Genomic DNA, 112763 nt, shown 5'->3' on the forward strand with positions numbered 1-112763 from the left:
ATCCGGTATTAGACCTCGTTTCCAAGGCTTATCCCGAAGTGCAGGGCAGATTACCCACGTGTTACTCACCCGTTCGCCACTCATCCACACCCGAAAGTGCTTCAGCGTTCGACTTGCATGTGTTAAGCACGCCGCCAGCGTTCGTCCTGAGCCAGGATCAAACTCTCCAACAATGCCTTGTTGAAACAATCCCAGCACACACTCAACAAACCACACAGGGTTCGGAGCGTGATACTCAAAGAAACCACCAACCACCGAAATGGTCGGGGGCATAAAAGAACACTAACCAAAACAGTCCGCTGTTGAGTTCTCAAAGAACACACCCACACCATCACCCACAACCCTCACAGGGCCGCGAAGCTCCGGGGAGCATTTTCTTTCCGCTTTCTTGTGTCGGTAACTCTAGCAGGTGCTTTTTTCGAGGTTTCAGGGGGGGGTGCCCCTCGCTGATCTCTCCGAAGATCGACCCTGCTTGAGTTATCAACGCGCCTGGTTTCCTCATCGGCTACCTGGCGGCCGCTTTACGTTACCCGGTGCGCTTCGCGGTGTCAAACCGCGCGCCCCGGCCGGTCTGCGCTCCGCGGAGGTCGTCTCCGCCCTCCGGGGCGCTCCCGCTGCCGTCCTCGCCAGGACTCGGCGTCCTGGTCCGTCCGGCTTTCCGTGCGGCGAAGAACAAGTTACGCACACGCAGAGTCAATGTCAAATCGCCTGGTCAGTCGCTTGACTTCGCTCGGACAGCCGATCGCGGTCACTTGTGCTTCGGTCGCAGCCAGAGCTTCACGGTGCTCCCCGAACCGGCCGCGCTGATCGCTTCCAGCAGGTCAGACGCCCCCACCGGGCGAGGCCGGCCGACCGGGACCAGCTCGTAGCCCCAGGTTCCGAACTCGCGGAGCGCGGCAGCCGGGTCGTCACCTAGTTGGCTGATCGCGTCCGGTGTGAAGGAGCACACGATCGAGGGACGGTCCCGGCGGAGCAGGCGGACCAGGCCGCCGAGCACCCGGTGCACCCGCGCGCCGACGTCGACGTGCACCACCGACAGCTTCAAGTCCTGCAGGCCCGCGTGGCCCTCCAACTCGCGGTCCAGGCGGATGCCCCGCACGGACGCTTCCGCCCCGTCCTCGGCTGGCTGCACCGACAGGCCCCCGGCCAGGGACGGCTCCGAGGTCATGGCGCACGGGGTGTCCCAGGCCGCGCCCTCCAGGAGCACCATGCGGTGGCCCCACGCCGCGGGGACGTTGACCTCGACGTTGCGCTTGAGCAGCTCCGCGCTGCGGGGGCAGGGCTCGACCGCCACCACCGCCCCGCTGTTGCCGAGGCGGCTCAGCACCCGCACCGTCTGGTAGCCGACGTAGGCACCGATGTCCAGGAAGATGCCGTCCGGCTCCAGCAGGGAGTCGATCAGCGCGGAGACGTCGGAGTCCCAGGTCGGGTGGGAGGACAACCAGGGGAGCATGAAGCTGTCGTCGGCGGGCAGGCGGAGCAGGCCCGCGTCGCAGAGCACCGGCGTTGTCGTGCCGTCCCCTGCCCCGGTGTTGCGCTCGTGCTCGCGCAGCAGGATGCGCTGCAGGACGTCCGTGCGCTGCAAGGCGTGCGCGGCGTCAGCGGAGGCCGCGCGCACGGACGTTTCGACGTTCTGGTCCGGGGCTTGGCGCTCCTCCAACGCGTCCATCCGGTCGAGGATCCGCTCGACCGCGCTGGTCAGGCTGTCCAGGCGCTCCGCGAGGGCGTCGACCCGGTGGTCGCCAGCCGAGCCACTCTCGAGCTCGCGCAGCCGCCGGTGCTGTTCCGCCAGGTCGGCGCGGGCGCGGACCACGCCGTCATCGGTGCCCATGAGCTGGGCTCCGAGCTGGTCCTGGCGTTGGGCGAACTGGGCGAGCTGGGCGCGCATCGCCTCCACGTCGCCGTCGCCGTCCGCCTCGTACTGACGGCGCAGGAGTTCCGACGCGGTCTGCTCGACGCCGTCGACCACCGAACGCATGACGTCGCGGATGTGCTCGTCGTAGTGGCTGAGCGCCTTGAGCACCGCTTTGCGCAGGGCCGGGGCCATCGCGTTGCGGCTGCTCACGCCCGCGTCGGGCGCACGGTGCAGCGCGTGGCGGGCCACCAGCAGGGGGCGCAGCGGGTCGTCGAACTGGCCGTGGCGGTCCGCCGACCACTTCGTGCGCCAGTTCCGGTAGGCGTGCTCGACGCGTTCGCGCAGGCGGGCACCGGCGCGGGCCACGGTGTGCGTGGCGAGCAAATTGTCGCGCGCCGCGGCGCCGAAGGCGGCGGTCGCGTCGGGGTCGTCGGCGGCCTGGCGGAGCAGTTCCGCGGCCGCGTCGATGTCGGGTTCGCCCGGGCCCTGGCAGGGCACGAGGCGGACGGCTTCCGCGCCGAAGATCTCGGCGACCGCGCCGTGGTCCCCGGCGATCACCGGGATGCCGTGGGCGGCGACCTCCAGCAGTCGCAGGACGTGGTCGTCGGTCGCGCCGCCGCGGTGCAGCGAGGTGAAGCAGTCGGCGGCGGACAGCAGCGTCCGGAGGTCCGGGTCGTCCTCGATGAGCTGGATGCGCGGGTCCGAAGCGGTGGCCAGGCGCAGCCGCTCGGCGGCTTCGGGGAACTCGCCAGCCCCGACCACGCCGACGAGCAGGCGCACGTCGTCGCGCTCCGGGAAGGCGGTGAGGAACGCGCTGACCGCGCCAAGCGCGTTGTCCGCGCGCTCGGTGGCGTGGTCGGCGCAGGTGGTGATCACGAATTCGTCGGACAGCCCGAGCCGGGCGCGAGCGCCCTTGCGGGTCGGCAGGTCCACCAGCTCCCGCTCGGGCGCGGGCAGCGTGACCACCCTGGTCTTCGCGCCGCTGCGGCGGGCCGCCGCGCGGCTGCTCTCGGAGAGCACCCAGGTCTCGGCGACGTCGTCGGAGCCGACCGAGCCGGTGTGCACGTCGATGACGTACCTGCCCGCCGGGACCGGCAGGTCGGGGGCGCAGCGGAGGACGACCGGGTAGTAGGCGGTGTTCGCGGACGGCAGGCCGGAGGCGCGGACCGCGTCCCGCACCAGGTCGGCCAGTGGTCCGTCGCCCAGCACCGCCACCCCGAGCTGGTCCACCAGCGCCGCCCGGTTGTCGATGCGGCGGTGCACCGCCTCGGCCGGGACGCGGCCGCTGGCCACGCCGACTCCGACGCACCACTCGTGGAAGGCTTCCGAGTCCGCGCCGAACGGGTCCGGGTAATCGCGGCGCAGGATCGGGTCGTCCGCCCACACCGCCGCTGTCCAGCGGGAACCACCCGCGGCCCGCTGCTGGTCGTCGGCCGGGGCGCAGGCCCACGCCTGGAACTCCGGCAGGGCGTCGGGTTCGAACGGGCTCGGCGGGGCTTGGCCGTCGAGCCAGGCCGCGAGGTACTCGCCGCGCAGGGTGGGCGGGAGCACCGCGCCGTCCGGCAGGGCGTCGAACGGGTTCGGCTCCTCGCGGGTGTACCCCGCCTCCACCAGCGCGTTCCGGTAGCCAGCGCACAGCCCGGCGAGCGCCTGGTGCTCGGACAGCAGGACCCGCGGACGGTCGGCGTAGGTCGTGGACAGCAGCCACGGCCGCTGCGGTTGGAAGCCGTCGAAGTGCACGCTGCGCAGCACCGCGCCGTCCACGGTGTGCCTGCCGTCGGCGGTGGTCGCGAGCTCGCGCTGGGCCGCGTTCCACACCGAGAGGCCGACGCCGGGATCGCGGATCACCTTGTGGTCGACCAGCGCCGGGGCGTCGTCGAGCACCGGGGTGACCATCGTCGGGTCGCTGCGCAGCTGCTCCACCCAGGTCTCGAGCAGTTGCTCGGCGCCCGGGCGGACCGCGAACACGCTCGGGTCGAAGGTGCCGGACTCGGCGAGGTCGGCCGGGCTGGGGCGCAGGCCGTCCACCGCGAGCGGGCGGAGCACGCGCGGCACCAGGGCGACCGGGCGGTCCGGGGTCAGGCCGGCGAGCAGGTCGTCGAAGCGGCCGAAGACCTGCACCGACGGCTCGAAGTACAGCGTCGTGTGACCGGTCTTGAGCAGGTGCTGCAGGAAGCGCGGGCGCAGCACGTTGCGCAGCTGCTCGGCGGTGCAGCCGGTGGCCAGCCGGGCGAACTCCTGCGGGTCGACGCCGATGTCGGCGACCGACAGCGCGTCCGCCTCCTCGTGCCCTGGCTGGTCCACCAGCAGCAGCGCGAACCGCGCGCCCGGGTGGTGGTGGCGGAAGGTGTCCCGCAGGACCCTGGCGGCCGGGAGCTGGTCCGGGCAGGCCAGGGTGCACCCGAGCACCGTGCCCGCGACCGGTTCCTCCGGCGTCTCCGCTGGCCACTCCGGCTCGAACAGCTCCGCCGACTGCTCCAGCACACCGGACTGTAGGGAGGTCTCCTCGGAGCTCCCGGAGCTGATCGGGTCGTGCTTCGCCTGCGAATCAGTCACGGGCGCAACCTATCGCTACTCGAGCACCGTTCAGAAGCCCAACCCCACCAGCCCCAGCAGTTGCCGCGAACTCGGCCCGCGCGCCCCAACCGGCAGCGCGATGACCACGGCTGATCCCGACCTCTCCGCCCCTGTTCCGACACGCCCCGGCGTGTCGTGCCGCGGCCCGGAGCCCCGTCAGAGCATCGGCATGAGGGTGCGGAGCTCGTAGGGCGTGACATGGCTGCGGTAGGAGTTCCACTCCTCGCGCTTGTTGCGCAGGAAGAAGTCGAAGACGTGCTCGCCGAGCGTTTCGGCGACCAGCTCGGAGGACTCCAGCTCGCTCAGCGCCTCGCTGAGGTTCTGCGGCAGGTTGGCGTACCCGGCCGCCTTGCGCTCGCGCTCGGTCAGGCTCCACACGTCGTCCTCGGTGGCGGGCGGCAGCTCGTAGCCCTTGTCCACGCCGCGCAGGCCCGCCGCCAGGATCACCGCGTAAGCCAGGTACGGGTTGCAGGCCGAGTCCAGGTTGCGGACCTCGACGCGCCGGGACGACGCCTTGCCCGGCGAGTACATCGGCACCCGGACCAGGGCGGACCGGTTCGCGTGGCCCCAGCACACCGCGGTCGGGGCCTCGCCACCGACCACCAGGCGCTTGTAGGAGTTGACCCACTGGTTGGTGACCGCGCTGATCTCGCGCGCGTGGTGCAGGATCCCGGCCACGAACGCGCGGCCGATGTCGGAGAGCTCGAACGGGTTCTCCGGGTGGTAGAAGGCGTTCTGGTCGCCCTCGAAGAGGCTGAAGTGGGTGTGCATGCCGGAGCCGGGCTGCGCGCTGAAGGGCTTGGGCATGAAGGAGGCGCGCACGCCCTGGGTGATCGCGACCTCCTTGACCACGTAGCGGAAGGTCATCACGTTGTCGGCCATGGTGAGCGCGTCGGCGTAGCGCAGGTCGATCTCCTGCTGACCGGGCGCGCCCTCGTGGTGGCTGAACTCCACCGAGATGCCCATCGCCTCCAGCGTTTCGATGGCGTTGCGCCGGAAGTGCGGGGCGGTGTCGTGGCTGGACTGGTCGAAGTAACCGCCGGAGTCCGCCGGGACCGGTTCGGAACCGTCGTCGGGCAGGTTCTTGAGCAGGAAGAACTCGATCTCGGGGTGCACGTAGCAGGTGAAGCCGGACTCGGTGGCGCGGGCCAGGGTGCGGCGCAGCACGTGGCGCGGGTCGGACCAGCACGGCGAGCCGTCAGGCATGTGGATGTCGCAGAACATCCGAGCCGAGTAGTGCTCGCCGTCCGGGGTCTCCCAGGGCAGCACCTGGAAGGTGGCCGGGTCCGGCTTGGCGACCATGTCCGACTCGTAGATCCGGGCGAACCCTTCGATGGCCGAGCCGTCGAACCCGATGCCCTCGGCGAAGGCACCTTCGAGCTCGGCCGGCGAGATCGCCACCGACTTGAGCATGCCGAGGACGTCGGTGAACCACAGCCGCACGAAGCGGATGTCACGTTCCTCCAAGGTGCGGAGCACGAACTCCTGCTGGCGGTTCATGCACGCAGCCTAAGAGCTCGGGCGCCGAATCGCGTAACTGGTCCGTGAACCTCGGACTACCCGAACCCGACGAGCGCGATCATCGGTGGCAGGACGAGCGCGATCAGCACCGCGCCGGCCACGTCGAAGACTGCGCCGGAGCGGATCATCTTGGTGATCGGCACCGCCCCCGAGCCGTAGACCACCGCGTTCTGCGGGGTCGAGACCGGCAGCATGAACCCGAAGGACGCCGCGAAGGTGGCCGCCAGGGCGGGCACGAACGGGTTGACCCCGGCCGCGACCGCGATCGGGATCACGATCGGCACCACCACAGCCGCGGACGCGGTGTTCGAGGTCGTCTCGGAGATCAGCACGGCCAGCGCGATGGCGAAGATGGTGATCGCGATGGTGCTGGAGAAGCCCAGCGCGGCGGCCGCACCTCGGCCGATGGTCTGGGCGAGCTCGGTCTCGGCGAGCAGCGAGCCGAAGATGATGCCGGTGCCGAACAGCACCACCGTGCCCCAGTCGATGCGGCTGGCCTCGGTCCAGGTGAGCGTGAAGCGGCGCTGGGACCAGTCGACGGGCAGCAGGAACAGCAGCGCGGCCCCGAGGACCGCGACGATGCCCTCGTCGAGCCGGTCGCTGACCAGGTCGTAGGCCGCCGAGTCGTTGCCCGCGACCAGCGCGACCACGCCCGGCGTCACCCACAGCACGACGGTGGTGGCGAAGGCGACCAGGGTGTTCTTCTCCGCCCGCGAGAGCTTGCCGAGCTTGGCGCGCTCGGCGGCGACGTAGTCCTCGACGCCGGAGAGCCTGTTGATCTCGGGCCGGTTGAGCAGCAGCAGGATCCCGGCCAGCACCACGAACATCAGCAGGCAGATCGGCGCGGCCATGACCATCCACTGCAGGAAGGAGATGCGCTGGCCGGTGGCCTCCTCGATCAGGCCGCGGCCGATCAGGTTCGGCGGCGAGCCGATCGGGGTGAGCAGACCGCCGACGCTGGCGCCGTAGGCGAGCATCAGCATCAGGGCGACGCCGACCCGCAGCCGGAGCGGGTCGAACGGGGCGCCCTCGGGCAGCTGCTTGCGGACCAGCTCGGCGATGACCGCGAGGATGCCGACGGCGGTGGGCAGCAGCATCGCCACGGTCGCGGTGTTGGACACCACCGCGGACAGCAGGCAGGTGACCACGCCGAAGGCGGTGATCACCCGCGCGGAGCTGCGGCCGACCCCGGGCAGCGACAGGATGCGGAACGCGAAGCGCCTGGCCAGGCCGTGCCGCAGCATCGCCTGGGCGAGGATGAACGCCCCGATGAAGGTGAACACGGTCGAGGACCCGAACGGCGCGAGCACGTCGTCGGGCGGCAGGACGCCGAGGACCACGACCGCTCCGACACCGATGAGCCCGCCGACCGGGATCGGCACCGGCTCGCAGACCCACAGCACGATGACGCCGAGGAGCACGGCGGCGAGCTTGTGCTGGGCCGGTTCGAGCTGGGTGGGCAGCAGCAGGAAGAGGACCGCCAGCGCCGGGGCCAGGAACAGCCCGGTCGTGCGACGAGCCCGCTCGAACCGCTCCTCAGCCGCGGAGAGGACCTGTTCGCCCAGTCCCCGGTACGTGCTGCCGGACAGCAGCACCGACGTGACGTCCTGCTCGCTTCGTTCGCGCCCGCCGTCCCCTTTGTCCATTCCCAGACGATAGGCGCAATGTGATTCAGTTCACCACAGTCCGTTCAGCTGTCTTGGCGGTGGTGTGCGCGGCGGAGGCACCTCCCCGGCGGGGAGGCGCCCCGGTCACTTCGACTCGCAGCGCGCGCCGTTCGCGGGGACGGTCAGGTCGACCAGGTACTTCGTGGCCGCGTCGTCGACGCAGCTGATCCCCTGCAGGAACACCGTGTGCTGGGTGCCCTCGTAGGTGAGCAGCTCACCGTGCAACGCCTCGGCCAGCTTGACGCCCGCGTCGTAGGGCGTCGCCGGGTCGCCGGTCGTCGAGATCACCAGCGTCGGCGGCAGCGCCCCCACCTCGGGCTCGGTCGGGTCGCCGGTGACCGGGACCGGCCAGAAGGCGCACATGTCCCGCGCCGCGCTCGGCGGGTTGCCGTCGTCGAGGAACGGCGCCGCCTCGCGGTAGCGGCGGTCGGCCTCGCGGCGCTGCTCCGGGTCCACGACGCGCTGGTCGTCGACGCAGTGCACCGCGTCGAAGGCGTCGTTGGTGTTGGCGTAGCGACCGGTCTGGTCGCGGCTGAAGTAGCTGTCCGCGAGCGCGAGCAGGGTCTGGCCGGTGCCCTGGCGCAGCTCGGCGAGCCCGCTGTCCAGCTGTTCCCAGAGGCTGGGCGCGTACAGCGCCTGGATCGCCCCCATCGTGGCGTCGGCGTAGGACAGCTCGCGGCCGTTGCCCGCCCGCACCGGGTCCTCCACCAGCGGGCGGGTGATCTGCTGGAACTGCGCGACCGCCGCCTTCGGGTCGTGGCCCAGCGAGCACTGCTGGCGGGCCGCGCACCACACCGCGAAGTCGTCGAAGGCGCGCTGGAACCCGGCGCCCTGGGCCACCAGCTGGTCGATGGCCGACTGGCCGGGGTCGATCGCCCCGTCGAGCACCATCGCCCGCACGTTGCCCGGGAACTGCTCGGCGTACTCGGCGCCGATCCGGGTGCCGTAGGAGTAGCCGACGTAGTTGAGCTTCTCGTCGCCGAGCGCCGAGCGGAGCACGTCCATGTCGCGGGCCACCTCGCGGGTGCCGACGTTGGCCAGCAGCTCGGTGCCGGTGCGCTCGGCGCACTTGGCCGCGTAGTCGCGCTCCTCCTGCTCGGTCTCCGCGACCCCGCTCGGCGAGGTGTCCGCGTCGGAGTCCAGCCGCTGGGCGTCACGCTCCTGGTCGGTCAGGCAGCGCACCGCCGGTTCGGAGGCGCCGATGCCGCGCGGGTCGAAGCCGATCAGGTCGAACCGCTCCCCCAGCGCGGAGTTGCGCACCGACCCGGCCAGGCTTGCCGCCGTGCTCATCCCGGACGCCCCAGGGCCACCCGGGTTGAGCAGCAGCGACCCGATCTTCTGCGGCTGGTCGGTGGCCGGGCTGCGCAGCACGCCGAGGGTGATCACCTGGCCCTGCGGCGCGGCGTAGTCCAGCGGTACCTCCAGGCGCGCGCACTCCAGGCCCGGGTTGGCGTAGGAGGCGCGGTCGCTCTCGGTCCGGGCGTAGGGCGCGCACGGCCCCCAGGCCAGGGCCTGCCCGTAGTACCGCTCGAGACCCGGTGGAACGGGTCCGACCGGCCCCTTCTGATCGGTGTGCGGCTGCAGCTGCGGTGGCTCCTGCCCCGGCAGGCTGCACGCGGCGGCGCCCAGCACGGCGAGCGCGGAGAGCACGGTCAGTAGGCGGTTCACCACTGGATCGTGACATGCACGGGCCGGTGTGAGTCGCGCCGGGCGGGACGACACCGCCCGGTCGGGTGCGCGAAGATGGGGGCATGCCCCAGTTGCGCATCGCACTCGCACAGGTCAACGCATGCGTCGGCGACATCGCCGGGAACAGTTTGATGGTCCTGGAGTGGACCCGCCGCGCGGTGCACGAGGGCGCCCACCTGGTGGCGTTTCCCGAGATGGTGCTCTCCGGCTACCCGGTCGAGGACCTCGCGCTGCGCAAGTCGTTCGCGGCGGCCAACCTCGCCGAGGTCGAGCAGCTCGCCCGCCGACTGCAGGACGCCGGGTGCGGTGACGCGCTGGTGATCGTCGGGCACCTCGGCCGCGACGACCAGGGACCGCGAAACTCCGCGTCGCTGCTCCACGGCGGCGAGGTCGTCGCGACCTACCACAAGCACCACCTGCCGAACTACGGCGTGTTCGACGAGGCCCGCTACTTCGCGACCGGCTACGACCTGCCGATCGTGCGGTTCCACGGGCTGGACGTCGGCGTGGTCATCTGCGAGGACATCTGGCAGAACGGCGGGCCGGTGGCCGCGCTCGGCCAGGTCGGGGTGGACCTCGTGGTCTGCCTCAACGGCTCGCCCTACGAGCGCGCCAAGGACGACCTCCGCACCCCGCTGGTCGTGCGGCGGGCGGCCGAGGCCGGTGCGCCGGTGGCCTACGTGAACCTGGTCGGCGCGCAGGACGAGCTGGTCTTCGACGGCGACTCGATGATCGCCGCGGTGGACGGCGATATCACCTCGCGGGCCCCGCAGTTCGCCGAGCACCTCCTGCTGCAGGACCTGGAGCTGACCGCGGGCGGGTACACCTCGACCACGGTCACCAGCGAGCCGGGGCCGATGCGGCTGCCCGCCTTCGACGTGCAGCGGATCGTGCTGCAGCCCCAGCCGCTGCCGAGCTACGAACCGCTGCCGACCGCTCCCCCGGCCGAGCCGCTGGACGACGAGGCCGAGGTGTGGGGCGCGCTGGTCACCGGGCTGCGGGACTACGTGCACAAGAACGGCTTCCGCTCGGTGACCTTCGGCTTCTCCGGCGGCATCGACTCGGCGGTGGTCGCGGCGCTGGCCGCCGACGCGCTCGGCGCGGACTCGGTGCACGGCGTCTCGATGCCGTCGACCTACTCCTCCGAGCACTCCCGGTCCGACGCCGCCGAGCTGGCCGAACGCATCGGGTGCCACTTCGAGGTGCAGCCGATCGCCGACATGGTCGAGGTGTACGTGCGGCAGCTGGGGTTGACCGGGCTGGCCGAGGAGAACGTGCAGGCGCGCGCCCGCGGGATGCTGCTGATGGCGCTGTCCAACCAGCGCGGGCACCTGGTGCTGGCGACCGGGAACAAGACCGAGCTGGCGGTGGGCTACTCGACCATCTACGGCGACGCGGTGGGCGCCTTCGCGCCGATCAAGGACGTGCCGAAGACGCTGGTGTGGAAGCTGGCGAAGTGGCGCAACGCGGACGCCGAGAAGCGCGGGGAGGTGCCACCGATCCCGGAGAACTCGATCACCAAGCCGCCGTCGGCGGAGCTGCGGCCGGGCCAGGTGGACCAGGACTCGCTACCCGAGTACGACGTGCTGGACGTGGTGCTGGACGGCTACGTCGAGGGCGACCGGAGCTACGCGGACCTGATCGCCGAGGGCTTCGACGCCGAGCTGGTCGAGCGGGTGCTGCAGATGGTGGACCGGTCGGAGTACAAGCGGCGGCAGTACCCGCCGGGGACCAAGATCACGTTCAAGGCGTTCGGCCGGGACCGGCGCCTGCCGCTGACCAACCGCTGGCGCGAAGTCGCGCCGTGACGACACCCGTCGCCCAGGTGCGGCGCCACGTCGTGCGGTGGCGCAGTTTCAATTGAAACTGCGGTTCTGCCCCACGGCGGATCGCAGTTTCAATTGAAACTGCGGACCGGGGGCGTGTTGGTGCCGGACACGCCGGGGCGTGTTGGGTGGTCGTGCGACTTCAATGGATGTGCGATTTCCATTGGAGTTGCCACCACCCGGGGTGTGGCGACCGAAGGAGGAAGATCCGGTGTGGGCCGTGCACGCTTTGTGCACTGTGGACGGACAGGTGGTGCTGTGGGCGGAGGACTCCGAGCTGCCGGCCCGGGTTCCCGGGCGCGCGCCGCGTGGTCCGCTGGCGCACCCGTTCGCCGTTGCGGGTGAGGCGCTGCGCGAGGCGCTGGGTGGGGAACCGGTCAAGGTCAGCTCGGTGCGGGTCCAGTTGCCGTCCTACGCCTCCGCGCCGGTGCCCTCCCCGGAGCTCGTCCGGGACCCGTTGACCGCCGGACCTGCGCCGCGCGGGAAGCTCCGGCTGCGGGAGTGGCTGGTCCCCGCCGTGACGTGCAACCCGGCGTCCGTGGTCGAGCTGCTGGACGAGGGCGTGCCCGGCTGCCGGTTGGGAGCTTCGGCGCGGTTCCTGCGCGGCCTCGCCGAGTGGGCGGAGCAGCTGGTGTCGGGCGGTCGGGTGCTGCCCGCGCTGGTCGACGCGGACGAGTGGCCGACCGCGCGGTGGCGACCTGCTCTGTCCAGCACCGACTCGGCGCACTTCGTGGCGCTGCGCGACGCGTTGCCACCGGCGTTCCGCTGCGAGCGCGGCGAGGCCCCGGCCGAGGTTCTGCGCACCGCGCTGGACGTGCTGGTCGACGGCATCGCGCGCAGCCGGGTCGCCGACCTCGAGCTCACCCGCGGGCGCACGGCGGCGGCCGCGTGGCTGCGGGCGCTGACCGGGGAGCCGCGGTTCGACAGCGCGGAGAACCAGGTCCGCAAGCTCGCGCGGCAGCTCGACGCCTGGCGCGCCAGCGGCGGTCGGCAGAACCCGGTGCGGACCTGCTTCCGGCTGCACGCGCCCGAGGACGGCGAGGACTGGCGCCTGGAGTTCCTGCTGCAAGCCGTGGACGACCCGAGCGTGCTGGTGTCGGCCGAGGAGGTCTGGCGGGCGGACAGCAGGGTCCTGCAGCGCTGGGTCGACGAGCCGGAGGAGCTGCTGCTCACCGACCTCGGCGCGGCCAGCCGCACCTTCCCCGCGCTGGACCGGGCGCTGCGCGTGCCGCACCCGAGCGAGCTGCTGCTGGACACCGATGGCGCGCACGAGTTCCTGACCAGCGCGACGCTGCTGGACCAGGCGGGGTTCGGCGTGCTGCTGCCGTCCTGGTGGGGACGCACCGAGGAGCTCGGGTTGAAGCTGACCGCGAGCAGCACCGGCACCGCGGGCGCGGTGGCCAAGTAGTCCGGCGTCGGGCTGGCCGACCTGGTCGACTACCGCTGGGACCTGGCGCTCGGCAACGAGCAGCTGACCGAGGCGGAACTGGCGGAGCTGGCCGCCGCGAAGGTCCCGCTGGTGCGGCTGCGCGGCCGGTGGGTCCGGATCGACCGCAAGCGCCTGGCCGCCGGGCTGGCGTTCCTGGAGCGGTCCGGGTCCGGTCAGATGACCGCGGGCGAAGTGCTGCTGCAGGCCGGGATGCCCGCCGAGGGCGACGAACGACCGATGCCGGTCGTGCAGGTCAGCGGGCGCGGTTGGGTCGGCGACCTGTTGTCCGGCCAGCTCGAGCAGCACCTGGAACCGGTGGAGCCGCCCGAGGGCTTCACCGCGACCTTGCGCCCGTACCAGCGGCGCGGTCTGGCGTGGCTGGCGTTCCTGGACCGGCTCGGGCTCGGGGCGTGCCTCGCCGACGACATGGGGCTGGGCAAGACCGTGCAGCTGCTGGCGCTGGAGGCTCTGGTGCGCGCCGACGGGTCGCGCGCACCGACGCTGCTGGTCTGCCCGATGTCGGTGGTCGGCAACTGGCAGCGGGAAGCCGCGCGGTTCGCGCCGTCGCTGAAGGTGCACGTCCACCACGGCACCGACCGGCTCACCGGCGAGGACCTCATGGAGGAGGTGGGTGGCCACGACCTGGTCATCACCACCTACCCGCTGGCCGCGCGGGATGCGGCCGTGCTGCGGGAGGTCCGCTGGGACCGGGTGGTGCTCGACGAGGCGCAGAACATCAAGAACAGCAACTCCCGGCAGGCCAAGGCGGTGCGCGGGCTGTCGGCGCGGCAGCGGATCGCGCTGACCGGCACCCCGGTGGAGAACCGGTTGGCCGAGCTCTGGTCCATCATGGACTTCGCCAACCCCGGCGTGCTCGGCTCGCTGAGCACCTTCCGGGCCCGGTTCGCGGTGCCGGTCGAGCGCGACGGTGACGCCGAGGCAGCCGCGCGGTTGCGGCGCGTCACCGGACCCTTCGTGCTGCGGCGGGTCAAGACCGATCCGGCGATCATCAGCGACCTGCCGGACAAGGTCGAGATGAAGCAGCTGTGCAACCTCACCGCCGAGCAGGCCTCGCTGTACCAGGCGGTGGTGGACGACATGCTCAGGCGCATCGACGAGAGCGAGGGCATTGAGCGGCACGGCCTGGTGCTGGCGACGATGTCCAAGCTCAAGCAGGTGTGCAACCACCCGGCGCAGCTGCTCGGCGACGGCTCCCCGCTGCCCGGCCGGTCCGGGAAGCTGGCCCGGCTGGAGGAGATCCTCGAATCGGTGCTCGCCGACGGCGACAAGGCGCTGTGCTTCACCCAGTTCGCGGGCTTCGCCGGGATGCTGGTGCCGCACCTGGCCGCCCGGTTCGACACCGAGGTGCTGTTCCTGCACGGCGGCACGCCGAAGAAGGCCCGCGACGAGATGGTCCGCCGGTTCCAGGAGGCCGACGGCCCGGCGATCTTCCTGCTGTCGCTCAAGGCCGGTGGCACCGGGCTGACACTGACCGCCGCCAACCACGTCGTGCACCTGGACCGCTGGTGGAACCCGGCGGTCGAGGACCAGGCCACCGACCGGGCGTTCCGCATCGGGCAGCGCCGGGACGTGCAGGTCCGCAAGTTGACCTGCATCGGCACCCTGGAGGAGAAGATCGACCGGATGATGGCGGACAAGAAGGCGCTGGCGCAGCTGGTGGTCGGTTCCGGGGAGAACTGGTTGACCGAGCTGTCCACCAGCCAGCTGCGCGAGCTGGTGGCGCTGGAATCGGAGGCCGTCGGTGGCTGACTGGTACGGCGGTTTCCCCAAGCCCACCAGGCCGATCCGCGTCGAGGGCGGGATCAGGGCGCGCAGCAAGCGCGGCGAGATCGCGCAGACCTGGTGGTCGCGCCGGTTCATCGAGGTGCTGGAGTCGTTCGGCATGGGCGGGCGGCTGCAGCGCGGCAAGAACTACGCCCGCGCCGGGCAGGTGCTCAACCTGACGCTGTCCACGAGCGTGGTGGTCGGCCTGGTCCAGGGGTCGCGGCCCGAGCCGTACCGGGCGCGCATCGCTGTCAAGGCGTTCTCGTCGGCGGAGTGGGAGCAGGTCGAGCAGGCGCTGGCCGGGCAGGCGCTCTACGCGGCGAAGCTGCTGGCCGGGGAGATGCCGCCCGACGTCGAGGAGGTCTTCGCCGGGATCGGCCTGGAGCTGTTCCCGACGACCATGCGCGAGCTGACCATGGACTGCTCGTGCCCGGACTGGGAGATCCCGTGCAAGCACCTGGCGGCGACCTGCTACCTGCTGGCGGAGTCCTTCGACGCGGACCCGTTCCAGATCCTGGCCTGGCGCGGCCGGTCCCGCGAGGAACTCCTGGACCGCCTGCGCGCACTCCGCGGCACGACCGGCCCGGCCACCGAGCAGCCCACCGGTGCTGAACCACTGGCAGACCGCCTGGACACCTTCTGGGCCGCCCCGGAACTTCCGGCCCCACCGGCCACCCCGCGGAGCACGGCCCCGGACGCGCTCCTGGACGAGCTCGCCCCACTCGACGTGCACGTCGACGGCGCACCGGTGGTGGACCTCCTCCGCGCCGCGTACCGGGCGATGACCACGCCGGAGCGGTGAGACAGCGTCCTTTCCGCCCAGGAGAGCGGGTTCTCAGCTACCCGACGGCGTTGGGTGCGCGGTGCGGCGCATCTCGTACCAGTTCTCGCCGACGGGCTCCCCCGCCATGTTCCAGCTCCAGGAGGTGGTCGGGGTGATGCGCAGGTACACACCCGGCCCGAACTTGCCGACCCGCTCGATCGGACCCTCGGCCTCGCCGTAGACGCGGATGCCCCGTGCGATGAACGGGTCGAGGGACACCAGGTCGTCGAAGAGCAGGGCGACCTTGGGGTTCCCGTCCCGGACGTTGCGGAACTTCCGGGTGCCGAGGACCGAGGAACCAGCCCCGCCGATCCAGAAGTGGGTCCCGTCGAACTCGCAGGCGAGCGGCACCAGGTCGGGTTGCCCGTCGGCGGCCACGGTGGAGAACCGGACGACCGGCTGCGACCGCAGGTAGGCGATCTCCTCGTCGGTGAATGACATGAACGACTCCTGCACGTTGGTCGCGGCCAGCCTCCCACCACCCCGCCCCGCAAGCCAGCGCTTGACCTTGCCGCGGCGTCAACGTTTCTACTGGCGGCATGCGAATTGGGGAGATCGCCGCGCTGGTCGGTGTGTCCACGCGGGCTGTTCGGCACTACCACCACCAGGGGTTGCTGCCTGAGCCGGAGCGCTCGGCCAACGGGTACCGGCGGTACGGCCTGCGCGATGCGGTGGTGCTGGCTCGCATCCGCCGCCTCACCGAGCTCGGGATGAGCCTGGACGAGGTGCGGGACGCGCTGGCCGACGACAGCGGGAGCGAGCTGCGGGAAGTCCTGGTCGAGCTGGACCGCGACCTTGCCGAGCAGGAGCGGCGGATTCGCGAACGCCGCGCCCGGATCGGCCAGCTCATCGAACGCGCCGATCGGGGCGAGTTGGGCGCCGAGGGCGTTGTCTCGCCGGGCACCGCGGATCTGCTGGCGGCGCTGCGGACCGCCGACCAGCCCGCACCGTTGGCGGCTCTGGAGCGGGAGCTGTTCGCGCTGATGGACACCACCAGCGGTGACCAGCGCGATCAGGTCCTCGCAGCCGTCCTCCCCGCCATCCAGGACCCGGGGGTTCGTGCCCGCGGCCAGGAGCTGGAGCGTCGGCTCGACGAACTGGCCGAAGCCGCCCCGGACGATCCCCGCGTGGCGCCGCTGGCCCAGGCCCTCGTGGACCACATCCCGGCCGCGGTCCTGGATTTGATCGGCGACGACGACGTGGAGGCCATGCTCGGAGACGCCTTCAGCAGGGCCCTGTTCAACTCGGTGGAGCCCGCGCAGGCCGAGGTGCTGCGCCGGGCGATCCGGTTGGCGGCCCAGCGCGGCACCGGGGGTGCACGATGAGAAAGGTCCTGCGCGCGCTGGCGGTCCGGCGGTGGGCGGCGAGCTTGGCGGCACTGCTGCTGCGGCGGCGGATCGGTGTCGGTCCGGGCGACACCGCGCTGGGTTACGCCCGCGAGCAGGTTCCGATGATGCTGGTCCTGGCGTGCGTGCTGGCGCTGGAGACGGCGCTGGTCGGGCTGCTCGTGCCGTGGCCGGTGGTGCACCTGGTGGACGTCTGCGCGGTGCTGCAAGTCGTGGTGCTGCTGGCCGTCCTGGTCACCCGGCCGCACTTCGTGGGCCGGGACCGGCTGGTGCTCCGCAACGGGGCACGGTTCGAACTGGAGCTCCCCCTCGAGTCGATCACCTCGGTCTCGGCCGCCCGCAAGTCCCACCGCGGAGCCACCTTCCAGTTCCACGAGGGGGAACTGGCCATCGTGGTGGGCAACCAGACCAACGTGCGCGTCGAGCTCGCCGAGCCGATCCGCGTCACGCTGCCGAACGGCACCGCGCAGGAGGTCGGGCAGGTGCGCTTCCGAGCCGACGAACCAGCGCTCGCGGTGTCGACCATCCGCGCGCTGACCGCGGCGGGCTAGGTCGGTTCGACCGGCCGCGGGAGGGAGGTACCCCCAGAACCCTCCCTCCCGCGTCCTACGCGCTCCCACTCCTTAGACGCTGGTCCGGCCGTTTGGTTGCATGTTCCTTTTCACCGTTTTTCCCATCTCCGGACTCGCTGGCCAGGAGCGCACCAGGAGGCGACGACCTCGTCGCCGGACCGCTTGTCCAGCCCGGCCCGGATCTCGGTCTTCACCGGGAGCTCGTGCGTGCCGTCGCCCAGGGTGCCGCGGACCTCCACCAAGCCGCGCGTGCCGGGTGCTCCACCGACCTCGGCCAGACCACGTAGGTCCAGCCGCCCGGCTCCGGGCTCCTGCGTAGTTCCGCGGTGAACGTCCCGTCCATGGCAGACCTCCTCGTCCTGCCCGGGTGGACCACCGGGCGGCGCGGAACTCATCTCGGTGTTCCGGCGTTGCCGTCGCCCAGTTCCGCGCACGACGTCGGGTAGTCCGGCGGTATCTGGGCGTTCGCGGCGAAGAAGGCCAGCACCGGGACGAGCGCACCCGCCGCCAGCGCCAGGAGCACGCCGACCGGGATCGTCGATGCCAGCGCCGATCGCAGCGCCCACCCCTTGTCGACCAGGCGAACCACCACGCGCCGGCAACCCGCGAACAGCAGAGCCGCGATCGGCACCAGGAGGGCGTTGACGAAGACCGTCACCGGGAAGACCACGAAGTTGAATCCGACCCCGCCGCTGGCGTCGTCCAGTCCGCACTCGCGCCACAGGGCGGCGATCCACCGCAACTCAACCCACATCACCAGCAGTGCCAACGGGGTGGTCGCCGCTGCGGCGGTGCCCGCCCAGGAACCAGCGGACCTGATCCCCGTTCGATCACCCATGCCCGTTGGACGCACTGGACGGGCCGCGGTTCCCCGGGACCAGCGCTGGCTTTTGCCGGTGCGAGCGGTTATGCATGGGCGGCGAAGATCGAGAGGTGGGCGTCATGCGGTGGAAGCGGTTCGGGGTCGGGTTGGCAGTGGCTGGTGTCGTCGCGGTGAGCGCGTCGTGCACACCGGCGCCGGAGGCCGCCGCGAACCGGTTGGACGAGGTCGTGCAGCGCGGTGAGCTGCGGGTGTGCAGCACCGGGGACTACCGGCCGTTCACCTACCGGGACGAGGCCGGGCAGTGGAGCGGCATCGACATCGACATGGCGCACCACCTCGCCGGGCAGCTCGGGGTGCGGGCCACCATCGTGCCCACCACCTGGAAGACGCTGGTCGAGGACTTCACCGCCAAGTGCGACATCGCCGTCGGCGGGGTGTCGATCACGCTGGAACGCGCTCGTGAGGCGTTCTTCAGCACCGCCTACGTGGTGGACGGCAAGACGCCGATCACCCGCTGCGAGAACGCCGCGCGGTTCCAGACGCTGGAGCAGATCGACCAGCCCGGCGTGCGGGCGGTGGTCAACCCCGGCGGCACCAACGAGCAGTTCGCCCGCGCCAACCTCAGGCAGGCCACCATCGTCGACCACCCGGACAACAACACGATCTTCCAGCAGATCATCGACGGCGAGGCCGACCTGATGATGACCGACGCCGCCGAGACCCGATGGCAGGCCAAGCAGCACCCCGAGCTGTGCTCGGTGCACCCCGACCAGCCGTTCACCTTCAGCGAGAAGGCCTACCTGCTGCCGAAGGGCGACGTGGTGTTCCAGCAGTACGTCGACCAGTGGCTCAACCTCGCGGTGCACGACGGCACCTACGACCGGATCGCCGAGCCCTGGATCGGCTGACCGCTCACTCGGGCCGGGTGGCCGACCGCTCGACCAGGCCGAGCTGGGCCAGCAGGGTCAGCTGGTCGTAGTAGACCTCGCCGCCGATGATCCGGCCGTGCTCGTCGTAGCGCAGCGTCTCGCAGAAGGCCATGTCCATCCGGCGGCCGGTCGGTGCGCGCCGCCCGAGCGGGCCGTCGTTCTCGCCGCGGCAGTGGAAGTAGGCCACCGAGAAGCCCGGGCCGTCGACGTAGGACGCGCCGATCACCCGCGCGTCCGGGAACGCCCTGGTCCACCGCCCCAGCCACTCCTTGAACTGGGCCAGCGTGCGCAGGGTGCCGCGGCGCGGGTGGTCGATGTAGGCGAACTCGGCACCGAAGTGGTGGTCCACCTCGTCGAGCTGCCGCTCGTTGAAGAGCTCGTGCAGCTCGCGGTGGGTGTCCTGGTTGCGCATCGCCAAATCCCTCCCGCCTGCGCACGTTCCGCCCACGCCGCGCGGCGGGCCAGAGGCGAAGTGCTCCCGGTGTGACGTTGCCCCGCCAGGGCTCGGCGCAGCCGCCGGACCGTGCGACGCTTTTGGGTGCAACCAACCCCCACTACCCGGGGACCTGCCGAGCAGGCCTCGAGGGAACAGGACGGTCAACGATGACTGCTGCCCAGAACCAGGGCGAAACAGCTGCCCCGTACGGCTCGACCCCCACCAAGCGGCGGGTCCGCACCCACCACCTGCAGCAGCTGAAGGAGCGTGGCGAACCGTGGCCGATGCTCACTTCCTACGACATGTACACGGCGCGGATCTTCGACCAGGCCGGGATCCCGGTGTTGCTGGTCGGTGACTCGGCGGCCAACAACGTCTACGGCTACGAGTCCTCGCTGCCGGTGACCGTGGACGAACTGCTGCCGCTGGTCCGCGCCGTGACCCGCTCCGCCGAGCGCGCGCTGGTGGTGGCCGACCTGCCGTTCGGCTCCTACCAGGCCTCGCCAGAGCAGGCGCTGGCCACCGCGACGCGGTTCATGAAGGAAGGCCGCGCGCACGCGGTCAAGCTGGAGGGCGGGCGGCGCTACGCCCCGCAGGTCGAGGCGCTGGTCTCGGCCGGAATCCCGGTGATGGCGCACATCGGCTTCACCCCGCAGAGCGAGCACGGCCTCGGCGGGTACCGGGTGCAGGGGCGCGGGGACGCGGCCGAGGAGCTGCTCGCCGACGCGCTGGCGGTGCAGGAGGCCGGTGCCTTCGCCGTGGTACTGGAGATGGTGACCGCGGAGGCCGCCAAGCAGGTCACCAACGAGCTGCGCATCCCCACCGTCGGCATCGGCGCCGGACCGGACTGCGATGCGCAGGTGCTGGTGTGGACCGACATGTCGGGCATGAACACCGGTCGCACGGCGCGCTTCGTCAAGCGCTACGCCGATGTGGGCGGCATCCTCGCCGACGCCGCCACGCGCTTCGCCGAGGACGTCCGCGGGCACGCCTTCCCCGCCGCGGAGCACTCCTTCCACTGACCGGGCCGCGGGGGCTCTCGTTCCGGGAGCCCCCGCGATCGCGGCCAGGTTCCGGCCGCGACTGGTCGTAGCGTCCAGGGCATGCCTAAGAAGATCATTGTCACCACGCCCACCGGACACGTGGGCTCACGAGTCGTGCAGCTGCTCGTGCAGGCGGGGGTGCGCCCGACGCTGCTGCTGCGCGCACCGGAGAAGCTCGACGCAGCCACCCGCGACCGGGTTGATGTCGTGCAGTGCGACCAGGGCGACGCCGATGCCGTCCTCCGCGCGACGCAGGGCGCGGACAGCTTGTTCTGGGTCGACCCGCCCACGCCAGATGACGACCCAGCCGCTGGGTACGCCCGGATGGGCGCCAATGCGGCGCGCGCGGTGCGGGAGAACGGCATCCCCCGCACTGTCTTCCTCAGCAGCATCGGCGCGGAGAAGCGCCACGGGGCCGGGGAGATCGACGGGCTGGCCCGCACTGAGGAGCTGCTCGACGGGACCGGGGCCAGCGTGCTGCACCTACGCTGCGGCTACTTCTTCACCAACCTCCTGATGGAGCTGGCGGACCTGCGTCGCGGTGTGCTCCGCACCCCGTGGCCGCTCGACCACCCGATGGCCTGGGTGGATCCCCGGGACATCGGCGAAGTCGCGGCCGCGAGGCTGCTCTCCGACGGCTGGTCGGGTGCCAGCGTGCAGGCCGTGCACGGCCCGGAGGACCTGACCTTCACGCGGGTCGCCGAGGTCCTGAGCCTGGCTGTGGGGCACGAGGTGCGCGCGGAGCGGATCTCCGATGACGAGTTCCGGGCCGCGCTGCGCTCGGCGGGGGTGAGCGACGGCCAGGTCGAAGGCATCGTCGGCATGTCGACCGGGCTGCGCGACGGCTTCGTCCCCGAGGACGAGCGCAGCATCCTCACCACCACACCGACCACGCTCGCGGCGTGGGCGCACGCGCACCTCCGCCCGGCGCTCTGACGCGCTACCCGCAGGCGACCCGCGCCCACTGTTCCCAGGTGGACCGCTTGGACCTAGTCCGAACCGATCGGCTCCACGGTGATCCGCGGGTAGCGAGATCGGCCACTCGAATGGCGGCTAGGCAGGCGGGGTGCCGTCGCCGAAGGGCCTGCCACCCAGGGCTTCCCGACCGTGCGGGGTGCGCCAACCGGACAGGTCCGGGCCGACCGGGACGATGCCGGTCGGGTTGATCTGGTGGTGGGTGGCGTAGTAGTGCCGCTTGATGTGGTCGAAGTCGACCGTGTCGCCGAAACCCGGGGTCTGGAACAGGTCGCGGGCGTAGGCCCACAGCACCGGCAGCTCGGTCAGCTTGTGCCGGTTGCACTTGAAGTGGCCGTGGTAGACCGCGTCGAAGCGGACCAGCGTGGTGAACAGCCGGACGTCGGCCTCGGTGATCGTGTCGCCGACCAGGTAGCGCTGGTCCACCAACCGCTCGGACAGCCGGTCCAGGCGGGCGAAGAGCCGCGCGAAGGCCTCCTCGTAGGCCTGCTGCGAGGTGGCGAAGCCGCAGCGGTAGACGCCGTTGTTGACGTCGGCGTACACCCCGGCGTTGACCTCGTCGATCTCCGCGCGCAGGTGCTCGGGGTAGAGCTGCGGGGCGCCTGCGCGGTGGTGCGCGGCCCACTCCGCGGACAGGTCCAGGGTGATCTGCGGGTAGTCGTTGGTGACGACCCTGCGCTCGGCCACGTCCAGGACCGCCGGGACCGTGTACCGCCCGGCGAACTCCGGGTCGGCGGCCAGGTACGCCTCGGACAGGTGGGAGATGCCGGTGACCGGGTCGCGGCCGCCCGGGTCGAGGCCGAACCGCCAGCCCGCCTCGTCGCGGACCGGGTCCACCACTCCCAGCGACAGCACGTCCTCCAGGCCCAGCAACCGGCGCACGATCACCGACCGGTGTGCCCATGGGCAGGCCAGGCTCACCACCAGCCGGTACCGGCCCGGCTCCACCGGCCACCCGGAGGAACCGTCGGCGGTGATCCGGTCGGTGAACCGGTTCGCCTGCCGCACCCACTCGCCGCGCTCCGACGTCTCCGCCCCGAACTGCGCTCCAGCCATGCCGCCACCCTAGGCCCGCGCACCACCCCGCGTCCGGGGAAACCCGTCCCACGCGACTTGCGCCCCGGCACATCCCCGCAGGACGCCCCGGCGGAGCCGAGGAACCCCCGGGGCGCTGAACCCCAGTTCTGGCGGTTCTTCCCAGGTGGGCAGGCCCCCGCCGGTGCGGGTTGAGCCCGGTCGCGATGGGTCGGTGGTGATCTTCCCGGGGCGGGTTGGGGCGGCTTAGGGTGCCGGGCATGGATCTGGATCTCTCCGGGCGCTGCTTCATCGTCACCGGCGCCAGCAAGGGGCTCGGCTTCGCCACCGCGCGGGCGCTGGTCGGCGAGGGTGCAGACGTCGTCGTCTCGTCCTCGTCGGAGGAGAACACCGCCGCCGCCGTCACCGCGCTCGGCGACCGGGCCCGCGGGCTCGCCGCCGACCTGACCGACCCCACCGCGCCGCGGCGCCTGATCGACTGCGCGCGGGAGCAGTTCGGGCGGCTGGACGGGCTTTTCGTCAGCCACGGCGGGCCGCCCGCCGGGCTGCCGAGCGGGCTCGACGACGACACGCTGCGCCGCGGCCTGGAGATCGCCACCATCGCGCCGGTCCGGATGGCCCGCGAGGTCGCCGCCGAGCTCGTTAGCGGCGGCTCGGTCGTCGTGTTGACCTCCACCTCGGGGGCGGAGCCGCTGACCGGCCTGGCCAGCTCGAACGTCGCCCGCCCGGCCACCCAGGGCTTCGTCAAGGACCTGGCCAACGAGGTCGGGCCGCGCGGCGTGCGGGTCAACGCCCTGCTGCCGGGCCGCTTCGACACCGAACGAGCCCGGGAACTCGCCGCCGGCGACCCGGAGGCCCAGCAGGCCGCCGAGCAGGCGGCGGCGCTGCGCCGCTCCGGGGACCCGTCCGAACTGGCGGACGTCGCGGTCTTCCTGCTCTCGCCCCGTGCCTCCTACGTCACCGGGGCGGCGTGGACGGTGGACGGCGGCCGCCGCGCCGAGATGTGAACCGAGGCGGCCGCGGCGATCGCACCGGATCGCCGAGGCTCAGCCCGCGCGCTTGGCGAGGACGTCAGCGTGGCAGGGCTTCGGCGCGCACCAGCAGCCCAGGGCCCGGCCGGACAGCTCGCCGCTGCGCAGCTTCGCCAGCAGGTCCGGCTGCTCGTCGAGCCACTGCTCGTAGTGCCGGACCATCGCCTCGCGGTCGACCTTGGCCTCCTTGAGGAAGGGGCTGGCGAACTCCGACTCCGGCCAGGAGTGCCGCGGCCCGGCGTGCCCCACGTAGGTCAGCAGACCGGACTCCTCCAGCCACGGCACCAGGTGCTTGTGCGGGCCGCTCCTGCGGACGTTGACCACCACCGTGTGACCGTCGAGCAGGGCATCGGCCCGCTCCCGCTCGTCGTCGCTCCAGGAACTCGCTTCCTCCGGCAGCACCGCCACCACCTCCGCCGCCCAGCGTGCCGCCACGACCACCGCGCGACAACAACGCCCTCACCCGGTGGCGCCTCAGACGTCGGTGATGCGCAGCCCGGCGTGGGCCTTGTAGCGCCGGTTGATCGCGATGAGGTTCGCGGTGAAGGCCTCCACCTGGTGGGCGTTGCGCAGGCGGCCGCCGTAGATGCCGCGCACGCCGGGGATCGTGTCCGCCAGGGCCCGGACCACGTCGGTGGCCTCGCGGTCGTCACCCAGCACGAGGACGTCCAGGTCGACGTGCTCCACGCCCAGGTCGGCCAGGGTCACCGCCGAGACGTGGTGGAACGCCGCGGTCACCCGCGAGTCCGGCAGTAGCTGCTCGGCCTGCTGCGCCGCGCTGCCCTCCGGCACCGGCAGCGCGTGCGGGCCCTTCTTGTCGAAGCCCAGCGGGTTCACGCAGTCGACCACGATCTTGCCCACCAGCTGCGTCTGCAGGGACTTCAACAACTCCGCGTGGCCGTCCCAGGGCACCGCCGCCAGCACGATGTCGGCCGCCGCCGCGCAGCCCGCGTTGTCCTGACCGGTGACGTCACCGCCCGCGACCTCGACGATCTCCGCCGCGGCCTGCTCAGCGCGCTCAGCGCTGCGCGAGCCGATCACGACCTTCAGCCCCGCCCGCGCCCACCGGATCGCCAGCCCGCGGCCCTGCGCCCCGGTCCCGCCCAGGACACCGATGGTCATCTCCCGCACCTCAGCCACCACTGGCCCCTTTCGTCACCGTCGACTTCTCAGCTCAACAATCGACCGGTGCGCGGGAATCCGCCACGGAGGTGTGCGTCAGGACACTTCGAAGGCGACCTCGCGACGGGCCGGGTCGACCACCACCAACCGCACCTGCACCTGCTGGCCCTCGCCGAGCCCGTCCCCGGTGCAGCGGGCGATGACCGGCGGATCGGCCACGAACACCTCGCCCGCCACGCCGTTCGCCGCGCGCAGCACGGTGGCCGGGAAGGCCTCCCCCACCCGCGAGACCAGCGACCACGCTTGCGCCTGCGCGATGCAGGCCCGCTCCACCTGACCGGCGATCCGGTCCGAGCTGCCCATCGCCGAGGGCAGCTGCGCCAGTGCCTCCGCCACCCACCCGGGCACCTGCCGGTCCCCCGCCACCGCCAGGCACACCTCCGCGCTGTAGCGGTCGACCAGCCGCCGCAGCGGGGCCGTGACGTGCGCGTACGACGCGCCGATGCCCGCGTGGTTGGCCTTCGCCGGCGCGCCGTCGCCGAAGGCGGTGTACCCGGCCCCGCGCAGCAGCCGCGTCGCCGCGACGTGCACCGCGAGCGCTTCGGGTCGGATCGGGTCCAGCTCGGCCAGCGCCACCGCCGGCGGCAGGTCCACCGGCCAGTCCACCCCCAACCGAGCGGCCGAGCGGCGCAGCCCGGCGACCGTCTCCGGCTCCGGGTCCGGCACCGTGCGCAGCACGCCGATCCCGGCGGAGAGCATCATCTCCGCCGCGCACATGCCGGTGAGCAGCGAGATCTCCGCGTTCCAGGCCTCGACCACCAGTCGCGGCCGCAGCACCAGCCGCCAGCCGCCCACGCCGTCGGACTCCACCTGCTGCTCGGGGAGCCCGAGCTCGATCGCGCCGCGGCGCACCGCCTGCTCCCGCCGCAACCGCCCGACGTCGGGCAGCAGCGCGATCGACGGGTGCGGGACACCCCGCTCCAGCGAGCGCTGCACCCCGTCGTAGTCCAGCTGCGCCACCGACCGGACCAGCGCGCGGCGGACGTCGACGCGCACCGGCAACCCGTCCGGGTCCAGGTCGAGGGTCCACAGCACGGCCGCGCGCACCTGGCCCGGCAGCAGGCTCGCGGCGTCCTCGGACAACCGGGCCGGGTGCAGCGGGACGTTGCCGTCAGGCAGGTAGAGGGTTTGGCCGCGGCGGCGGGCCTCCTCGTCGAGGGCACCACCGGGAGGCACGAACGCCGCCACGTCGGCGATCGCGTAGTGGATCCGGTAGCCGCGCCGACGGCGGCGGACCAGCACCGCCTGGTCGAGGTCCTTGGCGCCCGGTGGGTCGACGGTGACCAGCGGCAGGTCGGTGACGTCCACCCGGGCGCCGGTGGGCACCGGCTGCGCCGCGGTCTGCTCGACCTCGGCCAGCGCGGCTGGCGGGTAGTCCGCGGGCAGTCCCAGCTCGCTGCGGATCGCCGCGAAGTCCTGCGCGGCAGCGGCAACTCCGGTGCCACCTGGTGGTCCCACCGCCGCCGCCACGAGGCTCAGTCCTCGTCGTCTTTCCAGCGCGAGTCGGCCTCGTCGGCCGCCTCGGTGCGCTCCCTGGCTATCTCCAGCGCGCGGGCCGCGGTCTCCTGGTCGGGATACGGCCCCAGGCGCTCAGCGGCTCGGCAGCCGGCCTTCGGCTCGACCTGCCGATGCTTCAGGCAGAAGTACCAGCGTCCGCGGGGCATGTTCCGAGCCTCGCACGACTCCGCGCACCTGTCACGTACCAGGCGCCGACTGGACCGGGATGTCCGAATGCGGTCCCGCGCACCGGCGCGCGGACTCGATCACCAGGCGGGCGGCGGCGGGGCCGCCGGGGTCGGCTGCGGACCACCCGGGCCCTGCCGGGGGATCGGGTCCAGGCAGGACACCAGCACCTGCTGGGTCTCCGGGTTGGCCACCCGGCGCCCGTCGCGCAACCGGTACTCGAGCTCGCCGTTGTCGTCGACCTCCACGGTGCAGCCGACCTCGGCGAGCTGGTCGTCGTCGAGGTCCACCAAACGCTCGTAGCGGGACGGCACCACCCGGTAGATCGGCCACTGCAGGTGCCCGAAGGCCTGGTGGAACTCGGCGAGCAGGTTGCTCATCTGCTGCTGCCACGGCAGCGGCATCGCCTCGGCCAGCGAGCGCGGCAGCACCGCGTACCCGGCGTTCACCCCGGGACGCGGCTGGGCGAGGTAGTCACCCAGCGGCGTGCTCGACGCGGGCGGACCGGACGGCCGCGGGATCGGGTCTGGCGTGAACATCGTGCACCCTTTCCGAGAAGTCGCGCGGACGCGGCACGAGCGGCGCAGCCACCCCACCGCCTCGGCGGGTCCCTGGGGACCACGCCGAGCCGCGCGCTCTCAACGTCAGCAGGCCCCCGCCATTCTTACCTAACGCTGGCCGTCCACGGCAGGAGCAGCAGCCTCCTCCGGGGGCGTGTCGGCGGCCGGGCGGACCACCATCGGCAGCAGCTCGCCGCCGTCCCACAGCTTCTCCACCTCGACGGACTCGCCGGGCTGCGGCGCGTGCAGGACCTGCTCGTCACCGAGGTACAGCGCCACGTGGTGGATGCCCCTCGGGTCCCGGCCCTTGCCCCAGAAGACCAGGTCGCCGGGCTGCGCCTGGTTCAGCGGCACGTGCACGCCACCTTGGAAGTACTGCGTCTGCGAGTACTTCGGGATCTCCACCCCGGCGGCCTTCCAGGCCTGCTGGGTCAGCCCCGAGCAGTCGAAGCTGTTCGGCCCGGCGGCGCCCCACACGTAGGGCTTGCCCAGCTGCGCGTGCGCGTACTGCAGCGCCTGCCCGGCCAGCACGCCCGCGCTCGGCAGGTCCTCGCACCCGCTGAAGCCGGCGACGTTGCCCTCAGTGCTGACCAGGTGCGCGGCCATCGCCTCCCACCTGTGGTAGCGCAGCGGGAACGCCGAGCGCTCCACCTTCTGCGCGGCGGTGCCGGGCCGCATCTCCTCCCAGCCGGGCACCGCGAGGAGCACGTCGTAGAACTTGTTGATCGCGTAGTCCACGTCGGTGACCTGCTGCGCGCTGCCCCAGCCCATGGACGGGCGCATCTGGAAGATGCCCAGCGAGTCGCGGTCGCCGTAGTTGACGTTGGTCAGGTTCGACTCGGTCTTGCCCGCCTGGATCGCGATCTGCCAGGCGCGCGGCGGGAGTCCGCGCTGCTGGCCGACCTCGATGATGCGCTGGGCGATGTCGACCGACTCCGCGGACAACGTGGTGGCGTCGCGCTCACCGCGCTCCTGCCCGTCCCCCCACGGCCCGAGGTCCGAGCTGCAGCTGGACCAGCCCGCGCGACCTCCGCCGCCGGACAGCAGCACGGTCACCGCGCCGATGCCCACCAGACCTGCGAAACCCGCGAGCACGACGAATGCGACCACGAGCTTGCGCATGTCAACCTTCCTTGTCGTACTGGGCCACTCGCCAACCGGCGTCGGTCTTGGTCACGGTCACCTGGAGCACGCCGATGTCGGTGGGCAGGCGCACCACCATCGCGCCCCCGGTCGAGCTGATCGCGGTGGCAGCACCGGTGATCACGTTGCCCGCGTTGGCGGGGTCCACCGAGGCCATCTCGGTGATGAACTCGTCGGTGGTCAGCGGCTCCAGCTTCGCCAACCACTGCGCGCGGTCGGCACCCACCGGGTGGTCCACCCACGCCTTGCCCCACTCCTCGACGACCGCCACCCCGGCCGGGTCCGGGGCGGTCTGCGGGGGCGGGTCGGCGGGCACCGAGATCGTCGGTGGGGCCTTCGTCGGCCGCGGCACCACCGCGGAGTGCGCCGGGGGCTGGGTCGTCGCAGCCGGTTCGGCGAGGTTGTCGCTCGGCGGCGGTTCGGGCAGCGCGAAACCGATCAACGTGGCCACCACGGCGAGCGCGACCACCGCCGCGGCCAGGTGCTTGGGCGAGCGCAGCGGCCAGCCCCACAACCTGCGGTACACCGCGGCTCGTCCGCGGTGCGTCCGGATCGGCATCAGGCCACCCCCTTCCGGCTGTCCGCCGAGCGCCGCGCACCCGGCATCGCAATGATCATCGCCTCAGCCATCGGCCACCTCCAAGCCTCGGGAGGGGCGGTAGATCACGTAGACCGGGCGGCCCGCGACGACCTCCATGTCGGCGCGGCGCGGGCTCGTGGGTTCCGCCGGGCCCGGAGTCGGGGACCCGGCCGTGCGGGACGGGATCAGCACCGGGTCCTCGTCGACGCCGTCCCACTTGGCGTCCGCGACCGGGTTGGTGTCGACGACGCGGCTGGTGGCGCGGGCCTCCGGCAGCGCGGGCATGCCGCCCGGGCGGCGCGGCGCCCCGCTGGGCAGCGCGGTGCTGGCCCCCGCCGCCACCGACGCGGGCGCCTCGCGGTCGAGCCGCTGCGCGGTGGCCGCGACCGAGGCGTGCTGGGCCTCCGGGCGGCTGCGCCACCGCTCCCGCGGCGCCTCGGTGCGCTCCGCGTCCGGGTCCATGTTCCGGGCGCGGTCCCAGAAGTTGCCTTCCTCGTCGTCCTGCGGCCGCCCGCGCCGGAACCGCGAGAAGATGCCCTGCGGCGCCCGCGGCACCGCCCGGCCGACGGTGCCCACCGACAGCTCGACCATCTGCCCGATCCGCCGGACGGGCTTGGCCACCATCAGGAACACCGCGGTGACCAGCGCGGCGAGCAGGATCTGGACCAGCGGGCTGAAGCCGCGCAGCGGGTCGAAGATCCAGGTCAGGATCAGGGTGTGCAGGCCAGCCATGGCCGCGACCATCACCACGTTGAGCACCGCGGCCCCGGCGACGCGGCCGATGGTGCGCAGGACCTGGTGGTAGACCAGCGCGACCAGGCCGATCAGCGGCCCGGCCAGGATCAGCACCCGCAGCAGGACCTGCGCGAGCAGGATGGTGGCCTTGGCCAGCAGTTGGAACGAGGCGTAGGCGAAGGCCTGCACGGTGGCCAGCACCCCGGCGCCGACCCGGCTGCCGTCCACGCCCTGGAAGTAGCCGTAGGCGCTCGTGCCGCTGAGCCGACCCGCGACGTCCTGGAACGCCTGCTTCTTCGGCTCCGCCGAACCGGCGTCGACGCCGTCGTTGACCTCCTGGCGGGTCCAGGACTGGGCACGCAGCAGGTCACGCCCCATCTCCTCGGCCTGCGGCGAGTTGGCCGAGCCGAACTCGCCCTGCAGCCAGTTGCGGTAGATGACCTGGTCGTGCAGCAGGGTCGGCAGCGCGTGCCGCTCGTCGACACCCACCTCCTGCAGGAACCCGGCCTGCACCGCCGAGGTGCCGGTGATCAGCACGTCGTCCAGCGCGTGCGTGTACACCAGCGGGGTCAGGTAGGTCGCGGAGGCGAACCAGAGCCCGGCCAGCGCCCACATCCCGCGCTTGCCGATGGCCGCGAGGTCACCGGTCCAGATGTAGCGGAAGAGCACGATGGCCAGCACCAGCGCGACCAGGCCGAACCACGGGGTGAACACGCTGTCGTAGAGCGCGACGGTGCCGGTCGACACCAGGTCGTCCAACGGCTCGAGCAGGTTCCCGTTCAGCAGCGCGTAGTGCAGGCCGTTGGTGGCGCCGACGAGGTTCTTCGCGATGTTGAACAGCTCGTTGCCGACCCACGTGTCGACCGTGGCGTTCGGGTTGGTCACGCCCTGCGGACCGCAGCCGAGGTCGTAGGTGTGCCAGACCAGGCCCGCGTAGCCGACCTCGTTGTAGGCGCTGCCCGGGTACCCGGTGCCGAGCGAACCCGGGTCCAGCGCGCCGACCATGCCGGAGCCGGGGCGTTCCGGGTTCGGGGGTTCCTTGCAGTCGAAGGGCTGGCCGAAGGCCGGGGCGCCGATCAGCGCCTGGAGCGCCAGCAGTCCCGCGACCAGCGTGAACGCCCGCCGCTTGGCGCGCTCACGCCCCTCGCGGCGCCGCCTCAGCAGCACCGCACCGATCACCGCGGCCAGCGCGACCGCCAGCAGGGCGCCGGTCACCGGGCATCTTCCCCTCCCCGCTCGCCCACGGGGGTCGAGCGGTCGCTGCCGTCATCGCCGTAGCCGATGCCGACGCTTTCGAGCTCGAACTCGTCGAAGGTCTCGTCGAGGTCTTCCGGGTAGTCCGCGGTGGGCGGCAGCGCGTGCGTGGCCGAGTCGGAGTTGGCGCCGTCGGCCGGTTGCAGCGCGCGCGGTTCCACGTCCTCGTCCACGGCGGGGGTGGTGTCCAGCGCGTTGCGCAGGTGCTCCAGGTGGGGGCCGGAGAAGTCGATGCGGATCTTCTCCACCCCGCCGGCGCCGTCGCCGAAGATGAACTGCCGGGGCGAGCGGTCGCGTTCCGTGCTGTTGCGCGCCGGGCCGGGTCGGCGGCCGAGGGCGGCCACCACCTGCTCGTACCCGGCGCCGACCGGCACCTTGAGCAGGCGCAGCGCGTCGGCCTGGGCGTTCTCGTCGTCCAGCCGCCCGATGAAAACCGAGTCCAGCAGCGACACGAAGCCCTGGATGCGCAGGAAGTCGGCCGGGATCTGGCTGGACAGCAGGACCCGGACGTTCCACTTCCGGGAGTCGCGGGCGAACCGGTTCATCAGCACCCGGCCGGTCGGCACCTCGGAGAGGAAGAATGCCTCGTCGATCCACACGCCCTTGCGCTCGTTCTTGGGCCGCTCGTAGATCGACCGCTGGGTCAGCCAGGCGGCCAGGTTGAGCATCTCCACGCCGAGGGCCTCGGCGTCGGTCCAGTGCTCCCGGCCGACGCCGTCCTTGGGCAGCGCCAGCCCGGCCATGGTCAGCACGGTGAGCCGGTCCTCGCGGCGCTCGGAGTACGGGTCGGCGTTGACCTCCGGGATGAGCAGCGACATCCGCTCCCGGATCTCGTCCAGGAAGTCGGCGACCACGACGGCGTGCTCGTGGTGCTCGCTGGCGTCGCGGCGCAGCGCCTCGAAGACCATGCCCGGGTGCGCGTCTGGCCGTCCGCCGACCGCGCGGACCGCGCGCAGCAGCACGATCCGGGTCTGCGGCAGGCGCGCCACCTCGTAGGGCAGCAGGCCGGTCAGCACGTCGAGCACCAGGCGGCGGCGGGTCGCGGCGGCCAGCGCGCGCTCCCGGCGCCAGCTGCGCTCCGGGTCGTCCTCGTCGACGAAGTGCTCCAGCTCCGGTTCGGCGACCACCCGGTACGGGTTGAGGATGCCGGGTTGGGCGTTGAGCAGGTTGATCGGCCGGGCGTAGGGCCGCAGCTCCGGCAGCTCGCACAGCGCGGCCAGTGGGCCCGAGGGGTCCAGCAGCGTCCAGTTCGCCCCAGCCCGCAACGTCTTGTAGACGGTCCCGCCACCGAGGAACGACTTGCCGCCGCCCAGACCGGCGACGATGGCCGTCAGGCCGGAGGCGTCGCGGACCTCCTGGGCCATCCACGGGTCCCAGGCGACCGGGCGCCGGGTGGCGGTGCAGGTCTCGCCGAGCAGGATGCCGCGCCGGTCGCCGACCTCCGCGGTGGCCTGCGGGACCGCCGAAGCCGCCCACACCACCGAACCGCGCCGCAGGTAGGCGCTGTTGGCCAGTGGTTCGCCGGGGATGAACTCGCGGGCCAGCGCGTACTGGGCCTCGGGGTGCTCGATGGCGATCTTCGGCTTGTACAGGTCGAGGATCTGCTGGGCCAACCGCAGCGCGTCGCGCTCGGTGGGGCCGGACACCGCGAGCCGCCACCAGGACTTGACCCGGGTGGCCAGCGCGGTGAACCCGGAGGTCATCTCGTCGTCGACCTCCAGCACCCGGTTGGCCTGCCGGGCCAGCGAGGTCGGCGGCTCCAGGCCGTGCTCCTCGGTGTAGTGCCGGACCTGCGAGCGCACCTTGTTCATCTGGCGCTGCAGTTCGCCGCCGACGTCCTCGGGGCGGCGCACGTAGATCCGCGCGGACCACTCCACCGGCGCGGGCATCCGGTCGGAGTGCTGCATCCACGGGTCGTCGATCTCGGGGATCTGCAGGCCGTGGGTCTGCCCGACGGTGAGCACCGCGAGGTGCCGGACGATGCCCGCGTTGGACCCGGTGCGGCCGCGGACCGTGACGGTCGGCGCGTACGGGTCCTGGTGCATGTCGGAGGCGTCGGTGAACGACGCGAGGTCCTCGGGTTCCCACGGGGCGCCGGGGACGGCGGGCAGGTTGCGCGGCGCGGGCAGGCCCAGCGAGCACGAGCGGTGCATCAGCCAGGAGACCTCCTCGGCGGTGACCGGGCGACCGTCCAGCCCGGCGGAGCCGATGACCTGGTCGAGGTGCTCGATCTCGCTGTCCAGGGCGATCAGCTCGGCGTCCACCGCCTCCGGGAAGACCTTGCGCAGCAGCGGCGCGGCGCGCTCGACGGCGCGGTCCACCACGTTGCGGGTCTGCACCTGGACCCCCAGGTAGACCTCCTTCTCGGCCATCGAGCGGCCCATCAGCTGCTGCTGCTCGCCGACCATGTAGTCGTCGAAGGTCAGCGCGCCGGGGGTGTCCGGGAGGGGGTGGCGCGCGTTGTGCACGTGCGCCTCGGCCCACATCCGGATCGGGTAGGGCCGGTTGGTGACGCGCAGGTGCAGCCAGCGGCCCTGCAGCTCGGCGTACTGACCGGCGATCGCGGCGATCAGGTCCTGGCGCTGGGAGTCCGAGCGGAACGACCAGCGCTGCGGGGAGAGCCGGTACCAGGCGAACACGTCCTGCCCGGTGCGCAGCAGGTGGCCGTCGATGGACCGCGCCGCGATGGACGGGGTGTAGGTCGGGATCGACTGCTCGTCACCCGGGGTCCGACCGCGCTTGGCGGGTTTGCCCTTGGGGCTGCGGACCTTGCCGTGCGAACCGCGGGGGCCAGGGACCTGGTGCGTGTTGCGCTCACGGCCTCGCCGGCGACCGAACACCGCGAACCTCCTTGCTACGCGCGCGCCTGCTGGGAACCGTGCTGCGGGCCGCCGGTCCCCCGGACCGGGCGGGCCGCTGCTGCCGCTGGGGGTGGCCGCGGTGAGCCTGCTGCTTGGGGGTCTGCTGCTTGGGGGTCTTCTTCCGGTTGGCGGCCTTCGGCTTGGGGCGGGGGCGCTGGGAGCGCACCCTGATCCGGGCCGCGCTGGCCGCCCCGCCCGTGCCGGAGGTCCTCGCCCGGGGGGCGGTGAGCTCGCGCAGCCACATCGCCATCACCGCGCCCAGCGGCCGTTCGTGGCCGATCTTCGCGCAGATGATCCGGGTGAGCGCGATGGTGATGACCACTGCCCAGCCGGTGGAGAGGAAGCCGAAGCCGATGTTCATCCGGCGCTCGACCGCGAGCACGATCAGGAACACCACCAGGCCCACGCCCCAGGCGACGTAGCGCGCCCGCCACGGGAAGGTCGCCCGCGGCGGGCCGAGCCAGACGGCGTCCACCCGGTAGATCTCGTCGTCGGTGCGTATTCGCACTGGTCAGCCCCCAGTGCTGAACAGGCCGGCGATGAAGGTGCCGATGTCCACCCCCGCGTTGGTGCTGACGGCCAGGCCGATGATCGTCAGGGCGACGATGACACCGCCGACGCGCCGCATCACGCCAGCGTTGTCGCCCTTGCCACCACCCAGCCACAGCAGCAGGATCGCGACGACCAGCAGCAGCAGCGGGACCAGGTTGTCGAGGATCCAGCCCTGGATGCCGCTCGTGCCCACCTGTCCCGGTTGCTGGGCCAGTACGTCCAGTTGCGCCAGTGTGTCCAGCGACGTGGCGATCATCTCTTTACCCCTGAGTGCGCGGAGTGTCGTCGGGCCGGTACCTCAGCGCGCCGGGGGTGATCCGGCACGCAGGTACGAGTAGAACATGACATGGTCACCAGAAGTAGTGGTTGCGGATTCCGGTGTGGCGGGGCATGGCACTGCCGACCGGTTGCCGTCACGCCGCGAATAGGCCGTTCGGGGTTGCCGCTTTCGGCGCACCACCGGGAAAAACGCGCTCACCAGGTCGGTTCCGGCCTGGAATCTCGTGGCTGTTCACCCGCTTGCGAACCCCTTCGTAACGCACCGTGCACGGCTCGGTCATCCAGTGGATTTCCGCACATCGCGTCATGATGCACCCGACCGGATCACGCGAATGTGAACTCGCGGAGCGGGATCGGGCTGAGGTGATCTAGACGCGATACCTCAGCGTAGCGGCCCGTGCACAGCAACCAACGGGCAGGGCCACCGCGCGGATGAACCCTGAAGTGCACAGTGGACGATCCACCTGCGGGGACCCGACCCCAGAACGCCCCCACCACCAAACCCGGAACCCGGGCACACCACCCACTCCGAGCAGTCGGCAGCAGCCCGGGTGGAGGAGGAGGGGCGGGGCAGGGCGCCGGACCGGTGGCCGCACCTGGAACAGGGCACCCGCGGTCCGGGCGGGTGCTGGGGGTCCGCCACCCGCACCGCCCAGCAACCCAGCCACGAGAACAGAGGAAGCGGATGAGTCGGCCTGTAAGCCGGATTCTGTTCTGGTGGCCTCGCGGCCGTCCCTTCGGTGACCATCCATCTCGACCCGCCGTCGCCGACGGGCTCGTGCGGCCTACCCGCGGACTCGGGCGGGCCGCCCTCGATCGTCCGCGCAGACGCCTGGTCGGGCGTCCTCTTGGCCTTGCTCCGGGTGGGGTTTACCTAGCCACCCCGGTCACCCGGGGTGCTGGTGGTCTCTTACACCACCGTTTCACCCTTACCCGGCGGTGTCCGCCGGGCGGTCTGCTCTCTGTGGCACTGTCCCGCGGGTCGCCCCGGGTTGCCGTTAGCAACCACCCTGCCCTGTGGAGTCCGGACTTTCCTCGACGGGATCGCTCCCGCCGCGGTCACCCAGCCGACTCATCCGCACCTCCCAGTCTAGAACGCCGGGGGTGCGTGCCGGGGTCGGCCCCCGGCACGCACCTGGTCACAGCGCTGCCCCGGCCAGGCGCTCACGCGCGGCCCGGGTCGCGCCGACGTGGTCCAGGCCGAGGAGCCCGGCGCCGATCACCGGGGGTGCTTCGACCAGGCGGACCTGCACCTCGGGGGCTACCTTCGCGCACCGGCGCCGGATGTCGGGCACCAGCCGTCGACCGGCTCCAGCCAGCACGCCGCCGCCGAGCACGACGGTCGGCGCGTCGAGCAGGTCCAGGCGGCGCAGGGTCACCGAGGCCATCAGCCCGATCTCCTCGGCCTGGCGGTCGACGAGCTCGGTGGCGATGGCGTCCCCGGCTTCGGCAACCTCGAACAGCAGCGGGCACAGCTCGTGCAGCACCGCGTGGTCGAGCTCGCCGAAGTGCAGCGCCTCGACCACCTCGGCGGCGCTGCGCGTCCCGAAGTGGGCCACGACGGCGGGCAGCAGTTCGGTGGGTGCGCCGCGGCCGTCCTCGGCCCGCACCGCCCACCACAGGGCTTCCTGGCCGAGGAAGGCCCCACCGCCCCAGTCCCCGGAGATCCGGCCGATCGCCGGGAACCGGGAGGTGCGGCCGTCGGCGGCGACGCCGACGCTGTTGATGCCCGCCCCGCACACCACCGCCACCCCGACGCCGTCGTCGGTCCCGGCGCGCAGCAGCGCGAAGGTGTCGTTGTCCACCGCCAGGGTCTCCGACCAGTCGCGTTCGGCGATCGCCCGGTGCAGCTCCGCCTCCTCGCGCGGCAGGTCCGCCCCGGCCAGGCAGGCCGCGGTGTGCCGCGCGAACGGGGGCCCGGCGGGCAGCCCGGCCTGGGCGGTGGCCTCGGTGGCGAGCGCGGCGAGGGCGTCCATGCTGCGTTGGACGCCGACGTGCTGCGGGGAGGCCCCGGGGCCGCGCACGGAGGCCAGCACCGTGCCGTCGTCAGCGACGAGCAGGACGTCGGTCTTGCTGTTGCCGCCGTCGATGGCCAGCACCGCGGGCTTCATCGGGCCCACGGCAGGTGGTCGGCGTTGCGCCGCACGAGCTCGTCGGCGAGCTGGTCGGCGATCGCGTGCTGGCCGACCAGCGGGTGGGCGAGCAGCGCGTCGGCGACGCGGTCCCGGCCGCCGCGCAGCGCCGCGTCCAGCGCCAGCTGCTCGTACCCGGCGACGTGGCCGATCAGCCCGGCCAGCGCGGGCTCCACCGGGCGCACCGGCAGCGGCCGGGCACCATCGGCGTCCACAGTGGAGTTCGTCTCGACCACCATGTCGTCGGGCAGGAACGGTAGCGCGCCACCGTTGCGCACGTTGACGATGTGCTCCTCCGGCCCACCGGAGGTCAGCGCGTGCACGAGCTGCACCGCCGCCTCCGAGTAGTACGCGCCGCCGCGCTTGGACAACTCCTCCGGCTTGGTGGTCAGCGCCGGGTCGGCGTAGCGCTTGAGCAGGTCCCGCTCCACGTCGGCGACCACGCTCGCCCGCGGCGGTTCGGTGCGCTGCTTGGCGACGACCTCGTCGTGGGCGTAGAAGTACTTCAGGTAGTACGAGGGAACCGCGCCCAGCCGCCGGAAGAGCTCCGCCGGGAGTCCGATGTGCTCGGACATCGCTTCTGCGTGCTCACCGAGCAGGTCCGGCAGGACGTCCCGCCCGCCGACCCGCACCCCGCGCACCCAGGTGAGGTGGTTCAGCCCGGTGTGCTCCAGGTGGACCTCGTCCGGCGCGACGTCGAGCAGGTCCGCGATCCAGCGGCTGAAGGTGATCGCGACGTTGCACAGCCCCACCGCGCGGTGCCCTTCGGAGAGCAGCGCGCGGGTGACGATGCCGACCGGGTTGGTGAAGTTGACGATCCACGCGTCCGGTGCGGCGGTGCGCACGCGTTCGGCGATGTCGAGCACCACCGGCACCGTGCGCAGCGCCTTGGCCAGGCCGCCCGCGCCGGTGGTCTCCTGGCCGACGCAGCCGCAGTCCAGCGGGAACGTCTCGTCGCCGTACCGGGCCTGCTGGCCGCCGACGCGCAGCTGCAGCAGGACCGCCGCCGCCCCGGTGGCCGCCTCGACCACGTCGGCGGTGGTGGTCAGCCGCGCCGGGTGCCCGGCCTCGCGCAGCAGGCGGCGGCAGAACCCGGCCACCACCTCCAGCCGCTCCGCGTCCGGGTCGACCAGCACGATCTCCTCTACCGCCGGTTCCCGGCGCCGGGCCAGGCCGTCGATCAGCTCGGGCGTGTAGGTGGAACCCCCGCCCACCACGGTCAGTTTCATGGTCACCCCTTGACTCCGGTGAAGGTGATGCCGCGGACGAAAGCGCGCTGCGCGAGCAGGAAGAGCACGATGACCGGCAGCATGACCAGGACCGTTGCCGCCATCGTCAGGTTCCACTCCACGCTGTGCATGCCGCGGAACGAGGCCAGCCCGATGGACAGCGTCCAGGACTGCTGGTTCTCCCCGGCGTAGAGCAGCGGGCCGAAGAAGTCGTTCCAGGTGTAGAGGAAGCAGAACATCGCCGCGGCGGCGATGCCCGGCCGGGCCATCGGCACCACGATCCGCAGCATCGCGGTGAACTCCGAGCAGCCGTCCACCTTCGCCGCGTCCACGTAGGACCGAGGGATGGTGAGGAAGAACTGCCGCAGCAGGAAGATGCTGAAGGCGTCGCCGAACAGGTGCGGGATGATCAGCGGCCACAGCGTGCCGGTCAGCTCGAAGCGGGTCCACAGGATGTACAGCGGCACCGCGGTGACCTGCGGCGGCAGCATCATGGCCGCGATCACCAGCACGAACGACACGCCGCGGCCGCGCCAGCGCAGCTTGGCCAGCGCGTAGGCCACCGGGATGCTGGAGATCAGCATGAACGCGGTGGCCAGCGTCGAGTACAGCAGGCTGTTGAGCAGGAAGCGCAGCATCGGCGCCTTGGTGAAGACCTCGGCGAAGTTCTCCCAGTGCCACTCCTGCGGCCACAGGTTCGCGGTCAGCGCCTGCTCGTCGGACATCACCGCGGTGAGGAGCACGAACACCAGCGGCAGCAGGAACATCACCCCGAGCGCGAGCCCGAGGCTGTGCACCGCGATCCAGTGCAGGCGCTTGTTCCGCCGGTTCCGCACGAGGTCGGCGTTGCGCGCGCCGGTCCTCAGCACAGCCACGTCGGCCACTCAGCCCACCTCCTCAGCGTTGGTGCCGCCGCGCATCCGGCGGATCAGCAGGGCGGTGAAGCCGAGCGAGACCACGAACATCACCACGGCCATGGCCGCGGCGTAGCCCATGTTGTAGTAGTGGAACCCCTGCTGGTAGAGCCAGGCCGGGAAGGTCAGCGTCGCGTTGTCCGGGAAGCCCAGGACCTTGCTGCTGCCCACCACCTCGGCCTGCCCGGAGGCCACCGCCCCGGCCACCACGGCCTGGGTGAAGTACTGCAGCGAGAAGATGATCGAGTTGACCACGCCGAACAGCAGCACCGGCGCGATCGACGGGAGCGTGACGTGCCAGAAGCGGCTGACCGGACCGGCACCGTCCAGGGCGGCCGCCTCGTGCAGCTCCTGTGGCACGTCCAGCAGCGCGGCCAGCATGATGATCATCAGCTCGCCGCAGCCCCACAGCGTCAGCAGGGTCAGCGCCGGCTTGGCCCACGCCGGGTCGTTGAACCACAGCGGGCCGTCGATGCCCAGCAGACCCAGCAGCCCGTTCACCGGCCCGGTGCCGGGGTTGAACAGGAAGGTGAAGGCCAGCGTGGCCGCGACCGGCGGCGCCAGGGCGGGCAGGTAGCACAGCGTGCGGACCAGCCCCACCCCGCGGCGCAGCCGGGCGATCACCGCGGCCACGCCGAGGGCGAACACCACCCGCAGCGTGGTCAGGACCAGCACCAGCCACAGCGTGTTCGCCGCCGCGATGCGCACCACCGGGTCGCCGAACAGCAGGTAGGCGTAGTTGCGCAGGCCGACCCAGTCCGGCGGGGTGAGCAGGTCGTAGCTGGTGAGCGAGAAGTAGCCGGTGGCCAGCAGCGGGTAGGCGAAGAACAGGCTGAACCCGATGATCCACGGCGACATGAAGGCCAGCACCTGCAGTCGCCTGCGGCGCGCCTTGCGGGGTGGAGCCGGGGCGGCGCGCCCCGACTCCGTCCTCTCCAGCGTCGCGGTCATCAGTTGCCGCCCAGCGCCTTGGCGGCATCGATCTGGGCGTCCAGCTCGCGCAGCCCGGCGGCGAGGTCGCCGACCTGGCCGCTCTGCCACTTCACCGAGAAGTCCTCGGCGGACTTCATGTAGGCGCTGCCGTTCGGGCTCGGCGGGCTGGGCACCAGCTGCGGGTTGTCGAACAGGTCGAGGAAGGTCTGGTACTGCTCGCTGCGCTCCACCCGCGGGTCGTGCAGGGCTTCCTTGGTGGTCGGCACGTTCTTCAGCCCGTTGGCCAGCTCGACCAGCGCGTCGGTGTTCGTGGTCAGGTGGCGGACCAGCTCCCAGGCCGCGCCGGCGTTCTCCGCCCCGCGCGGGATGCCGATGATGGTGCCGGTGACGAACCCGGTCCCGTGGAGCTCGGGCCTGCTGTCGGCGACCGGGAACGGCGCGGTGCCGTAGCGCAGCTCGGGGGCGTGGTCCTCGATGAAGCCGGTGCGGTACTCGCCGTCGATCATCATCGCGACCTTGCCGCGCTGGAAGGCGTTGTCCGCGGAGTACTGCTGGCCGAGCCCGGCGGTGAACTGCACCAGCTTGTCCCAGCCGTAGAAGTCGACGAGCTCCTTCTGCCAGCGGTACATCTCCTGCCAGGCGGGGTCCTGGCCGAGCACCGACTTGCCCTGCTCGTCCATCCACTCGGCGCCGAAGTGCGGCGCCCAGTTCCACGGGTGGTTGGCCTGCGAGCCGAGCACCGGCAGGAACCCGGCGACCTTGATCGAGCCGTCCGGGTTGAACTCGGTGAGGCGCTTGGCCATGTCGGTCAGCTCGGACATGGTCTTCGGCGGCTCGGTGATGCCCGCGCGGGCGAAGGCGTCGGCGTTGTAGTAGAGGCCGTAGACGTCGGCCAGCAGCGGCATCGCGCAGCGCTTGCCCTCGAACTGGGTGTACTCCTGGGCGACGTCGACGATCTGGCCCATGTCGACCTGGTCGCGCTGCAGGTAGGGGCCGAGGTCCTGCCAGGCGCCGCTGGAGCAGAACTGGCCGAGGTTGATGGTCTCCGCCGAGATCGCCACGTCCGGCGGGTTGCCGCCGCGGATGGCCTGGGTGATCTTGTCGTCGTCCTGGTTGCCCTGGCTGTTGATGGTGATGTTGGGGTGCTGGGCGTGGAAGTCGTCGAGCACCCGGTTGAGCACCTCCAGCTCGCGGTCGGCGAACTGGCTGGACACCGTGATGGTGACCTGCTCGTCCGGGCCCGGCGCGGGCTGCGGTCCGTTCGATGTGGACCCCGCGGTGCAGGACGCGGCCACCAGTGCCGCCGCCGCGGTCGAGAGGGCCAGCAGCCCACGTCTGACCTGGGACCTCGATCTCATCGCGCCTCCTCGTTGCCTTCCGGGACAGGTCGGGCTCAGCAGCCCTCGACTTGGTCGTCGTGCGGGACGGACCGGACCCCCACCGCGGTGACGGGCAGCCCAAACACCTGCTCCCGGGCCAGCCCGAGAGCGACGTGCAACGCCCCGGCGCGCACCGCGTCGTCGGTGCACTGCGCGGGTTCGACCGGGGTCCGCGGCACCACCAGGCGGTGCAGCTCCGCGGTCACCAGGTCGGTCAGCTCCGGGCCGCCGACCTGCGCGATCTCGGCGGTCAGCAGCACCAGTTCGGGGTCGAGGACGCTGACCACCCCGGCGACGCCGGTGGCGATCCGGCGGGCCAGGTCCGCCAGGAACTCCTTCCCGGCGTCGCCACCGCTGCGCGCGGACCGCACCGCGGCCACGGCGTCGCGGGCCTTGATCCCGTGCGCCTGGGCGAGCTTGGTGATCGAGCGGTAGCTGAGGAGCTGGCCCAGGCGGTCGCCACCGCGGTCGACACCGGTGTCCTGGTGGGCCCGGTCGGGCACCCGGATCCAGTCGATCTCGCCGGCGCCGCCGGTGGCCCCGCGGTGCAGCACGCGGTCGATCACCACCGCGGAACCGAGGCCGTCCCCCAGCCACACCAGCACGAAGTCGCGCACGTCCCGGGCCCGGCCGGTGGTCATCTCCACCAGCGCGACGAGGTTGACGTCGTTGTCCACCACGACGTCGGTCCCGAGCACCTCGCGCAGCCTGCCGGGCACGTCGAAGCCCTCCCAGCCGGGCAGGTGCGGGGCGAACCCGAGGTGCCCGGTCGCGGGGTCGACCCCGCCCTGGGCGCCGACGACGACCTTGGCGAGCTGATCGGTGCGCAGCCCGGCGCGCCCGGCGGCCTCGGCCAGCACCGCGGCGAACCCCTCGGGCGCACCGCCCTCGGACGGCAGCGCGCCGCGGTGCTCGACCCGCACCTCACCGGTGATGTCCGCGATCACCACGTCGACCTCACCGGGCACCAGGCTCACCCCGGCGACGTGCGCGAGATCGCCGTTGACAGACCACATCTGCGCCGCGGGCCCGCGGTTGCCGCCGCGCAGCTCGCCCCGCCGCACCATCCCGGCCTCCTCCAGCCGGGCAAGCAGCGACACGGTCGCGGGTTTGGAGAGCCCGATGGCGGCCTCGAGCTCGGCCCGCGTCAGCGCCCCGCGCGCCAGCATCGCCTCGATCGCGGCCCGATCGTTGATCGCCCGCAACAACCGAGGGCTCCCATCCCGAGCCCCGCCCGACTCCCGAGCCACCAGCACCCCTATCCGTTAACTTCCCATACGGTTTCAGGCACGCTAGTAACCCACCTCACACATGTCAATGGTCCGTACCAACCCCACGCCCCACCCCCGGGGCCATCAACCAGTCGGCCCGCTCAACCCCGAACCCACCACCACACCGAATCCCAAAGTGACGGCGGCGCGATTCCACTGGAAATTGGCGAACCCCACCGCAGGTTCCGCCACAACGCCAATTCCCAGTGAATCCGCACCCCGAGAAGCAACCACCCACCGCCGCGAACAAGAACCAACCCCGAAGCACCAAGCCGAAAACCCCGCAGCGAGCCCCCAACCAGCACGAACCCGCGAAAAAAAGTGAGGCCCCAGGCTCGCGCCCAGGGCCTCACGAAGAGGACCAACCGCTCCAGGCACCCCGCCTGGAGCGGACCTCACCCCTGCCAGTGGGAAATGTCGTTCACCAACCGCACCGAGGAATGCCCGTCCGGGTAGAACTCCACGATGGACAGCGAAGCCAGGTCCAGGTGCAGGCTGTAGAACATCTCCGGCCCCACGCCCAGCGCCAGCCGGAGCAGGGCCTTGATCGGGGTCACGTGGCTCACCACGACGACCGTCTGGCCCGCGTAGCGCGTGACCAGGTCGTCGCGGGCCGCCGACACCCGCTGGTAGACCTCGTCGAGGCTCTCGCCGCCGGGGGGCACGACGGCCGGGTTGCCGAGCCACTCGCCATGCAGCTCCGGGAACTGCTCGGACGCCTCCCGGAAGGACAGCCCCTCCCAGTCGCCGAAGTCGGTCTCCAGCAGGCCGTCGTGGAAGTGCAGCTCGCCACCGGTCGCCTCGACCACCGCCTGCGCGGTCTGCCGGGTCCGGGTCAGCGGCGAGGCGATCACCGGCGCGACCCCCTCCGGGGTGACCACGCCGTCCATCGCCGCCAGCCGCTTGCCCGCCGCGCGCGCCTGCCGCTCGCCCAGCTCGGTCAGCGCGACGTCGCCGCGCCCGGAGTACCGGCGCTCCACCGACAGCGGTGTCTGGCCGTGCCGGAGCAGCAACATCCTCGTCGGCGTGCCATTGGCGCCGAGCCAACCACCGGGCTGGGTCCGCGCACTCGACGCGGAGTCGCTCGGAGCGGGCGGTTGGGCCGACGATGCCGAGTCAGCCGCGCCGGTGCGCGCGCTCGGTCCGGGGTTGCTCGATCCACCCGCCTGCTGGTCCATCGCCTCGTTCGCCAGCCGGTCCGCGTGCGTGTTCCGCGCTCGCGGCACCCACTCGAAGCCGACCCGGTCGAACTGGGCGACGAGGTCGCGGGCCTCGGCGGCCAGCGGCTGCAGGTTCGCGTGCTTGACCTTCCAACGGCCCGCCATCTGCTCGATGACCAGCTTGGAATCCATCCGCACGTCGACCTCGGCAGCGCCCAGCTCGGCGGCCGCCCGCAGCCCGGCGATCAGGCCCTGGTACTCGGCGACATTGTTGGTCGTCGTGCCCAGCCCGACCGAGCGCTCGGCCAGCACCGCGCCGGACGCGGCGTCGCGCACGACGGCCCCGCAGCCCGCGGGCCCGGGGTTGCCGCGCGAGCCGCCGTCGGCCTCGACCAGGACGGCCGAGCTCACCGGCTCTCCCCGGTGCGCACCAGGATCGCGCCGCACTCCTCGCAGCGGACCACGTCGTCGCCGGCCGCCTCGCGCACCTCGTTCAGCGCCGTCCGGTCCAGCTCGATCCGGCACGCGCCGCAGCGGGCGCCCTGCAGCAGCCCGGCCGCGACACCGCCCTTGGCCCGGATGCGCTCGTAGAGCGCGAGGAGGTCCTCCGGGAGCGACTTGGCGATCAGGTCGCGCTCGCCCTGGAGCCTGGCCTGCGACGACTCGAGCCCGGAGAGGGCTTCGTCGCGGCGCTCCTGCACCTCGGTCAGCTTCGCCTCGGCCTCGGTCAGCGCCTCGCGGGACTTGGTCACGTTGGTCTCCAGCGCTTCGCGCTGCTCCATGACCTCGAGCTGCTCGTCCTCCAGGACGCCCTGGCGCCGCGCCAGGGTCTGCAGCTCGTGCTCCAGGTCCTCCAGCTGCTTGGCGGAGGCGCCCGCGGCCATCAGGTCGCGGTCGCGCTGCTCCCGCTTGCGCACCTGCTCGACCTCGTTCTCCAGCCGCTTGACCTCGCGGTCGAGGTCGCTGAACGCGGTCTCGGCGACCACCAGCTCGTCGCGCTTGGCCCGCACCTCGCGCTCGGCCTCGCCGATCTGGTCCAGCTCGGGCAGCGACCGCCGACGGTGCTGGACGCGGTTGAGCTCCGCGTCCGCGTCCGCGAGATCGAGCAGCCGTCGTTGCACGGCGGGGTCGGCTTTCACGCCAGCGCCCTCCCTGGGTCTGGTGCCGCACCGGCGTGGAGCGTCCACGGGTCGGTCCGGCGGGTGGAAACGAGGACTTCGACTGTATCCGGCAACGCGGCGGCCACGACGTCCGCGGCCTGCTGGCACCACGGCCACTCGCTGGCCCAGTGCGCCACGTCCACCAGCGCGGGCACCTCGGCGCCCGGCACGTCGGCGCGGGCGATGTGCTCCCCGGCTGGGTGGTGCCGCAGGTCAGCGGTCACATAGGCGTCGACCCCGGCGGCCGCGGCGGTGGCCAGGTACGAGTCGCCCGCACCGCCGCACACCGCCACGGTGCGGATCGGGCGCTCGGGGTCACCGGCGCCGCGCACGCCCCACGCCGTGGTGGGCAGGTTGTTCGCCACGCGGGTGACGAAGTCGCGGAACGGCTCGGCCTCGGGCAGTTCACCGATGCGCCCGAGCCCGGTGCTCGCACCTTCGGCGTGCGGGGCAAGCGGGCGCGTCACGGTCAGGCCGATCGCTGCGGCCAGCGCGTCGGACACGCCCCGCACGGCGCTGTCGGCGTTGGTGTGCGCGCAGTACAGGCCGATGCCCGCGCGGATCAGCCGGTGCACGATGCGGCCCTTGGGGTCGTCGGCGGGTACGCCGTGCACCCCGCGCAGCAGCAGCGGGTGGTGCGAAACCAGCAGCTGCGCACCGAAGTCGACCGCTTCGTCCACAGTGGCCTCGACCGGGTCGACGCAGAACAGCACCCGCTGCACCACGGCGTCCGGGTCGCCGCAGGCCAGGCCGACCGCGTCCCAATCCTCCGCCAGACCTGCCGGGTAGGCCGCCTCCAACGCCCCGACCACGTCCCGAATCCGAACCGCCACCGGTTCACCCCCGTCCCAGAACATCGTGAAGTGCCTTGACCAGCAAGGCGTTCTGCTCCGGATCGCGCACCGCGACCCGGATGTGGTCAGCGCCGAGGCCGGGGAACGTGTCGCCGCGCCGCACGGCAACCCCCCGCGCCCTCAGCTCCGCCCGGACCTGCTCGCCCCCGGCCACCCGCAGCAGCAGGAACGGCGCCCGCGCGGGCAGCGCGACCTCCAGCCCGGGGATCGCGCCCAGCTCGGCGACCAGCCCGGCCCGGTGCTCCTCGAACTCGACCGCGGCCCGCTCCGACTCGGCCAGCGCGGACGGCTCGCAGCAGGCGACCACCGCCTCCAGCACCAGCGAGTTGATCGGCCAGTGCGGGCGGGTGCGGCCGAGCTCGGCGAGCAACTCCGGCGCGCCCAGCGCATACCCCGCGCGCAGGCCGGGCAGTCCCCACATCTTGGTCAGGCTGCGCAGCACCAGCAGCCCCGGTTCCCGACACCCGGCCAGCGACTCCGGCTCGCCGGGCACGGTGTCGCTGAACGCCTCGTCGACGACCACGACCCGCCCGGGCCGCAGCAGCCGCCTGATCTCCGACGCCGGGTGCAGCACCGACGTCGGGTTGGTCGGGTTGCCCACCACGACCATGTCCGCCTGCTCGGGCACCGCGTCGGCATCCAGCCGGTAGCCCCCGACAGGGTCCAGCTGTACCCGGGTGACCTCGACCCCGGCGCCGCGCAGCGCCAGCTCCGGTTCGGTGAACGACGGGTGCACCAGCGCGGCCAAGCGGGGGCGCAGCGACGGCAGGAGCGCGAAGCCCTCCGCAGCGCCCGCGAGCAGCAGCACCTCGGCCGCGTCGCGGCCGTGGCGGGTGGCGGCAGCCGCGCGTGCGGCGAGGTCATCGGCGGCTGACGGGTAGCGGCCCAGGCCGTCCAGCGCCGCGGCGAGGCGTTGGCGCAACCACGCGGGCGGACGGTCCAGCCGGACGTTGACCGCGAAGTCGAGCAGTCCGCTCCCGGCGTCCACATCGCCGTGGTGGCGCAACAACTCCTGCTCGTGCCCGCTGCTCATCGACGGCAGTCTAACCAGGAGGAAACAAAGCCCATCCAGGCAAGCACCCCCGGCCTGGTCGGGGCGTCGTCGACTTCGCGGGAACCTGGTGCTCAGCGCGGTAACCGCCGAGGCACCCGGGTGCCGTCAGCCCCACCGGTCGGCCAGGCCCGCCTCGTAACCGGCGATCACCAGCTGGGCCCGGTCCCGCGCCGCCAGCTTGCTCATCAGGCGTCCGATGTGGGTCTTGACCGTGCTGCGGCTCAAGTGGAGGGACTGCTCGATCTCGGTGTTCGACAACCCGCGGGTGATCAGCACCAGCACCTCCCGCTCGCGCGGCGTGATCATGCCCAGTTCCCGGCGCGGCGGCGCGGCGCTCGCGGCCGCCGACACGCGCGTGTACTCCGCGATCAGCCGCCGGGTGGCGCTCGGGGCGAGCAGCGCGTCCCCGGCGGCGACCACGCGCATCGCGTCCAGCAGCTGCGCGGGCGGGACATCCTTGAGCAGGAACCCGCTGGCTCCGGCGTGCAGCGCCCGGTACACGTAGTCGTCGAGGTCGAACGTGGTGAGGACGAGGACCCGCGGCGCGGGGGGCCGGGCGGTGATCCGCGCGGTGGCGGCGATTCCGTCCAGCTCCGGCATCCGCACGTCCATCAGGACGAGGTCGGGCTCAGCCGCCGCAGCCACCCGGACGGCGGCGGCGCCGGTGTCGGCTTCACCCACCACCACCATTCCCGGGGTGGCGTCGACCAGCAGGCGGAGCGTGCTGCGCAGCAGCGCTTCGTCGTCGGCCAGGAGCACGCGCAGCTGCTCAGCCACTGGTGGCCTCCGCGAACGGCAGCCGGGCGCGCACCGCGAACCCGCCACCGGGCTCCGGTCCGACGTCGATCGTCCCGCCGTGCAGCGCGACCCGTTCCCGCATCCCGCGCACACCGTGGCCTGGCGGTCCGGGGCGGCCCGCGCCGTCGTCGACGACGGACACGCTCAGCTCGCAGCGGTCCACCCTGAGGCTCAGCGAGCACCGGGACGCCCTGGCGTGGCGCAGCACGTTGGTCAGCGCTTCCTGTGCGATGCGGTGCGCCGAGTCCAGCACGTCCAGCGGTACCGATGCGAGGTTCGCCCGGTCGAGTTCGACCTCGACACCGGTGGACCGGACGTCGGCCACCAGCCGCTCGAACTCCGCCTCCTCCGTCCTGTCCCGCAGCGAACCGAGGACGGCCCGGACCTCGTCGAGCGCTTCGCGGCTGATCCGCTCGACCGCGCCGAGCGCTTCCCGCCCCGCCTCCGGGTGGCTGTCCACGAGGTGGTTGGCGACCCCGGCCTTCATCGCGATCAAGCCGAGGCTGTGCCCGACGACGTCGTGGACGTCCCGGGCGATGCGCAACCGCTCCTCCGCCACTGCCTGCCGTTCCCGCAGTTCGACGAGCTGCGCGGCCTGCTCGCGCCGGACCCGCACCAAGCGGGCGAGCGCCCACGAGCCGCTGATCAGCACCGTGCTGAAGGCGAACACGGTGAGCGGCGTGGTGGCGAAGGACTCCGCTCCGGCCGCAGGCTTGACGAGCGGCAGGCCCGGCACCACGACCACCACCAGCCCGGCAGCACCCACCCCGGCCAGGGCGCCGACCAGCACCGAGCGCGCCGGGGTGGCCAACGCCGCCGAGTAGGCCGCGATCGCGACCACCACCGCCGCGACGTCGTCGGCGACACCCACCACGACGGCCACGGCACCCAGCACCACCGACCCGGCGAGGACCGCGACCGGCCAGCGACGGCGGACCAGCAGGGGCGCGCAGAGCGCGGCGGCCCAAACCCACCCGAGCGCTCCGCCCTCGGCCAGCACCAGCGGAACCGCCGCCAGGGCGTCGCGCCCGGTCGGCCGAAGTCTACTCACGGCAGCACGATATCCAGCGGGAACCGGCCCGACATCGGACCACGGTCCGACCCGGGAGATCACCCACTGGTCCGATGTGGACGCGCGGCGGACCGGCGAAGACTCGGTGCGTGATCGTCCGAACCCTCGTCGCGGCCCTCGTCCTCGCGACCCCGCCCCCACCCTCGGCCGCCGACATCGACACCACCGTCCAGGACCACCTCCGGGCGACCGGGCTGCCCGGCGCAGCCGTCACCGTCACCCGCGGCACCGAGGTCCTGCACGCCGCGGGCTACGGCCACACCCCCGCGGGCGCCCCGATCACCGAGCGGACGCCGATGGCGGTGGCCTCGGTCAGCAAGTCCTTCACCGCGCTGGCGGTGCTCCAGCTCGCGGAGGATGGCCGGGTCGAGCTGGACGCGCCCGTGCGCGCCCAGCTCCCGGAGTTCCAGCTCGCCGACCCGCGCGCCAAGGACATCACCGTGCGCCAGCTGCTCGACCAGACCTCCGGGCTGTCGGACTCGACCGTGCACCCGTTCACCAGGCCGCAGCCGAGCTCGCTGGCGGAGGCGGTGGCCAGCATGCGCTCGGCGGCGCTGGTCGCCGAACCGGGCGAGCACTGGGAGTACCACAACCCGAACTACCAGGTCGCCGCCCGGCTGGTCGAGGTGGCCAGCGGCCAGCCCTTCGCCGACTACCTGCGCGCGCACGTGTTCGCGCCCCTCGGCATGCGGGACAGCCGCGCCATCGACACCGCCGACGAGCTGCCGCCGAGCGCGGCGGGCCACGTGGTGGTCCTGGGCAGAGCCGTCGCGGTGCCCGAACCGCCCGCGTTCGGCGGCGGCTCCGGCGGGGTGCTCAGCTCCGCGCGCGACATGGCGGCCTGGTTGATCGCGCAGAACAACTCCGGTCGCGGACCCGGCGGGACGCCGATCGCGTCCCCGGCGACGATCACCGCGGCCCACGCCCCGTCAGCCGGGTCCTACGCGCTCGGCTGGTCGGTCGGCACCACCAGGTCCGGGGAGCGCGTGATCTCGCACAGCGGCGACCTGTTCACCTCGACCGCCTACCAGGCGTTGCTCCCGGACTCCGGGTACGGGATCGCGGTCATGGCCAACACCGGGCTCGCCCACGGGGACGCCGCCGCGCTCGCCCACCAGCTCATCGACCTGGTGACGGGCCAACCGCCCCAACCCCCGGGCAGCGCGCTCCCCATCATCGACGCCGTGCTGCTGGGTCTGGCCGTCGGAGTCGCGCTGCTCTCCGCACGCGGTGCGGTGCGGGCGCGCCGTTGGGCTGCTGCTCGAACAGGGCGCATCAGCACCGTGGTGCGCCTGGTGCCGCTCGTGCTCCCAGCGGTGCTGTGCACGTCGATCCACCGGGTGGTCGGCGCGCTCTACCGAGGTCGCGACGTCGCCCTGATCCAGGTGCCCTACCTCTACCCCACCTTCGCCGTGCTGCTGCTCACCGCTGCCCTCGGTGGTGTGGTGGTGCTCGGTGCGCGGCTGGTCGGGCTCGCGCGGCGCTGAGTCGGCCCGGCGGTGTGCCCGTATGCTTCGCGGACGTGCACATCTCCTTCATCTGCTCCGGCAACATCTGCCGGTCCCCGATGGCCGCGCTGGTGTTCCGGGAAGAGCTGCGCCGGGCCGGGCTGGACGGGCAGGTCGAGGTCTCCAGCGCCGGGACCGGGCCCTGGCACGTCGGCGAGCCCGCCGACCCGCGGACCGCGAAGGTCCTCGCCGACCACGGCTACCCGACCGAGCACGTCGCGGCGCAGGTCGACGACCACCACCTGGACGCCGACCTGCTGCTGGCGATGGACGCGGGGCACCTGCGCGCGGTGCGCCGCCTCGCCGACGACCCGTCGAAGGTGCGCCTGATGCGCTCCTTCGACCCCGCGGCCGGCGAGGGCGCGGAGGTCCCGGACCCGTACTACGGCGGGCCGAGCGGCTTCGACGACGTGCTGGCCATGGTCGAGGCCGCGATGCCCGGCCTGCTCGACTGGGTCCGCGAACGGCTGTGATGCCGGTGCGTGACGAAGCCCAGTCGGCCGTGGCGGCCCTCACCGGACGCGCGCCGGTGGAGGTCCGGCAGCTCGGCGGCGGGGACACCGCGGCGGCGTTCGCGGTGCGCCTCGACGACGGCACCGCGGTGTTCGCCAAGACCGCGCCGGAGACGATGCCGGGCGCGATCGCGGCCGAAGCCGCATCCCTGGCCTGGCTCGCCGAGCCCGGCGTGGTGGCGGTGCCCGAGGTGCTCGGGCACTCCGAGCGCTGGCTGGTCACCGCGCACATCGCGGAGTCCGCGCCCACCGCAGCGGCAGCGGAGCGGCTCGGTCGAGGGCTCGCCGAGCTGCACGCGACCGGTGCACCCGCGTTCGGCGCACCACCGCCGGGCGGCCCGGCCGACGCCTGGATCGGGCTCGCGCCGATGCGCAACGATCCCGAGCCGGACTGGCCGACCTTCTACGCGGCGCACCGCATCGAGCCCTACCTCCGGCGCGCGGTGGACGACGGGACGCTGAGCGCCTCCGACAGCGCGGTGATCTCGCGGGTCTGCGCCGACATCGACCGGCTCGCGGGTCCAGCCGAAGCACCCGCCCGCCTGCACGGCGACCTGTGGAGCGGCAACGTGCACTGGGCCGCGGACCAGGCCTGGCTCATCGACCCGGCAGCGCACGGCGGCCACCGCGAGACCGACCTGGCGATGCTGCACCTGTTCGGCTGCCCCCACCTGGAGCGCGTCGTGGCGGCCTACCAGGAGGTCCACCCGCTGGCGGCGGACTGGCGCGACCGCATCCCCCTCCACCAGCTGTTCCCGCTCCTGGTCCACGCAGTCCTCTTCGGCAGCGGTTACGCCGCCCAAGCCGTCCGCGCTGCCCGCGCAGCGCTCCGCGCGGGCTGACTGCCCGGCCGGACCTCCACGACTGCCCGTTCGAGCAACCGGGCCTCTGCTCTCAACCTCACCAGCCCCGGGGCGTCTCCCTGAACGAGGAATCGGATACAACCCGGTGTCAGGAGAGCAAGATGCGCAAGACGAACCGCTTGGCCGCGCTGATCCCCGGCGGGCTGCTGGCCGCCGCGCTGATCGTCAGCGGGTGCGCCACCCCGGCCGAGCAGCCCGCCGCGGCAGCGGGTGCCGCGGCCCTGCGGACCAACGAGGTGGCGAAGACCGTCGACGTCGCCATGGAGCTGGAGTTCACCGAGGAGGGCGGGGGCTGGACGCTCTCCTACGTCGAGGGCAGGTGGGTCGACTCCGGCATGGGGGCACCGCACGCGGTCATTGGTGACGGGCCGACTCTGACGGCCACGCTCGCGCCCGGCGCCCAGCTGCTCAGCCCGTTCGCCGGGGGCGCGCCGACCGCTGGTCCCCAGCTCGACGAGGAGGGCCTGGGCGTGGTGCCGATCTCCGTGGCCGACTTCGCCGAGCAGCACCCCCAGTCGGCCAAGATCTGGTTCGACAAGAGCGGCCAGATCACCAAGATCGCCGCCCGCTACCAGCCCTGATCCGGACGAACAGCGCGCTCCGCCACGGGAGCTGACCTGCTGGGACGCGCCCTGGGACGGCTTCGAGTGGAGCCGAAAACCGCAGGTCAGCGTAGCTGAGCTACCGTGGTGGGGTGCGTCTGAAGTTCTTGCTGCGACCCGGTTGGCTCGGCCTGATCGCGCTGGTCGCGGTCTTCACCACGCTGTGCTTCACCCTGCTGGCGCCCTGGCAGTTCAGCCGCAGCGACGAGGCGCAGGCCCGCAACAACGCGATCTCCGAGTCGTTCCACACCCCGCCGCGCCCGCTCACCGAGGTGCTGCCCGCCGGCCAGGTGCCCGACGAGCGCACCGAGTGGTCGCAGGTGCTGCTGCGCGGCCAGTACCTGCCCGAGGGCGAGACGCTGGGCTGGCAGCGCACCGTGCTGGGCGAGCCCGCCTTCGAGGTGCTGACCCCGTTCCGGCTGGACGACGGCACGACGGTGCTGGTCAACCGCGGCTTCGTCCGGCCAGTGAACGGCACGCGGGCACCGGCCTACGACGCGCCGCCGACCGGCGAGGTGACGCTGACCGCGCGCGTCCGCGCCGACGAGAACGACAGCAAGCAGCGCCCGCTGTTCGAGCACGACGGGCACCGCTGGGCCTACGCGCTGAACGCCCGGACCATCTCCGAGGGCACCGGCATCGACCTGCGCCCCGGCTACTTCGCCCTCAACGAGGGCCAGCCCGGCGTGCTCGGCGCGTTGCCCCTGCCCCGCCTGGAGTCCGGGCCGTACTTCTCCTACGCGCTGCAGTGGATCGCTTTCGGCATCATGGCGATCATCGCCATCGCCTACCTGATCTACTCGGAACTGCGCCCCGGCGCCCGCCCGGCCTGGCGCGAAGGCGCCGAACCCGCGCAGGGCACGGAGCAACCCCGCCGCAAGAAGATGTCGGTCGCCGAAGCGATCGCCGAGGACGAGCGCCGAGAACGAGAAGAAGCCGAACGCCGCCAAGCCGCGAACCCGGAACCGAGCAACAAGCCCTGATCAACCCCGGGTTCCGCAGCCCCGGGGCCCGCGTTCCACCGCAGTTTCAATTGAAACTGCGCCTTCCGCGGTATGTCGGGTGCCCGACACGCCGGTGGTTACAGTTTCAGTTGAAACTGTGGATCATCCGGCGACTCGTCTGCGCGGGGCCGGTGAGATCACCTCGATGGAGATCGAATGGTCAGGAGCCCGGAGACAGGAGCCTGAGCAGCGGTCGGCCGCGGGTCAGCGGCGGTTACGGCGGAGGGTTCGGGTGAGGGCGTAGCCCGCCGCCAGGACTCCGGTGACCGTGCCGATCACGCGGGAGAGCTCGACGCTGCGGGTCACGTCCCCGGCGTCCGCCGTGCGGCCTTCGCCGAGGACCGGGCGCTGCTCCACCACGTGGCCGTACACCGTCCGGCCGCCGAGGCGTATCTGGAGGGCTCCGGCGAAGGCCGCTTCGATCTGCCCGGCGTTGGGGCTCGGGTGCGCCGAGGCGTCGCGGCGCCAAGTGCGCCACGCGCCCTTGGCCGAGCCGCCGACCACCGGCGCGCACGCCGAGGTCAGCACCGCCGCCAGCCGGGACGGCGCCAGGTTGAGCAGGTCGTCGAGCCGCGCGGAGGCCCAGCCGAAGTTGCGGTAGCGCGCCGAGCGGTGGCCGACCATCGCGTCGAGGGTGTTCGCCGCGCGGTAGGCGACCAGTCCGGGGATGCCCGCGACCGCGCCCCACACCAGTGGCGCGACCACGGCGTCGGACGTGTTCTCGGCCACCGATTCGACGGTGGCGCGGGCCAGGCCCTGGCCGTCCAGCACGGCGGAGTCGCGCCCGCACAGGTTGCGGATCCGCTCGCGGGCCGCGTCGACCTCGCCCGCGTCGAGCAGCCGGGCCATCGCGGTGCCCTCGTCGGCCAGCGAGGACCCGCCGAGGACCACCCAGGTCACCAGACCGGTCGCGGCGGCCTCCAGCACCGGGCTGCGCCCGGCCAGCCGCTGCGCCAGCATCCCCAGGCCGACCGTGCCGCCGACCAACGCCCCGGTGTAGAGCACTCCGGCGAACCGCTGGTCGCGGTGCAGCACGCGCTCGGCGGCTTGGGCGGCCTTGCCGAAGGCCGCGACCGGGTGTCCGCGCTGCGGGTCGCCGAGCGCCGCATCCGCAGCCACGCCGAGTAAGAGTCCGACCGCCCGTCCCGCGCTCACCGGTGCCGTTCCTCCAGAATCGTCCTGCCCGGGGCCTCCCCCGCGCGCAAAGCTGCCCCGAAACGCTACCCCCGCGGCCGGTGCGGTCGGTCACCGCATGCCAGGTGACCGGCCGTGTCCGCCCCACGGGATATCGTGGCGGACCGTGACGGCCCCGGACCACGAAGCCGATGTGCTGCGCGCGGGCGTCGCGGGTACCGCGGCGGACGTGCCTGCGCACGCGCTCGACGACACCCGCGACGACGGGCAGCGCCTGCAGCTGTTCGCCTACCTGCAGGCACCTGAGCACCGCACCTACCTGGCGATCATGCGGCTGTTCACCTCGACGCTGCTGGCGGACCTGTCCGCGGGTGAGGTCGCCGCGGCGCTGGCCGCCGCCGAGCGGGAGGGCCGGGTGGCGCCCGGCGAGTCCGATGTGGACACCGTCATCGACCGGCTCAAGCGGCTGGTGAAGTGGGGCAACCTGGTGGTGGGGCGGCGCGAGACGATCGCGTCGAGCATCGCCGAGTTCCAGCACGGCAGCGTGCGCTACCAAGTCAGCAAGCTCGCGGTCCGGGTCCAGCGGGACGTCGACGCGCTGCTGCGGGTGCCGGAGGGCGCGCGCGAGGTGTCCCGCGAGCTGCTGCCCGCCATCGACCGCGGGCTGGCCGGGATCGCCAGCGCGCTGTCCGAAGCGCTGGCCGCCGAGGGCCGCGACCCGCGGGCCAAGGTCGCGCGGCAGGCGCGGGAGCGGCTCGCCGAGCAGGTCACCACGGTGTTCCTGCAGCACGCGGAGCTGGCCGCCACGGTCCGCGACTTCTACGCCTACCTGGGCCAGGTGGTGACCCGCCACCAGCTGGCGCCGGAGGAGATCTCCGGGTTCCGGAACCTGCTGGTCGAGTACATCCAGATGGTGGTCGAGGACGTGCTGCGGCACACCGAGTCCATCGCCGGTTCGCTGGCTGGCCTGGCCGGGGTCCGCGGCGAGCTGCTGCGTCTGCTGGGCCCGGCCGACCAGCTGGGCACCGACGTGGAGCGGGCGCGCGGGCGCACCGCGGCGGACTGGCAGGAGCTCACCGACTGGTTCGTGGACTCGCCGGGCCGCCCCAGCCAGGTCGCCGCGCTGCGGGAGGCCACCGCGCGGGCCATCGGTTCGCTGCTGGCCAGCGTGAAGCGGGCCACCTCCGGGGGCGGGCTGGTGCCGGGTCGCCGCGGTGAGCTGCTGAAGCTGGCGAAGTGGTTCGACGGCGCCGACGAGGCCACCGCGCACCAGCTGCACTCGGCCGCGTTCGGGCTGCACTCGGCCCGCCACCTGCAGCCCGCGCCGGACTACGACACCGACAACGACAAGGTGTCCTGGCGCGACGGCCCGGTCCAGGACGTCACGGTCAGCGTGCGCAGCCGCGGTGATCGCGGCGCGCGGGGCCGCACGTCCCGGGTGCTCGACGACCCGATGACCGAGGAAACCCTGCTCGCCCAAGCCCGCGAGGCCGACCAGAAGCGCAGCGCAGCCGTCGCCGAGCTCGCCGCGGCCGGTTCGCGGCTGGGCGAGGAGCGGCTGTCGCCCGACGCGCTCGGCGTGCTGTGCGAGCTGCTGACCCTGGCGATGGCGCAGCGCGAAGGTTCTGACGAGCAGGGCACCGCGCTCGACCCGGTGCACCGCCTGCGCGTCACCGTGCGGCCGGTGGCCGGGCAGCACACCGAGATCGCCAGCGCGGCCGGGGTGCTGACGCTGCGCGACACCGTGCTGGAACTCAGCGGGGACGGCGCGATCCCCCAGGAGGCCGCCCGATGACCACGACATTCGACGAGCTGCCGGACATCGACGCGGCGAACGTGGTGCGCTGCGCGCGGGTGCTGCTGCGCCGCCCGCTGCTGCGCGCCGGTGGCCCCGACGGCGACCTGCTGCCGATGATCTACCGGCAGCGCGCGGTGCTGCAGGAGGTGTTCTCCTCGCTGCTGGGCTACCGGCTGGTGGTGGAGCGGCGCTTCGCCCGCCTGCACAAGTCGGGCGCCGGCGGGGACACCACCCGCGGTGAGGCGGCGCTGAGCCCACGCGGTTACGCCTACCTGGCGCTGACGCTGGCCGCGCTGACCGGAATCGGCCGCCAGGTGCTGCTCTCGCGGCTGGTCAGCGACGTGCGCGCCGCCGCGGCGGAAGCCGAGATCACCGTGGTCGACGACCCCGCGGACCGGCGGGCGCTCACCGCCGCGCTGCGGCAGCTGGTGGCGCTGGGCGTGATCACCGAGACCGAGGGCTCGGTCACCGCCGAGTCGTCCGCGGAAGCGCTGATCACCATCGACACCGACCTGCTCGGGCAGCTCGTCGCCGGGCCGCTGGCCGAGGCCGACAGCCCCGCCCAGCTGATCGAGCTGGCCGGAGCCGCCGGTCCGCGCAACGTGCAGCACGCGGTGCGGCGGCGGCTGGTCGAGGACCCGGTGGTGCTCTACAGCGACCTCCCGGCCGAGCAGGCCACCTGGCTGCGGGAGCACGTGACCACCGAATCCCGCCGTCTGGAGCGGTTCTTCGGACTGGTCAGCGAGTGCCGCGCGGAGGGCGTGGTGGTCTGCGACCCGGAGGACTACCTGACCGACGTGGCCTTCCCCGGCCCGGGCACGGTGGCCCGCATCGCGCTGCTGGCGCTGCCGGAGCTGCTGTCCCGGTCGGCCCCGGACGCCGCCGGGAAGCACCCGGTGACCTGGCAGGACCTCACCGACGTGTGCCAGGAGCTGGTCGACGCCTACCCCGCCGCGTGGTCCCGGCAGGCCACCGAGGACCACCAGGAGCTGGTGCACTCCGTGGTGGCGCTGCTGCGCCGGCTCGGCCTGCTGCGGGACGCGCACGGGAGTTGGTTGCTCAGCCCGGCCGCGCACCGGTGGCTGCCGCAGCCGGACGCCACCCCGGCGCCGAACCGGGAACCGGAGCCGCCCGCCCCGGAGCCACCGGGCTGGTCGCTGTTTGACGAGATGGTGTTGGACGAGGAGCAGGGGGAACAGCGGTGAGCCAGGAGAGCACGGGGACCGCGGTGAACCGCTGGCGGCTGCACCGCGGCGGGATCGTCAACATCTGGCAGTACGCCGAGACGACCTTCGACCTCGACGGCGGGCGAGCGATCTTCCAGGGCACCAACGGTTCCGGCAAGTCCCGCACCCTGGAGCTGCTGCTGCCGCTGTGCCTGGACGGCGACCTGCGGCAGCTGGGGTCCAAGGGCTTCGACACGGTCAGCATCCGGCGGCTGATGCTCGACGAGTACCCGGGTGGGCCGAACCGCATCGGCTACGCCTGGATCGAGCTGCGCCGGGACACCCCCGACGGCGGCGAGGAGTTCCTGACCTGCGGCGTTGGGGTGAAGGCGTCCAAGACCTCGCAGTCGATCAGCGACTCGTGGCGGTTCATCACCAGCCGCCGGGTGGGCATCAACCTCCACCTGGTCGGCGCGGACCGGGTGCCGCTGGGTTCGGCGCAGCTGCGCGACCTGCTCGGCGCCGACTGCGTGCTGGACGACCAGGCGTTCCGGGCCAAGGTCGCGGCCACCGTCTACGGCGTGCCCGCCGCCCGCTACGGCGACCTGCTGCACCTGCAGCGCACGCTGCGCAACCCCGACGTCGGGTTGAAGGTGCTGGAGGGCCAGCTGGAGCAGATCCTCTCCGACGCGCTGCCGCCGCTGGACGCCGGTCTGATCGAGCGGCTGGCCACCTCCTTCGACGACCTGGAGTCGATCCGGGAGAACATCGTCCGGCTGACCGGCGCGGACAAGGCGCTGACCGCGTTCCTGTCCACCTACTCCGGCTACGCGTTCGGCGCGCTGCGGGACCGGGCCGAGGCGATGCGCACCGCTCAGCAGAAGTTGCGCGCGCTGCGCGAGGAGCTGTCCACCCTGGAGAAGCAGGTCGCCGGCAAGCAGCAGGACCGAGAGGCCGCGGAGCGGACGATCGCCGAGCTGGAGCAGCGCGAAGCCGAGCTGGAGTCCAGCATCGACGCCCTGCGCTCCCACCCGGCCTACTCCGAGCTGCAGAACCTCCGCGACCGCGAGCAGCTGGTGGAGAGCGCGCGCAGCTCGGCGGTGTCCGCGCTGGACACCGCTGCCAAGCACCGCGCGCAGGAGCACCGGTCGGCGGAGTCGGTCGTGGGCGTGCTGCGGCGGCTGTCCGGTGACACCGAGGCGGCCGATCAGGCCGCCGCGCGAGCGTCGCAGCAGCTGTCCACCGCGGGTCTGGACGGGTCGCTGGTGCCGCGACCTCCGGCGATCCCGGCCGCGGAGCTGCGCGCCGAGCAGGCCGAGGTGCGCACCTCCCCGGAGCCGGATGCCGTGCCGGAGGCGGTGCAGCGCGCCGTCGCCCCGCAGCTGGACGCCGACTCGCTCGCCGCGGAGTTCCGCGCTGTGGTTGAGGACTCGCAGCAGATCGCGGCCTCTGCCCGGCAGCGCTCGGCACTGACGCTCGCACTGCACCAGCAGGCCGTGGAGCTGGACGCCGAGCAGGACGCGGTGTCCGAGTTGCAGCGGCTGGCCCGGCAGGCGCAGCTGACCGCGACCGAAGCGGCCGGGCGGCGCAACCAGGCCCAGCAGGAGCTCTCCGACGCGGCCGCGGTCTGGGTGGAGCGGGCGCAGAAGTGGACCGCCGCCTGGCCGTCCACTGTGGAGGAACCTGCGCCGGAACCGCCGGCCGCCGACGAGATCGCCGAGGATCGCACCGCGACGCGGCAGGCCCGCGAGCAGGCGCGGCGCTGGGCACGGCCGCAGCTGCACGAAGCGCGCCGCCAGGTCTCCGCGGTCGAGCAGGAGATCTCCGAGCTGCACGCGCAGTCCCGCACCCGCGAGCGGGAACTCGCCGAACTCCGCGCCGGTCACGAGCAGACCCCGGCCCGCCCGGGTTGGGCGGACGCCGAACGGGACCCCGACCGCGGCCGCGCCTTCTACGAACTGGTCGACTTCCAGCCGTCGGTGAGCCCGGAGGACCGGGCCGGGCTGGAAGCGGCACTGCAGTCCAGCGGACTGCTCAACGCCTGGGTCACCGCAGGCGGCGCGGTGCCCGGCCTGGCCGACCTGCTCGCCGAACCTGCAAACCCGAGCACCGGCGGCACGCTCGCCGACCTGCTCTCCCCCGCCGCCGTGACCGACTGCCCGGTGCCACCGGAGCGGGTCGCCGCGCTGCTGTCCGCGGTGTCCACCGACGGCGGGGCGGGCCTCTCGGTGTCGGTCGACGGAACTTGGCGCGCCGGGGTGCTCTCCGGCGCGTGGCGCAAGGACGCCGCGGAGTACGTCGGAGCGGGCGCCCGCGAAGCGGCCCGCGCGCGGCGCATCGCGGAGCTGGAGGAGGACCTGGCGCGGCTGCGCGCCGAGGTCGGCGAAGCCGAGCGGCGGCACCGCGAAGCGTCCGAGCACGCGGCGGAGCTGGAGCAGCACCTGGAGTCCTACCCGGACGACAGCGACCTGCTCACCGCGCACGCGAAGCTGACCACCGCGATCGAGGCCGCCGCGGACAGCGAGCAGAAGGTCGTGCAGCTGCGCGAGCAGCACGAGAGCGCCGACCAGCGCTGGCAGGCCGCGCACGCCGAGCTGGTGCGCTCGGCGGGCGAGGCGGACCTGCCCGCCGACACCCGAGCCCTCGACGCCGCGCACCGGGCCGCCATCGACGCCCGCAGCGGGATCGACGCGCTGCGCGACGCGATCGAGTCGCGCTGCCTGCCCACGCTGGCCGACCTGCAGGAGATCTCCCTGCACCACGACGTCGCCGTGGCCGACCGGATGGAAGCCGAGTCGCAGGCCGAGCAGCGCTGCGCCGCCTACGCGGAGCAGGCCACCGGACTGGCCGAGCTGACCTCAGCCGTCGGCGGCGAGGCGCAGGAGATCTCGGACAAGGTGAGCGCCTTCGAGCGCGAGCGCGCCGAGCTGCGCAAGCAGCTGCCGCAGGCGCGGGAGAAGATCAGCTCGCTGCGGGAGGTCGCGGCGCGGCTGGAGACGCAGCTGGAGAACAAACAGTCGCAGCTGTCGGGCCGCGAGCACGACGCGTCGTCGGCGACCGAAGCCTTCCATCAGGCCCTGCGCATCCCCGGCCTGTGGTCGGCCGCGGAGGTCGCCGAGGAGCTGCCCGCCGACCTCGACGAGGCCGCCGAGCTGCTCACCAGCACCGACCGGCGCGGCTCGTCGGAGGCCACCGTGCTCAACCGGCTGCAAACCCTGCAGCACTCGCTGAGCGGCAACTACGACATCACCGCCGCCGACCAGCACGGGCTGCTCACGGTGACCGTCACCGGCGAGGAAGGCCCGCAGCCGGTGGCCGACGCGGCGCGCCGGGTCGGCGAGCGACTCGGCGAGCAGCGCGGCTACCTCAACGAGCGCTACCAGTCGATCTTCGCCGACTACCTGATCCGCGACCTGGCGGAGCGCCTGCGCGGCCAGATGTCCATCGCCGAGGACCTGTGCAAGCGGATGAACGAGGTGCTCGACGGCGCCCGCTCCAGCCAGGGCGTGCACGTCCAGCTGGACTGGCAGCCGTCTGCGGCGCTCGGCGACGACATCAAGCAGGCGATCGACCTGGTGCGCACCCCGTTCGCCGACCGCAGCGACGACCAGGACGCCCTGCTGCGCCGGGTGTTCACCGACCTGATCGAGGCCGAGCGGGACAGCACGTCGGGCGGCTACGCGGAAATCCTGGCCCGAGCGCTGGACTACCGCTCCTGGTTCGCCTTCACGGTGCGGGTCCGCGACACCGGCCCGGACGGCAAACCCCGCGTCCGGCGCCTGCGCCAGCTGTCCTCCGGCGAAACGCGCCTGATCTCCTACGTGACGCTGTTCGCGGCCGCGGCGGCGTTCTACGACGCGGTCAGCGTCTCCTCGGACGGCCGCGGCCCACTGCGCCTGGTCCTGCTGGACGAGGCGTTCGAGCGCCTCGACGACCCGACCATCGCGCGGATGCTGGGCCTGCTGGTCGACCTGGACATGGACTGGCTGATCACCTGGCCCAGCGGGTGGGGCGTCTCGCCGAAGATCCCGAAGATGCACATCTACGACGTGCTCCGGCCGCGCAGCGGCCACGGCATCGCCTGCACCCACACGACCTGGACCGGATCCTCGCTCCACCGGGCCGACGCGTAGCGTCGCGGCGGGGGTCAGATCCGCCGGATGACCCGCGCCGGGTTCCCGGCGACGAGCACGTGGTCCGGCACGTCCCGGACGACCACGCTGCCCGCCCCGACGACCGCGTCCGCGCCGATGGTCACGCCTGGGCAGACGATCACGCCGCCACCGAGCCACGCGTTGTCGCCGATCGTGATGCGGGCTGGGCGTTCCCACCCAGCCCGTCGTCGTTCGCGGTCCTGCACCGGGTGCAGCGCGGTGAGCAGCTGTGCCCGCGGACCGATGCGGACATCGGCACCGATCGTGATCGGGGCGTCGTCCATGAAGATCGCGTCGTTGTTGACGAAGCTGCCCGGCCCGATCCGGACCTGCGACCCGTAGCTGCACCGGAAGTGCGGCAGGACGGTCGCGCCCGGACCGAACTGAGCGAGCAGGTCGTCCAGGACCTGGTGCCGCGCGTCGTCCTCGTCCGCCGAGGTGCTGTTGAACCTGTCGAGCAGTCGCCAGCAGCGTCGCCGGTCCTCGACCAGGTCGGGCTCGTCCAAGTACCAGTCACCGCGCAACATACGGTCCTTCTGCTCGCTCAACGAACCTGTCCTCTCCTCGCCTTCTCCGCCGGGCCGCGCAACGCTGAGCAGCCACCGCCCTCGATCCCAGGGGATCTTCGGTGCTGGTGGGTCGTCTTCCGGCCAGGTTCACGCTTCCGCCGCAGTCCCAGCGGTGGCTCGGCCTTCCGGCCTCGGTGCGGGGTCGGGGTTCGGGGCTTGGGGCTTGGGGCTTGGGGCTTGGGGCTTGGGGCTCAGTGGTGATACCTGGGTGGAGTTGGTGCGGAGCGGTGTCGTGGGGTGGGGGTTGACCTGGGTTCAAAGCGGTGGGTGGTTGGGTTGGGTGGTGTTGCAATTTCAATCGAAATTGCAGTCGTCACCACCCCTCCGACCGCCGTGACCGCAGGCTCACCGCGCCTCGGGAGTCATAACCGCGGTCGTCGCCACTCCTCGGGAGGCCGTGACCACTTTCGTCACTGCTTCTCGGGCGCGGGACTGCTGTTGGGGTGTGGGGTGGGCCCCTTGGTGGGGGTTCTGGGGCTTTCTCCCATCATGCTCTTAGGGTTTGTGAACAGGGAGGGTTTCTGTGGGCGTTGCGGATGACGTTCGGGCTGTGTGGGGTGTTGCGGCTCTGCGGGGGTTGTGGGAGAAGGCTCGGGAGGCGTTGGAGGCTCCTTCTCCACCTGCGACCTTCCGGTTGGAGCTGCCTGATGATGAGGCTCGGCGGCTCGTCGGGGAGGTCTACGGGCGGCCGATGTGGGGGCAGGGGACTCGGATCAACGTTTCCAAGCTGGACGATGCGGTGCGGGGCACTCGGTTCGGCCTGGGGCTGGCCGAAGTCCTGGAGATCGTGCATGGGCGGCCGGTGGTTCAGCGCGTCTCGAGCTCGCGGGATGAGCAGCGGGAGCGTTCGTTCGAGGTGCTGCGATCGGCCTTGGCGCAGCACGGGCTTGCGGAGGCTGCATGGGCTGGGGCGTGGATGCAGTGGGTTCACCAGTACGGGCGGATTGCTGCTGATGAGCTGCCCGGCGTCGCGCGGCGGGCCGCCGGGGTTCTGGCCTCGCTCGCGTTGGCCCGGGCGCCTGAGACCTGGGTTTCGCGCGGTGAGCTCGCTGCGCGGGTTGGTGGGGCGCACCAGCTCGACAACGGGACTGCGTTGAGCCGGGTTGTGCTCAAGGCTGCTGCCCTGGCGCAGGGCGTTGAGCCACCGGGGAACGAGCGGGAGCGGCGAGCTTTGTGGGAGCGGTGCGGGGTCACGCTCGATGCCGTGTCCGCGACCGTGTTGTGCTGGGGCCTGCCGCTGGTGGGTTCTGATGACTGGTCGCGTGGGGTTCGGGAGCGGTTCGCGGTGGGGCTTCCGGTGCACCTGACCCACCTCGACCTGCGTGCCGCTCCGGAACGGCTGGTCGCGGCCGGTACCGCCGTGGCCGTGTGCGAGAACCCGCGGGTGTTGGAGTCCGTCGTGGAGGAGCGGATCGAGCACCCCGTGGTGTGCCTGTCCGGGCAGCCGAGCACTGTCGCCTTGACGCTGCTGGACCGGTTGCAGGCCGACGGTGCGTCGCTGCACCACCACGGGGACTTCGACTGGGCCGGGGTCGGCATCACCCGGTCGTTGTGGGAGCACCACGGTGTTCGGCCGTGGCGGATGTCCGCCGCGGACTACCGCGAGGCGGTCGACCGGGCGGCTGCGGACCGCACCGACCTGCCGAACCTCGTCGGCGCCCCGGGCGCAACGCCGTGGGACCCGGCGCTGGCCGAGCTCATGTCCACCGCGGCCCGGGCCGTCGAGGAGGAGGTCGTGCTGCCGACGCTCCTCGCCGACCTCCGGGTGGGGCTCACAGCAGCTGGTACATGACGTGCAGGCCGACGTAGCCGTGCTGCGGGTGGTGGAAGGCCTGTGGGAGCGTGGCAACGATCTCCATGCCCAGCGACTGCCACAGCGCGACCGCCCTGGTGTTGGTCTCCACCACGGCGTTGAACTGCATGGCGCGGAACCCGTCGGCCCTCGCCTGGGCCAGCACGTGCTGCCCCAGCGCGCGACCGACACCTCGCCCGGCGTGTGCCGGGTCGACCATGAAGCTTGCCGTCGCGACATGCCCGGCCGGGCCCTCGTGGTTCGGTCCGGACACCGCGCTGCCGAGCACCGCACCGCCGTCCACCGCCACCACCGTTCGGCCCGGCGGCTCCCGGAACCAGCGCTCCCGGGCCCGCTGCTCGGAGATGTCGCGGTCCCAGGAGAACGTCTCCCCCGCCGCCGCGATGTTCCGCATGAAGGGCCAGATCGCCGGCCAGTCCTGGAGATCAGCGTCGCGCACTAGCACGACCAGTAGCTTCACCCACCGGGACGACCTCGCGCCAGTCCTTTTCCCGGTCCCGGCCCGGCGGTTGCGGTAGCTTCCGACCATGGCACCGGTGGTCGTGGAGTTCTCGGCGCAGGAACCGCGGCGGCTCGCGCAGTGGTGGGCCGACGTGCTCGGCTGGGAGCTCGACGCGGAGTCGGGCACCACCGTGCGCCCCGTCGGGCCGGGCGTCGAGCTGCGGTTCGTGCCGGGCGCAGCCGCCAAGACCGGCAAGAACGGCGTGCACCTGGACCTGCGCAGCGGATCGCACGACGACCAGAACAAGGTCGTCGAGCGGCTGTTCAACGCCGGTGCCCGGTTCGCCGACATCGACCAGCGCGACGACGTGCCCTGGGTGGTGATGGCCGACGTCGAGGGCAACGAGCTGTGCGTGCTCGAACCCCGCAAGGTCTACGAGCGCACCGGCCCGGTCGCGGCGGTCGTCGTCGACACCCCCGACCCGCGCGCGCTGGCCCGCAGCTGGGCCGGGACCACCGGCATGGACCTCACCGGCGACAGCCCCGAGTTCTGCGCCCTGCACCCGACCTCCGGCGAAGGCCCCCACCTGGAGTTCCTCGCCTCGGCGTCCGGTCCCGGAGGTCGGCTCCGGCTCCTCCCGGCCTGATCGGCGGGGTGTCAGCGGCGGGCGGGTTCGATGATCCGGATCCCGTGCAGGCGGCGGACGAAGTCCGCGCCGAAGGCCGTGGACGGCGTGTGCGCGCCGGGGAGCGGGGGCTCGGCATGGAGGGCGGAGACCGCGCGCAGGACCGAGTCGGCCGTGAGGTCGTAGGTGTCCGGGCCGATCAGTGCCGCTGAGACACTGCGCCCGGTGTCGTCGGTGGCCTCTGCGTAGACCTCGACCCAGCTGCGCGAGCGGGCGATGTGGCCCGGGCCGCGCACGGCCGCGCCGATCGCCGCCTTGCCCAGCCGCTGCACCAGGTGCGTGCGCATGAGCGTTTGGGACAACCGGCTCGACCTCCTCCCCGCGCGGTCCAGGCCGGGCAGGTGGGCGAACGTGGTGATGTTGCCGATCCCGGTGCTGCGGTAGGCCGTGCTGACATCGCCCCAGGGCAGCGAGGTGACCCGCCGCGGGCCGGACGGGAACGGCACCTCCCGCCGCCGCCACCCGAGCGGGACCTCCCGCACCTCGCCTCCGATGCGGGCCCGGCCGCCCACCGCCGCGCCCTCCAGCGCGCTCTTGAGCGTGCCGCCGCTGATCCCGCCGCTGGCCTGGAAGGCCAGGTCCAGGTGGGTCGCGGTGGGCAGTTCGGCGGCGACCATCGCGGCCAGGCAGTCGGTCGGCACCACGTCGAAACCCGCACCGGGCAGCAGCACCGACCCCGCGCTGCGGGCCTCGTCGTGGCGCGCGAACACCGCCTCGAAGACATCGATCTCGCCGGTGATGTCCAGGTAGTGCGCGCCAGCCCGCAGGCAGCCGTCCACCATCGCCGCCGAGGTGGCGGAGAACGGCCCGGCGCAGTGCGCGACGACGTCGACGCCCCGCAGGCCCGCGTCCACCGCGGCCGGGTCGGCGAGGTCGAAGGTCCGGTGCGGCAGGCCCCGCGGGGTGGCCACCGCGGCGACCTTCGCCGGGTCCCGACCTGCCAGCACCGGGCGTTCGCCGCGGTCGATCGCCAGGTCTGCGACCAACCGGCCGGTGTAGCCGCTGGCGCCGTAAATCATCCAGGTCATCGCGTTCCTCTCCGGGTACGACCGAACATTCCGCTAACGAACACCCGTTGGCGGGGTCACGGGTTGCCGGGAGTTCCGTCGATCACCCGAGTGGGATCAGCGCAGTGGGCGGCCGAGCGCCGTGGCGATCGCGTTGGCCGCTTCCCGCATCCGGTGCAGCGGGTTGTCCGCCGTGGGCTGGTCGACGGATGCGCGCACGGTGGTCAGCGAGATCGCCGCCCCCAGCTGCCCGGTCGCGTCCGGGATCGCGACGCCCGTGCAGTGCACCAGGGGCTCGAACTCGGCCTGGTCGGTGGCGTAGCCGACGCGCGCGACCGAATCGAGGTGCTCGCGGAAGGTGGCCGGGTCGGTGATGGTGCGCTCGGTGAAGCGGGTGAAGGTGTGCGCGGCCAGCAGGCGGTCGCGGTGCGGCGCGGGCAGCGCGGCCAGGATCACCTTGCTGACGGCCGCGGTGTGCAGCGGCACCGCCCGGCCGATGCGCGACCAGGTGCGGATCGTCGCCGCGCCCTCGATCTTGTCCACGTAGACGATCTGGTCGTCCACCAGTTGCGCGAGGTGCACCGTCGCGCACGTCGCGTCGGCGAGCGCGATCAGGTGCGGGCGGGCCACCACCCGCAGGTCCATCTCGTCGAGCACCTGCTGGCCGAGTTCGACCAACCGGAGACCGAGCCGGTATCGGCCGTCCGGACCTCGGGTGATCAACCCACCGTCGACCAGCGGCTGCACCATGCGCAGTGTGGACGAGCTGTGCCCACCCAGCTCCCGCGCCAGCTCGGCGATCGTCCGCGGTGCCTCGGCGAGGGATTCCAGCACGTGGACCGCCTTGGCGACCGTCTTGGACATAGACACCCCCTCGGCCGGTCTGCAAGATTAACAGAGCTGTTGCACGTGGTGCAGCCATGCTGATATGCGACTCAGATTCATATTCGTTGGCCCGCGGCGGAACCCCGGAATGCGAGAACGCGTCCGACACGCCGAATGACGCTACTCACCCGGGTGAAAAATTCTTTCCCTCTCGAACCCGGATTGACAGCCAACACGCCCGGTGATCGACTCCCGATGCCCCTGTTGGCAATTCAGCAGACGGAAAGAAGGCATCGGAATGCGACGTTCACCCGTCCTGTTCGGCATTGCGACCGCACTCACCGCGTTCGCGCTCGCACCCGCTGTTCCCGCGATCGCCGCCGCCCCCGAGCAAGCCCCGGCGTGCACCCTCTTCGCCTACCACCCGACCCGCGAGGCCGACACGCTGGTCGCCAACGGCGGGCGCACCGGCTGCCTGAACACAGCGACGGTCAACGTCCGCATCGTCGTGGCCCAGAAGGACGCCGCCCCCAAGGTCATCGGCGAACTGGTGCAGAGCGGCACCGAGATCAACCTGACCACCAAGGCCCCCTGCAACACCGGCGGCACGGTCGAGGTGTACACGGAGACAGCGAGCTCCACAGGAGCGGTCTACCGCTCCGCTCCGGTCGTCTTCGAGAAGTGCTGATGTTCTCCCAGTAACTGGTTCGCACAGCGGTACCGACAGCGGAAACCCCAGCGCCGCCACCTCGGCTGCTGGTTTCGAAATCAAAGACCCGGCTCGGCTGCTTCGGTGGTGGGCGGGTGCGATTCCGATTGGGATCGCACCCGCTTGTCCTGTCCTCACGTCAGGGCGATTGTCGCGTCGATGACGAGCCAGGTACCGAAGAGCGCGAAGAGGACCGCCGCCCCGTAGCGGATCACGCGCTCCGGGAGGTGCTTGCCCAGGAGCAGGCCCACTCCGATGGCCAGGGCGTCGGCCACCACCATGCCGATCGTCGAGCCGATCCAGGTGCCGAGCCAGTCGTGGTGGGTGGCGAGCGTGACCGTGGCCAGCATCGTCTTGTCGCCCAGTTCCGCGAGGAAGAAGGCGACCGTCACCACCAGCACCGCCGAACCGACGCGCTGGGAGGCCTTCCGCTTCTCGTCCTCGGTCAGGTGATCACCGCGCAGCGTCCACGCGGCGAACCCCAGGAACGCCACGCCCGCTATGAGCGCGATCCACTCGGTCGGCAGGAGTTCGCCCATCCCGAAGCCCAGGGCGACCGAAACCGCGTGCACCAGCGTCGTGGCGACGGTGATGCCGACCAGCACCTGCCAGGCGCGGTAGCGGGTCGCGAACGTCATCGCCATCAGTTGGGACTTGTCCCCCAGCTCGGCCACGAAGATCGCCACCGAACTCAGCGCAAGGCTGCCCAGCACGACGAATTCCACCTCTCCGATCACGGCCAGGACGAAGGCGCGCAGCATCTTCGGCCCGGCATCTCAACGCCGGTTCCGAAGGTCTCGCCCACCTCGAATTCCAAGGCTCCGCGACCGGGTGCGCACAACGGGCACCAGCATGTCGACCGCGGCATTCGCGGACTACTCCCCTTCTCCGATCCGGAACCCTACCCCCTTTCGTCGAGGAAATGCAAAACCGAATCGGAACGCGTCGGAGCACAATTGCGCGTTCCGATTCGCCAACCCATCCTTTCGGCGTACCGCAAACCCGGATTTCGCCGACCCGGTCGAATGTTTCCCGATTCGCGAACCGAACTTCTCCGGAATTCAGCACGACCGGCTGCGACCTGCGCCGACGTCAGGCCTGGCCGAGCGGCCGCCCCGGCAAGTCCGGATCGCACCCCAGCCTGGGCAGCTGGGCGCGCACCGCCGCCCGGGTGCGGCCGAGCTCCTCGGCGAGCTCTCCGGCCAAGCGCCCCGCCGACTCGCCGAGCGCGCTCAGCCACCGCTCCCGCAGCAGCTCCCCGTCGGCCTCGGTCCACGGCCGCCCGGCGTTCGGCGGGCGTGGTCGGCTGCGCCCGCGCCCGCTCGCCCACGGCGCGTGCAGCGCCGCCAAGCCGTCCAGGGTCCGGGCGAGGAAGGCGCTGGCGTCGCCCAGTCCGTCGACGGCGACAAGCAGGTTGCCCTCCGCCACGACGCGACCGTCAGCGTCCGCGCCGGTGAACTCGACCGCCACGCTGGCCGGCTGGTCCTCGCTGGCGGGCTCGCCCTTGGCGTTGATCCCGTAGGTGTGCTGTCCGACACGAATCTCGTTGTGGAAGTCCATGTCTGGAAGTTAGGGCCGGGACCAGCGCGATCCCGGTAGTCAAGCGTCGAACCGTCGCGTGTCGGGACGAGGTCTCGATCGAGTGAGGGATGGCTCACAGCAGATCCCGGAACACCAGCCCGCTCCCACCCGTTGAACAGACCGGTCGATGCGCTCGTGTCCCCCGGGCCTCAACTAACGCCTTCGCGGAACACCGTTCGGCTGGAGCCGCGTCGCGCCACTCGCCGCAGAGGCGACCGGCGTATCGACCCCAAGCGGAGGAGGACCCCCGCCCTTTCTCCTCGGGCGGGGGTCCTCTCGCGTCTCAGCTCAGTTGAACGGCTGGGCGTCGGGCTGGCACGTCTGGCCGGGCTCTGGCACCCGCAGGTCCACCAGGTAGTCCGCGGTGATGGTGTCCGCGCACGAGCTGCGGCCCAGGATGCAGTGGCCGTGCGCGTCGACGGTGACCAGCCGGGCGTTGCCCAGTTGCTGCTCCATGCGTCGGGAGAACTCGTACTGCGTCGCCGGGTCGTAGCGGTTGCCGAACAGCAGCACCGGGTTCTCGGCCTGGTGGGCCCACGGTCCGCTGTGCACGTCCGGGTCGGTCTCCGGCCACAGCGAGCAGCCCGCCACGTCGCTGAAGGCCTGCGTGCGGCCGAAGGTCGGCGACTCCGCCTCCCACTCCGCCGCGGTGTCCGCGACCCGGTCAGGATCGTGCGGGATCGGTTTGTCGCTGCAGTTCACCGCGAAGTAGCTGTCGTCGACGTAGTCCGAGTCGGCGTCGAGGCGGCCGAGCGAGGTCGGCACGGTCAGCAGCGTCAGCAGTTCCGGGACCAGCCCGGGCTCCGGGTGCAGCTGGCGGTGCAGCGACTGCAGGTCGGTGGCGAGCTGCCGGAACTTCGCCGGGTCGTAGAGCGCGCTGCCGGTGCTGTCGGTGAACTGGTCGAGGGTCACCTCCGCGCCGTCCGGCATGGTGATCGGCCCTTCGCGCAGGTGGTCGCGGATCTCGTCGAACTTCGCCCGCGGATCGCCTTCGGCGAAGGCGCACTTCCGCGGGTTCTCCGCGCAGCGCTGCAGGAACCCGTCCAGCGCCAGCTCGAAGCCTTGCGCGCGCTCGCGGTCGTACTGGACGCCGTCGGCGGTCCGCAGCTGCGGGTCGACGTTGCCGTCGAGCACGATCGCGCGGCTGTGCTCCGGGAACAGGTTGACGTAGGTCGCGCCGAGCAGAGTGCCGTAGGAGGAGCCGACGTAGTTGAGCTGCTCGTCGCCGACCGCCTGGCGCATCAGGTCGAGGTCGCGCGCGACGTCCTTCGTGGACATGTGCCGCAGCAGCTCACCGGCGTTCTTCGCGCAGGCCTCGCCGTAATCCTGGTAGGCGTCCACAGTGGTGCCGATCTGCTCGTCGGTGACCGGGACCGACGAAATGCGGTCCAGCACCCGCTCGGCCTGCTTCGCCGACTTGAAGCAGCGCAGCGGATCGCTCCGGTTCACCCCGCGCGGGTCGAAGCCGACGATGTCGAAGCGCTCCAGCACCTCGGGGTCGAAGCGGTCGACCGCCGTCGTCGGCCGGGCGTAGCCGCTGCCGCCGGGGCCGCCCGGGTTGAGGAACAGCGAGCCGATGCGCTCATCCGGGTTCGTCGCCGCCCGCCGCATCATCGCCAGGTCAAGGGTGCCCTTCGCCGGGTCGTCGTGGTCGATCGGCACCGGGTAGGTGGCGCAGCGGAAGAGGTGCCGCTGCGTGATGGGCACCCCGCTCAGCTCGGCTGGACCGCACTTCTCCCAGGAGACCGGTTCAGCCCCGGCTGGCTCGGCCGCGACGGTGGCCACCGCCCCGGTGCTGACCACCAGCGCGGCCGCCGCGACCGCCAACGCCCTGCCTAATCGACCCGACTGCGCCCCCACGCGCGCCTCCTCGTTCCGCTGCCAACTCCACGCTGGAGTCAACAGCCGGAACGGCGGCTGGGACACCGCAGGATGCAGGAACCTCAACCGGCCGGTGAAGCGGTATTCGGCCGAACCGCGGTGTCAGCGGACCTTTTCCAGCGTCCTGTTCGGACGCTCGCGCAGGTGGTGCACGACGATCGAGACCGCTGCCGTCAGGTAGCCGACCTGCACCAGCGTGCGGCCCAGCAGCGACCCGTCCGGGTCGGTGAGTTCTGCGTGCACGTTCGCGGGGAACATCACCACCAGCAGCACGGCGAGCCCGGCCGCGGCCCACGGCGCGGTCCGCCGGAGCAGCAGCCCTGCCGCGCCGAGCAGTTCGAGCACGCCGGTGGCGGTCACGAGCAGTCCCGGTGCGGGCAGCGCCGGCGGGACCATCGCGATCAACTCCTCCCTCAGGAAGGCGAAGTGGACGACGCCGGTCAGCACGAACATGGCGGCGAGCCCGCCGCGGACGGCCACCGACCAGGGGCGCAACCTCCGCACTCCGGCGGCCCCGGCCACGAGCAGCACTGCGGTCACGACGACGAGGGTGATGAGCGGTTCCACGGGTCCGACCCCTTCGGATGATTTTGGAGAGCGACGCTATCCAACATAAGATAGCAGCACTATCCAACGTTGAGGAGTCGCGCGTGCGCATCTCGGAGCTCAGCCGCGCCAGCGGGGTCCCGGTGGCGACGATCAAGTACTACCTGCGGGAGGGGCTGCTCCACGAAGGCCAGCTCACGTCGGCGACCCAGGCGCAGTACGACGAGGGGCACGTGGCCCGGCTCCGGCTGGTGCGCGCCCTCATCGGCGTCGGCGGGCTCAGCGTCGCGGCCACCCGGGAAGTGCTGGACCAGCTGGACCACCCGGCGGACTCCACCCACGACCTGCTCGGCGCCGCGCACCGCTCGCTGGGCCCAGCGGTCGACGAGGACGTGGACACCAGCGCTGCGGAGTCGCTCCTCGACCGCCTCGGCTGGCAGGTGCGCAGCGCCGACAGGCAGGCTGTCCGGCAACTCGCCGCAGCGCTCACCGCCCTCGAAGCAGCGGACTTCCCGCTTTCCGAGGACGAAGTGGTCTCCTACGCGCAGGCCATGCGGGCGATCGCCGAGCGCGAGGTCGCCGACGTCCCGCTGGAATCGACTGAGGCAGCCGTGCGCTACATGGTGCTGGGCACCGTGCTGGTCGAGCCGCTGCTGCTCGCGCTGCGGCGGCTGGCGCAGGTCGACGCCTCCGCCCGCCGCTACGGGACGAGGTAGCGGCTGTCGCGGGAGTCGGTGATGGCCATGTGGCCCGGCGCGTGGCCGATGGCGAACGGCGGCTTGGACCGCATCACCGCAGCCTGCGGCGTCACCCCGCAAGCCCAGAACACCGGGATCTCGCCGGGGCGGACCTCCACCGCGTCCCCGAAGTCCGGTCGGTCGATGTCGGCGATGCCCAGCGCTTCCGGCGCGCCGACGTGCACCGGGGCACCGTGCACGGACGGGTAGCGCGAGGTGACGCGGACGGCGGTGGGGACCAGCTCGGCCGGGATCGGGCGCATCGACACCACCAGCGGCCCGGACAGCCGACCGGCCGGGCGGCACTCACGGTTCGTCCGGTACATCGGCACGTTGCTGCCCGCCTCGATGTGCCGCACCGGGACCTCGGCCTCCAGCAGCGCGGCCTCGAAGGTGAAGCTGCAGCCGACCAGGAACGACACCAGGTCGTCCCGCCACAGGTCGGTGACCTCGGACCGCTGCTCGACCAGCTCGCCGTCCCGGTAGACGGTGTAGGCGGGCAGGTCGGTGCGCAGGTCGCCCGGGAAGATCTCGGCGCTGGTCCCGCCGGGCTCGGTCACGTCCAGCACCGGGCAGGAGCGCGAGTTGCGCTGCGCGAACAGCAGGAAGTCGTAGGCGAACTCGCGCGGCAGCGAGATCAGGTTGGCCTGGGTCCACCCCGCGCTGTAGCCCGAGGTGGGCACGCGCAGCCCGGCGCGGAACTCGGCGCGCGCCTGCGCCGGGGACATCTCCTGCGGATTGGTCATTGAGATTCTCCTCATCAGCAGCGGAAGCGGACGCGCTGGCCGGGTCGGGCCTGGGCCGCCTTGTCCAGGTCGGCGGCGACGACCACCGCGATCACCGGGTAGCCGCCGGTCACCGGGTGGTCGGCGAGGAACAGCGTCGGCCGCGCCGACGGCGGCACCTGCAGGGCGCCTGCGACCATGCCCTCGCTGGGCAGCTCCTCGGTGCGGCACCGCTCCAGCGCCGGTCCGGACAACCGCATGCCGATCCGGTTGCTGTCCGCGGTGACCTCGTAGGAGCTGCTGACCAGCGCGGTCAGCGCGTCGTCGGTGAACCAGTCGTGCCGCGGCCCGAACACCACGCGCAGCGTGATCTCGTCGGCCGCGCACGCGGGCACCGGCGCCAGGTCGACCTGCGGGAACCGCGCTGGTGGCGGCCCCACCGGCAGCACCGCGCCCGGCGCCAGCGGATCCGGGCCCAGCCCGGCGAGCACGTCGGTGGCCCGCGAACCCAGCACCGGTTCCACGGCGATGCCGCCGCGCACCGCGAGGTAGCTGCGCAGGCCCCGGTCCGGGACGCCCAGCCGCACGACCGCCCCGGCGGGGATCCGCAGCACGCAGTTCACCGCGGCGGCACGACCGTCCACAGTGATCGGGCACGGCGCTCCGGTCACCGCTGCGGTCAGGTCCCGGGTGGCGCGCACCACGAGCCCGCCGAAGGTGACCTCGACCGCCGCCGCGCCCTCGTCGTTGCCCACCAACCGGTTGGCCAACCGGAACGCACCACCGTCCGCCGCGCCCGAGGAACCGACGCCGATCCCGGCCAACCCCGGCCGCCCCAGGTCCTGGATGGTCGACAGGGGCCCGGTGGCCAGCACCTCCAAGCTCATCGGACCTCCTGGAAGCGCACCCGCACACCCGGCCGCAGCAACGCGGGCGGGTCCCGGTCGACCCGCCAGACCTCCAGGTCGGTGCGCCCGATCAGCTGCCACCCGCCAGGCGACTCGCGCGGGTAGATGCCGCTGAACGCACCCGCCAGCCCGACCGACCCGGGCGGCACCTTGGTCCGCGACTCGACCCGGCGCGGCACCGCGAGCTCCGGCGGACCACCGGCGAGGTAGCCGAAACCCGGTGCGAAGCCACCGAAGGCGACCGTCCACTCCGCACCCGTGTGGCGGTGCACCACCTCGCGCTCGGAGAGCCCGGTCAGCTTCGCCACCTCCGCGAGGTCCGCACCGTCGTAGACGACCGGCACCTCCACCAGGGCCCCGTCGCCGTCGACCGCCCGGCGCGGCTCGACCTCGCGCACCGCGGCCTCGATCGCCGCGACGTTGGCTCGCTTCGGGTCCAGCTGCAGCAACAACGTCCGCGCAGCCGGGACCAGGTCCGTGACCCCCTCGGGCGGCGCCTCGGCGAGCGCGGCGTAAAGCGCCTGCACCGCCTCGAGGTCGGCCAGTTCGACGAGCAGTCCCGAATCAGCGCACCGCAGGAACCGCATCACAGCCCTCGCGCGGCGAACGGCTTCAGCTGCACACCACCGGCGACCAAGCGGTCACGCACGGATTCGGCGATGGCCACCGCGCCGGGGCTGTCCCCGTGCACGCAGATCGAATCCGCTTCGACGCGGATCCGCGAGCCGTCGACCGCCTCGATCGGCTCCCCGGCCGCAAGCCGCAGGCAGCGCTGCGCGATCAGCTCGGGGTCGTGCAGCACCGCGCCGGGCTCGCGCCGCGACACCAGCGTGCCCTCGGGGGTGTAGGCGCGGTCGGCGAAGGCCTCCCGAAACACCCGCAGCCCCGCCCGCTCGGCCTGCTCCAACCACTGCGAGCCCGGCAACCCGAGCACCGCCAGCGCCGGGTCGTAGGCGCGCACCGCCTCGACCACGGCGGCGGCCTGGTCGGCGTGGTGCACGATCGCGTTGTACAACGCACCGTGCGGCTTGACGTAGGCGACCTCGGTCCCGGCGATGCGGGCGAACCCGGCCAGCGCGCCGATCTGGTACAGCACGTCGTTGGTCAGCTCGCGCGACGGCACGTCGATGAACCGCCGACCGAACCCGGCGAGGTCGCGGTAGCTGACCTGCGCGCCGACCACCACGTCCTGCTTGGCTGCCTGCTCGACCGCCTCGCGGATCACCGTGGCGTCCCCGGCGTGGTAGCCGCAGGCGACGTTCGCGCTGGTCACGATGCCCAACAGCGCCTCGTCGTCGCTGAGCTCCCAGCGTCCGAAGCCCTCCGCGAGGTCCGAGTTGAGGTCCATGCCCACCTCACTTCCACAGCGCGGCGATGCCGCCGAGCGAGTTGATTCCCAGGTACACGGTCAGCAGCCAGGCGACCACACCCACGATCAGCAGCCACCTCGGGTAGCGGTATCCCCCGAGCAGGTCGCGGCGCTTGGCGGCGACGAACATCAGCACGCCGAAACCGACCGGCAGGATCAGCCCGTTGAGCGCGCCTGCCAGCACCAGCAGCGTCGTCGGGGCCTTGTCGAGCAGCAGGAACACCGCGGCGGAGGCCGCCACGAAGGCCACCACCAGCCAGTTGCGGGCGCGCGCCAGCTTCGGCGAGAAGGTCACCAGGAACGACACCGAGGTGTAGGCGGCGCCGACGACCGAGGTGATGCTGGCCGCCCAGAGGATCATGCCGAACAGCCGCATGCCGAGCTCGCCGGTGGCGTGCTGGAACGCCTCGGCGGTCGGGTTGGCCGAGGTCAGCGCCACGCCCCCGGCCACCACGCCGAGCACCGCGAGGAACAGCACCAGCCGCATCACGCCGGTCACCAGCAGCGAGACCACCGAGCTGCGGCTGACGTCGACGATCCGCTCCGGACCGGTCACCCCGGCGTCGACCAGGCGGTGCGCCCCGGCGTAGGTGATGTAGCCGCCGACGGTGCCGCCGATGAGCGTGGTGATCGACAGGAAGTCGACCTCACTGGGCCACACGGCCTGCGTCAGCGCCAGGCCGACCGGCGGCGCGGAGGAGAAGGCGACGAACGCGGTCAGCAGGATCATCACCACGCCGAGCACCACGACGATCCGGTCCATCGCCACCCCGGCCTTCTTGCTCAGGAAGATGCCGATGGCGATGACCGCGGACAGCGTGCCGCCGATCTTGGCGTCCAGGCCGACCAGCGCGTCCAGGCCGAGCGAGGTCCCGGCGATGTTGCCGATGTTGAACACCAGCCCGCCGAAGACGACCAGCGCGGCCATCACGTAGCCGAGGCCGGGGACCACCTTGTTGCCCAGGTCCTGCGCCCGCATGCCGGAGACGCCGATGACCCGCCAGACGTTCAGCTGCACGGCGACGTCGACCAGGATCGACACCAGGATCGCGAAGGCGAAGGCCGCGCCGAGCTGGATGGTGAACTCGGTGGTCTGGGTGATGAAGCCCGGGCCGATGGCGCTGGTGGCCATCAGGAACACCGCGCCGAGCAGCGTGCTCCGCTTGACGGCCGAGGATCCCTTCTCGGCCGTGGTCGCTTCAGCCATGGCACTCCGATCAACTGGGCACCGACCGGAGGCCGGTGAGGGGAACGTCGACGTGGCCGCGAGGAGGCGGTTCGGGTCAAGATAGAGAATTGTTGAACAATCCTGCAATACCCTTCGTGGAACTTCCTCGTTACACTCGAGATCAACAGCGAGTGTGGGGAGCACGAGTGACCGCGGACCCGTGGGCGGACCTCCTGGCGGCCGACCGGTCGCTACTCGACCGCACGAGCACGGCCGAGCGGGTCGCCGACCTGCTGCGCCAGCGGGTCATCGACGGGGCGCTGGCCCCGGGCACCCGGCTGTCCGAGGAGAGCGCGGGTCGCGCGCTGGCCGTCTCCCGCAACACGCTGCGCGAGGCGTTCCGGCTGCTGGTGCACGAGCGGCTGCTGGTGCACGAGTTCCACCGCGGGGTCTTCGTCCGGGTGCTCAGCGACGAGGACGTGATCGACCTCTACCGGATTCGCCGGCTGCTGGAGATCAGCGCGGTGCGCCGGGCCGGTCGCGCCCCGGCGGGGCTGGTCGCGGCGGTGGACCAGGCGGTGACCGAGGGCGAGCGCGCGGCGACCGAGGAGCGCTGGTGGGACGTGGGGACCGCGAACATGCGCTTCCACGAGGCGCTGGCGGCGCTGGCCGGGAGCCCGCGGGTGAACGAGACGATGCGCCGGCTGCTCGCCGAGCTGCGACTGGCGTTCCACCGGATGTCCCGGCCGCGCGAGCTCCACGAGCCGTACCTGAAGCCGCACCGGGAGATCTCGAACCTGATCAGTGCCGGTCGGGTGCAGGACGCGGCCGACCGCCTGGAGGGCTACTTCGACGCTGCCGAGGCCCAGCTCGTCGCCGCCTACCGCAGCTACACGCCGGAGTGATCCCTGCCGTCGGCGGCGGGGGCTAGGATCGCGGCACGTGAGACTCCCGCTGCACGCCGTCCTCGAAGGCCACCAGTACCTCCGCCACGCCATCGCGACCCTGACCGACGAGCAGGTCGCCGCACCGTCGCTGCTCCCCGGCTGGACCCGAGGGCACGTGCTGGCCCACCTGGCGGACAACGCGCGAGCGTTCGCCCGGGTCTCGGCGCACGCGCTGCGCGGTGAGCTCGTCGACGCCTACGACGGTGGGCAGGCCGAGCGCGACGCGATCATCGAAGGTCTCGCTGGGGACGGCTCCGAGGAGCACCGGGCCCGGCTCGCCCGGCACAGCGCGGCGCTGGAAGCGGTCTGGTCGCAGGCGGGCGAAGCGGACTGGGACCGCCCGGTGCGGTTCCGCAACGGCGACCTCGCCGGGATCGTGCGGATGCGCTGGCGGGAGGTCTGGATCCACCTGGTGGACCTGGACATCGGCGTCGGCCCCGAGCGGTGGAGCGCGGAGTTCTCCGGCCACGCCATCGAGTTCCTGCTCCCGCGCCTGCCCGAGGGTTTCGCGCTCCGGGCGACCGACGGCGACCGCACGTGGTCGACCGGGGCGGTGGAGATCACCGGCCGCGCCCACGACCTCGCGGCCTGGCTGGCGGGCCGAACCCCGGAGCGCACGCCGAACGGCCCACTACCGGACCTGGGCCCGTGGCCACCGCACCCAACCCCCCTCGTGAGCGACAACGGTCGCTAGAACCACCATCCCCACTCACGACCACACCCCGCCCCCCTCGTGAGCGACAACAGTCGCTAGAACCACCATCCCCACTCACGAGTGTTGGGGGAGGCCTGCGAAGAGGTCTGGTTCCCAGTTGTGGGGGCCGGTGCCGGGGCCTCGTTCACCTCGGACCAGGAGGTAGTGCTCCAGCGCGAATTCCGGGCGCAGGACCATCTTCGCGAAGAAGTCCTCGTTGTCGAGGTCGACCTGGCTCCGGTAGCGGCGGAGGGCTGCGATCTTGGCCGCGTGGTGGTCGCGGCCGTCGACCATCGTGGTCAGCTCCTCGTCCGGCACCGTGTACGGTTCGAAGCCCACCGCGGCCGCCTCGTCGATCTGCTTGAGGATGGAGCGCGGCAGCGTCGTCCAGTACACCTTCCGGACCTGCCACGCCTCGCCGAGTTCCGGCGCGTAGTCCGGGTCCGCGGCCGGGTCCAGGGAGGTCATGAGCGCGCGGTGGGCGGCGATGTGGTCCGGGTGCCCGTAACCGCCGTTCTCGTCGTAGGTCACCACCACGTGCGGGCGCTCCGCGCGGAGGACCTCCACCATGGCGCGGGTGACCTCGGCCGGGTCGGCGGCGGCGAACGCGCCCGGCGCGGTGTTGCCGTCCGCACCGGCCATCCCGCTGTCCCGGAACCTGCCCGGGCCGCCCAGCCAGTGGTGCCGGACCTCGCCGAGCTCGGCCAGCGCGGCGCTGATCTCGCCGCGCCGGTGCTCGCCGAGCGCGTCCGGGGCACCGCGCAGGTGCGCGAGGTCGTCGGCGACGACTTCGCCGAGCTCACCGCTGGTGCAGGTCACCAGCGCCACGGAAACTCCCTCGGCGCAGTAGCGGGCCATCGTGGCACCGGTGGCGGTGGCCTCGTCATCGGGGTGGGCGTGCACCAGCAGGAGGCGACGATCGTTCATGTCTTCGAGACTAGCCGCGCCGACCGACAACGAGCCGGGATGTTCCGACGAAGTTCGCCGTCCGGTCAACCGAGACCGACCGGGCGCGCGTGAAGATCTCGGGGCAGGAGAAGGAGGCATTGTGTCTGGAATTTCTCGACGAGGTGCGCTCGGCCTGGCGGGCGCGGCAGCGGTCGCGGGCGCGCTCGGCACCGGGCAGGCGTCGGCCGCACCGGCAGGCAAGGCGCTGATCGGCCCGGCCAGGGGCGAGCAGCTGCACGTCATGAGCTTCAACATCCGCACCGACACCGGGGCGGCGCCGCCGGACCCGGACTCGTGGCGCCTCCGCCGCCCGATCCTCGCGGAACTGCTCGGCACCGAGCAGCCCACCGTGCTCGGCGTGCAGGAGGCAATGTTCACCCAGGTCAAGGCCGTGCTGCAGGACATCCCACCGCACTACGACTGGATCGGCCTGGGCCGCGAAGGCGGCGGCCGCGGCGAGTTCATGTCGGTCTACTACGACGCCCGCCGACTGGAACCGCTGGACTACGACCACTTCTGGCTCTCCGACACCCCGTCGGTGATCGGCTCGAAGTCCTGGGGAAACGACGTGGTCCGGATGGTCACCTGGGTGCGCTTCCACGACCGCCGCAGCGGCCGCGAGTTCGCCCACGTCAACACGCACTTCGACCACCAGTCGGAACCGTCCCGCCAGCGCAGCGCGCAGCTGGTGGGCCAGCGGATCGCCGGGTTCGACGCGGGGCTGCCGGTGGTGCTCACCGGCGACTTCAACACCCCCGCGGGCAGCTCGGCGTCCTACCGGATCCTCACCAGCGGCGGCTTGGCCGACGCCTGGACGACCGCGGACCGGCGGCTCACCCCGGCGTGGGGCACCTTCGGCGGTTACCAGGAGCCCGTCGAGGGCGCGGACCGGATCGACTGGATCCTGCACAACGACCGGGTAGCGGTGCGCGCCGCGGCGATCAACACCTCCCGCCGCGACGGCTACTTCCCGTCCGACCACCTGCCGGTCCAAGCCCTGGTCGAGCTCACCTGACCGGGAGGAGGACGATCCAGACCTGGCCGGGGGCGAAGGGGATCTCGTCCCCGGCCAGGGTCGTGTAGGTGGTGCCGAGCTCCGGGGCGGGGCGGTGCCAGCGGCCTTCGAACGCCGCGCCGTCGCGGAGCACCACGGCGCGGCCGGTGCCGACCGTGTCCGCGAACGGCGAGGAGTTGCCCACCACGTCCTGAAACGGCGAGTCCGACACCGGAACTTCCTGCAGCACCACGGTGCTCGCCGCGAGACGTCCGCTGTCGGTCGCCACGTGCGGCCGCCCGTCCATCGACACCAACCACCGCTGCGCGCCCGGCGACCAGGTGAACCCGACCCGCGCCGACTGGTAGCCGACCACCTCACCGCTCGTCGGAACCCCGCCGGGCGGTGCCGAGCCGAACGTCAGCGCGGCGTTCGGCGACCACCCCTCCCCCGCAGGCAGCCGGGACGGCCGCACGTAGAGGTTGTGCGGCGCCTGCCCCGGACCGCGGTAGAACGCGCCGGGCACCGCGGTCGGTGATGCGCCGACCACCGGTGCCCGGTCGATCTCCGGCAGGAGTTCCGGCGCAGCCCCCGAGAACGCCAGCGCCGGGTGGCCGAACTGCGGCAGCAGGCGCAGATCTGTCTGCCGGGCGCTGCGCACCGGTCCGACCACGGGCGGCCGCCGGGTGCCGAAAACCGCCACCAGCCGGCTGATCCCGGCTTCGACGGGTTCCACGTACACGACGTCCGCCGCCCCGATCCCGGTCGGCGGCCGGGCCGGTGGTGCGTTGTCCACCTTCACCGCGAGCACCGGTGGTCCGAGCGGTGGCGGCGCGGGCAGCGGTTCGGGCGGGGGCGGCGGTGGCGGCACCTCGATCGGCACCGACCGGGTTCCGGTTGGCTGCAGGGCCAAGCCGCCGACCAGCACGGCACCGACGGCCACCAACGTGCCGAGCACGCGCACCCACCACATGGCCCCTCCCCCAGCAGCGCAAGCCGCTGCCGGGTAGCTTCACCCGCCGCCAGGGCGCCGACAAGGGGCCGATCTGAGTCATTTTCGACCCGGCTGTGGGCCGGTCAGCTGTAGGGACGTCGGCTCCGCGCCTCAGCCGTCGCCCGCGCCCACCACACGAGCTGGTCCAGCAGCACCTTCGCCGCCGCGACCGGACCAGTGGTGTCCACGGGGTTCCCCGCCGCGTCGAAGCACTCGCTCGCACCGTGGAAGCTCACGGTGTCGCGGATGGTCACCGCGTGCAGTTCGGCGAAGACCTGCCGCAGCTGCTCCACCGCCCGCAGGCCACCGGAGATGCCGCCGTAGCTGACGAAGGCCACGGGTTTGGTCTGCCACTCCGCGTGCGCCAGGTCGACGGCGGCCTTCAGCGCTGCTGGGTAGCCGTGGTTGTACTCCGGCGTGACCACCACGAAGCTGTCCGCGGCGTCCAGCCGGGCGGTGTACTCCGCCAGCTGCGGGGTGGGTGCCGCGGGCATCACCGCGGGCAGGTCCACCTCGGCCAGGTCGATGAGGTCGACCTCCAGTTCCGGGTGCTGCCGGGCCTGCCCGGCGAACCAGTCGGCCACGGTCCGGGCGAACCGCCCCTCCCGGGTGCTGCCGACGATGATGCCCACGCGCAGTCGGTCCTCGAACATCCGCTTCCTCCATGCTGATCGCAATCTCCCGACCAGCATGGAACTTCAACCTTACTTCAGGTCAAGGATTCTTTCCGGCTGGTTCCCAGAAGTTCCCGGAGCCTGTCGAGCTCCCCCTCCGGCAGCACGACGTCCAGCCCGGCCAACACCTCCGCGAGCCGCTCGGGCGCCACCTCCGCCACCTCGGGCACACCCGAGGGCCGCGCCACAGTCAACTGGCCGCCGACCAGCTTCCGGCTCACGCCGGGCGCCAGCCGGAACACCACCGGCTTGCTGAAGAACGGCGAGTGCGGATGGGTGGCGACGTAGTGGTGCGCGACCTCGTAGTCGGCGAAGCGTTGCGGCTGCTCGTCGGAGGCGTGCAGTACCTCCCATCCCTCGTCGCCCCACCGCTCCAAGTTCCACAGTGGACCGTTCCGGACCAGCCGGTGCGGCCAACCGGCCTGGTCCACCACCGCGCCGTCCTCGAACGGCATCGGCGAGAGCACCCCGGCGCCGAAACCCACGTCGGCCAGATGGTCCACCCCGTCCACCCGGACCCGCAGCACCATGTGCGTCCGGTAGCCGGAGCCCTGGGGCTGGACCCGCGCCATCCGCCGCTCGACATCGAAGCCCAGCCGCTCCAGCACCGCCGCGAACAGCAGGGCGTGCTCGAAGCAGTAGCCCCCGCGCCGACGGCGGACCAGCTTGTCGTGGATGGTGTCCAGTTCGATGCCGGGGTGCTGCCGCAGGACCACGTCGATGTTCTCGAACGGGATCGCCTGCACGTGCGCCTCGTGCAGCGAGCGCAGCACCGCCGCCGACGGCCCCGGCACCGCCGGGTGCCCGATCCGCTCCAGGTAACCGTCGAGGTCGACCGCCTCGATCCGCCATTCGTCCGCGTGCTCAGCCATGCACCCATCCTGGCGCGTCCAGCGCGCTCGGGGTCAACTGCGCAGGTGTTCGCACTCGTCGGGTCCGGGTCGCAGACCGGTCAGGGAGTGCCAGAACCCGAGCGCCTCGGTGGTCGGCTCGAACGGCCCGGCGCTCCACCGGTAGTCCGGCCAGGACTCGCGCAGCAGCCCGACCGCGAGCGTGGCCAGCCCGCGGCGGCGGCACCGCCGGTCGACGCGGACGTGCTCCAGCACGGCGACCCGGCAGGCGTGGCAGACCCGCAGCTCCAGCTCCCCCACCACCAGCCCGTCCAGGCGGATCTCCACCCCCGGCGGGCCAGCGGGCAGCAGCGCCGGGACCGCGGCCAACTCCAGATCACCGAGCATGGGCACCAGCATGTCCGCTCCGGACCGCCCTGTCCTGCCGAACGGCTCACGACGACCTGCGGCCGCGCTCCCAGGAGTCCAGGGCGATCAGCGTCTTGGTGCTGGTCACGCGGTGGCTGCGGCGGATCTCGTCGATGGTGCGCTGCAGGTGCGCCATGTCCCGGACCCGCAGCCACACCAGCGCGTCCGGGTCACCGGCGATGGTGAACACCGCCTGCGCCTCCGGCATCCGGGTCGTGGTCTGGACGATCTCGTCCACGCCGCTGGTGCCCAGGAAGCGCAGCTCGATGAAGGCCTCCACCGCCGAGCCGAGCTTGGCGTGGTCGAGCTGCACGGTGTAGCCCAGGATCACGCCCATCTCCTGCAGCCGGTCGATCCGCCGCTTGACCGCGGCTGTGGACAGCGTCACGCGGCTGGCGATGTCCGACAGCGTGCGGCGTGCGTCCTCGCGCAGCAGCGCCAGGATTTCGTGATCCGTCGCATCGAGCGTCTGGTCGGCCATGCGCAGGGATGGTACGCAAAATTCAGCGGCGCGGAAGGGCCGGAACGACCGAAGTTTGCGCGCTCTTCACCGTTTCGGGGCGCGGTGTTGTGCGCCACACCGTTTTGAGCTGAAGTGGCGGCGATCACGATGCGTGCCGAGGAGAAGGAGTTCGACATGGCCGCGTTCACGCTGGACGACCGCTACCTCCGGGATGCGGGCACGGTCTACGTGACCGGGGTGCAGGCCCTGGTGCGGGTGCTGTTCGACCGGATCCGCCTGGACCGGCGCGCGGGAGCGAGCACCGCGGCGTTCGTCTCCGGCTACGAGGGCTCGCCGCTGGCCGGGTTCGACCTGGAGCTGGCCCGTCGCGCGAAGCTGCTCGACGAGCACGACGTGGTGCACCGGCCCGGCCTCAACGAGGAGCTGGCCGCCACCTCCGTGATGGGCAGTCAGCTCGCCGAGCGGCTCGGCACCCAGCGCCCGGACGGCGTGCTCGGCGTCTGGTACGGCAAGGCCCCCGGCCTGGACCGCGCCGGCGACGCCCTGCGGCACGCCAACCTCGCCGGGGCCGACCCGCGCGGCGGCGCGGTCGCCCTGGTCGGCGACGACCCGAACGCCAAGTCCTCCACCGTCCCGGCCGCGTCCGAAGCCGCCCTGGCCGACCTGCACATCCCGACGTTCTTCCCGGCCGACTCCCAGGACCTGCTGGACTTCGGGCGGCACGCGGTCGAGCTGTCCCGGGCCAGCGGCCTGTGGTCGGCGTTGAAGGTGGTCGCCAACGTCGCCGACGCCGCGGGCACCGCGACAGTCACCCCGGACTGGGCCCCGCCGGAGATGCGCCCGGAGGCCTACTCGCACCGCCCCAGCGCCCGGCTGCTCGGCGCGGAGCTCGCCGGGCTGGAGAGCAGCCTGTACAACGTCCGGGTCCCGCTGGCGCTGGAGTACCTGCGCGCCAGCGGCGTCAACCGGATCACCCGCTCCGGCAGCGCGGACCGGATCGGCATCGTCGCCGCCGGCAAGTCCTACCTGGACCTGCGCCAGGCGCTGCGCACCCTCGGCCTGGCCGAGTCCGACCTCGCCCGCTTCGGCATCCGGCTGCTCAAGCTCGGCGCCATCCACCCGGTCGAACCCAGCATCATCCGGGAGTTCGCCGAGGGCCTGACCGAGATCGTGGTGGTCGAGGAGAAGCGGGCGTTCCTGGAGCCGGTGATCAAGGAGGTCCTCTACGGCCGCCCGGACGCGCCGCAGGTGCACGGCAAGAAGACCCCCGGCGGCCGGACCCTGTTCACCGAGCTCGGCGAGCTCGACCCGGACCGCATCGCCCGCGGCCTGGCCGACCGGCTGACCGCGCACGGCGAGGTCCCGCAGGTCGACGCCTGGCGGCAGCGCCGCCGCCGCGAGCGGATCTCGGTCCCGCTGCTGGCCCGCACGCCGTACTTCTGCTCGGGCTGCCCGCACAACTCCTCGACGAAGGTGCCCGACGGGACCGTGGTCGGCGCGGGCATCGGTTGCCACACGATGGCGCTGTTCATGGACCCCGACCAGGTCGGGGACGTCGTCGGCATCACGCAGATGGGCGGCGAGGGCGCGCAGTGGATCGGCATGGCGCCGTTCGTCAGCACCGAGCACTTCGTGCAGAACATCGGCGACGGCACCTTCACCCACTCCGGCAGCCTGGCGGTGCGCGCCGCGGTCGCGGCCGGGGTGAACATCACCTACAAGCTGCTGCACAACTCGGCGGTGGCGATGACCGGTGGGCAGGACGCGGTCGGCGCGCTGCCGGTCGGCAAGATCGCCGAACTCCTGCTGCTGGAGGGCGCTTCGAAGGTCATCGTCACCAGCGACGAGCCGAAGCGGTTGCGCGGCAAGCTCCCCCGCGGCGCGACCGTCCGCCACCGCGACGACATGCTTGCCGCGCAAGCGGAACTGGCCACCGTACCCGGTGTCACGGTGCTCATCCACGACCAGGAGTGCGCGGCGGAGAAGCGCCGCAAGCGCCGCCGCGGCAAGCAGCCGACCCCGGCGGAGAAGGTGCTGATCAACGAGCGGGTGTGCGAGGGCTGCGGGGACTGCGGCGCGAAGTCCAACTGCCTGTCGGTGCAGCCGGTGCCCACCGAGTTCGGCCGCAAGACCCGCATCCACCAGTCGTCCTGCAACGTCGACTACTCCTGCCTGGCCGGGGACTGCCCGTCGTTCCTGACGGTGGTGCCCAGCGGCCGCCGCGCGCACCGCGAGGTCAGCGAGCTGCCCGCCTCCGAGCTGCCCGAACCGCAGCGCGGCAGCGACGACTTCACCGTCCGCATCACCGGGGTCGGCGGCACCGGGGTGGTCACCGTGACGCAGATCCTGGCCACGGCCGCGGTCATCGACGGCCGCCAGGTGCGCACCCTGGACCAGATCGGCCTCGCGCAGAAGGGCGGCGCGGTGGTCTCCGACCTCAAGATCACCGCCGAGCCGGTCGAGCAGGCGGCGAAGTTGGCCGCCGGCGAGTGCGACCTCTACCTGGGCTGCGACCTGCTGGTCGCCGCCGACCCGGTGCACCTGGCGGCGGCCGACCCGGCCCGGACCACCGCGGTGGTGTCCACCACCGAGGTCCCGACCGGCCGGATGGTGGTGGACACCGAGGTCTCCTTCCCGGAGCAGTCCGGCATCCGCGCCACCCTCGACGACGCCACCGCCCGGGCGTTCTACCTGGACGCGCGTGGCCTGGCCGAGGAGCTGTTCGACGACGACCAGTTCGCCAACATCCTCCAGCTCGGCGCGGCCTACCAGTGCGGCGCACTGCAGCTGTCGGCCGAGAGCATCGAGCAGGCGATCCAGCTCAACGGCGCGGCGGTGGCGGCCAACATCCAGGCGTTCCGCCGCGGCCGCCAGGCCATCGCCGACCCGGACGCGCTGCGGGCCGAGATCACCCCGGCCCCGGTCGAACCCCCGGCGCCGAGCCCGGCCGCGCGGCGGGTGCGGGCGCTGGTCGAGGCCCCCGAGGGCTCGGAACTGGCGCGGTTGCTGGACATCCGCATCCCGGACCTGGTCGAGTACCAGGACGAGGCCTACGCCCGCAGCTACGCGGAGTTCGTCGAACGGGTGCGGCGCAGCAGCTCGGTGGAGGTGGCCGAGGCGGTGGCCCGCAACCTGCACAAGCTGATGGCCTACAAGGACGAGTACGAGGTCGCCCGGCTGTCGCTGGACGAGCGGCTGCAGGCCGACATCGAAGCCCAGTTCGGCGCGGGGTCCCGCTACGCCTTCCGGCTGCACCCGCCGGTGCTGCGCGCGCTGGGCATGGACCGCAAGATCAGCCTCGGGCCCTGGTTCCGCCACGTGTTCCGGCTGCTGCGCGCGATGCGCAAGGTCCGCGGCACCCGCCTGGACCCGTTCGGCTACGCCAAGGTCCGCCGGGTGGAGCGCGAACTGGTCTCGCAGTACCGGGAGGTCATCGAGCAGGCGCTGGCCACCGACCACCCGGCCCTGCTGGAGCTGGCCGAGCTGCCGGACGTGATCCGCGGCTACGAGGAGATCAAGCTGGCCAACGTCGAGACCTACCGCGAGAAGCAGTCCGAACTCCTCAAGACCCCAGAACCCGAACGAGTCGCAGCAGTCTGACCCACCGAGACCGAACCGCGGGTTCGGTGGAGGCCAGCCACCCGACCTCCACCGAACCCGCACCAGGCCCCGGCTGGGTCCAAACCGATCCCACCCGGAACCCCACCACGACCGCCTCCACCAGCAGGAGCCAGGAGCCAGGAGCCAGGAGCCAGGAGCCAGGAGCCAGGAGCCAGGAGGTGACGATGCCGGCGACCCTGCCCTGGAGCGGACTGCGGGAGCGAGGTCCCCGCGACCTCAGTGGGAATCAGCGTGCGATTGCCACTGGCAAGCGCACCGGGGTGGCGGGTCAGGTGGGACGGCGGATGCTGAGGACTTCGACCTCGACGTCGCCGTCCGGGGTGGGGTAGCGGACGGTGTCGCCCTGGTGGGCCTGCGCCAGGGCCAGGCCAAGCGGGCTGTCGGAGGTCATCGTGAAGTCCTCCTCCCCGTCCAGGGCCTCTTCGGGGATCGCCACGACCTTGTAGGTCTGCGTCGACCCGTCCGACGAGCGCAGCACCACCTCGGTGCCCGGTGCCACGCCCTGCACTTCGATCCCACCGACCAGCACCTTCTCCAGCTCGGCGATGCGCTCGTCGATCGCGATGACCTCGTCCCCGCCCTGCAGTTCCTGCGAGGCGTCACCGCTGTCCCCCGGCCCGGAGCTCTGCACCAGCTCGTCCACCAGGCGCTTCCGCCGGGCGCGCAGCGAGCGGATCTCCTCCGCCAACCGCGCCCTGGTGGCCGGGTCCGCACCGCCCATCGCCGCTCCTCCCCCGAGGTTTCCGCAGCTGATGCTCGGCTCCGCAGCCGGGGAGCACAACTCGATCAGGTCACTGCGCGAGCTTCGCGGCGATCTCGGCCAACGCGGCGGTGATGTTCTGCTCGACGGCGGCCTTCTCGATCCCGAGGCTGGACAGGACGCCGGTACCGGCCTCGTTCTCCAGCAGCGCCAGCAGGACGTGCTCGGTCCCGACGTAGTTGTGCCCGAGCCGCAGCGCCTCCCGGAAGGTCAGCTCCAGCACCTTCCGCGCACCGGCGTCGAACGGGATGAGGTGCGGCACCTCGTCGACGGCGGCGGGCAGGGCCTCGACCGCGGCCTGCCGCGCGGCCTCCAACGAGACGCCCTGCGCGGCGACGGCCTTGGCACCCAGTCCGTCGGACTCCTCGAGCAGCCCGAGCACCAGGTGCTCCGGGCGGATCTCGGCGTTCCCGGCGTCCCGGGCCTCCTTCTGCGACTGCACGACGATGTTGCGGGCCCGCGGCGTGAACCGGCTGAACCCCTGGCTCGGGTCGAGGTCGGACACCTCTCCCGGCCCCTTGGGCACGAACCGCTTCTGCGCGGCCTGCTTGCTGACGCCCATGCTCTTGCCGATGTCGGTCCAGGACGCCCCGGAGCGCCGCGCCTGGTCGACGAAGTGCCCGATCAAGTGGTCGGCGACTTCCCCGAGGTGATCCCCGGCGACGACAGCGCTGGCCAACTGCTCCAGCTCGTCCCCGTGCACCTTCTTGATGGCGGCGATCAGCTCGTCCAGTGAGACGTGGTCGGAAATCCTCAACTCATCCATGACGTCAACCATAGGTTGACGAGTCCTTGTCGTCAACCACGAGTTGACGATCAGCTCAACCGCGCCTGCAGGACCCGTGCGAACTGCACCGCCGCCGGATCGACGTCCTCGGCCTGCGCCGCCGACCGCAACCACGCGACCAGCGACGCTGCGACCGCAGGCGAGAGGGCTGCGATCCACCGAGCGGTCTTCGCCCGGGCCTCAGCCACGTGCTCGGTCGCCCCGCCCTCGAAGTGCGCGATGACCTCGGGCCGCGTGGCGAGCAACCCCCCGGACCGCCAATCTCCCCCGGTGGCCGCAGCCGCGAGCCGCTCCAACCCCGCTGCCGCTTCGAAAAGCTCGTCCCGCTCGTTCGTCATCACGCCGCCATCATCACATCGAACGGTCAGGACGTCCGGCACTCCGGTTCCAGCACGCACCAGGCGATGACCGCACCTGTGATCGCGAAGGCCGCGCAGAGGAGCATGGCGATGCTCTGAGCCTGGGTGAAGGCCAGGTGGGCGGCACGGACCAGATCGTGCTGCTCGGGGCCCAACCCGGCCAGGGTGCTGGCCAACGACGATCCAACGTGGACGTTCAGCTCAGCAGGCGCGAACCACCGGTACCCGACCGCGACGACGCTGCCGATGAGCGCGACCCCGAGCGCGATGCCCAGCTGCTGGTGGGTGTCGTTGAGCGCCGACCCCATCCCCGCGCGGTCCGGCGGGACCGCACCGAGGACGGTGGCGTGCACGGCCGGGGACGCCAGCCCCGACCCGGCTCCGGCGAGGAACAGACCGCCCACGAGGACCACGTCCGAGCTGGTCGGGGTGAGCACCGCGAGGACCGCGAAACCGCTTGCGGTGACGGTGAAACCGGTGGCGATCGAGCGTCGGTGCCCGAACCACCCAGGCATCCGGGCCCCCACCGGCGACGCCCCGACCACCCCGACGGCCAGTGGCACGACCGCGAGACCCGCTTGCAGCGGGCTGCGGTCCAGGACGTGCTGGAGGTGCTGGGTCAGCACGAACAGGACGCTGCCAGTGCCGATCGCCAGGACCGCGACCGCGGCACTCGCCCCGGCGAACCGCCGGTCCCGGTAGAGACCCAGGTCGACCATGGGGGTGGCGGCCCGCCGCTGGCGCAGCCAGAACGCCGCGGCGGCGAGCACGGCCAGGACCACGGTGGCGAGGACGACCGGTGACGCCAGCCCGAGGTCGGGAACGAGGATGATGGCGGCGACGAACGCCCCCATCGCCACGGTGCTCGCCACCGCTCCCACCAGGTCGACCGCGCGGCCCAACCGGTCGCGGGACTCGGGCACCAGCCAGCTGATCAGCACCATGGCCACGACGGCCAGGACGGCGTTGACCAGGAAGATCCCCGGCCATCCCCACTCCTCGACCAGCAACCCGCCGACGAGTGGACCGATGGCCATCGCGGCCGATCCCACCGCCGACCAGGCCGCGAACGCCTTGACCCGCTCGCCGGGCGCGAAGGCGTGCACCAGGATCGCCAGCGTCCCCGGCATCACCAACGCGGCGCCGACCCCCATGACCGCGCGCGCCGCGACCAGGAACCACGCCGTGGACGCGAATGCCGCCAGCGCCGAGGCGCCAGCCAGGACACCCAACCCGGCGAGCACGGCCAACCGCCGCCCGTACCGGTCCGCGACCAGGCCTGCCGCGACCAGCAGCCCCGCGAAGACCACGACGTAGGAGTTGACGACCGCTTGCAGCTGGGCGGTGCTCGCCCCCAGCTCGTCCTCGATGGTCGGGATCGCGACGTTGAGGATCGTGTTGTCGACGACGATCACCGCGAGCGCGACGCAAACCGCTGCCAGGATCCCCCACCGCCGGAGGTCGTCCGCCGAAGTCTCACCTACAGACATGGATTTACCCTGGCCAAGCACCTCGGCAGCCACCTCGGTGACTGGGACTCGCAGTTCGAGATCACCGCGCGAACCCTCATCCAGGGGCTCGCCGCCCGGCACCGGTAGTCGGCTCATCGGGCAGACCGAGGCGCGCGGCCAAGCCGGAGCGGACGTGCCGAAGCCGTCCCGCGCCCCTCGGCCGCGCCGAGGATCCGGCGCACCATGCCGCCGAAGACCAGTCCGTGGAAGGGTGCCACCGCCCACCAGTAGAGATGCCCCAGCAGGCCGTGCGGGATGAACACCGCGCGCTGCCGGTACCGCGCGCCCCCGTCGGCGGGCTCCACGTCCAGCTCCAACCACGCCCGGCCCGGCACCTTCATCTCGGCGCGCAACCGGAGGAACCGGCCCTCCACCAGCTCCTCGACCCGCCACCAGTCCAGCGCATCGCCGGTCCGCAACCGCTCCGGATCACGCCGTCCGCGGCGCAGGCCGACCCCGCCCAGCATCCGGTCGATCCACCCCCGCACCGCCCAGGCCAGCGGGAACGAGTACCAGCCGTGGCGCCCGCCGATGCCCTCGACAACCCGCCAGACGGCCTCGGGCGACGCGTCCGTCCCGCGCTCGCGCACATCCCGGTAGACGGTGCCGCCGGACCACGCGGGGTCGGACGGCAGCGGCTCCCACGGGGCGTCGACCGGTGAGGCGTCCGACCACCGCGTCTCCACCTCGCCGCGCTGGATCCGGCGCAGCGCCAGCGCGACGGCGTCCTGGAAAGAGGTCAACCCGCTTTCGGGGCGCGGGACGTGCTCGTCGATGTCGTGCTCGAGGCAGACCGCCTCGTTGATCAGCGACTCGATGAGCGGCATCCCGATGCTGCGGGGCACCGGGGTCACGATGTTGATCCACCACGAGCTGAGCTTGGGCGACAGGACGCTGACCGGCAGCATCCACCGCCGCGGCAACCCGGCGACCGCGGCGTAGGTGCGCATCATCTCCGCGTAGGTCAGCACGTCGGGCCCACCGATGTCGAAGGAGCGGTTGACCTCGGCGGGCAGCTCCGCCGCCCCGACCAGGTAGTGCACCACGTCCCGCACCGCGATCGGCTGGACCCGGTTGCTCACCCAGCGCGGCGTGACCATCGCGGGCAAGCGCTCGGTGAGGTACCGCAGCATCTCGAAGCTGGCCGAGCCGGAACCGATGACCAGCGCGGCCTGCAGCACGGCCGTCGGCACCCCGCTGCGCAGCAGCGTCTCGCCCACCTCGGCCCGCGACCGCAGGTGCGCGGAGAGCTGCCCGGTCGCCGGGTGCACCCCGCCCAGGTACACGATCCGCGACACCCCGGCCTGCCGAGCGGCCTGCCCGACGATGGTCGCCACCCGCCGGTCGAGGTCGCCGAACTCCTTCTGCTGCAAGGAGTGCACCAGGTAGTACAGGACGTCCGCGCCTTCGCAGGCCGCGAGCACGGCGTCTTCGTCGAGCAGGTCCCCGCGCACCACCTCGACCTGGTCGCGCCACGGCACGTCGCGGAGCTTCTCCGGCGTCCGCACCAGGCAGCGCACCCGGTACCCGGTGGCCAGCAGCTGCGGCACCAGCCGCCCGCCCACGTACCCGGTGGCCCCGGTCACCAGGCACAACTTCGATCCCTCGGTTCCCACCAGCCCCGAATACCCGGGTTCCGCGCTGCCCAAGCAGGTCCCCGTTCCCACAATGAGGGCGAGGGGAGCTCTCCCCCGTCCCACTCCTCGACGTGAGGCGGAGATCAGTGACCACAGCGATCTGCCTGTTCACCCGCGACCTGCGGGTCCACGACAACCCGGTCCTGCAGCACGCCGCACAAGCTGGTCGAGTGGTACCGCTGTTCGTGTTCGACGAGGCGATCCTGCGGGGCCCCTACCTCCGCCCCAACCGCACCGCCTTCCTGCTGGACTGCCTCCGCGACCTCCGCTCCTCACTGGGCGAGCTCGGCGGTGGGCTGGTGGTGCGGACCGGCTCCCCCGCGACCGAGGTCGCGGCGCTGGCCGAGGAGGTCGGCGCGACCGAGGTCCACGTGGCTGCCGACGTCAGTGCCCACGCGCAGGCCCGCGAGAACAACCTGCGGGAAGCGCTGAACGGGTGCGCGCTGCACGTCCACGACACCGTGGTGACCGCGCAGCCGCCGGGCCACTTCGCGCCGGACGGCAAGGACCACTTCGCCGTGTTCACCCCGTACTTCCGCCGCTGGGCCGCCAAACCCGTCCGGCGCACCGCCGCGGTTCCCGAGTCGCTGCGGATGCCGAAGGTGCGGACCGGGCGGTTGCCCACCCGCGAAGCCCTCTGCCCCGGCGACCTGTCACCGGAGCTGCCGACGGGCGGGGAGTCCGCGGGCAGGAAGCTCGTGCAGCAGTGGTTCGACGACGGCATCGCGGACTACGACAGCGGGCACGACGACCTCGCCGGCGACGCGACGTCACGGCTGTCGCCGTACCTGCACTTTGGCTGCGTGTCCCCGGTCGAACTCGTCAACCGGGCCGGGGACAGCGAACCCGAGCGCGCGTTCGTCCGCCAACTGGCCTGGCGGGACTTCCACCACCAGGTGCTGGCCGCGCGCCCCGCGGCCAGCTACCGCGACTACCGCCCGAGGGGCGACCGCTGGCGCGACGACCCGGAGTCGTTCCAGGCGTGGCGCGAGGGCCGCACCGGCGTGCCCCTGGTCGATGCCGGGATGCGCCAGCTCGCGGCGGAGGGCTGGATGCACAACCGGACGCGCATGGCCACGGCCAGCTTCCTGGCCAAGACCCTGCACCTCGACTGGCGGCTGGGCGCCCAGCACTTCCTGGACCTGCTGGTGGACGGCGACATCGCCAACAACAACATGAACTGGCAGTGGATGGCGGGCACCGGCACCGACACCCGCCCGGACCGGGTGCTCAACCCGGTCCGCCAGGCCGAGCGCTACGACCCGGACGGCGAGTACATCCGCCGCTACCTCCCCGAGCTGCGCAGCCTGCCCGCGAAGGAGCTGCACGACCCGCAGCGCATCGACCCGGAGGACCTCGACCGCCTCGGCTACCCCGCGCCGATCGTCGACATCGCCGCCGCCAACGCGCGGTTCCGCGCCAGCCACGGGAAGTAGCGCGGCTCAGTTCAGCGCGACGATCGCCCCGTTGAGCACGGTGGCGAACAACGTCCAGGCCAGGTACGGCAGCAGCAGGACCCCCGCCAGCCGGTCACGCCGCCAGAACAGCACCGCGGTCACCACGATCACGATGTCCAGCAGGACGATCTCGAACAACGCCGCGGTGCGCTGGCCCGTCGCGAAGAACAACGGGGTCCATGCGGCGTTGAGCACCAGGTTGGCCGCGAACCAGGACATGGCCGTGCTGCGCGAGCGCCCCGGCCCCGCGCACCAGGCACGCCAGCCGGCGACCGCCATCAAGATGTACAGAACCGTCCACATCGGACCGAACAGCCAGGGCGGCGGCGCCCACGACGGGCGCTGCAGCAACGCGTACTGCTCGGCGGACGAGGCGGCGGCGAGCGAGCCGACCACCGCGACCACCGCCACCGCGGCGATGATGACCGCAGCGGCCACCACCGCTTCCCGCACCGTGCACCTCATCTCGGCGAACACGTCGAACCTCCAGGTCTTCCGGTGATGGTTGGATCGGGTGGCCAGCTACCGCTTGAAGTCGACCTCCGCCAGGCGCGTCTGCACGGTCCGGCCGCTCTCCCAGGAGTTGGCGCCCGGCGCCACGTCCGGCTCGGGGATGTCCGCCCGGTGCTCGCGCTTGCGCGCGGTGGAGATGCCGAGCTCGCGGTCCCGGGCCTCGACCATCGCCTCGTCGGCCTGCCCGTCCTCGGTGAAGGCCATCATCAGCTGCGGGATGCCGTACGGGAAGTCGTCGCGGTCGTACTGCCAGGTGTGGAACGTCTTGCCGTAGGTCGTCACCAGGTCGGTGAAGTAGGCGTGCTCGGCCAGCTCCGGGACCCCGGGCGCGACCAGCACCCCGGACTTGACCTCGTGGTGGTGGCTGTGCCACAGCCGCTTCTCGTCGTCGGGCAGCTCGCGGAAGCGGTCCTCGCTGATGATGTACTCGATCCCGATCAACCGGGCGTCCGGCGCGTTCCGGTCGAAGATCACGCACTGGTGCAGGTCGTGGCGCAGGTGGACGCAGAAGTGCGTGGCCTCGACCTGCCGCCCCATCTCGTCGGCGTACATGTGGAACCCGTTGAGGTAGGTGCTCATGGCCGCCAGCGGGTACTTCGGCTGCAGCGCACCGGCAGCCAGGTCGAGCGCGCGGTGCTTGAGCGGGTGCCCCGCACCGACCTTCGCGGCCGCCGCGACCTTCCGACCGAGGACCGCGCTGGCAGCGGTCACGAACCCCACGGCCGCCCCGGCCCCGAACACCCCGGCAACCCCACGACCGGAACGCCGCGAACAGCACTTCCCGAAAGTGAACATCCAAACGAGGTACCCAAGAACCCCGGGAACCAATCACCGGGAAGCGCCCGGGCACGGGTTGCCAACCCCAGTTCGACGAATGGTGGGCGTGCCACCCCGCCCGATCTCAGGCGGACTCAGCGGGCGGTTCGAGAGGAAGTGGGAGCTGACCGCCGTCGAGAGCGACCAGGGGCGTGAACGGATTCGGATTGCCCGCCAGGCACCGGGCGCAGTCGACCGGGTCGGTGACCGCGCGGGACTCCCCCGCCAAGGCCAAGGTCGCCACCGGTTGATGGCAGGCGGGTGCAGGCAACTTGAGCCCGCCGATCCAGCGCCTCAGCTCGACTGCGTGCACTCGGCGGTCCCGCCCCGGCTGGCGCAAGTTGCGGTTGCGGAACCGTGCGCACTCCCGTTCCGAGAGCGTCCGGAGCAGAACCGACGTGGGGTCGTTGCGGTCCTCGATCGCCGACACAGCACCAGCGTGGTCGGTGACGTGGTTCCCGCGACACCGCTCTACCGGTGATCAGGATGCGCCGAGTGGACGCAAGCCAGCCCCATCGAGGAATTCGCTACCACCGACTGGAGCTGGCTTTCGTCCACCTGGTCCGTTCGACGAGTGGTGGGCGCAGTAGGGTTCGAACCTACGACCCCTTGCTTGTAAGGCAACTAAGGCCCTCGACCAACCAGCCAGATCAAAGTTGTTTGGCCTGGTCACACGGCCGAGCGTGTCCGTAGGTGTTCGTAGGCGTCCGGAGAGATTGTCACTCAGTTCGTCACTCACAAGACACTCGGCAGGAGGCGCAGGCCACGTGGCTTCCCCAGTTCCGACTGGCCTGCGCGGCTGGCTGACGCCTCCCCTCCCCACCGGAACGGCTGTGAGCCCGCCTACGGCGATCTGAGCGCACGAAATCTCCCGATCTGAGCCTCGGAGAAGGCCGCAGACGCACACGGGGGGTCGAGCCGACGGAGTACCCGGCGATCCGTTCACGGGGCCCTCCACGGGCCGTTCAGCAGTGGGAGACTGGAGCCGCGCAGCACGGTGCGGCTCGTGCGGTCGTGAAGTCGAGCAGAAAGGCTGACCATCGGTGACCAACGAAGAGTCCAAGTGGACCGTTCATGGAGAGCGCACCGTCTACCACAGCAGGTGGGTCCGTGTCGGTTTGGCCGACATCTCGCAGCCGTCTGGCGAACGGTTCGAGCACCATGTCGTCTGGTTTCCCGCTCCAGCTATGACTGTGCTGATCGATGACGAGGGCGAGCATGTGCTCATGGCCTGGCGGCACCGATTCGCGCCCGACATCTGGAATTGGGAGCTCCCCGGAGGAATCATCGACCCGGGAGAGGACCCGCAGGAGACAGCCGAACGGGAACTGATCGAAGAAAGCGGATATCGGCCTCGATCACTCGAACCCCTAATTACCTTCGAGCCTGCCGTCGGTATGCTCCGAAACCCGAATCACGTTTTTCTTGGACGCGGGGCAGAGCTGGTTGGAAACCCAACCGAGGTAAACGAGGGAAGGTTCGAGTGGGTACCCCTGAATCGCATTCCAACACTGATCCGCAACGGCGATATCCAGAATTCGGGCACACTAGTCGGACTGCTTCACTACCTAGCCCTTGGCCAGAGAACGGACTAGCTCGCCAGCAAGTCGGCTATGCGGGCCCGCTGTCGAGCAGACCCGGTTCTGCCTGCCAATTCACCTGCTCGACGGGCATGTTCTTTCGCCCCCACAAGGTCTCCGCGGCTTCTCAAAGCAAGCGCTAGATCGACCCGAAGACTGGATTCAGCGCGCTTCGACGAAAGTGCCTGGTCTCCTCCGAGCGCGGAGGTCAGCGCGTCCACTGCCTCTCTGGCGCCAATGCGAGCGAGGCAGTGGCCGCGCCATCTTGCCAAGTGCGTTTGGTTGAGCATCAGGTATGGCAAATCCGGATCTGAGTCGCCAGAAGGAAGCAAATCGGCAGCTTGATCGAGCAGCCGTTTCGCTTGGTCCCCTTGACCTGCTGCTGCAAGGAATTCAGCCTCCGCAGCCGCAAGCCAGGCACGAAGCCGCGACGGAACTCGCTTCGCCGTTTGCGGCGTGTGTGCGTACTGAACCAATTCGACTGCGTCATCTGGTCGGCCTGCGTCCAGCAGGGCATAGGCCTGCTGCGCCGTGACATGGGCGAGCGCCGCAGGATCGTCGCTCTGCCGCGCTGCCGACTTGGCGATGTCGTGCAGATCCCACGCTTGCGTGATGTTGCCTGCATCGAGGGCTTGCCACCCGGCAAGTGCTGCTCCTTCCGCCAGAGCCACAGCAGCCGCGGAGAAGTGCTTTCCGGGTAGTGCGTTTCGAAGCACCTGCTGCATGTGCTCGACGTGCGCAACGGTCTGCGGAATGATGGCCGAACCCACCCTCCGGTCCATGAGCCGGTAGTGGTCAGTCTGACCTTCGAGCATTTCGACCAGTTCTGCGTCCAGGCGGAAGACGTCGAGGGTTGAGGGCACCTCGATTGCCGGGGGTGGGGCGACCTCGACAAACCCGAGTGCCGCGGGCGGGAGTTGGAACACCTCGCAGAGCTCGTCTCGCCACTCGATCGGGTCGACGCGGCCCTGCTCCCACTCGGTGTACATCCGCTTCAGGCTCGACTCCTTCGGCGGCATGACGCCCCGCTTGCGCCGGATCTCGCGGAGACGGGCCCGCACGTCCCCCTGAGACATCCCGGCTGCAATTCGCGCGCGCTTCAGCGGTGTCGTCGTCGAGTCATCCACTGATGATCTCCCCCGCGTTTTGCCTGGTGAACAGCTGGTGAGTCGCCAGACTCACCAGCGGCTCACCAGCGACTCATCTACTCATCATCGCAAACTCCGTCGATTCTTGAGTCATGACAGCGAAATCGGCGGCCGCGGAGAGGTTCCGGCAGGTCAGAAGCGCCATTCTCGCACAACCACAGGAGTCAGCCATGGCGAAGAACCCGATGATGCCGTTCCCGATGAAGGGCAGTGGAGGCGCGGCCAAGAAGGTGTTGGGGCTGCTGTTCGTGGCCGCGCTGGTGGTCTTGGTGGTCAAGCAGCCGACCGAGTCGGCGCAGTGGGTCAAGGACGGATGGTCGGTCGCGATGTCGGCGGTGGACAGCGTTTCCACCTTCTTGACTGGTCTCGCGAGGTGAATTGCCTCGCATGGGACACCTGTGCACCCTGAGCAGCTACCTCGTCGCTTCGCGAGCTTCCAACTCGTCAACACGGGACCGCAGTTCAGCGACCTCACCGCGGAGCTGTGCGACCTCGTCGCGGAGTGGGGTCTCGACCTCAGGAGCCAGGCGCGAGCCCTCAAGGACTTGAGCGAGGTGGTCGTGCGGCCAGCGCAGACCCTCGGAGATGGCCGCGAGGAGGCGGGGACTACGACGCTTCGGCTCATAGGAGTCCGGGTTCTGGAGTTGCCGGAGGGTGGCGGGGCTGACATCGGACCGCTCCGCGAGCTCCCTCTGCGTCATGCCCAGCTCCGCCAAACGGGTGTTAATCGCAGCGGCCAGAGCCGCCCAGTCTTTGGTCACACAACCTCCTATCAGCGCCGCTTCTATCAGCGCAAATAGTAGCCCTCAGGGGCGAGATCTTCACCGTTCGAGCTAGCGCGGGTGTGTCCCGCACGACGGAGACTGCTCTTACGTAGCGCTACTAATCGCGCTACTGTAAGCGCGTTCCACCGGAAGGAGAACCTCATGGAGAACCTGAACGAGCTGACGTCGGAGCTGGTCATGGCGTCGGAGCTGAGTGATCTGGAGCTGTTGTCGCAGGCGCTGCAGGAGGCGCTGGACGCCCACAGCGAGGGCTTGATCGCCGGGCCGGGCCTGGACGAGCTGCAGCTGGAGCGCGCGGCGCGGCGGGCCCGCAGGGCCGACACCAAGCGCCTGCTGTCCACCCGCGTTCCGGTCGAGGGGGCGATCGCATGAGCGCCCAGGAGCGGATCGAGCGGGGGGATGGGCTGTACCGGCTGCTGACCAGCGTCCCGGCCGGTGGGCACCCGGAGTGCGCCGAGATCGACCCGGAGCTCTTCTTCCCGGATCGGGGGCGCCTCGACCAGATCGAGTCCGCGAAGGCGGTCTGTGAGCGGTGCCCGATCGCAGTGGCGTGCCGTGAGACCGCGATTCGGTCCGGTGCCCAGGGGGTTTGGGGTGGCACGACGGAGGAGGAGCGGCGGCAGATTCGCCGTCGACGGCGCCTGGTCGTGGTGCAGGGCAGCGCCGACGAGGTGGAGCGGGCGGCCGAGCGGGCGCTCGCGGCGATCGAGAGCGCGAGCGGCGGGCCGGTTCCGGGGTTGCGACGGCACGTGCAGGACGTCTTGCGGTGGGCCGACGCCAACGGCGACAGCGACGCCGAGCGCGCCCACGCGGTGCGCGTGGTGCTGCGCCCGGAGCTGCAGCTCCTCGGCCTCGACGAGGGCTTCGAGGAGGGAGCGGCGTGATGGATCTAGCTTCTGCGGTGACGTTCGCGGCGGTGTTGCCGTCATTGCTGGTGGCGCACAACGTGGCGGATCACTGGGTGCAGACCAGCCACCAGGCGGCGACCAAGGGTCGCCCGGACTGGGCGGGCCGGTGGGCGTGCTTCAAGCACGTCGCGAGCTACACGGTGGTGACCGCGCTGGCGGTGGGCCTGGTGTGGCTGGTGCTGGGGCTGCCGATCACGGTCGGCGGGTTCGTGGCCGGGCAGCTGGTGTCGGCGGTGACGCACTACTGGGCCGACCGGCGCTCCACCCTGGCCCGCCTGGCTGAGCTGCTGGGCAGCGGCGGCTTCTACAAGCTCGGTGCGCCGCGCACCGGCCACGACGACAACCCGACGTTGGGCACCGGCGCTTATGCGCTGGACCAGTCGTGGCACTGGCTGTGGCTGTTCGCCGCCGCCCTGATCACCGCTCTCTGATCTGCCGTTTTCCCCGGAATGAGAAGGGACTTTGCTGTGCGCAAGCGTGTTGAGTACCGCGAGTACGGGCCGATGCAGCTCAAGCTGGACATGGCCGCGGGTGAGGTGCTGGTCGTCATCGAGGAGGACCGGGAGCGCGCCGAGGTCGTGCTCGAGCCCGTGGTGCCCGGCGACGAGGTCGCCGAGGACCTGATCGCCCGCACCGAGGTCACCGGCCTCGCGACTGGCTGGCGGGTGATGGATGTCCGCATCCCGCACCCGGAACTGACCCGGGTCGGCGCGGGCATCCACCAGAGCTTCGGCAGCATCGCCCAGGGTGCGGTCGTGACCGGTGTGGTCGTGGTCAACGGGCAGGTCATCAGCGGAAACCCCACCCAGGGGATGGTTTCGGGCGGCGGGGTGAGGGTCACCGCTCGGGTGCCGGTGGGGTCGGAGGTGTGGCCCACGACGGTGTCGGCCGATGTGGACATCCAGGGGAGGCCGGAGTGCATCCGGTTTACCTCCACCTCGGGTGACCTGCGCGTCGACACGGCCACCGAGGTGTGGACCCGCACCGTGTCCGGCGACGTCGACCTCGGTGCGTGCCTTGCGGTCAACGCCGACACCACCTCCGGTTCGGTCATCGTCGGCCGGGCCTGGAGCGTCGAGGCCCGCACCGTGTCCGGCGACGTCACCATCGACCGGTTCATCGGAGACGCCGCCCGGCTGCGGTCCACCAGCGGCACGCTGCGGCTGCACGCCAGCACCACCTGCAAGGTCACCGCGGTCACGACCTCCGGCGGGATAGCCATCACCGCCGACGACCCGCCGCTGGTCGAGGTCTTCGCCCACTCGATCTCCGGCCGAGTCCGCACCCCGCAGAACTGAAGCGGGAGCGGTGATGACGAGCATGCAGCTTCCGCCGGAGCTGTCCCGCCGGTTCGAGGGCACCATGCCGATGCGCCTGGATAGCCCGACAGCGGGGGGACGTACCGAGTTCCTGCTGAATGCCGAGGTCATCGACGGTGACGCCAAGTCGTTCTTCGGGCGCGGGTACTGCCACTGGCTGGCCGGTGCGATCCACTGCATGACCGGCTGGGACCTCCTCACCTACGAAAAGCAGCAACCGGACGGCAGCTGGCTGCCAGCGCATACCGCGGTGGTCACGCCCCACGGTCGCGTGCTGGACATCTTCGGCGAGCACGACTCCGCAGCGGTGGCCCGCGCCTACGCGACCAGCTCCGACGGCTCGCAGTACACGGTCCGGACCCGCCGGGTCCGCAACGAGGACATGTGCGGCGAGGTCATCCGGGGTGCCGATCACCTGCAGGGCGACCCGCTGTGGTGGTCCAGGGGCCCCTACCGCGGCGACATGACGACCGTGTTCGTGCACTTCGCTCGGCTGCTGGTCACGAAACACAACTACCGCGAGCACCTGCTCGAGAACCGGCCGAACCGGCCTGCCAGCACGGCGATTCCGGCCGCGCGACCAACACCAGAAACCCACACCACACCGAGTTCAGGAGGAACCTCGATGGGTATCGACGAGATTCGCCAGACCGTGGTCATCGCCAACGAGAAGGCCCTTTACGCCTGCGGCGCGCTGCGGGAAGCGCGAAACCAGTTCGACGAGATCGTCTCGCAGCTGACCGCCATCGGCCTGAGCACGAGCAGCCAGGACGGCCCGAAGCAGGCCATGGCCACCTACAGCCAGCTCCGTGACCAGCTCGACGCGTTCCAGGACCAGATCAGCACCGCGTTGACCTCCCTGGAGCAGTACGCCCACCAGGTCTGACCACAGTGGAGGTACCAGGATGCGCCGCCACCGACTGCAACTCGTCGAACTGCCCGACGGCCGCAAGGAATTCGGCTGGATGGCCAATGGGCTACCCAGCTTCCCGTTCGGGCTCGCCCCGAAGGGCCTGGCGACCCGACGGCAGCTCCGCGCCGCCGGACTGTGCCCCGGCGGGCACGCCCCCGTCGCCCAGATCGTCTGGCGCCGGGGGAAGGCGTGGGCCGGGCTCTACGACCTCCACCACGCCAAGCCCAAGCGGGTGCCGACGCTGGCGCAAAGGCGGGCTCTGGCCGCGGCGATGGCCGCCCGCCGCCGCTGCACCCGATGCGGCCGAGACGCGGGCTACTGCCTGCCCCGACCGCGCACCTGCTGGACCTGCACCACGACCGACACCACGGCACACGCCGCCTGAGCAGGAAGGAACGAGGACATGAACAGCAACGTGTGGCACCTGACCAGGAAGAAGTCCTGGTGGAACGGGACGGTCACCACCTGGTGCGGCTTGCAGGCCCCGACCAGCGACACCTTGTCCGAGTACTTGTACTTCGGGCCCGCCGCGCCGAAGTGCACGGCCTGCAAGGCCGCGAAGAAGAACCGCTAGCCCCGCCCCGGCCCAGCAGCACATTCCGCCAAGAACCCCTGCTGGGCCGGGCCCTAACCCCAATCAGCCCTCTCGAACTGACCAGGAGGACTTCCGATGCTAGAGCAGCAGTGGACCGACTACGACGAGCTGGTCCTCGACGCGATGGGGATCGACAGCACCGGTCTGGTGCTGTGCAACACGCCCGCGGCGCGGTCGGAGTGGGAGCCGGAGCGGCTCTTGCAGGCCGCCGCGGACGGTGAGTTGCACGTCTACGGCGTGACCGAGGACTGGTCGGTGGTGCGGCTGTGGATCGACGGCCGCCCGATCACGGTGGACGAGCAGGAGTACGTGATCGACATGCTCGGGGACTTCCTGGTGTTCATCGGCACGCGGGTGGCGTTGACCGCGCACGGCCGGGAGATCCTTGCCTACTGGACGCGGGTCAACAAGCTGGATCGGGGTGAGCAGGGATGACGCGCGTGGCGGAGGCCCTGCTGATCGCGCTGGGGCTGCTGATTCTCGGTGCCCGGTTCGCCGTGGTCGGCGTGTTCACCGCAGGCCTGCCCGCGCTGGGCCTGGTGGCCTTCGCGGTGCTGTCCGGGGCGGTGCGCACCGCGGTGCTGCTCACGGTGTTCCCGCTGGTGGCGATGGCCTGGATTGCGGTGCACCTGGCCGACGCGCTGGGGCAGGCGGTGCCCGCGCCGCGCTGGCCGCGAGTGCTGGAGGTGGCGTGATGACGACGCGCCAGCAGGGCGGGGACGTGGTCGACGCCTACCTGTCCCACGACGACAGCGCGGAGAACGAGACGCAGCCCTACCGGTGGACCAGCCAGGACACGTTGGAGACCGACCCGCACGGCTTCCCGCCGGTCGCGGCCGAGGTCGACGACGTCGCGCTGTGGCCGACGGTGCGGGACCGCAAGGGCCGGGTGGTGCGCTCGTACCGGCCGGACCCGGCGGCGGTGCAGACCGCGGTGACCCGGTCACGGGCGATGCAGGCCTACGACATCGCCGAGCTCGCTGAGGCACCCTCCCACGAGGAGATCGCCGAGGTGATCGCCCAGGGCGCGCGGCAGCGCGCCGACCGCCGAGCCCTCATCGAGGCCCGGCACCGGCACCAGATCCGGCAGGGCTACGCGCAGATCGACCACGAAGCCGCAGCCGCGGACGCTGAGCGGCAGCACGCCAACGACGTCCGCCAGGCCCAGCGTCGCCAGGCACGGGCCACCGACCCCACAAGCCTGCTGGTGCGGCTGGCGTGGGCGGAGAAGTGGCTGCCCGCACTGGCGATGGTGCCCGCGGCCTTCGCGGTGGCGGCCGGGGCGGTCAACGTGTTCACCGAGTTGCAGCGGATCAACCCCGCCACCTGGTTGGTGAACTGGGCGGTGGAGCCGTTGTTCACGCTGCCGCTGGTGGTGATCCTGCTGGCGCAGATGCTCGGCGCGCTGCCCAAGCCGGACTTCTCCCGCGGCGTCGGCGCCGCCTTCCGGGCCAACCGCTACGTGGGCATGGAAGTCGCGCTGACCGCGGTCGCGATCGTGCTCAACGTGGTGCCGCACTGGCTGCCCGACCACCACTGGACCGGTGATCTCGTCTGGCTGGTGGTCCCGGCCGGACTCGCCTTCTCCGCCTATCTCGTCCCGCGCCTGGTGACCGACATCCGCCAAGCCCTCCGGGAGTGGTCCGCCGAGGCCTCTCGCGGGGGCGAGAACCGGGGGTTCTCCACCGTGTCTGACCTGCGTGGGAAGAACCCGGCGAAGGCGAGCGAGAACGACACCGAGACCCCACGCGAGAACCCGTCGCAACGCCCGATCCGAGAGCCCGAGAAGCGCACCAAGCCTGAGGCGCGGGAGGCCTTCTTCGCGATGGTCGAGCGCGGCGAGATCGACCCGGAGAACGACTCGGTGAACACGGTGGCGAAGAAGCTCGGCACCCGCTGGGGCAACGCCAGCGAGTTCCTCGCCGAGTGGCGCGACGCGACCACGTCGGCCGCCTGACCAACCCCTGAAGCACCCACCACGGCTCCGCCGCTTGCGAGCACCGGGGCGGGGCCGCCCCAACCCTTTTCCTGCCCTACGGCACCCCCACGAGGTGAATCGACATGATGCCGCACGAGGAGAACGCCATGGGTGAGGTGATCCAGTTCCCTCACCGCGACGGCACCGAGCAGACCGACGGACAGGTTGTGCGCGCAGTCGCCGAGCGCATCAGTCCTGAGGAGACGACCGCCGCGGAAGGCGGCAAGTCCACCGAGCTGGTGCAGCGGCAGCGGGCCATCCCTCCGGCGCTGGTTGGCAAGGAGGCGGTCAAGTTCACCGCCCGGCACCTGTACTACCTCGGTGGCGGTGCCTGGGACACCGTTGCTGCCACCTACGCCCGATGGACTGGCCGTGACATCGACGCCCGGATCGCCGCAGCGCAGGCCGCAGGCGATCACGGAACGGCCGCGCAGCTCTCGGCACAGCGCAACGAGTCCCGAAGGCTGTTCGTCGAGCGGATCAAGGTCTTTGGTGAGCTGCTGGTGAAGGCCCCGAAGTTCTTCGCGGCCACCGGCTTGCTGGTCGCCGCGATCACGTTGATCGTGGCCATCATCGCCCAGATTCAACCCGGTGGGCTGACGTTCGCCACCGTGTGGACGGGGCTGTTCGAGGCCCTGGCCGTCGGGTTCGACTGGGTCGCGTGGGCAGCGTCTTGGGCACCGTGGGCCGGAGTGGCGCTGCTGGTCGGAGTCCTGATCAAGGGTTACAACACCCGCAGGAACCGGCAGGGTGTGCCCGCGTTCCTGGCCGCGCCGGGCTCCGGCGCTCAGGACGTCGAGATCACGCCGAGCGTGGTGGTGTCGGCGTTGCAGCGCTGCGGAATTCCGGCGCTGCGGCGGGCGATCGAGCGCATGGATGAGCACCAGCGGGCGGCGATGCTCTCGCCGATCAAGCTCGCCGGGTGCGGTGTGGAGCTGGACGTAACTCTGCCCAGCAGCGGTGACACGACCGCGACCACCGAGCAGGTGCGCGCCAAGCGGCGGGCCATCGCTGAAGGTCTGGGCCGTCACGAGCACGAGGTGTTCATCACCTCGGCCGAGGCCGCCCGCACCGTGCGGCTGTGGATCGCCGATCCGGGTGCGCTTGACGAGCCGATCGGTGAGTCTCCTCTGGTCAGCGACGGTTTCGACAAGGCCGACATCTTCTCCGGCAAGGCTCCGTGGGGCGTGACCCTGCGCGGGGAAGCGTTCCTGCTCAAGCTCTGGCAGTGCCACCTGCTGATCACCGGATTGTCCAACCAGGGCAAGACCGCCGCCTTGCGGGCGTTGCTGGTGTGGCTGCTGCTGGACGCCTCGGTGGAGATCCACCTAGCCGACCTCAAGGGCGTCGGCGACTACAACATGTTCAAGGACCTGGTTACCACCTACATCGCCGGGCCGTCGGACACGCACGTGGCCAGCGCGACCGACATGGTCGAGTGGGCTGTGTACGTCATGAACAACCGGATTGAGGAGCTGGAGGCCAACGCCGACAAGTACCCCAACGGCATCACCGCGGAACTCTCCCGCAACCCCAACAGCGGGTTCCACCCGATCATCCTGGTCGTTGACGAAGCCCAGGTTGCCTACGAGTGCCCCGCCAAGGACGAACACGGCAACCCGTACGGCGGGTCGAAGGCCAACAGCCGGTTCTTCAACGCGGTCCGCAAGATCCAGAACCAGGGCCGGGCGGTCAACGTGACGTTCTGGCAGGGCACCCAGGACCCCACCAACGAGAACCTGCCGATCCGCGCCCGCAACGGCGCCCACATCCGCGCATCGCTGGTCGTGGCCACCGAGTCCCAGTCCCGCATGGCCCTCGGCGACGCCGCCGTCGACGCCGGTGGCGCTGCCCCGCACGAGCTGCGGCAGGGTCGGGACAAGGGCGTGCTCGTGGTCAAGGACGCCGACAACACCATCGAAACTGTCCGCACCCACTTCATCGACGGTGCCACCGCCGAGCTGATCACCGAACGCGCCCGCACGCTGCGCGCCGGTACCACCCGCACTCGCGCAGCAGAGCCCGAGCAGCGAGACCTGCTGGCAGACGTCGCAGAAGTCCTCGGTGACGAGGACAAGGTCAAGGCCACCGACGTGGTTGCCCGCCTGCGCAAGCTCGCCCCGCGCTACCAGCCCTACGAGCTGCTCAACGCCGACAAGCTCAAGGACCAACTCGACGCCGAGGGCGTCAAGGTCACCAAGGCAGGCGTGCTGACGGTGTATGCGGAGCGTGTTCGTCAGGCCCTCGCGGCACGTGGAGGAGGGAGCGACGACGAGTAGGCCGCAAGCCGCCCCACCAGCCCTCCGGCCTGGGGCGCACGCCTGCCGTCCCTTCGTTCCCTTCCGCGTCATAACACCAGCTCAACCCGAGGGAGAGGGCTAAGGGAGCAGGTAAGGGAGTTCTCCCTACCCTCGCCCGAATTCCCTCTCCTGTTCCCCCGCCATTCCCTACCCCAAGTGACCACACATGGTGACTAATCGAGGTGTTCCGATGAACGACTTCACACCCCCGAGCGACCTCCATGCCGATGATCCGGCGGTCGACGTGGTGCGCGGGTTTCTCGGCTCGCTCATGTCCTGCTCTGCCCGCCAAGCGCTGAACCTGCCCGGCATGGGACTGCCGCGACTGCGTGAGATCGCGCAGTTGCTGGGACAGGCCGAGGTCGACTGGGCCAGCCCCGACCTGGGGCTCACGATCCCGCAGCTGCGCAGCATCACCCACCCGGTGGCCCGCCGGGCCTGGGACGCCGCGGCGCAGGGCCGACCGCTGTTGCTCGACGACCGCGACTGGCTCTGCTGGCGCTGCGACCCCCAGTTCCGCACCCGCCGCTGAGCGCGCGCCAGCCGAGTTTGGAGGATTGATGCTGACGATCACCGACTTGTTCTGCGGTGCTGGGGGCTCGGCGTTGGGGGCCACCGCGGTGCCCGGCGTGGAGCTGAGAATCGCGGCGAACCACTGGCAGTTGGCTGTGGAGTCCCACGCGGCGAACTTCCCGCGTGCCGAGCACGACTGCGCCGACATCTCCCAGATCGACGTTCGCCGCTACCCGAGCACCGACCTGTTGTGGGCCAGCCCGGAGTGCACCAACCACTCCATCGCTCAGGGCCGCAAGCGGTTCGACCAGCCGGACCTGTTCGGCGAGACCCTGCCTCCCGAGGCCGCCGAGCGCTCCCGAGCGACGATGTGGGACGTACCGCGGTTCGCCGAGCATCACCACTACCGCGCGATCGTCGTGGAAAACGTCGTGGACGCGGCGAAGTGGAGCATGTGGCCAGCATGGCTGCACGCCATGCAGTGCCTCGGCTACCGGCACCAGCTGGTGTTCCTCAACTCCATGCACGCCCCCGCGATCGCCGCGCCGCGCGCTCCGCAGAGCAGGGATCGGCTCTACATCGTGTTCACCAAGGAAGGCGACCCGGTGCCGGACGTGCAGCCGCGGCCGATGGCCTGGTGCCTGGATTGCGAGCGCGACGTCGAAGCCGTGCAGTCCTGGAAGCGCCCCAACACGCCCTGGGGCCGCTACCGGGCGCAGTACCTCTACCGCTGCCCTCACCAGCAGTGCCGCCACCGGGTCATCGAGCCGTACGCGCTGCCCGCTGCCGCGGCGATCGACTGGAGCCTAAAGGGACAGCGCATCGGGGACCGCAAGTCGCCGCTGAAGCCCGCGACCCTCCGGCGGATCGAGGCCGGGCTGCGCAAGTACTCGGCTGTCCCACAGCTCGTTCCGGCCGGTGGTGGGTGGAACGTCTCCACCAGCCCGATCGACCGGCCGATGAGAGCCCGCACGACCCGGGAGACCGAAGGACTGCTGGTCCCCAGCGAAGGCGGGGGCAACGGTGCCGCCCCGCTGTCCTGGCCGACGACGGCGATTCAGGCCACCGGCCGTGCGACGGCGATAGTCGTGCCGTACTACCGCACCGGCACCGCCCGCCCCACCACCGATCCGCTGCCGACGGTGACCACCCACGACCGGCACGGCCTGGTCAAGCACCACGAACGCACCGAGTCTCCCGGTAACGCCCCGAGCGTCGATGACGCCGAGTTCCGGATGCTCGACGTCGGCGAGGTCCAGGCCGCCATGGCATTCCGGCCCAGCTACCAGGTGCTGGGCACCCGCCGAGAGCGGATCCGCCAGCTCGGCAACGCCGTCACGCCGCCCGCCGCGGAGTTCCTGCTGACCGCCATCACCCGCGCACTCGGCCACACCAACGGCCAGCGCGCCGCCTGACCTGGCCTGCAAACCCACTCCAGGAAGGAACAACTAGTCATGGCTGGACTGCCCGAGATCACCATCGCCGGAACCGTGGTCGCCGACCCCGAGATTCGCTACACCGCCTCGGGCGCGGCGGTCGCGAACTTCACCGTCGCGGCCAACGACCGCCGCTTCGACCGCGACCGCAACGAGTGGGTCGACGCTGGGGCCACGTTCCTGCGCTGCTCGATCTGGCGCCAGGCCGCGGAGAACGTCGCCGAGACCCTCACCAAAGGCACCCGCGTCCTGGTGACCGGTGTGCTGCGGCAGCGCTCCTACGAGAAGGACGGCCAGACCCGTTACGCGTTCGAGGTCGACGCCACCGAGGTCGCCGTCTCGCTGAAGTTCGCCACCGCAGAGGTCAAGAAGGCCACCCGCACGGCCGGTGCGCCCGCGGCCCTGGCCGGAGAGCCCGACCCGTGGGGATCGGCCCCGCCCGCCACCGCCACCGCCCGCACCACGAGCGGGTTCGACGAGCCGCCGTTCTGACCCGCCCGTCCTGAAACCGACCTTGGGGGCCCGCTCGGTTGCTCATCCGGGCTGAGCGGGCCGCCCACTCTCCTTAGGAGGTGGCCCTCATGTCCGCACGCGCGCAGCTCCTGCAGTGGGCGCTGTACCTGGCGGAGCGGGGCTGGAGGGTGTTCCCCTTGCAGCCCGACAGCAAGCGCCCAGCACTACACGGGTTCCGGAGCTGCCCGCGCACCGGTGCCTGCGCGAACGGGCACCGCAAGCCCGAGCAGCGCGCGACCAACGACCCGGAGAAGATTCGGCGCTGCTGGTCGTGCGCGCCTTTCAACATCGGGTTGGCGACCTGGCCGTCCCGGTTGGTGGTGATCGACCTCGATCTGCCGAAGCCCGTTCAAACCGGCCGGGACATAGGGGTGGGCCGGACGGGAGCGGAGATCTTCGCAGCCCGCGCGGAGCAGGAAGGCGGGGTGCCGGACACCTTCACCGTCACCACCCCGAGCGGCGGGCAGCACCTGTACTTCCAGGCCCCTGCAGGTATCGAGTTGCGCAGCACCCAGGACGAGCTCGGATCGCTGATCGACACCCGTGCCCGGACCGGGTACGTCGTCGCGCCGGGGTCGATCATCCAGGAAGGTGCCTACGAGCTCTACGACGACACCGACCCAGTCGACCTGCCGGGCTGGTTGGTCCAGGCCCTGTCTCCCAAGCCGTCTACGGCGATCTCAGCGCCACGTGAGATCGCCCCGGTGAAGACCTCGGCGTACGTGGCGGCTGCACTGCGGGATGAGGCCGAACGGGTCGCAGCGGCCAAACCAGGGCAGCAAAACCGTGCCCTCTACTACGCTGCCCTGGCCCTCGGGCGCCTCGTCGCGGGCGGAGCGGTCGGTGAGGAGCAGGTGCGGGCCGCGCTCCACCACGCAATGTCCCGGCTCCCTGACGTCCGCGCCCACGATCCGTGGACCCCAGAAGCAATCGACGCCACGATCACCTCGGGCCTTCGCGGTTCCGCCCATCGCCCCCGCTACCTCGGAACGCGACCGAAGCGAGGCGCGGCATGAGCGACTACCCCGAGCCCAAGCGGGGCGACTGGGTGGCCTTCCACCGCGACCCGGTCTACGGGCCGACGTGCCACCACGGCTGCCGCGCTCCCGGAGGACATGCGGGCTACCCGTGGGTGGGCCAGGTCGAGGACCGCCACCACGAGCTCATCTTCGGCCGAGCGGCCTACCGGGTCCGCTTCTGGCACGAGATTAGGCGCGGCGAAGGTGAGGCACTGACAACCGTCCTGGCTGCGGACCACCTGAGCGCGATCGTCGTCCGCACCACGCAAGTCGACCTGGAAGGTGCCGCATGACCGAAGCTCAACGCACCCGGTCGCTGTGGCCAGTCGGTGATGACAGTCGGCCGACGGTGAGGATCAAGACCAACCCGGATGCGATCCGGGTGCTCACCGCGGCAATCGGGTCGCGAATCCTCCCCGACACCTACGTCCAGGACGGGGCGCCGGTCGTTGTCGAGGTCATCTCAGGTGGCGGCGACCCGACCGCAGGGGATGACGACGTGGCGCTGCCGCTCGCCGCGATGCCACTGCGACCGCCGCTGTTGGCGAGCCTGCTGGCCGAACACGTCCACGTCGTGCGCCCGGAGATGAACAAGGACGGCGTGCCCACCGAGGTCGAGATCTCCCCGAGCGGGCCGGTGCTCAGTGCGGTGCTCTCGCGCCGCTCGTGGCCGGACCTGCCGGTGCTGCGGCGGATCATCTCCACCCCGGTACTGCGCCCGGACGGCACGCTGTTGCAGCAGCCCGGCTACGACCCGAAGACCGGATACCTGCTGGCAACCCGAGCGCATCTCGCCCCCGTCCCCGAACAGCCGAGCCCCGAGCAAGTCGAGGAGTCGCGGCAGTTCCTGCTAGAGCGATTCCTGCGCGACTTCCCCTGGCGAAGCGCGGCAGACCGGGCCAACTACCTCGGGCTGCTCATCACCCCGATCATCCGGCCGTTCACCCGCGCACTGTCCCCGTTCGGAGTCATCGACGCAACCATGCCGGGCAGCGGCAAGACCATCCTCTCCGGCTGCGTCGGCCTGCTGGTCGGGCAGCGAGTGATGACCTGGACCGACTCGGAGGACGAGTTGCGCAAGGCCATCACCACCGTGTTGGCCGACCAGGTCGGCGTCATCGTCTACGACAACCTAGAGGAGGGCGCGGTCATCAGCTCCGCCGTGCTCGCCCGACTGGTCACCGAGCGGACGTGGACCGACCGCAAGCTCGGCTCCAACACCGCCTCGACGTTCCCCAACGACCGGCTGTGGCTGGCCACCGGCAACAACCTGCGCGTCGGCGGCGACATGGCCTCCCGAACCGTATGGGTCCGCCTGGACCCCGACTGCCCTCGTCCTGAAGCCCGCAGCGGCTTCACCATCCCCAACCTCGACAGCTGGATCCTCGACCCGGCCAACCAGGCCACCGTCTTGCGCCACGTCCTGACCCTGATCCTGGACTGGACCGCTGCTGGAGCACCGCGGAGCACCAGCGTCCCGCAGATGCGGCAGTTCACCCGCTGGGCCCAGCACGTCGGCGGATTCCTTGAACACCACGGCATCGGCGGGTTCCTGGCCAACGCCGAGGACTCCCGGGACCTCGACGATGACGCCGCTGAGTGGCGCGCGTTCCTGTTGCGCTGGCACACCCTGCACGGCCAGAAGCGCCTCAGCGCGAACGAGCTCCGTGCCAGCGCCGAACTCGAGTACGGAGCTCCGGACCCCTGGGTCGGCAGCTTCCCCACCACCAACACCGGCAAGCTGCCTAGCCCGAAATCCCTGGGCCGCAAGCTCACCGGCCAGATCGGACGCTGGCGCGGCGACATCGTCCTACGCAGCGTGATCGACGAGGAGACCAACGCCAAGACGTACTGGGTCGAGCGCCAAGCCAGCGCACCACAACTCCCGGAACCAAACCCGGAAACCCGGAAACCCGGGCAGGAGCCTGATGACCAGGGATAACACCGCCCGGAACACCTCTGTGCCAAACCCGGGAACCACCCCGCCAAACCCGGAAACCCGGCACGACCCGGCGATCAAACCCGGAAACCCGGCACTAACCCGGGAGCAAAACCCCAGCGCACAGGGCCGTACCGGGTTTCCGGGTTTAAAACGCCACCTCCCGTCCCTGAGGAAACTACCGAGACCTGCCACTACAACCCGAGCCCCACCGTTCCGGCACGCACTTCACCGTGCGTATCCGATTCCGCACACCGTTCTTGGCCCAGCTCGACACCCGCAAGAGGAATCCGCCTGTCATCGGTAAGGGGGCTCATGACCGCCGCAAAGTTCACACGAGACGAGATCCCCAGGCGACTGCTGTACCCAATAAAGGAAGCGATGGTTTTGCTCTCCATGAGCCGTTCAACCATCTACGAACAGCTCCGTGCTGGCCGACTCCGATCGGTCACCCAAGGAACATCTCGACTCATTCCAGCTGCCGCGCTCAACGAATACGTGACACTGCTCGAAAAGGAAGCACAGGAGGACAGCAGTGGCGAAGCGGCGTAGCAAAGGCGACGGCGGCCTGCACTGGGACAAGAACCGGCAGCGTTGGATCGCCACCGCCAGCCTCGGTTTCAAGGCCAACGGGAAGCGAGACGTCAAGCGAGCAAGCGGCAAGACCAAGACCGAAGCCAAGGACAAGCTCAAGGAGATCTTGCGCGACCACGAAGACGGCCTGTCGTCGGGACCTGACAGGTACACGGTTGCCGATGCTCTCGCCAGTTGGCTCAAATACGGCCTGAATGGCCGAGAACAAGGAACGGTAGAGACCTACCGATATCAGGTCGATGGCCATATCGTTCCACACTTGGGAAAGCAGAAGTTGCGCGCACTCACCGTTGGTGACGTTGACGAATGGCTTGCAGATCGAGCGAAAGTGCTCAGCACTCGAACGCTTCGGATGCTTCATTCAATCCTGAACCGCGCTATTCGACATGCACAGGCCCGCGACAAAGTGAAACGTAATGTTGTCGCACTGTGCGAAGTGCCAACCGGCAAGGAGGGGCGACCTTCAAAAGCATTCACCTTGGCGCAAGCAGAGGCGGTATTGAAGGCAGCCGAGAAGTCGCGTATTCACGCATACGTCGTTTTGTCGATCCTGATCGGCGCTCGCACGGAAGAGCTTCGTGCCCTAACCTGGGACCTGGTCGATCTGGATGGTTCGCCGACGGCTGAGCCGCCTGTACCACGCTCGATCGCGGTATGGCGTTCGGTCCGAGCCAAGGGCGAAACGAAGACGAAGAAATCTCGCCGGACGCTCGCGATGCCGATGCGGTGCGTTGTCGCCCTTCGAGCGCACCGACTTCGACAGCGCCGGGACAAGCAGCTTGCCGGGGCGAAGTGGCAGGAGCACAACCTCGTGTTCGCCTCGCAGGTCGGGACTCCGCTCGACTCCCACAACGTTCGGCGGGCCTTCCGCAAGGTCATCAAGGACGCCGATTGCGGATTGGACCCCGCTGATTGGACGCCGCGCGAAATGCGACA

108 protein-coding genes, 1 rRNA gene, 1 other RNA gene and 1 pseudogene (1 of these 111 running past the window's edge) are annotated in these 112763 nt (G+C 71.5%); 48 read left to right on the forward strand and 63 right to left on the reverse strand.

Annotated features, from left to right (window positions below; genetic code table 11):
* The 5 genes from ABT324_RS08345 to ABT324_RS08365 all read right to left on the reverse strand — a co-directional run.
* Window positions 1-173, reverse strand: a 16S ribosomal RNA gene (locus ABT324_RS08345); the annotation flags it as partial.
* Between the two features lie 575 nt (window positions 174-748).
* Window positions 749-4411 carry an FkbM family methyltransferase gene (locus ABT324_RS08350; RefSeq protein WP_351173720.1) on the reverse strand — a complete coding sequence of 1221 codons (3663 nt, stop codon included), beginning with the start codon at window positions 4409-4411 and terminating at the stop codon, window positions 749-751.
* A 177-nt stretch (window positions 4412-4588) separates the two neighbouring features.
* Entirely contained in the window at window positions 4589-5932 is a 1344-nt protein-coding gene (gene glnA / locus ABT324_RS08355; RefSeq protein WP_351173723.1) for a type I glutamate--ammonia ligase, read from the reverse strand.
* 56 nt (window positions 5933-5988) lie between these two features.
* Window positions 5989-7599 carry an SLC13 family permease gene (locus ABT324_RS08360; protein ID WP_351173726.1) on the reverse strand — a complete coding sequence of 537 codons (1611 nt, stop codon included), beginning with the start codon at window positions 7597-7599 and terminating at the stop codon, window positions 5989-5991.
* Between the two features lie 105 nt (window positions 7600-7704).
* A complete protein-coding gene (locus tag ABT324_RS08365) occupies window positions 7705-9288 on the reverse strand; it encodes an alpha/beta hydrolase (RefSeq protein ID WP_351173729.1) in 1584 nt (527 codons plus the stop codon).
* 83 nt (window positions 9289-9371) lie between these two features.
* On the opposite strand from ABT324_RS08365, the gene ABT324_RS08370 reads away from it, so the two are divergent.
* The 4 genes and pseudogenes from ABT324_RS08370 (at window position 9372) to ABT324_RS08380 (ending at window position 15151) form a co-directional block, all read left to right on the forward strand.
* Window positions 9372-11117 (forward strand): NAD+ synthase, encoded by a 1746-nt coding sequence (locus ABT324_RS08370; RefSeq protein WP_351173732.1) that lies wholly within the window; start codon window positions 9372-9374, stop codon window positions 11115-11117.
* 664 nt (window positions 11118-11781) lie between these two features.
* Window positions 11782-13746 (forward strand): annotated as a pseudogene (locus tag ABT324_RS08375) (DEAD/DEAH box helicase); the annotation flags it as partial.
* The gene (locus ABT324_RS33400; RefSeq protein ID WP_502949718.1) at window positions 13723-14334 is read left to right on the forward strand and encodes a DEAD/DEAH box helicase; all 612 of its coding nucleotides are present in this window, start codon (window positions 13723-13725) and stop codon (window positions 14332-14334) included. The pseudogene ABT324_RS08375 and the gene ABT324_RS33400, both read left to right, overlap by 24 nt.
* Complete coding sequence (locus ABT324_RS08380; RefSeq protein ID WP_351173735.1) at window positions 14327-15151, forward strand: SWIM zinc finger family protein; 825 nt, start codon at window positions 14327-14329, stop codon at window positions 15149-15151. Before ABT324_RS33400 ends, ABT324_RS08380 begins: the two co-directional genes overlap by 8 nt.
* Before the next feature lie 33 nt (window positions 15152-15184).
* Here ABT324_RS08380 and ABT324_RS08385 read toward each other — a convergent pair whose 3' ends face one another.
* Window positions 15185-15613, reverse strand: a complete 429-nt coding sequence (locus ABT324_RS08385; protein ID WP_351173738.1) for a PPOX class F420-dependent oxidoreductase — start codon at window positions 15611-15613, stop codon at window positions 15185-15187.
* A 98-nt stretch (window positions 15614-15711) separates the two neighbouring features.
* Between ABT324_RS08385 and ABT324_RS08390 the strand changes: the two genes are divergently transcribed.
* Window positions 15712-16497 carry a MerR family transcriptional regulator gene (locus ABT324_RS08390; protein ID WP_351173741.1) on the forward strand — a complete coding sequence of 262 codons (786 nt, stop codon included), beginning with the start codon at window positions 15712-15714 and terminating at the stop codon, window positions 16495-16497.
* The gene (locus tag ABT324_RS08395; RefSeq protein WP_351173744.1) at window positions 16494-17069 is read left to right on the forward strand and encodes a hypothetical protein; all 576 of its coding nucleotides are present in this window, start codon (window positions 16494-16496) and stop codon (window positions 17067-17069) included. The genes ABT324_RS08390 and ABT324_RS08395 overlap by 4 nt, the downstream gene beginning before the upstream one ends.
* Before the next feature lie 211 nt (window positions 17070-17280).
* Here ABT324_RS08395 and ABT324_RS08400 read toward each other — a convergent pair whose 3' ends face one another.
* Both ABT324_RS08400 and ABT324_RS08405 read right to left on the reverse strand, forming a co-directional pair.
* Window positions 17281-17433: a hypothetical protein gene (locus tag ABT324_RS08400; RefSeq protein ID WP_351173747.1), complete on the reverse strand. Its 153-nt coding sequence runs from the start codon at window positions 17431-17433 to the stop codon at window positions 17281-17283.
* A gap of 48 nt (window positions 17434-17481) precedes the next feature.
* The gene (locus ABT324_RS08405; protein ID WP_351173750.1) at window positions 17482-17928 is read right to left on the reverse strand and encodes a hypothetical protein; all 447 of its coding nucleotides are present in this window, start codon (window positions 17926-17928) and stop codon (window positions 17482-17484) included.
* A gap of 104 nt (window positions 17929-18032) precedes the next feature.
* On the opposite strand from ABT324_RS08405, the gene ABT324_RS08410 reads away from it, so the two are divergent.
* Window positions 18033-18821 carry a transporter substrate-binding domain-containing protein gene (locus ABT324_RS08410; protein WP_351173753.1) on the forward strand — a complete coding sequence of 263 codons (789 nt, stop codon included), beginning with the start codon at window positions 18033-18035 and terminating at the stop codon, window positions 18819-18821.
* Window positions 18822-18825: 4 nt separating this feature from the next.
* On the opposite strand, the gene ABT324_RS08415 is transcribed toward ABT324_RS08410, so the two are convergent.
* Complete coding sequence (locus ABT324_RS08415) at window positions 18826-19254, reverse strand: ester cyclase (RefSeq protein ID WP_351173756.1); 429 nt, start codon at window positions 19252-19254, stop codon at window positions 18826-18828.
* A gap of 191 nt (window positions 19255-19445) precedes the next feature.
* Here ABT324_RS08415 and panB point away from each other — a divergent pair, with 191 nt between their 5' ends.
* Window positions 19446-20300, forward strand: a complete 855-nt coding sequence (gene panB / locus ABT324_RS08420; RefSeq protein ID WP_351173759.1) for a 3-methyl-2-oxobutanoate hydroxymethyltransferase — start codon at window positions 19446-19448, stop codon at window positions 20298-20300.
* An 81-nt stretch (window positions 20301-20381) separates the two neighbouring features.
* Window positions 20382-21257, forward strand: coding sequence for an NmrA family NAD(P)-binding protein (locus tag ABT324_RS08425; RefSeq protein ID WP_351173762.1), 876 nt, complete (start codon window positions 20382-20384; stop codon window positions 21255-21257).
* Between the two features lie 117 nt (window positions 21258-21374).
* Here the strand turns inward: ABT324_RS08425 and ABT324_RS08430 are convergent, their stop codons facing one another.
* A complete protein-coding gene (locus ABT324_RS08430; protein WP_351173765.1) occupies window positions 21375-22352 on the reverse strand; it encodes a glutathione S-transferase family protein in 978 nt (325 codons plus the stop codon).
* A 239-nt stretch (window positions 22353-22591) separates the two neighbouring features.
* On the opposite strand from ABT324_RS08430, the gene ABT324_RS08435 reads away from it, so the two are divergent.
* Window positions 22592-23338: an SDR family NAD(P)-dependent oxidoreductase gene (locus ABT324_RS08435; protein ID WP_351173767.1), complete on the forward strand. Its 747-nt coding sequence runs from the start codon at window positions 22592-22594 to the stop codon at window positions 23336-23338.
* Window positions 23339-23377: 39 nt separating this feature from the next.
* On the opposite strand, the gene ABT324_RS08440 is transcribed toward ABT324_RS08435, so the two are convergent.
* The 24 genes from ABT324_RS08440 to ABT324_RS08555 all read right to left on the reverse strand — a co-directional run bounded on the left by ABT324_RS08440 (window position 23378) and on the right by ABT324_RS08555 (window position 48126).
* Window positions 23378-23797, reverse strand: coding sequence for a DUF4326 domain-containing protein (locus ABT324_RS08440; RefSeq protein WP_351174107.1), 420 nt, complete (start codon window positions 23795-23797; stop codon window positions 23378-23380).
* A 39-nt stretch (window positions 23798-23836) separates the two neighbouring features.
* Window positions 23837-24502 carry an NADPH-dependent F420 reductase gene (gene npdG, locus ABT324_RS08445; protein WP_351173770.1) on the reverse strand — a complete coding sequence of 222 codons (666 nt, stop codon included), beginning with the start codon at window positions 24500-24502 and terminating at the stop codon, window positions 23837-23839.
* 78 nt (window positions 24503-24580) lie between these two features.
* Entirely contained in the window at window positions 24581-26014 is a 1434-nt protein-coding gene (locus ABT324_RS08450; protein WP_351173773.1) for an RNB domain-containing ribonuclease, read from the reverse strand.
* Window positions 26015-26019: 5 nt separating this feature from the next.
* Window positions 26020-26208 carry a hypothetical protein gene (locus ABT324_RS08455; RefSeq protein ID WP_351173776.1) on the reverse strand — a complete coding sequence of 63 codons (189 nt, stop codon included), beginning with the start codon at window positions 26206-26208 and terminating at the stop codon, window positions 26020-26022.
* A 99-nt stretch (window positions 26209-26307) separates the two neighbouring features.
* Window positions 26308-26766, reverse strand: coding sequence for a hypothetical protein (locus ABT324_RS08460; RefSeq protein WP_351173779.1), 459 nt, complete (start codon window positions 26764-26766; stop codon window positions 26308-26310).
* Between the two features lie 129 nt (window positions 26767-26895).
* Window positions 26896-27909 (reverse strand): C40 family peptidase, encoded by a 1014-nt coding sequence (locus tag ABT324_RS08465; RefSeq protein WP_351173782.1) that lies wholly within the window; start codon window positions 27907-27909, stop codon window positions 26896-26898.
* 1 nt (window position 27910) lies between these two features.
* Window positions 27911-28489 (reverse strand): hypothetical protein, encoded by a 579-nt coding sequence (locus ABT324_RS08470; protein ID WP_351173785.1) that lies wholly within the window; start codon window positions 28487-28489, stop codon window positions 27911-27913.
* A gap of 63 nt (window positions 28490-28552) precedes the next feature.
* Window positions 28553-30460: a hypothetical protein gene (locus ABT324_RS08475; protein ID WP_351173788.1), complete on the reverse strand. Its 1908-nt coding sequence runs from the start codon at window positions 30458-30460 to the stop codon at window positions 28553-28555.
* Complete coding sequence (locus tag ABT324_RS08480; protein WP_351173791.1) at window positions 30457-33339, reverse strand: ATP-binding protein; 2883 nt, start codon at window positions 33337-33339, stop codon at window positions 30457-30459. The genes ABT324_RS08475 and ABT324_RS08480 overlap by 4 nt, the downstream gene beginning before the upstream one ends.
* Window positions 33314-33868 (reverse strand): hypothetical protein, encoded by a 555-nt coding sequence (locus tag ABT324_RS08485; RefSeq protein ID WP_351173794.1) that lies wholly within the window; start codon window positions 33866-33868, stop codon window positions 33314-33316. Before ABT324_RS08485 ends, ABT324_RS08480 begins: the two co-directional genes overlap by 26 nt.
* Before the next feature lie 3 nt (window positions 33869-33871).
* Window positions 33872-34168, reverse strand: a complete 297-nt coding sequence (locus ABT324_RS08490) for a hypothetical protein (RefSeq protein ID WP_351173797.1) — start codon at window positions 34166-34168, stop codon at window positions 33872-33874.
* Between the two features lie 705 nt (window positions 34169-34873).
* An RNA gene (rnpB, locus tag ABT324_RS08495) (RNase P RNA component class A) lies at window positions 34874-35266 on the reverse strand.
* Between the two features lie 64 nt (window positions 35267-35330).
* A complete protein-coding gene (locus ABT324_RS08500; protein ID WP_351173800.1) occupies window positions 35331-36302 on the reverse strand; it encodes an N-acetylglucosamine kinase in 972 nt (323 codons plus the stop codon).
* On the reverse strand, window positions 36299-37552 hold the full coding sequence (locus tag ABT324_RS08505) for a 6-phospho-beta-glucosidase (protein WP_351174110.1): 1254 nt from the start codon (window positions 37550-37552) through the stop codon (window positions 36299-36301). Before ABT324_RS08505 ends, ABT324_RS08500 begins: the two co-directional genes overlap by 4 nt.
* Before the next feature lie 2 nt (window positions 37553-37554).
* On the reverse strand, window positions 37555-38436 hold the full coding sequence (locus tag ABT324_RS08510) for a carbohydrate ABC transporter permease (protein WP_351173803.1): 882 nt from the start codon (window positions 38434-38436) through the stop codon (window positions 37555-37557).
* Entirely contained in the window at window positions 38437-39417 is a 981-nt protein-coding gene (locus tag ABT324_RS08515) for a carbohydrate ABC transporter permease (RefSeq protein WP_351173806.1), read from the reverse strand.
* Entirely contained in the window at window positions 39417-40757 is a 1341-nt protein-coding gene (locus tag ABT324_RS08520) for an ABC transporter substrate-binding protein (protein WP_351173809.1), read from the reverse strand. The genes ABT324_RS08515 and ABT324_RS08520 overlap by 1 nt, the downstream gene beginning before the upstream one ends.
* A 35-nt stretch (window positions 40758-40792) precedes the next feature.
* On the reverse strand, window positions 40793-41986 hold the full coding sequence (locus ABT324_RS08525) for an ROK family transcriptional regulator (RefSeq protein WP_351173812.1): 1194 nt from the start codon (window positions 41984-41986) through the stop codon (window positions 40793-40795).
* A gap of 458 nt (window positions 41987-42444) precedes the next feature.
* The gene (locus ABT324_RS08530; RefSeq protein ID WP_351173815.1) at window positions 42445-43620 is read right to left on the reverse strand and encodes a bifunctional RNase H/acid phosphatase; all 1176 of its coding nucleotides are present in this window, start codon (window positions 43618-43620) and stop codon (window positions 42445-42447) included.
* Complete coding sequence (locus ABT324_RS08535; protein ID WP_351173817.1) at window positions 43617-44348, reverse strand: zinc ribbon domain-containing protein; 732 nt, start codon at window positions 44346-44348, stop codon at window positions 43617-43619. Before ABT324_RS08535 ends, ABT324_RS08530 begins: the two co-directional genes overlap by 4 nt.
* The gene (locus ABT324_RS08540; RefSeq protein ID WP_351173820.1) at window positions 44345-45202 is read right to left on the reverse strand and encodes a Nif3-like dinuclear metal center hexameric protein; all 858 of its coding nucleotides are present in this window, start codon (window positions 45200-45202) and stop codon (window positions 44345-44347) included. The genes ABT324_RS08535 and ABT324_RS08540 overlap by 4 nt, the downstream gene beginning before the upstream one ends.
* Before the next feature lie 4 nt (window positions 45203-45206).
* Complete coding sequence (gene cobC / locus ABT324_RS08545; protein ID WP_351173827.1) at window positions 45207-46256, reverse strand: Rv2231c family histidinol phosphate aminotransferase CobC; 1050 nt, start codon at window positions 46254-46256, stop codon at window positions 45207-45209.
* Window positions 46257-46382: 126 nt separating this feature from the next.
* The gene (locus tag ABT324_RS08550; RefSeq protein ID WP_351173830.1) at window positions 46383-47054 is read right to left on the reverse strand and encodes a response regulator transcription factor; all 672 of its coding nucleotides are present in this window, start codon (window positions 47052-47054) and stop codon (window positions 46383-46385) included.
* A complete protein-coding gene (locus ABT324_RS08555; RefSeq protein ID WP_351173833.1) occupies window positions 47047-48126 on the reverse strand; it encodes a sensor histidine kinase in 1080 nt (359 codons plus the stop codon). The genes ABT324_RS08550 and ABT324_RS08555 overlap by 8 nt, the downstream gene beginning before the upstream one ends.
* Window positions 48127-48236: 110 nt before the next feature.
* On the opposite strand from ABT324_RS08555, the gene ABT324_RS08560 reads away from it, so the two are divergent.
* The 5 genes from ABT324_RS08560 to ABT324_RS08580 all read left to right on the forward strand — a co-directional run bounded on the left by ABT324_RS08560 (window position 48237) and on the right by ABT324_RS08580 (window position 52615).
* Window positions 48237-49634: a serine hydrolase domain-containing protein gene (locus tag ABT324_RS08560; RefSeq protein WP_351173836.1), complete on the forward strand. Its 1398-nt coding sequence runs from the start codon at window positions 48237-48239 to the stop codon at window positions 49632-49634.
* Window positions 49635-49669: 35 nt separating this feature from the next.
* On the forward strand, window positions 49670-50128 hold the full coding sequence (locus tag ABT324_RS08565) for a low molecular weight protein-tyrosine-phosphatase (protein WP_351173839.1): 459 nt from the start codon (window positions 49670-49672) through the stop codon (window positions 50126-50128).
* The gene (locus ABT324_RS08570; protein WP_351173842.1) at window positions 50128-51009 is read left to right on the forward strand and encodes a fructosamine kinase family protein; all 882 of its coding nucleotides are present in this window, start codon (window positions 50128-50130) and stop codon (window positions 51007-51009) included. The genes ABT324_RS08565 and ABT324_RS08570 overlap by 1 nt, the downstream gene beginning before the upstream one ends.
* Before the next feature lie 122 nt (window positions 51010-51131).
* Window positions 51132-51611, forward strand: coding sequence for a hypothetical protein (locus ABT324_RS08575; RefSeq protein WP_351173845.1), 480 nt, complete (start codon window positions 51132-51134; stop codon window positions 51609-51611).
* 113 nt (window positions 51612-51724) lie between these two features.
* Entirely contained in the window at window positions 51725-52615 is an 891-nt protein-coding gene (locus ABT324_RS08580) for an SURF1 family cytochrome oxidase biogenesis protein (RefSeq protein ID WP_351173848.1), read from the forward strand.
* Between the two features lie 225 nt (window positions 52616-52840).
* Here ABT324_RS08580 and ABT324_RS08585 read toward each other — a convergent pair whose 3' ends face one another.
* Entirely contained in the window at window positions 52841-53791 is a 951-nt protein-coding gene (locus tag ABT324_RS08585) for a cobalamin biosynthesis protein (protein WP_351173851.1), read from the reverse strand.
* A 145-nt stretch (window positions 53792-53936) separates the two neighbouring features.
* Between ABT324_RS08585 and ABT324_RS08590 the strand changes: the two genes are divergently transcribed.
* The 3 genes from ABT324_RS08590 to ABT324_RS08600 are packed head-to-tail and all read left to right on the forward strand — an operon-like array spanning window position 53937 to window position 60867.
* The gene (locus tag ABT324_RS08590; RefSeq protein ID WP_351173854.1) at window positions 53937-55565 is read left to right on the forward strand and encodes a TIGR02677 family protein; all 1629 of its coding nucleotides are present in this window, start codon (window positions 53937-53939) and stop codon (window positions 55563-55565) included.
* On the forward strand, window positions 55562-56773 hold the full coding sequence (locus ABT324_RS08595) for a TIGR02678 family protein (protein WP_351173856.1): 1212 nt from the start codon (window positions 55562-55564) through the stop codon (window positions 56771-56773). The genes ABT324_RS08590 and ABT324_RS08595 overlap by 4 nt, the downstream gene beginning before the upstream one ends.
* The gene (locus ABT324_RS08600; protein ID WP_351173859.1) at window positions 56770-60867 is read left to right on the forward strand and encodes a TIGR02680 family protein; all 4098 of its coding nucleotides are present in this window, start codon (window positions 56770-56772) and stop codon (window positions 60865-60867) included. The genes ABT324_RS08595 and ABT324_RS08600 overlap by 4 nt, the downstream gene beginning before the upstream one ends.
* 14 nt (window positions 60868-60881) lie before the next feature.
* Here the strand turns inward: ABT324_RS08600 and ABT324_RS08605 are convergent, their stop codons facing one another.
* Entirely contained in the window at window positions 60882-61436 is a 555-nt protein-coding gene (locus ABT324_RS08605; protein WP_351173862.1) for a sugar O-acetyltransferase, read from the reverse strand.
* Window positions 61437-62007: 571 nt separating this feature from the next.
* Here ABT324_RS08605 and ABT324_RS08610 point away from each other — a divergent pair.
* Window positions 62008-63249 carry a TIGR02679 family protein gene (locus ABT324_RS08610; RefSeq protein WP_351174113.1) on the forward strand — a complete coding sequence of 414 codons (1242 nt, stop codon included), beginning with the start codon at window positions 62008-62010 and terminating at the stop codon, window positions 63247-63249.
* On the opposite strand, the gene ABT324_RS08615 is transcribed toward ABT324_RS08610, so the two are convergent.
* Window positions 63230-63730, reverse strand: coding sequence for a GNAT family N-acetyltransferase (locus ABT324_RS08615; protein WP_351173865.1), 501 nt, complete (start codon window positions 63728-63730; stop codon window positions 63230-63232). The genes ABT324_RS08610 and ABT324_RS08615 overlap by 20 nt on opposite strands.
* A 67-nt stretch (window positions 63731-63797) precedes the next feature.
* On the opposite strand from ABT324_RS08615, the gene ABT324_RS08620 reads away from it, so the two are divergent.
* Window positions 63798-64358, forward strand: a complete 561-nt coding sequence (locus ABT324_RS08620; RefSeq protein ID WP_351173868.1) for a VOC family protein — start codon at window positions 63798-63800, stop codon at window positions 64356-64358.
* An 11-nt stretch (window positions 64359-64369) separates the two neighbouring features.
* On the opposite strand, the gene ABT324_RS08625 is transcribed toward ABT324_RS08620, so the two are convergent.
* Both ABT324_RS08625 and ABT324_RS08630 read right to left on the reverse strand, forming a co-directional pair.
* Entirely contained in the window at window positions 64370-65425 is a 1056-nt protein-coding gene (locus tag ABT324_RS08625; RefSeq protein ID WP_351173871.1) for a saccharopine dehydrogenase family protein, read from the reverse strand.
* Between the two features lie 96 nt (window positions 65426-65521).
* Window positions 65522-66268 carry an IclR family transcriptional regulator gene (locus ABT324_RS08630; RefSeq protein WP_351173873.1) on the reverse strand — a complete coding sequence of 249 codons (747 nt, stop codon included), beginning with the start codon at window positions 66266-66268 and terminating at the stop codon, window positions 65522-65524.
* Between the two features lie 259 nt (window positions 66269-66527).
* On the opposite strand from ABT324_RS08630, the gene ABT324_RS08635 reads away from it, so the two are divergent.
* A complete protein-coding gene (locus tag ABT324_RS08635; RefSeq protein WP_351173876.1) occupies window positions 66528-66917 on the forward strand; it encodes a hypothetical protein in 390 nt (129 codons plus the stop codon).
* Window positions 66918-67072: 155 nt separating this feature from the next.
* On the opposite strand, the gene ABT324_RS08640 is transcribed toward ABT324_RS08635, so the two are convergent.
* From ABT324_RS08640 to ABT324_RS08655, 4 genes are all read right to left on the reverse strand, one after another.
* Complete coding sequence (locus ABT324_RS08640) at window positions 67073-67699, reverse strand: TMEM165/GDT1 family protein (protein ID WP_351173879.1); 627 nt, start codon at window positions 67697-67699, stop codon at window positions 67073-67075.
* 331 nt (window positions 67700-68030) lie between these two features.
* Window positions 68031-68498, reverse strand: coding sequence for a hypothetical protein (locus tag ABT324_RS08645; RefSeq protein ID WP_351173882.1), 468 nt, complete (start codon window positions 68496-68498; stop codon window positions 68031-68033).
* 309 nt (window positions 68499-68807) lie between these two features.
* On the reverse strand, window positions 68808-70346 hold the full coding sequence (locus ABT324_RS08650) for an alpha/beta hydrolase (protein WP_351173885.1): 1539 nt from the start codon (window positions 70344-70346) through the stop codon (window positions 68808-68810).
* Window positions 70347-70502: 156 nt separating this feature from the next.
* Window positions 70503-70967: a DoxX family protein gene (locus tag ABT324_RS08655; RefSeq protein ID WP_351173888.1), complete on the reverse strand. Its 465-nt coding sequence runs from the start codon at window positions 70965-70967 to the stop codon at window positions 70503-70505.
* An 83-nt stretch (window positions 70968-71050) separates the two neighbouring features.
* On the opposite strand from ABT324_RS08655, the gene ABT324_RS08660 reads away from it, so the two are divergent.
* Window positions 71051-71662 carry a MerR family transcriptional regulator gene (locus tag ABT324_RS08660; protein WP_351173891.1) on the forward strand — a complete coding sequence of 204 codons (612 nt, stop codon included), beginning with the start codon at window positions 71051-71053 and terminating at the stop codon, window positions 71660-71662.
* Here the strand turns inward: ABT324_RS08660 and ABT324_RS08665 are convergent.
* From ABT324_RS08665 to ABT324_RS08685, 5 genes are read right to left on the reverse strand one after another with little or no spacing between them, the layout of a single operon-like run.
* Complete coding sequence (locus tag ABT324_RS08665; protein WP_351174116.1) at window positions 71647-72411, reverse strand: putative hydro-lyase; 765 nt, start codon at window positions 72409-72411, stop codon at window positions 71647-71649. The genes ABT324_RS08660 and ABT324_RS08665 overlap by 16 nt on opposite strands.
* Window positions 72412-72443: 32 nt before the next feature.
* Window positions 72444-73295 (reverse strand): 5-oxoprolinase subunit C family protein, encoded by an 852-nt coding sequence (locus tag ABT324_RS08670; RefSeq protein WP_351173894.1) that lies wholly within the window; start codon window positions 73293-73295, stop codon window positions 72444-72446.
* The gene (gene pxpB, locus ABT324_RS08675) at window positions 73292-73903 is read right to left on the reverse strand and encodes a 5-oxoprolinase subunit PxpB (RefSeq protein WP_351173897.1); all 612 of its coding nucleotides are present in this window, start codon (window positions 73901-73903) and stop codon (window positions 73292-73294) included. The genes ABT324_RS08670 and pxpB overlap by 4 nt, the downstream gene beginning before the upstream one ends.
* Window positions 73903-74664 (reverse strand): LamB/YcsF family protein, encoded by a 762-nt coding sequence (locus ABT324_RS08680; RefSeq protein ID WP_351173900.1) that lies wholly within the window; start codon window positions 74662-74664, stop codon window positions 73903-73905. The genes pxpB and ABT324_RS08680 overlap by 1 nt, the downstream gene beginning before the upstream one ends.
* A 7-nt stretch (window positions 74665-74671) precedes the next feature.
* Window positions 74672-75892: an NRAMP family divalent metal transporter gene (locus ABT324_RS08685; protein WP_351173903.1), complete on the reverse strand. Its 1221-nt coding sequence runs from the start codon at window positions 75890-75892 to the stop codon at window positions 74672-74674.
* Between the two features lie 167 nt (window positions 75893-76059).
* On the opposite strand from ABT324_RS08685, the gene ABT324_RS08690 reads away from it, so the two are divergent.
* Both ABT324_RS08690 and ABT324_RS08695 read left to right on the forward strand, forming a co-directional pair.
* A complete protein-coding gene (locus ABT324_RS08690; RefSeq protein ID WP_351173906.1) occupies window positions 76060-76758 on the forward strand; it encodes a GntR family transcriptional regulator in 699 nt (232 codons plus the stop codon).
* Between the two features lie 37 nt (window positions 76759-76795).
* Complete coding sequence (locus ABT324_RS08695) at window positions 76796-77494, forward strand: maleylpyruvate isomerase family mycothiol-dependent enzyme (RefSeq protein ID WP_351173909.1); 699 nt, start codon at window positions 76796-76798, stop codon at window positions 77492-77494.
* Window positions 77495-77569: 75 nt separating this feature from the next.
* Here the strand turns inward: ABT324_RS08695 and mshB are convergent, their stop codons facing one another.
* Window positions 77570-78403, reverse strand: a complete 834-nt coding sequence (mshB, locus tag ABT324_RS08700; protein ID WP_351174119.1) for an N-acetyl-1-D-myo-inositol-2-amino-2-deoxy-alpha-D-glucopyranoside deacetylase — start codon at window positions 78401-78403, stop codon at window positions 77570-77572.
* A gap of 139 nt (window positions 78404-78542) precedes the next feature.
* Between mshB and ABT324_RS08705 the strand changes: the two genes are divergently transcribed.
* A complete protein-coding gene (locus ABT324_RS08705; RefSeq protein WP_351173912.1) occupies window positions 78543-79457 on the forward strand; it encodes an endonuclease/exonuclease/phosphatase family protein in 915 nt (304 codons plus the stop codon).
* On the opposite strand, the gene ABT324_RS08710 is transcribed toward ABT324_RS08705, so the two are convergent.
* From ABT324_RS08710 to ABT324_RS08730, 5 genes are all read right to left on the reverse strand, one after another.
* Window positions 79450-80409 (reverse strand): DUF3048 domain-containing protein, encoded by a 960-nt coding sequence (locus tag ABT324_RS08710; protein WP_351173915.1) that lies wholly within the window; start codon window positions 80407-80409, stop codon window positions 79450-79452. The genes ABT324_RS08705 and ABT324_RS08710 overlap by 8 nt on opposite strands.
* A gap of 104 nt (window positions 80410-80513) precedes the next feature.
* Window positions 80514-81083 carry an NADPH-dependent FMN reductase gene (locus ABT324_RS08715; RefSeq protein WP_351173918.1) on the reverse strand — a complete coding sequence of 190 codons (570 nt, stop codon included), beginning with the start codon at window positions 81081-81083 and terminating at the stop codon, window positions 80514-80516.
* A gap of 56 nt (window positions 81084-81139) precedes the next feature.
* The gene (locus tag ABT324_RS08720) at window positions 81140-81976 is read right to left on the reverse strand and encodes an arylamine N-acetyltransferase family protein (protein ID WP_351173921.1); all 837 of its coding nucleotides are present in this window, start codon (window positions 81974-81976) and stop codon (window positions 81140-81142) included.
* 33 nt (window positions 81977-82009) lie between these two features.
* Complete coding sequence (locus ABT324_RS08725; RefSeq protein WP_351173924.1) at window positions 82010-82354, reverse strand: hypothetical protein; 345 nt, start codon at window positions 82352-82354, stop codon at window positions 82010-82012.
* Window positions 82355-82388: 34 nt separating this feature from the next.
* Window positions 82389-82844: an Lrp/AsnC family transcriptional regulator gene (locus ABT324_RS08730; protein WP_351173927.1), complete on the reverse strand. Its 456-nt coding sequence runs from the start codon at window positions 82842-82844 to the stop codon at window positions 82389-82391.
* Window positions 82845-83000: 156 nt separating this feature from the next.
* On the opposite strand from ABT324_RS08730, the gene ABT324_RS08735 reads away from it, so the two are divergent.
* On the forward strand, window positions 83001-86426 hold the full coding sequence (locus ABT324_RS08735) for an indolepyruvate ferredoxin oxidoreductase family protein (protein ID WP_351174122.1): 3426 nt from the start codon (window positions 83001-83003) through the stop codon (window positions 86424-86426).
* 289 nt (window positions 86427-86715) lie between these two features.
* Here ABT324_RS08735 and ABT324_RS08740 read toward each other — a convergent pair whose 3' ends face one another.
* The 5 genes from ABT324_RS08740 to ABT324_RS08760 form a co-directional block, all read right to left on the reverse strand.
* On the reverse strand, window positions 86716-87168 hold the full coding sequence (locus tag ABT324_RS08740) for a GreA/GreB family elongation factor (RefSeq protein WP_351173929.1): 453 nt from the start codon (window positions 87166-87168) through the stop codon (window positions 86716-86718).
* Between the two features lie 70 nt (window positions 87169-87238).
* Window positions 87239-87973, reverse strand: a complete 735-nt coding sequence (locus tag ABT324_RS08745) for a Clp protease N-terminal domain-containing protein (RefSeq protein ID WP_351173932.1) — start codon at window positions 87971-87973, stop codon at window positions 87239-87241.
* A gap of 50 nt (window positions 87974-88023) precedes the next feature.
* Window positions 88024-88332 (reverse strand): hypothetical protein, encoded by a 309-nt coding sequence (locus ABT324_RS08750; RefSeq protein WP_351174125.1) that lies wholly within the window; start codon window positions 88330-88332, stop codon window positions 88024-88026.
* Between the two features lie 26 nt (window positions 88333-88358).
* On the reverse strand, window positions 88359-89843 hold the full coding sequence (locus ABT324_RS08755; RefSeq protein ID WP_351173935.1) for an MFS transporter: 1485 nt from the start codon (window positions 89841-89843) through the stop codon (window positions 88359-88361).
* 113 nt (window positions 89844-89956) lie between these two features.
* Window positions 89957-91480, reverse strand: coding sequence for an SDR family oxidoreductase (locus ABT324_RS08760; RefSeq protein ID WP_351173938.1), 1524 nt, complete (start codon window positions 91478-91480; stop codon window positions 89957-89959).
* 107 nt (window positions 91481-91587) lie between these two features.
* On the opposite strand from ABT324_RS08760, the gene ABT324_RS08765 reads away from it, so the two are divergent.
* Window positions 91588-92937 carry a cryptochrome/photolyase family protein gene (locus ABT324_RS08765; protein ID WP_351173940.1) on the forward strand — a complete coding sequence of 450 codons (1350 nt, stop codon included), beginning with the start codon at window positions 91588-91590 and terminating at the stop codon, window positions 92935-92937.
* A 6-nt stretch (window positions 92938-92943) separates the two neighbouring features.
* Here the strand turns inward: ABT324_RS08765 and ABT324_RS08770 are convergent, their stop codons facing one another.
* Window positions 92944-93423, reverse strand: coding sequence for a TspO/MBR family protein (locus ABT324_RS08770; protein WP_351174128.1), 480 nt, complete (start codon window positions 93421-93423; stop codon window positions 92944-92946).
* A gap of 57 nt (window positions 93424-93480) precedes the next feature.
* Window positions 93481-94182, reverse strand: a complete 702-nt coding sequence (locus ABT324_RS08775) for an OBAP family protein (protein WP_351173943.1) — start codon at window positions 94180-94182, stop codon at window positions 93481-93483.
* A 1148-nt stretch (window positions 94183-95330) separates the two neighbouring features.
* Here ABT324_RS08775 and ABT324_RS08780 point away from each other — a divergent pair.
* A complete protein-coding gene (locus tag ABT324_RS08780) occupies window positions 95331-95882 on the forward strand; it encodes an NUDIX hydrolase (RefSeq protein ID WP_351173946.1) in 552 nt (183 codons plus the stop codon).
* Here ABT324_RS08780 and ABT324_RS08785 read toward each other — a convergent pair.
* A complete protein-coding gene (locus ABT324_RS08785; protein WP_351173949.1) occupies window positions 95879-96994 on the reverse strand; it encodes an NsdA family TPR-like regulatory protein in 1116 nt (371 codons plus the stop codon). The two genes, ABT324_RS08780 and ABT324_RS08785, sit on opposite strands and share 4 nt — an antisense overlap.
* A gap of 191 nt (window positions 96995-97185) precedes the next feature.
* Between ABT324_RS08785 and ABT324_RS08790 the strand changes: the two genes are divergently transcribed.
* The gene (locus tag ABT324_RS08790) at window positions 97186-97392 is read left to right on the forward strand and encodes a hypothetical protein (RefSeq protein ID WP_351173952.1); all 207 of its coding nucleotides are present in this window, start codon (window positions 97186-97188) and stop codon (window positions 97390-97392) included.
* 36 nt (window positions 97393-97428) lie between these two features.
* On the opposite strand, the gene ABT324_RS08795 is transcribed toward ABT324_RS08790, so the two are convergent.
* On the reverse strand, window positions 97429-97776 hold the full coding sequence (locus tag ABT324_RS08795) for a helix-turn-helix domain-containing protein (protein ID WP_351173955.1): 348 nt from the start codon (window positions 97774-97776) through the stop codon (window positions 97429-97431).
* Between the two features lie 165 nt (window positions 97777-97941).
* Between ABT324_RS08795 and ABT324_RS08800 the strand changes: the two genes are divergently transcribed.
* From ABT324_RS08800 to ABT324_RS08890, 19 genes are all read left to right on the forward strand, one after another.
* Window positions 97942-98172 (forward strand): hypothetical protein, encoded by a 231-nt coding sequence (locus ABT324_RS08800; protein WP_351173958.1) that lies wholly within the window; start codon window positions 97942-97944, stop codon window positions 98170-98172.
* Window positions 98169-98684, forward strand: a complete 516-nt coding sequence (locus ABT324_RS33405) for a WhiB family transcriptional regulator (RefSeq protein WP_502949715.1) — start codon at window positions 98169-98171, stop codon at window positions 98682-98684. The genes ABT324_RS08800 and ABT324_RS33405 overlap by 4 nt, the downstream gene beginning before the upstream one ends.
* Window positions 98684-99139 carry a DUF3307 domain-containing protein gene (locus ABT324_RS08810; RefSeq protein WP_351173961.1) on the forward strand — a complete coding sequence of 152 codons (456 nt, stop codon included), beginning with the start codon at window positions 98684-98686 and terminating at the stop codon, window positions 99137-99139. Before ABT324_RS33405 ends, ABT324_RS08810 begins: the two co-directional genes overlap by 1 nt.
* 36 nt (window positions 99140-99175) lie before the next feature.
* Window positions 99176-100006: a DUF4097 family beta strand repeat-containing protein gene (locus ABT324_RS08815; RefSeq protein WP_351173964.1), complete on the forward strand. Its 831-nt coding sequence runs from the start codon at window positions 99176-99178 to the stop codon at window positions 100004-100006.
* A 13-nt stretch (window positions 100007-100019) separates the two neighbouring features.
* Window positions 100020-100913 carry a hypothetical protein gene (locus ABT324_RS08820; protein WP_351173967.1) on the forward strand — a complete coding sequence of 298 codons (894 nt, stop codon included), beginning with the start codon at window positions 100020-100022 and terminating at the stop codon, window positions 100911-100913.
* 19 nt (window positions 100914-100932) lie between these two features.
* Window positions 100933-101325, forward strand: coding sequence for an RRQRL motif-containing zinc-binding protein (locus ABT324_RS08825; protein ID WP_351173970.1), 393 nt, complete (start codon window positions 100933-100935; stop codon window positions 101323-101325).
* A gap of 18 nt (window positions 101326-101343) precedes the next feature.
* Complete coding sequence (locus ABT324_RS08830; RefSeq protein WP_351173973.1) at window positions 101344-101514, forward strand: hypothetical protein; 171 nt, start codon at window positions 101344-101346, stop codon at window positions 101512-101514.
* A 96-nt stretch (window positions 101515-101610) separates the two neighbouring features.
* The gene (locus tag ABT324_RS08835; RefSeq protein WP_351173976.1) at window positions 101611-101970 is read left to right on the forward strand and encodes a hypothetical protein; all 360 of its coding nucleotides are present in this window, start codon (window positions 101611-101613) and stop codon (window positions 101968-101970) included.
* Window positions 101967-102230 carry a hypothetical protein gene (locus ABT324_RS08840; protein WP_351173979.1) on the forward strand — a complete coding sequence of 88 codons (264 nt, stop codon included), beginning with the start codon at window positions 101967-101969 and terminating at the stop codon, window positions 102228-102230. Before ABT324_RS08835 ends, ABT324_RS08840 begins: the two co-directional genes overlap by 4 nt.
* Entirely contained in the window at window positions 102230-103492 is a 1263-nt protein-coding gene (locus tag ABT324_RS08845; RefSeq protein WP_351173982.1) for a hypothetical protein, read from the forward strand. Before ABT324_RS08840 ends, ABT324_RS08845 begins: the two co-directional genes overlap by 1 nt.
* A gap of 104 nt (window positions 103493-103596) precedes the next feature.
* Entirely contained in the window at window positions 103597-105792 is a 2196-nt protein-coding gene (locus tag ABT324_RS08850) for an FtsK/SpoIIIE domain-containing protein (RefSeq protein ID WP_351173985.1), read from the forward strand.
* A gap of 211 nt (window positions 105793-106003) precedes the next feature.
* Window positions 106004-106345 (forward strand): hypothetical protein, encoded by a 342-nt coding sequence (locus ABT324_RS08855; RefSeq protein WP_351173988.1) that lies wholly within the window; start codon window positions 106004-106006, stop codon window positions 106343-106345.
* A 28-nt stretch (window positions 106346-106373) separates the two neighbouring features.
* Window positions 106374-107741, forward strand: a complete 1368-nt coding sequence (locus ABT324_RS08860) for a DNA cytosine methyltransferase (RefSeq protein ID WP_351173991.1) — start codon at window positions 106374-106376, stop codon at window positions 107739-107741.
* 39 nt (window positions 107742-107780) lie between these two features.
* On the forward strand, window positions 107781-108254 hold the full coding sequence (gene ssb / locus ABT324_RS08865; RefSeq protein ID WP_351173994.1) for a single-stranded DNA-binding protein: 474 nt from the start codon (window positions 107781-107783) through the stop codon (window positions 108252-108254).
* A gap of 89 nt (window positions 108255-108343) precedes the next feature.
* Window positions 108344-109291, forward strand: a complete 948-nt coding sequence (locus ABT324_RS08870; protein WP_351173997.1) for a bifunctional DNA primase/polymerase — start codon at window positions 108344-108346, stop codon at window positions 109289-109291.
* Entirely contained in the window at window positions 109288-109587 is a 300-nt protein-coding gene (locus tag ABT324_RS08875; RefSeq protein WP_351174000.1) for a hypothetical protein, read from the forward strand. The genes ABT324_RS08870 and ABT324_RS08875 overlap by 4 nt, the downstream gene beginning before the upstream one ends.
* Window positions 109584-111236, forward strand: a complete 1653-nt coding sequence (locus ABT324_RS08880) for a hypothetical protein (protein WP_351174003.1) — start codon at window positions 109584-109586, stop codon at window positions 111234-111236. The genes ABT324_RS08875 and ABT324_RS08880 overlap by 4 nt, the downstream gene beginning before the upstream one ends.
* 378 nt (window positions 111237-111614) lie before the next feature.
* Entirely contained in the window at window positions 111615-111785 is a 171-nt protein-coding gene (locus ABT324_RS08885; protein ID WP_502949719.1) for an excisionase family DNA-binding protein, read from the forward strand.
* A protein-coding gene (locus ABT324_RS08890) for a site-specific integrase (RefSeq protein ID WP_351174009.1) crosses the window boundary here: on the forward strand, window positions 111769-112763 show its 5' portion. The gene runs 178 nt beyond the window's last position; only the first 995 of its 1173 coding nucleotides appear in the window; it begins with the start codon at window positions 111769-111771; the stop codon falls past the right edge of the window. Before ABT324_RS08885 ends, ABT324_RS08890 begins: the two co-directional genes overlap by 17 nt.

Origin of the sequence: Saccharopolyspora sp. NPDC000359, from assembly GCF_040300525.1 — a bacterium.
In the GTDB taxonomy this organism is placed as follows: domain Bacteria; phylum Actinomycetota; class Actinomycetes; order Mycobacteriales; family Pseudonocardiaceae; genus Saccharopolyspora.

Excerpts from the sequence above, each read along its gene's own strand:
- pxpB (WP_351173897.1), bottom strand. The coding sequence starts at position 73,903 with ATGCGGTTCCTGCGGTGCGCTGATTCGGGACTGCTCGTCGAACTGGCC.
- ABT324_RS08455 (WP_351173776.1), bottom strand. The coding sequence starts at position 26,208 with ATGCCCCGCGGACGCTGGTACTTCTGCCTGAAGCATCGGCAGGTCGAG.
- ABT324_RS08400 (WP_351173747.1), bottom strand. The coding sequence starts at position 17,433 with ATGGACGGGACGTTCACCGCGGAACTACGCAGGAGCCCGGAGCCGGGC.
- ABT324_RS08470 (WP_351173785.1), bottom strand. The coding sequence starts at position 28,489 with ATGCCGATCCGGACGCACCGCGGACGAGCCGCGGTGTACCGCAGGTTG.
- ABT324_RS08770 (WP_351174128.1), bottom strand. The coding sequence starts at position 93,423 with ATGAGGTGCACGGTGCGGGAAGCGGTGGTGGCCGCTGCGGTCATCATC.
- ABT324_RS33400 (WP_502949718.1), top strand. The coding sequence starts at position 13,723 with ATGTCCAAGCTCAAGCAGGTGTGCAACCACCCGGCGCAGCTGCTCGGC.
- ABT324_RS08670 (WP_351173894.1), bottom strand. The coding sequence starts at position 73,295 with ATGAGCTTGGAGGTGCTGGCCACCGGGCCCCTGTCGACCATCCAGGAC.
- ABT324_RS08595 (WP_351173856.1), top strand. The coding sequence starts at position 55,562 with ATGACCACGACATTCGACGAGCTGCCGGACATCGACGCGGCGAACGTG.
- ABT324_RS08640 (WP_351173879.1), bottom strand. The coding sequence starts at position 67,699 with ATGCTGCGCGCCTTCGTCCTGGCCGTGATCGGAGAGGTGGAATTCGTC.
- ABT324_RS08465 (WP_351173782.1), bottom strand. The coding sequence starts at position 27,909 with ATGCGCAAGCTCGTGGTCGCATTCGTCGTGCTCGCGGGTTTCGCAGGT.
- ABT324_RS08635 (WP_351173876.1), top strand. The coding sequence starts at position 66,528 with ATGCGACGTTCACCCGTCCTGTTCGGCATTGCGACCGCACTCACCGCG.
- ABT324_RS08460 (WP_351173779.1), bottom strand. The coding sequence starts at position 26,766 with ATGTTCACGCCAGACCCGATCCCGCGGCCGTCCGGTCCGCCCGCGTCG.
- ABT324_RS08710 (WP_351173915.1), bottom strand. The coding sequence starts at position 80,409 with ATGTGGTGGGTGCGCGTGCTCGGCACGTTGGTGGCCGTCGGTGCCGTG.
- ABT324_RS08750 (WP_351174125.1), bottom strand. The coding sequence starts at position 88,332 with ATGACGAACGAGCGGGACGAGCTTTTCGAAGCGGCAGCGGGGTTGGAG.
- ABT324_RS08725 (WP_351173924.1), bottom strand. The coding sequence starts at position 82,354 with ATGCTGGTGCCCATGCTCGGTGATCTGGAGTTGGCCGCGGTCCCGGCG.
- ABT324_RS08385 (WP_351173738.1), bottom strand. The coding sequence starts at position 15,613 with ATGTCATTCACCGACGAGGAGATCGCCTACCTGCGGTCGCAGCCGGTC.
- ABT324_RS08570 (WP_351173842.1), top strand. The coding sequence starts at position 50,128 with ATGCCGGTGCGTGACGAAGCCCAGTCGGCCGTGGCGGCCCTCACCGGA.
- ssb (WP_351173994.1), top strand. The coding sequence starts at position 107,781 with ATGGCTGGACTGCCCGAGATCACCATCGCCGGAACCGTGGTCGCCGAC.
- cobC (WP_351173827.1), bottom strand. The coding sequence starts at position 46,256 with ATGAGCAGCGGGCACGAGCAGGAGTTGTTGCGCCACCACGGCGATGTG.
- ABT324_RS08845 (WP_351173982.1), top strand. The coding sequence starts at position 102,230 with ATGACGACGCGCCAGCAGGGCGGGGACGTGGTCGACGCCTACCTGTCC.
- ABT324_RS08860 (WP_351173991.1), top strand. The coding sequence starts at position 106,374 with ATGCTGACGATCACCGACTTGTTCTGCGGTGCTGGGGGCTCGGCGTTG.
- ABT324_RS08515 (WP_351173806.1), bottom strand. The coding sequence starts at position 39,417 with ATGACCGCGACGCTGGAGAGGACGGAGTCGGGGCGCGCCGCCCCGGCT.
- ABT324_RS08405 (WP_351173750.1), bottom strand. The coding sequence starts at position 17,928 with ATGGGTGATCGAACGGGGATCAGGTCCGCTGGTTCCTGGGCGGGCACC.
- ABT324_RS08410 (WP_351173753.1), top strand. The coding sequence starts at position 18,033 with ATGCGGTGGAAGCGGTTCGGGGTCGGGTTGGCAGTGGCTGGTGTCGTC.
- ABT324_RS08430 (WP_351173765.1), bottom strand. The coding sequence starts at position 22,352 with ATGGCTGGAGCGCAGTTCGGGGCGGAGACGTCGGAGCGCGGCGAGTGG.
- ABT324_RS08575 (WP_351173845.1), top strand. The coding sequence starts at position 51,132 with ATGCGCAAGACGAACCGCTTGGCCGCGCTGATCCCCGGCGGGCTGCTG.
- ABT324_RS08390 (WP_351173741.1), top strand. The coding sequence starts at position 15,712 with ATGCGAATTGGGGAGATCGCCGCGCTGGTCGGTGTGTCCACGCGGGCT.
- ABT324_RS08810 (WP_351173961.1), top strand. The coding sequence starts at position 98,684 with ATGGATCTAGCTTCTGCGGTGACGTTCGCGGCGGTGTTGCCGTCATTG.
- ABT324_RS08395 (WP_351173744.1), top strand. The coding sequence starts at position 16,494 with ATGAGAAAGGTCCTGCGCGCGCTGGCGGTCCGGCGGTGGGCGGCGAGC.
- ABT324_RS08745 (WP_351173932.1), bottom strand. The coding sequence starts at position 87,973 with ATGGATGAGTTGAGGATTTCCGACCACGTCTCACTGGACGAGCTGATC.
- ABT324_RS08490 (WP_351173797.1), bottom strand. The coding sequence starts at position 34,168 with ATGATCGCCACGTCGCTGGACACACTGGCGCAACTGGACGTACTGGCC.
- ABT324_RS08520 (WP_351173809.1), bottom strand. The coding sequence starts at position 40,757 with ATGAGATCGAGGTCCCAGGTCAGACGTGGGCTGCTGGCCCTCTCGACC.
- ABT324_RS08820 (WP_351173967.1), top strand. The coding sequence starts at position 100,020 with ATGACGAGCATGCAGCTTCCGCCGGAGCTGTCCCGCCGGTTCGAGGGC.
- ABT324_RS08685 (WP_351173903.1), bottom strand. The coding sequence starts at position 75,892 with ATGGCTGAAGCGACCACGGCCGAGAAGGGATCCTCGGCCGTCAAGCGG.
- ABT324_RS08720 (WP_351173921.1), bottom strand. The coding sequence starts at position 81,976 with ATGGCTGAGCACGCGGACGAATGGCGGATCGAGGCGGTCGACCTCGAC.
- ABT324_RS08825 (WP_351173970.1), top strand. The coding sequence starts at position 100,933 with ATGCGCCGCCACCGACTGCAACTCGTCGAACTGCCCGACGGCCGCAAG.
- ABT324_RS08755 (WP_351173935.1), bottom strand. The coding sequence starts at position 89,843 with ATGTCTGTAGGTGAGACTTCGGCGGACGACCTCCGGCGGTGGGGGATC.
- ABT324_RS08880 (WP_351174003.1), top strand. The coding sequence starts at position 109,584 with ATGACCGAAGCTCAACGCACCCGGTCGCTGTGGCCAGTCGGTGATGAC.
- ABT324_RS08835 (WP_351173976.1), top strand. The coding sequence starts at position 101,611 with ATGCTAGAGCAGCAGTGGACCGACTACGACGAGCTGGTCCTCGACGCG.
- ABT324_RS08740 (WP_351173929.1), bottom strand. The coding sequence starts at position 87,168 with ATGGGCGGTGCGGACCCGGCCACCAGGGCGCGGTTGGCGGAGGAGATC.
- ABT324_RS08620 (WP_351173868.1), top strand. The coding sequence starts at position 63,798 with ATGGCACCGGTGGTCGTGGAGTTCTCGGCGCAGGAACCGCGGCGGCTC.
- ABT324_RS08415 (WP_351173756.1), bottom strand. The coding sequence starts at position 19,254 with ATGCGCAACCAGGACACCCACCGCGAGCTGCACGAGCTCTTCAACGAG.
- ABT324_RS08500 (WP_351173800.1), bottom strand. The coding sequence starts at position 36,302 with ATGAAGCCCGCGGTGCTGGCCATCGACGGCGGCAACAGCAAGACCGAC.
- panB (WP_351173759.1), top strand. The coding sequence starts at position 19,446 with ATGACTGCTGCCCAGAACCAGGGCGAAACAGCTGCCCCGTACGGCTCG.
- ABT324_RS08840 (WP_351173979.1), top strand. The coding sequence starts at position 101,967 with ATGACGCGCGTGGCGGAGGCCCTGCTGATCGCGCTGGGGCTGCTGATT.
- ABT324_RS08735 (WP_351174122.1), top strand. The coding sequence starts at position 83,001 with ATGGCCGCGTTCACGCTGGACGACCGCTACCTCCGGGATGCGGGCACG.
- ABT324_RS08870 (WP_351173997.1), top strand. The coding sequence starts at position 108,344 with ATGTCCGCACGCGCGCAGCTCCTGCAGTGGGCGCTGTACCTGGCGGAG.
- ABT324_RS08800 (WP_351173958.1), top strand. The coding sequence starts at position 97,942 with ATGGAGAACCTGAACGAGCTGACGTCGGAGCTGGTCATGGCGTCGGAG.
- ABT324_RS08875 (WP_351174000.1), top strand. The coding sequence starts at position 109,288 with ATGAGCGACTACCCCGAGCCCAAGCGGGGCGACTGGGTGGCCTTCCAC.
- ABT324_RS08885 (WP_502949719.1), top strand. The coding sequence starts at position 111,615 with ATGGTTTTGCTCTCCATGAGCCGTTCAACCATCTACGAACAGCTCCGT.
- ABT324_RS08715 (WP_351173918.1), bottom strand. The coding sequence starts at position 81,083 with ATGTTCGAGGACCGACTGCGCGTGGGCATCATCGTCGGCAGCACCCGG.
- ABT324_RS08850 (WP_351173985.1), top strand. The coding sequence starts at position 103,597 with ATGATGCCGCACGAGGAGAACGCCATGGGTGAGGTGATCCAGTTCCCT.
- ABT324_RS08680 (WP_351173900.1), bottom strand. The coding sequence starts at position 74,664 with ATGGACCTCAACTCGGACCTCGCGGAGGGCTTCGGACGCTGGGAGCTC.
- ABT324_RS08435 (WP_351173767.1), top strand. The coding sequence starts at position 22,592 with ATGGATCTGGATCTCTCCGGGCGCTGCTTCATCGTCACCGGCGCCAGC.
- ABT324_RS08855 (WP_351173988.1), top strand. The coding sequence starts at position 106,004 with ATGAACGACTTCACACCCCCGAGCGACCTCCATGCCGATGATCCGGCG.
- ABT324_RS08645 (WP_351173882.1), bottom strand. The coding sequence starts at position 68,498 with ATGGACTTCCACAACGAGATTCGTGTCGGACAGCACACCTACGGGATC.
- ABT324_RS08665 (WP_351174116.1), bottom strand. The coding sequence starts at position 72,411 with ATGTCCCCGGCGCAGGCGCGCGCCGAGTTCCGCGCCGGGCTGCGCGTG.
- glnA (WP_351173723.1), bottom strand. The coding sequence starts at position 5,932 with ATGAACCGCCAGCAGGAGTTCGTGCTCCGCACCTTGGAGGAACGTGAC.
- ABT324_RS08370 (WP_351173732.1), top strand. The coding sequence starts at position 9,372 with ATGCCCCAGTTGCGCATCGCACTCGCACAGGTCAACGCATGCGTCGGC.
- ABT324_RS33405 (WP_502949715.1), top strand. The coding sequence starts at position 98,169 with ATGAGCGCCCAGGAGCGGATCGAGCGGGGGGATGGGCTGTACCGGCTG.
- ABT324_RS08790 (WP_351173952.1), top strand. The coding sequence starts at position 97,186 with ATGGCGAAGAACCCGATGATGCCGTTCCCGATGAAGGGCAGTGGAGGC.
- ABT324_RS08425 (WP_351173762.1), top strand. The coding sequence starts at position 20,382 with ATGCCTAAGAAGATCATTGTCACCACGCCCACCGGACACGTGGGCTCA.
- ABT324_RS08625 (WP_351173871.1), bottom strand. The coding sequence starts at position 65,425 with ATGACCTGGATGATTTACGGCGCCAGCGGCTACACCGGCCGGTTGGTC.
- ABT324_RS08630 (WP_351173873.1), bottom strand. The coding sequence starts at position 66,268 with ATGTCCAAGACGGTCGCCAAGGCGGTCCACGTGCTGGAATCCCTCGCC.
- ABT324_RS08360 (WP_351173726.1), bottom strand. The coding sequence starts at position 7,599 with ATGGACAAAGGGGACGGCGGGCGCGAACGAAGCGAGCAGGACGTCACG.
- ABT324_RS08730 (WP_351173927.1), bottom strand. The coding sequence starts at position 82,844 with ATGGCCGACCAGACGCTCGATGCGACGGATCACGAAATCCTGGCGCTG.
- ABT324_RS08505 (WP_351174110.1), bottom strand. The coding sequence starts at position 37,552 with ATGAAACTGACCGTGGTGGGCGGGGGTTCCACCTACACGCCCGAGCTG.
- ABT324_RS08830 (WP_351173973.1), top strand. The coding sequence starts at position 101,344 with ATGAACAGCAACGTGTGGCACCTGACCAGGAAGAAGTCCTGGTGGAAC.